Here is a 106875-nt window from a genome sequence, read left to right as displayed (position 1 = left end):
CAGCAGTCTTGCCAGGACGTCGCCGGTGACCGCCTTGGCGCTCTTGCGAAGACGTTGTCTTGGCGCGGCTCGGATCGCCAGCCGAATGGCTGATTTGAGGGCAGGGGAGGCGAAGGCGCCGTCGAGGCCCCGCCACTTGGTCAGCGTCGACCAGTTGGCCAGGCGCCGGCGCACCGTCGCCGGCGCGTGTGGACCGACGGATTTGAGAAAACCCTGGCTCCGGAGGCTTTCGTCGACCGCGGCCGGCATGCCATGATCCTGATCGGTCTCGCGGTGTTGCGGGTCCCAGAGATGATGGGCGACGAATTTGAGCAGAAGCGCCTCGGGCGCCGGCCATGGCAGCGATTTTTTGGTGGCGGCCAGCCCCCAGGCTTCGAGATAGGTGAGATCCGAGGTCAGGGCGCGCAGCGTGTTGTCGCCCATGCCCTGGTTGACGAGATGGCGCAGGGTCTCGACGTCGTGGTCGGTGAGCAGCTCGGCCAGCTCGTCGCGGCGTTCGATCGGCAGCACGGCGGCGATGGTGTCGAGCTCTTCGGCACGGCGCTCGACGGCGGTCAGTGATTTTTTGGGTTTGGCCACGGACGCTCCAAAATCGCGAGTTTCGGCGGCCTCCAGGGCCGTGCTTTGCCCCGATTCTGGCTGATTTGCGACTCCAGATCAACTACCATCGATAAGGGATACTTATCGATGGTTAGCACACGAGCCCATAATCATACGATGTGAGGAACCGTAATATTGATATAGCATTCCTATAAGAAATCATTTACCATGATTTCAATGGCTTACGATCTCGCAAAAATCAGCATGACAGCCCTGATGCGGCCGGCTTTCGACGCCGGTTTAGCGCTCACGCGTCTGGACGAACGTATCGCCCGTTCACCGGTCGGCGAAGGCTGGATCGAGCGCCAGAATTTCGCCGATGCCTGCGCCTCGCTGTGGATCGATGGCGAACTCGTCCATCTCGAAGATCTTGTCCTGCATGACGCCACGCGGGATATTCGCACACCCACCCACGAGCTGACAATCGCCCGTGACGTCTTGCGCACCCGCCGGCGGATCGCCGCCCAACTCCCCGGCTGGGCGCTCTCTGCCGACGGCATCCGCTCGCTGCGGAAAGCCTCGGAGATCGGGTCGGGCGGCGGGGACGAGGCGACGACGGCCGACGTCATTCAGCCGGCGCTCACGAAAGATCCCGAAGGGGAGGGGGAAGATGTCGACGACATCGAAAATCTCCCCGGCGTCGACTACGCCGCCATCGATGCTGTTCTGGCCCGATCGGAGGCGGCAATCGAGAATGCAACACGGCCCAGCCGTGACGGCGGCCGAGAAAAAGATCCAATGATCTACGACTTCGACTGGGACGAGGATGCGCGGCTCGACGAATGGCGCAGCGTGGTGCGCCAGGCCGAAAAACTGCCTGCGGCGCTGCAGTCAATCATCGCCCTCGATGCCTGGAACGAGCTGTCCGTGCTTCAGCACGCCCCCTGGCTCGGCCGGTTGCTGGCCGCTTCGATCCTGCGCCAGGCCGGCATCACGTCAGGCGCGCATCTTGCCGCCCTCAATCTCGGCCTCAAAACCATTCCGGTCGATCGGCGCCGGCATCGCGACCGCGAAACCCGGCTGCTGGCCATCGCCCACGGGTTTTTGGCAGCCGCCGAGGTCGGATTGAAGGAGCATGACAGGCTGGTGCTGGCGCGCACCCTCTTCGAGCGAAAGCTGGAAGGGCGCCGGGCGTCTTCGAAATTGCCGGAGCTGGTTGAGTTGGTAATGGCAAAACGTAAGCATCCGGTGAAGGCCGCAGGTTAGGCTGCTTTAGCTTTCAATCCGTGCGGCTGCCAATTCCACGGAAGCAATTGCTCCAGCTTACTGATTGGCGTGTCGGCGATGCGGGCCAGGAGGTCAGCAAGCCAAGCCTGCGGATCGATGTCGTTGAGCTTGGCACTCATGATCAGCGTCGCCATGAAGGCAGCACGATCAGCGCCGCGATCCGATCCGGCGAAGAGCCATGACTTCCTCCCGAGAGCAAAGCCTCTCAGCGCTCGTTCGGCCGCGTTGTTCGTGAGACAAATCCGGCCGTCGTCGAGGAAAGACGTGAAGCCGTTCCAGCGCTTCAGCATGTAGTCGATCGGCTCGGCGACCGGAGAACTGCGCGACAGTTTTGCCCGTTCGGTTTGAAGCCAGCAGCGCAGTTCGCCGACAAGCGGCAGGCTGTCCTTGCGACGGCGCTCCAGGCGTTCCGCTGCGGCAAGCCCGTTGATCTGCCGCTCGATGTCGAACAGGGCATCGATCCGTTTGACGGCTTCCAACGCCATAGGCGAGATCGGTGCGGCGCGGCTGCCGCGTTTGGCATTCGTGGCGATGTCGGCCAGCACGAAGAACTTGCGCCTCGCGTGCGACCAGCAGAGCGCCTGCGTCAGCGGCCCCGGATCGCGGTCTACCTTGAACAGCGGATTGTAGCCGCCGTAGGCATCTGCCTGCAGAATGCCAGTGAAGTTCTTCAAGTGGCGCTCGGGATGCTCCTGCCGCCGGTCTCGCGAGGCATAGTAGAGTGCCGCCGGCGGCGATTGCCCGCCGAACGGCCGGTCATCCCGGACATAGGTCCAGATGCGACCCGTATCGGTCTTTCCCTTCGCCAGGATCGGCACTGTGGTGTCGTCACCATGCAACCGCTCGGCAGCCAGGACATGTGCTTCGATCAACGAATGGAGTGGCTTCAGCGCGGCGGCGCAAGCGCCGACCTGATCTGCCAGCGTCGACAGGCTGAGGTCGATACCCTCTCGGGCATAGCGCTCGCTCTGTCGGTTCAGCGGTTGATGCTGGGCGAACTTCTCAAACAGGATCATCGCCAACAGGTTCGGCCCGGCAAAGCCCCGCGGCGTCACATGGAAAGGAGCTGGTGGCTGGGTGATCTTCTCGCATGCGCGACAGGTGAACTTCTCCCGTACCGTTTGGATCACCTTCCACTGACGCGGGATGACCTCGAGGGTCTCGCTGATGTCTTCGCCAAGCTTCGAGAGCTTGGCTGAACCGCAGCAGGGGCAGTTCGTCGGTGCAGCGAGGACGACCCGCTCACGCGGCAGATGTTCGGGAAACGGCTTGCGTGATGGGCGCTTGCGCTCGAAAGCCCTCACGGTCGAGGCTTTGGCCGCAGCCTCTGCCGCCAGTTCGTCTTCGCCAGCGTCAGCCTCCAGCTCCTCGAGCTGCAGTTCCATCTGTTCGAGGAGTCGCGCCTTGCGTTCTGACCGGCTGCCGTAAAGCTCGCGGCGAACCTTCTCGATCTCCAGCTTCAACCGCGCGATCAGCGCTTCGGAATGCGACACGAGCGCCTTTGCGCTGGCGGCTTGCGCCTTGGCGGTCGCTGCTTCTGCCTCGGCAGTGATACGCCGCGCACGCTCCTCGGCCAGCAGTGCAAGCGCACTGGCAAGGTCGTCCGGAAGCTCATCAGTCGCGTCGCTCATGGCAGGATGGAATCATATTCGAGTCCGCTATTCCAGTGCTTTTGCTCATCCTGCCGATGTTGGCCGCCAGGTCTTTTGCGGCATCCGCCAGTCTATTCCTTCGAGCAGATAACCGAGCTGCGCCGGTGTGATCACCACCGTGCCGTCGGCCGCCAACGGCCAGATGAAGCGGCCGCGCTCCAGCTTCTTCGTGAACAGACAGGCTCCTTGTCCATCATGCCAGATCACCTTGATCAGGCCTCCACCGCGACCCCGGAACACGAACAGATGTCCGCACATCGGATCGCGCTTCAGCGTCTCCTGCACCATCAGCGACAGACCGGGGAAGCCTTTGCGCATGTCCGTGTGACCGGTCGCCAGCCAGACCTTCACACCACTCGGGACCGGGATCATCGCCGTCCCAGTACAACATCGAGAATGCGGCCCAATGCGTCCGTGTCGATGTCACTGTCCACCCGGACACGACGGCCCCGACCCAGCTCAATCGTTACATCGCTGCGCTTCCGGCGAGAAGGTGATGGGGCGGGTGGCTCCGAGGGCATCGGCTGAGCTGTCGGTGCGGTCTCGGACACAATCACAGGCACCAATGTGCCCGCCGTCGGTGTCGACGACTCATCAACTCGGCAAAGCTCCTTGCGCCAACGGAAGAGCTGGCTGACATGGATGCCGGCCGCGCGGGCAATCTCGGAGAGCACCACGCCCGGCTCGAGGCACGCGGCAACCAGCCGCTCTTTGTCCTCCCGAGACCACCGCCGCCGGCGCTCGACAGACGTTATCACTTCAATCGGATGCTTCGTCATATGACTACTCCTAGTGCTAGCACTAGGACTTCCGATGTTCGCCTCAACCTCGCAAGACGGCCTTCACCGGGGGCTTACGGCAAAACCATTGGTGTCAGCCGGGATGGTGGCGAAAACGCTGGACGTGACACCGCAGGCGGCGCGGCGGATTGTCGGCGAGCTCGGTCTCAGGGAGATGACGGGGAGGGGGAGGTTTCGGGCGTGGGGGATCATTTAGCGTTACTGGCAGGTCTGCAGAGAGAGTGTGGTGGAGGGCATGAAGGCTTTGACGCAACGCTTGGGGAGGTGCGCAGTGCGCGCGGGTGCATATTGCCTTCGTCGCGTTACTTTCAATCCCGACGTCTCGAATGTATATATGGCGACTATATTTTTACAGATCAGGCAAATCAGATGGTCAAATTCGACATTGAGTGCGATTGGCACCTCTTGGATACCTGCAATTACAGATGTCAATACTGCTACTTTGATAGCGCATTTCTTTCGCAGAAACTCAGGGAATACGCTACTGTTGAAGGCTGGTGTGAAGCATTTAACCGAACAGGACTAACATGGCTGCTTCATATGACGGGCGGCGAGCCAACCATCTATAGAAACTTTGTCAGTCTTTGTGAACGTCTCTCCCAAACGCATTTTCTATCAATCAATTCCAATTTGTCGCATTCGTGTGTGCGAGACTTTGCCACAACGATCGATCCAAACCGTGTTTTGCAGATCAATGCTTCGCTCCATCCTGAAGAGAGGAGCAAAAGGAACGACACCGAGGCGTTCGCTCAGAAAGTTCAATTGCTTCGACATTCTGGACACCGTGTAACGGTAAGCGTCGTCGCCACGCCAGCCGTGCTGGCCGATTTTGAAGCGATCGTTGAGCATTTGGGCAATTTTGAGATCGTCCCCATTCCAAAAATATTCTACGGGATGCATTCTGGGATCCAGTACCCGGCCGGTTACACCAGACACCAGCGCGCCGCTTTTCTGTTGTGGTCCGAGTATGCCAGCCTTGCGCACGACCATGGTGACCAAGATTCTCTAGGCTCGGCGATCGACATCTTCTCCGACGCCAAGATATTGACCACACCCATGCGATTTCAGCGCAGAATTTGCCGCGCGGGGCGAGATTTTGTAAGATTAGACAAAGACGGTTCCGTGCACAGATGCAGCTCAAAGATGCCGCTGGGAAACATTTTGAATGGCACATTCAACCAGCTTGCCGCCCCGGCGCTGTGCGACACCAGTTACTGCGAGTATTTTTGCCGAAAATTCATTCAGTAATTTAACCTTGCCTAGCAGGATGATGGAACAAGGGCACCTTCAAAAAGAAGATCGAATACTGCAGCCTTTTCCGTATCCGAAAACGGAGATATGTCGGCTATGCACCTGTTCGTCTCGAAATGGCTGAGCATGCCTGGTGTTAGAATGGTTCGGTAGCTCGACGTGACAAGCGTGCAGGTGAACCCGCGGAGATAAAGTAGGTCGATCACCGGCGCTCTATAGGAGATGTAAACTGGGTCCCACAAGTATCTAGGCCATGCATCGCCTATATATCGCTTGTGTCTATCCAAGGCCGTTTGGGCATGCGATGAGAGACGGCCAGAGTGGCCATGACGCCAGTACATTAGGATATCAGGCACAAAGCAAACTCTTCCGCCGCCGAGCAAAAGGCGATACTGAAAATCACGGTCGGTCCAACTCGATAGGTTTTCGTTGAATCCACCGATCGCCCTTACATAGTCGGTGCGTGCGTAAATCGCACCTAGCTGGGATAGGCCCTCCCGGAAAGCAATCCATAACGCATTCGCATCATCACAATTTGGTGCTCTATCGACTAAGTCGTCACTCAACCAATCGCCTTTAGAGGAAATGTTCGCCAGATTACCGTAGATGGCGTCAGCACGATCAAGCTCCTTAATACGCGAGCGAACGATTTCAAAAGCGTTGGGTGCTATTTCATCATCTGCATCGAGGAAAACGCAATACTCGGTGTCAGCGTGCTCAAGGCCTCTATTCCGCGTAGACGATGCCCCCGAGGCGGCGACAACCTGCTGCGAACAGATTGTGATCGCAGGTCCTTGCAAGTCGCTGCAATGGACGATCTGATCGGCTTCTTCTCGATCAACTGAACTATCTAAGCTCAGGATCAGGCTTTCTAGCGCGCCTCCGGTGGGTATTGATTTGAGAAGAGGCCTTAGAAAATCGAGCCTCCCAACCGGGACGATCACGCTGAGACTGGTCAAGAGTTGCCACCAACACCAAGATGACTGAGCACTTCTTGAAGCTTTGAAGTCGGTGGTCGGCCGTCTAGGCAATCGGCCAAATCTAGCAAAACATCGCAGCCAACTAATATACCGCTAGATGCATTGAAGTTATAGATCAGCCAGGTGCCATTGTCCTCTGGCCTCGCAGCAAATGATGTTCCATAGATTTCAAACTTAAGGTTCTGTAGTTGTGTTAAAGCATGCATGTTTGGTCCGCACCGTTAATGCGCCCCGAGGTGGAAAGAGCTGACGCGCGGCAGCCACCGCCGCAGATGGAAACGCTGCAGCTGCCGCAAGCACCGCCGAGCTCCGATTTCTTCATCGATCTCAAGGCGGTGAAAGTCTCAGAATTCCTCCATATCTCGTCGAGACTAGAATCTCTTATGTTGCCCGCACGCCATTGAGGAGCATCCCGCATCAGATCGCAGCCGTAGACATCACCATTCTCGAAGATTGTCATTTGTGTCTGGCCGGCTGCGCAACCGATTTTTTTCGCTGTTTTGGTCGAATACCGAATTTTCCAAACACTTTCCAGAAGATCTAAACGACCTGCTTGCTTAAGAGGATAGTATAGCTCGTACGGGATCGGGTCTTCGTGCGGGGGCAAGACAGAGTAGTCGATCAATGGCTGGGTTCGATCGATGTGCACGGTGAGACGGAGCAATTCTTTGCTCCATGTTGCGTAATCGGGAAAAAGAGCCTTCCGATGCCGAGCCTTTCCTGAAGCCGCTAGCAATAGGAAGCGAACCGAATAAAATTCCATGGAAACTAGAAGATCAAGAATCTCAACCAACCATTCGACGTTGTACTTCGTAACCGTAACCATGGCTGTGTGAGGCAACCCACCGCGCCTTAGAATCTCCACTGACCGCAACAAGGTCTCGAAGCTCCCTGGGCTTGCTCGGCTCTTCTCGTGTATTGACGGGACGTGCCCATCAACACTTAGTGCAACGGAGTCGAACTTCGATTCACTGAGCATCGCAACTTTGTCATCGTCCAGCAAGCTGCCGTTCGTAAGCAGGATCTTTGTGAATGAGTAACAAGACGCAGCGCGCGCAATTTCTCGAAAGTCTTGGCGCACCAGGGGCTCGCCGCCGGCAATGCGGACAACGAAAACGCCGTTTTCATCGGCGTAGCGGAAAATATTGTCGATCTCACTGAGTGTCAGCTCATCTCGACCAAGCCCACGTCCAATGGGCGTTGCCGAACAGAAGGAACAGTGAAAGTTACACTCGCGCGTAACATTGATGTCCAGTGACAATGGCGCACGAAGCTGCATACCGACGGCCGCCACCTTACTCTGTTACGTCACTTTCTTTGAAGGGCGCTTTTCCTTGGCGCCCCCACGTCTTCAAAGGCTCGACTTTCCCTTGACGCCCCCAAGTTTTGAGGGGTTCGAGGTCAGGTGCCTTCCCTTGTCGTCCCCATGTCTTCAACGGCTCTTGATCTTCACCTATGCCGTTAGATGATGCTTTCGCAAGAAGTGATCGAAGCGCAATTAGACGAAGTTTCGTCGGGGTGGATAGCGAATTGACATCGAGCATGCTTAACCGACTGTCTCCAGGAGCTTCGTCATCTCCCAGGAGAAAGTTGAATAGTTGCCGAACAACGTCGTCGAGATTATCGCTCATCTTCCCCTCCACTACATTTTTACGCAATATACACGGAATACGCGCAGTCGCCACTGTTGTTTTTCTCGTGCTCGGTCGAGGTTCTTCGAACATAAGATGTGGGCATGTATAGTGCCACATGTTTGACAGCCACTTGTCTCGCATGGACCGTCAGAGGCTTTCGACTTGGTTGCGTTTGGACAAATGTGGCGGAAGCGGCGTGATGGTGATATTTGCGGGCACTATGAGGTTGCCTGATATGTGCCAGCCCGCCTGGTCTATGATCAGGATAGCATGCGCATCTTGATCGATGTGCGTTGGGAACTTGGTGAGATGCTGGTTCATGGCATACGTGTGTCGTACTACGGCGTGACGAGGACGGCCGCCTTGCTCTTCTTCGGGAAGATGGCACCGAAGATGTGGCGGAGACGGCTTCCGCCACGGCCCCACGCTCTTGTACGACTCTAGGCGGCGTTGGGACGGATCTATGTGACGTCCCGATTCTCTGGATAGAGGTGGGCGAGGAAAGCTGTGACGTGCTCAATTCGGGTCGCGAACAAAAACCGACTACCTGTATCCCATCCCCAAAGCACCCCGGTCAAGCGCGCAACGCCGGGCGTCCAAGTTTCACCGCTCACGGCGAATTCCAGTAAGCGCGTGTTCCAAACCAGTGAACCGCTCATTCCATGTGGGTCGAGCGGGATCGAACTTGTTTTGCCATCGGTAGGTGTGGTGGCATCGGGATGCCATTGCATCGCGAAATGGCAGGCCGGATCGAAATCGGGATGCTTGATTGGACGCTTGGTTTGCTCTGGCTCTAGCGTCTCGTCATATTCCTGAGTGAGGTAGGGAGTGCCGATCGTAAACAGCGTGTTGAAGGACGGCGAGTAACGGGCTTTCTCGCCGGTGAACCCCATGACGAACAAATACTCGCCCTGGAGCGGCGCATGTTTTTCTTCGAAACGGTGCCCGGGGAACGCCATCGCACTGTGCACAACGGCATTCCAGCGGTCATCGACGGGGCTGATAGCGAGATCCGCAGGTGCCGTCAGGACTTGATAGGGGTTGTTGATGTGAACGTAGTCGGGTGAATCAAAGCACTTGCGAGCAAGCGAATACTTCTTCACCTCGCGTGCAACATGCTCGTTGGTTAGTAAAAGACGTCTTAGGCGCCACTCAATGTATCCTCCAGTTCCAACATGAACTGCAGCGCCGTCATGGAGCCCTCCAGAGATGGGCGTCACGAATGGCTGCATTTGCAGGCTCAGCAAATTGCTCGCGACCGTGAGCTGTTCCTCTAGTGTTGTTTGTTGTCCGTTATCCATTTTGTCCCTCGCGTGTCATTGCTCAAAGCGCCCGGCGCCGGTCCACGACTATTTGGGCGATGTTTCGCCGGCGCAACCAGCTTTTGCATCACCCAGGCATCGAATGGCGACCGCTCATCAGTCGGAGCCGTTTCAGCATTTGGGCGATGCGTTCTAACAATTGCCAAGGCCCGACTCATATCGCGGTCTCCGGCACACCAGCGTCTGTGAGCAGTTGGAACAGCTCAGCAACGCGGCGGCGCTGGCCTCGCTCTTGGCAGAAGGCGAAAATCGCGCGCTGCTTAGCTCGGGATAGCGCCACGAAAAAAGTGGCAAGGCCTTCCGGGTTGCCAGGCGTGTGTGCCCACCAAGCTTGATCGTCGAGGCCGATGAAAACGATAGTGTCGTATTCGAGACCTTTGCTTTTGTGGACCGTCATCAGCGGGATCTGTCCAAGACCCTCGAACGCATCCAGACATACCGCCCACGTTGCAGCGCCGTTTGCCGATGCAGCGAGATGTTTTTGAAACGCATCGACCATGATCGCCAAGAGATCGCCTGACGCATATTCGAGGTAGGTTCGAGCGACGGCGCTCAAATCGAGGAATGCCAGAACGCGCGCGGCGAAGGTCGCGGCGCTGGCCAGCGAGGGGGGCGTGTTGGCCATGTCAGTACGTAAAATTGTCAGGAATGCCGTCAGGTCGGCCTCGGTACGCGCCTCCGCAACATCGTCGTCGGAAGTGATAGCCCGAATTTCCAGCAGCGCAGCAGAACACAGTTGCCACGCATCTGGCGCGCGGCGGGTCGCTCCCAACCGAAGCAGCCCGATTGCGACTCTCGCGAACTGATCAGAGAGGAGATCCTGGAGGGTCGTGCGTCCAAGGGCATGGCTCTCGTTTCGCAACCGCAAACCTTGCTGCGCCAGTGGTGCAGCAAGCTCGGCTTCGAAGTCGTCTGACTTCTGCTTGACCAAAATGGCATAGTCACGCGGCGAGCGACCGCGGGTCACCATGTCATTCGCCAGCCATTGCGTGAGGTGTTCGGCCTCGCGGGCCTTGGTCGGACTGTTCCAGACCTGCGCGACATCGCCGTCCACCTGCCGCGCGGCTTGGGCCACTGTCGGCGCCGTGTTCGGATCAAGCGCTCTGGCCACGACGTGCTGAATTCGAACGAGATCGGGCGAGGATCGAAAATTGAATAGGAGTGGAATCCGAACGCCCGCAAAATCTGCGGCTATGCGTTCGAAGGCGTCTATTCGCGCGCCAGCCCAGGTCATGATGCGTTGTTTGTCGTCGCCGACGGCCGTCACGGCGATATTGGCGCCGCTGAATGCCGATAGCAGGAAGTCGTACTGGGCGTAGGTTGTGTCCTGAAATTCATCGACGAACACGAAGGGGTAGGTCAACTGAAGCGCGCGGCGGATGTCTGGACTGGCCCGCAACAAGAGTTCGGCGAGCCGATTCAGGCTTACAAAGCTCAAGGCTGATTGGGGTTGGGCTCCGAGTTGACCTTCCCACCAGCGGTGAACAGTGAACTCAATGCCGGTCTGGGGTGCAGGGCGCAGTATCGGCAGACGGTAGGCACCCACATAGCGAGACTCGAAATTGCCCGCGCCAAGGCCGGCGATTTCTGCCTGCCATTGCGCCGGAGCAGTGAGGCGAGAGAGGTCGAGGAAGCCTGCGGTCTGCCGGTATGCCGGAAACGCGATCTCATAGGGTCGAGTTGGCCGCCAGTCGGCGGGTATCGCGCTCTGGAATCGATCAACCAGGCTTTTCGTGAAAGCGTCGAAGGTCAGCGATGTGAAGCGGTGCGCCAGTTCGGGCGGACAGCGCTTTCGCACACGGGCGGCCAGGTTGTCGGCGGCATCGCCTTTGAAGGAGATCGCCAGGACGCGATAGGGCGCTGGGCATAACCCTGTCTCGAGAAGGTAGGCCGCACGCTGCGCCAGGAATTCGGTCTTTCCCGCACCGGGGCCAGCGACAACGCATGTAGAGCCGTCATGGCGCAGCGCGCGCCAAGCATCAGGTTCGAGATCCTCAATCCCTCGTGGTCGCCAGTCTTGTGGGGGGACAATTGGCATATCAGGCCACCGGCGGTGGCGGAGGTGGAGGTGGCGGGTTCAGGCGCGCGGAAATTGACGAGAGAAGCGCTCGCAGTTCCTCGGGCGCACCGACGGCTAAAGCTTGAGCTGACTGTCCACTCAAGACGCGAACATGCGTGCTGGGTTTACCGCGGCCGAGAAACAGATAGCGATACCAGCGCAGGAGCTGATCTTGGTCCGCTGCATAAAGATCACCGCGACCGAATTCACCGAGCACAGCCGTTCGCGGGTCTCCTTGCGGCGATGGACCTTGTCGCCCAGGCTCGGTGACTTGGTAGGGGAGAGGGAAGGCACGGAGCATTGAATAGTCAAGATCGAGCGGCGTACAGAAGAAGACGTTGTGCCCGCGCATAGCGTTTGCCCAATTGGTCAGGCCAGCAAAGTCTTCAACGGCGAAGCCATCAAAGGCCGCGAGGTTCGCCTGCGGGCCGGCGGCATTCGGCTGGGCGAAGATTGCACCGGGTGCGACGCCGTTTTCGAGAAGCTGCGCACACGCCGTCTTGATACGGCCCCATCCGCCGCCATCGCGCCCCCAGTCGAGATCGAGAAGCGTCGCAAATGGAATGTCGAGATCGGTCAACAGGCGCCAGAGATGATTGACGTGTCGTCCGCCGAGCGGAACGACGGCAACGAAAGATCGATCGATGTCGAGGCCCATCGCCTCTGCGAGGCGGGGCAATACCACTTCTTCCGAAGCGCCCTCGCCAAGGACGGCAAAGCGGGCAAAGTAGAGTTCAGGATAGGTGCGGACGGCCTCGCGCACGAATTTGGATGCATCTTCTAGGCCGACCGGAAGCCGGATGGCGCGGACGCGCGCCGTTCGATCGGCAGGGTTCAGGCGAAAATGCCTGACCTGCGAGGGATCAACGCGCGCAAGGATGCTGGCAGAGTGGCTGGAGACAACCGCCTGGGCTCGGGTTCCTTTCGTGAGATCGTCGATCTGTCGAACGATGCGAGATAGATAGAACGGGGCAAGGTTGTTCTCTGGCTCTTCGATGGCAATGAGCGTCAGAGCTGGCAATGGTACGCCGCCGGGCTGGAACCCCGCAGCGACGGGATCAGCGGCTATGCTGCTTTCAACGTCCAACGTGGCGGCCGTCATCGCCAAATGGAAAAGGGAGCGTTGTCCGTCGCTGAGGTCGTCCAGCGCGCGTTCGCGGCCGGCTTCGTCAGGGCGGAAGACCACCTCGACTTTGCGGATGAATTCCTGAAAACGCAGGTCGACTGGGCGAAAAAGTGGTGTCGTGTCGGTACCGGCTGTGTAGACCTCTTGCCAGCGTCGTCTTACAGCAGTGGCCACGATGTCGACCGCGGCTTCGCCGGAGAACGCGCCGTTGAGCGTGGCACCTGCGTCGGAAAATGTGTCCCTGACGCCCTGTGACCAGTTGATGGCCCGCCAGAGGCGGCCGCGTAGAAAAGCGGTCACCTGGGATGCGCCGTCTCGCGATGCGGGCACGTATATCATTTGAATGCGGGCACGATCAAGCGCCTTTAACTCGATGCAATCGGCTTCCACGAATGGACCGACAGCGCGAACAGCCCGGTATTTCTGCTCAACTGTTCCTTCTAGCGAACCATCGTCCGTCCAGGTCGCCTCTAGGCGCAACCGGCATTTCAACCGACCAGCTTCGTCGGCGGCCATTTGCTGGAAGAACTCGGGTATAGCTCCGCCGCCGCCGCCGCCAGCATCCAGTTCTGGGAAAGCGAGGATTGCTTCCAGAACGAAAGTGCGTTGAATCGGTGCGGCTAGCTCTGCCGCCGCCACGTGGAAATCTTGGCGACGTAGCCGGCGCTGATCGCCAGTGATTCCGAACAGACGTTGCAGTGCCTGCATGACCGCGGTCTTGCCTGCGCCGTTGACGCCGACGAACGTGGTGAGGCCGGAGGTGAGATCAATCGTTGTGGTGTCAGGGCCGAAGCACCGAAAATTACTTAAACTGAGCCGTTCAATATACATTTCTATTCAACCTTCCGGATCTGTAGGTCGACTGGCTCAGATGCTCCAAAGACGACATCTTGTTCTCCCCGAATGATGATGATTCTTGTCCTATGGTTGTACAGCTTATGTCTTGCGCGTGTCTGGAAAAAAGGCGGGAGAAACCAGCCAGCCGCAAGGTTCGATCGCGCCACTTGGCACGGCGTCAAATTCTAGACTCTGCCCTGCTCCACTTCGTTCAGGCCGTTAGCGAAATCCTACAGATCGGCGAAAGCCAAGGATGATTGCGATCCAACATTATGGTCGTTCTGCCACCAAACCGACACCAAGTTCCTGTGGCGTTCTCACGCGAATTGAATGACATCGAAAACAAACTTAAGTTGTTCGCTTGGGCAGAGCACTATGAGGAATTTTATGGTCGCTGAGGTTGGTCCGTGGGCAAAAGAGAAGCTGGATATCTTGGCCCGATATCTCGAATTCTACACGAAGGTCCTGAAGAACCAGCGGTGGCGCACCATTTATGTCGACGCATTTGCAGGCGGAGGGCGTGCGCAAGTTCGTAGCAAGAACGAACCGCTAGCGATGCTCGAACTACTAGAAGCACCGATCGCACAAGATACAGATCAGGCTGAATTCCTTGACGGGTCTCCCAAAGTAGCGCTTAGCATCTCCAACCCTTTTTCACGTTATGTTTTCATAGAGCCCGATGCGAACCGCGCTGAGGAGTTAAGCGATGTGGCAGCCGAATTCGGAGAGCGCCGACAGATAACAAAACTCAAAACGCAAGCGGCAGAAGGAATTGCATGGGTGACCAGCCAAGCAATTTCGAAGAATAGTCATCGTGGCGTGGCATTTCTCGACCCTTTTGGAGCGAGACTCGAATGGTCCAGCGTACAGGCCTTGGCTAACACCGGTCTGTTCGAGGTGGTTGTGAATTTCGCGCTCAACATGGCAATCAATCGAATGCTTCCCAATGACGGCGATGTCCCAGTTGCTTGGGCCGACACGTTGGACCGCTACTTTGGCAGCCATGAGTGGTTCGATGAGGTTTACTCTTTCGATGCCCACGGCCTGTTTGCTTCCACGGAGATTCGCAAGCGGGACGATTATTCTGACCGATTGTTGGAATTGTACCGACGGAATCTGAAAAACGCATTTGGCTTTGTGTCGACGCCGAGGCTGATCTGCAACACGCGGGGTGCCCCACTTTACTATTTGCTGTGGGCCGGGCCGCATCGCAAAGGGCTCGAGGGTGCGGACTACATATTGAGAATGGGAGATAAACTTCCCAAGGTCCGTAAGGGGGCGACTTGACTACCGAGCACTTCCACTCATCGGATTCCAGCTGGTAGCAGTACCCGATGGAAGGTCTGTTGCGGGTTTAACCTGATTGTGTCCGTTACCTTGATGTTGTTGGCCTTGCGCCGTTCGCCCCCAGACTTTGTCGTAACCCTGAGGTCGGGATGACCAACTAACGATGAGAGTATGTCGGCTGAATGCGCAGGCGTCAGGTTGTAGATGCCATCGTAAAAATCAAGAACATTCAGCGCCTCGCCTTTTTTGCTGAGAAGTCGCGGGATATCGTCCCTTAGTTGATCGACCGCCGTGGTGCGTCCGGGCTCATCAAACAGGTAAAGATGGCCTTCAGCGTCGCGGGAATTGTAACTAAGCATATTGAGGCCTGCCCTGCCAAAATGGGCCTGAGCACTGCTATTGTCATGAAGGACATTGTTGTAGACTTGTCTGGCGCGGTAAGACTTGGCGAAGTGGATAAACCAATATCGCCATCCGTCGGGGTTGTGGATGGAAAACGGACTCACGAAAGGCGCACAGACTTGGAATGCGTCGAACACTAGGCGTTCAGCGGTGCCAAGCCATCGTTCATTGCTCATAGGAAAGTTCAACTGTTCGATTTCTCGAATTGGCAAATTCAGAAAAGACAGTTGCGACAACAGAAGATTGGGATCGGTTCTGCTTAGAAAAGCCAAGAACGATTGAATACTGAAGGTGTAAAATATTTCAGATTGGTAGGTGTTTATTATATCTAGTATTGTTGAGCGTTCGACATAGCTATGCCCGCATTGATCCAGATTGAACAAGGCGTTGGTGATTTTCGCGGATGTCAGGATCGCTTTGATTTTCGGATAAGCGCTCTCGAAAGGCTCGTTTAAAAAGCTGACTTCGATTTGAAGATTCTTGCTCGTCTCCCGCACCTCGGCAAGTATTGGGGCAACGTTCTGCATTAGGAGAGAAGTCACAGATGAGTCTGCGTCGTTCAGGATCAGATGACATTCTAGGTTGATGTGCGGAAGTCCCTCGACTGCACGCGATAGGTTTATCGCCTCCGCAGCGGCTTTCACTCTGTCGATGAATATCAGTGGCGAGCCTGGGCTGCCTCCAGCATATCGTCCAGCACCAGCGAAGCCATCAACAATTGCGAATCGAAAGCGTGGTTGATGCGGATGTTTGCACCTGACTACGATATATTGCAGGACATATTCGTGCAGAATCTTGTGTTTCCGCTTCGAATGCTCGTCAAGTTGCGCGCCGCCTTTCCAATCATATAGCTTCCTGACCACTTGTCCCCCGAATCTTGAAAATGTCTCGTGGTCAGCTCACACGATTGTCGTCTGGGTTGGCATCTGATCCCATGTGCGCCCCTTGTATTCTCGACCGTTCGCCTTTTTAGACCGCTTTTTATTGTCCTTCCCCCACGTGCCCCATTGTTTGAAGAAGAACGCGGTTTCGTAATCTAGGCACCGGCCATAGATCTCATCGATCCACTCCTCTTGAATAGGTCGCGCAGATCTGCCGCTTTCACCGCCGACAATAGCCCAATGGATATTGGTGAGGTCAATGGCGCCTACAGAGCCGATTAGAGGTTCAAAGGAAATAAATCTGATAGCGGCGGGCACACTGCGCAAATGGTCAACGCGCTCTGCCACAGCTTCGTTTTCAATGCTTGTTCCAAGCCAAACATTAGGCAGGACTTCTCCGATTACTCTCTGCACTACGGTAGCCATACGGTCAGGCCGTTTAGTCAAAATCTGATAATTGTGATGCGGCGTTTCACGCATCACCTGCCAAACTTTTAGAACGAACTCATCAGTCACCGAATCGTGGAATAGGTCGCTCATTGAATTGACAAAAATTTTCCGAGGCTTTTTCCAGGTAAAGGGAATCCGGAGGGCAGCTTCATCTTCTCTCACGATCCCAGTCCAGATTGTCCGGTTTCCACTTGTTCGAGTGAGGCCGGCATACTTGTCAACGTGCATAGCTTCGAGGCGTTTCGCCATCGCCATAGCATAGCAGTTGGTGCATCCGGCCGACATGATGGTGCAACCCGCAACCGGATTCCAAGTTGCGTCAGTCCATTCTATCTGGGTCTCTGCCATCTGCCACCTTCCGCACTCAAATTGTATAGCTTCGAATACACCCACAGTTACCGTTAATTTGAAGTGTCCTCTTTAGGGCAGCGTAAGGTTTATTTCATCGCGCGGCGCCGCTGCCTCGGGCCCATCAGACGCCGGCGGTACGTATGAACATTGCCGGGAAGGTTGCCTTAAGTTTATCGAGAAGCTCAGGATATGGCTTCTCCAAGCGCTTTCGTATCGCTTTATCAAAAGCCTCACGCGACTTGATCTTGCTTTGGAGTGCGCCCTGAGCAACCAAGAATAAATCGCCTACTGCTTTAAAGCCCTGTTTGCCGATCTTAATCCGATCATCGAACTCGTCGATGAAAAATATGCCGGCGCACCGATCTAGGATAATTGTTTTCTCGTCATCGGCGGTAAGGCCCTTTGAGAATACCTCATTCTCGTAGATTAGTCGCTCGACGAACTTGCTGCTTGGAGTAAAGCCGACAAAATGACAGTCTGAAAAGTTGCAGCGTTCAATCATCACGGGTCTGGTTTGTGGGCCAAGTACATCGGCAATTTCGCAATCTTCAAAGCTCGTGGAGGCTAGACGCGAGATTGCGCCCACGCCGATCTCAATTGACACCACTGTGTTCTTGAATCGCGATCCGCTTATCTGGAATTCGCCGCGAAGGGTGAGTGCCCCGCCAGAAAATTGACAGCTTTGAAAGATGGTTTTTTGAGTAGACGCAGCAATGACACACCCGGACATCTCGAGGTCCTCGAAGTGACAATCCTGAAGGCGGCCACTGAATGAAGAGTTGAGCCAGTTTCCGCCTTCAACCCGCCAGCCTACAAACGCGCTTCGGGTTATGGATGAGTTTGAAAGCGTGACAAGATGCCATCCGCAGTAATCCCAGGAAGTCTCACGCACAACCACGCCATCAATGACACGCTTGCGTACGGAAAGCTCCCAGACATGATTGTCGGAAAAATAGTCCGTCGTGATAGTATCCTGCGAACATAACAAAATTCCCAGCACGTTTCGTTTGATCATGGCGGTTTCACCGGTCTTGCGTGGCGCGTTTATCGCCGCGCGATACGCAACGAGCGCGTTGCCTAGAAGCTTTAGATTGATGCTCGCGGCTTCGCCGATAAAGGAGATTATTTCGCGCGGGTAGGACTCAGCGAGCGAAGATCTGCTGAGGCGAGGATGGCTTAGCCTTTCAACGACCGATTTTGCGACGAAAAATTCCATGAACGACTTGTGCGCGAAACGGAATGAGGAGCCCTGCCGCGACAGGAAGGTCGTTACTTGAATGTCCGCAGCGATTTGCTCCGGATTGTGCTGATTCAATTCCGCCGAAAGCTCAAATTCTGTGGATGTCTTTTTTGCGACTTGAACTATCTCGGAGTGGTCAACATCCAGTGAGCCTCGTTTGAACATGGTTAGGGCTATGAGCTGGGCGTACTCTTGTCTTTGTTTTTCGTTCAGAAGTTTGCGGCCTTTGCTCTTCCCCCAATCCCTTTTCAAGTTCAGACTCGTATAAGCATCATACAACGAGAACGCACCGCCAATGACGTTGTTGCGACGTATGTCTATCTGCCCCTGTAAAATTGTGTCTTTGATCATGGACAGCATGATCGGTCGTTTCATCAGATCAGTGAGGTCATAGATCTTCTCAATTTCCGACTTGACCTCTCTCCACCCGCTGTTACTAACCCGTTGGAAATCCTCATCAAACTTTGCCAGATACTCGTCGATTTGCGCTGGACGGAACACTTCGAGATTGACTACTGTGTTGGAAATCCCAAGAAGTGGATCAAGCGTTGTATTGTCGACGTACTTCTCGAAAAGGAACTGATTTGTCCGCGTCAACGCGTTTGTTTCGCCGATATTGAATAGATGCGCATCCCAGCGAGCTGGTAAACCAACGTTCTTCTGACCGGTCTTCGAATTAACTTGGCGAATCAAGTCATTCAACTCTTCGCTTGAAACAAAATAGGCTGGCCGACAAGTCAAGATAACAGGTGATCCCGAGGTGACTAGTCGATGCAGGGAAAGGAATGTCTTCGCCCGGTCCGCGCGGTCTGATCCTGTGATGATTTCATCGAAACCATCGAGTAAAAAAAGAAATCCTGCTTCCTTTGCCAAGGTCCAGAAAACGTTAGGGGGCATATTGCGCTGGTATTTTTGGCGGGCTGAACTCGCGATAAAATCGTCAAGTCCGTCGTAGAAAGAATAATCCTTCAAAGTGAAATATAGCGGACGGTGTCGTGTTTTCTTCTGCAAAAAGAGTGACGAATGCTCGTATTCCAGCCTGCGCAACAGGGTTGTTTTGCCACCACCGAAATCACCGAGAATGGTTAGAAAACCCTCGCCAAAGTTCTCTATCCAATCAATAGTTGCATCCAACAGATTTTCGATGCTGCCTTCATTCTTTGAGTAAGGCAGCTTCCCATGGGCGGATTGAGGAAGAAACTCGTGGAAGATCTGTTCGGACTCGTACCCTTTTTTCAATGCGAGCAGAGAATCGGCCACATTGACAAGGTCGTCTTCAAGATCGGCGAGTTGCACCAATTTAAAGAGTCTATTGTTGTCGGCTGCATTTTGGGCCTGCTGTGAAAACCTAGTATTCGTTACCATTACGCAATGTGAGATGCCCTGAGCTTTCATCAGGGCGTCGAAAGCACTGATAGTATCAAAAACGTCTTGATTACTAACGGACCCGCTCGTCTTATATTTGCACTCGATTATTATCCGAGTTACACCTATTCCTTCGAGGTGGCGTTCGACCAGAACATCGATCTGTTGACCACCTAGTGGGACGTTCGTCTTGACGTTATAACCAAGGATTGAATAGAGGCTTGCGACATAGGACTCAAGTTCACTCGGGCCTGCCACTCCCCCAGTCGATTTTTTACCAGCGCGGGCGCTATCCATGTTGATCCTTGCTACTACCAGGTTCGTCCCGACCTATATTCTAGTTTAAGTAAAAACATGCAAGCGAGAGATCGCGAGCGAGCACAACCTATCTAGTCTAAACCTTTCAATGCGTTCACATTCAACCGCCCAGAAGCGGCACTGCTGCGACCGCTGGTTTAAGAGCGGACCCGTGCGCCGGAGGCTGTCGGTCCCGTTTTCCGGCGTTGCCGTCGCTATGCTAAACCTCCTGCGGCAACCCTTTTAACCGGTCTTGCGGGAGGCGAACGGCTTCTGCAGTTCCTGCTACCGCTGGTATGCCCTTCCTATCTTTGGACGCTTCTGCGCAGCGACCCAAGAACTGTCACTGCGTGAAACTGCGCGATCGTAAACCTTGCTCGACAGATTGGCTGAATTCGCACCTCCACCAACAAGGTTGATCTGCCGATCGTGCCGTGTTTTGAAGGTGGCAAATTGGCGGGGGCTTTGGCAACAGGAATGGCAGAACAGTTTGACATGTTTTCGGAGCGGGCTCCGCGCGACCATGTGGTCACGCTTGGCACCTCCAAATCCGCCAAGGTCGAAAAGCATGCCATCCCGATGAGTGAAGAGGACATGGTCCGTCATCTGTCGGAGACAGGCCGCTATCGGATCCTGCAGAAACTTATGCCGCGCGCAGTCTCACCATTCTCACGTCCGGAGTACCCCCTCAAGGGCATCATTCTCGACACCGAGACCACGGGCCTCAATGCGCGCAAGGACGAGATCATCGAGATCGGCGTGATCGCTTTCACCTTCGATGCGGCAGGAAGCATCGGTGACGTGACCGGGATCTATGGAGGGCTTCAGCAGCCGACCATCTCCATTCCCTCCGAAATCACCAGGCTCACCGGGATCACCGATGATATGGTAACTGGGCAGTCAATCGATATGGCTGCGTTGCAGGTGCTGATCGAACCAGCGGATCTGGTGATCGCCCACAATGCCGGTTTTGACCGGCCATTCTGCGAGGCGTTTTCCCATCTGTTTTCCGGCAAGGCCTGGGCTTGCTCCAACTCAGAGATCGACTGGTCGTCGCGGGGATATGAAGGCACCAAGCTCGGATATCTGATCGGGCAGGCGGGCTATTTTCATGAAGGTCATCGCGCTGTCGATGATTGTTTCGCGCTCTTGGAAGTTCTCGCCCGGCAGGACGATGGATCTGCGTTCTCCGCTTTTGCTGAACTCTATGAGGCAAGCCAACGGTCGCGTGTCCGGATCTTTGCGGAAAACAGTCCCTTCGATATGAAGGATCACCTGAAGGCGCGAGGCTATCGCTGGTCCGACGGAAGCGACGGCCGTCCCAAATCCTGGTGGATCGAGGTGGGCGAAGAAGCGCTCAACGATGAGCTCCGCTATCTCAGGGCCGAAATCTACCGTTATCCAGACGCCGATCCGCCCATCAAACGCCTCACTGCCTTCGACCGGTTCCGCGCCTGACAGCCCCCTTCGGCACATCTCTGATTGGACCCATGCCTTGAACGCATGGCCGACCTGAGACCTTGTGCCTTATCGACGTGCGGACAAGAGCCTATATTCCAACCATCGAAACGACGTTGGAACCGAAGCAAGGTTGCTGGCGTCAAGAGACCTCACGAAAGGGGATCATCATGAACGTAGCACGCTCCTTCAATAACTGGCGCAAGTATCGTCAGACGGTTACCGAACTCGGCCGCATGAGCTCGCGCGAACTGCAGGACCTCGGTATCAATCGTGCCGACATCCACAGCGTCGCCCGCCAGTCGGTCGTTCGCTAAGCGGCTTTTCCCAGGCCATCCTGCATGACACTACGCCCGCTGATGACGCGGGCGTTTCTGTATCTGGCCTGCCACGAAGCCCTAAGTTGGAGATTTCCTTCGTCAGGAGAGGCCGTGCATTTCCCGCATAGCTGCACTGCAGCAAAGTCTATTTAATGTGCGGAGAGAATGGGTATTTTTGTTTTCATCGAAGCGATGCACCTCCTCCCGCAGAGCTTCGATTTCAGACGGCCCACTCCTCCTCCCAAGGGACGTCTGTCGGAACAGCGGCACTCCTCCTCCCAGCCGTTGTTTGGTTCTTTTCGAAAAGCCTGCCGCACCTCCTCCCGTGGCAGGCTTTTTCGTTTTCAGGACCGTGGTATCAGAGCCCGAGCGCGAGCTGCGGCTCTTGCCCGCTCTCTTCGGTTTTGAGCGATGACAGGGTGATCCCCAATAGCCGCACAGACCGTTTGAACGGGAACACCGAGGCGAGCAGGGTTTCAGCATTCTCCAAGACCATGTCGACGTCGGACACGGGTCCCGACACGGTCCTGCTGCGTGTCGCCTGACTGAAATCCGAATATTTGATTTTGACGGTGATCGTCTTTCCCGTGATGTCATGCGCCTCGCAATAGCGCCAGACCTTCTCGGCCAATGGCCGCAACTCGGCTTTGGCAAGATCGAGATCGCCGATGTCCTCAACGAACGTGTCCTCGGCGCCAACAGACTTTCGAATGCGATCGGGTCTCACCCGGCGTTCATCGATCCCACGGGCAATGCCGTAGAAATAAGGACCGGACTTCCCGAAGTTCTGCTGAAGGAACGCTAGCGACTTCGACTTAAGATCAAGCCCGGTCTCTATGCCATGCCGTTTCATTCGCTCGGCCGTGGCCGGCCCCACGCCATGGAATTTCTTGACGGGGAGGGCCTCGACAAAACCCGGGCCGTTCTTTGGCGTAATGACCGCCTGGCCATTCGGCTTGTTCAGATCGCTCGCCATTTTGGCCAGGAACTTGTTGTAGGAGATGCCGGCAGACGCATTGAGGCCGGTGACCGCCTTGATCTTCGCGCGGATCTCCAGCGCAATCTCGTTGGCGATCTCCATGCCCTTCAGGTTCTCGGTGACATCGAGATAGGCTTCGTCCAGCGACAGTGGCTCGATCAACGGTGTGTACTCAGTAAAAATCTCCCGGATCTGCTGGGAGACCTGCCGATAAACCTCGAAGCGCGGCGGCACAAAGATAAGATCCGGACATTTTCGCTTGGCGGTCACCGACGGCATGGCCGAATGCACACCAAAGGTTCTGGCCTCATAACTCGCCGCTGCCACCACACCGCGTGCCGCCGATCCGCCGACGGCCAGTGGTAGCCCACGTAGCTCCGGATTGTCGCGCTGCTCGACCGACGCATAAAAGGCATCCATGTCGACATGGATGATTTTGCGCACGGGTTGCACGCTCCCCATGACGTCAGTGCCCACAGGATAAGCCGGCATTTGGTGAACGGGCATTTGACTGCCCTGGTCGTGCTCTGTGCTGGTGATCAAAGCAACAGACCTTCCTCGTCCGGCTTCGGTTTGGCCTGTGGCGGCACAATCACCAGCATGTTGCCCGGTAGCGGACGCTGTAGATGGCGGGCCTCATCCCAAGGTGCTGTCAGCCAGGTCTCGACTTCTTCAGACGTGGTCAGGATGGCGGGCATTGCCTTTTGATGAATCGGCGAGACGATTTCGTTGGGCGAGGTCGTCAGAAATCCAAACAGCTCGTATTCCTGCTCGCCATCCCTGACTTTGCGCACGCCCTTCCATGGCGTCCAGAAACCCGCGAAAAACATCAGCGGCCGGCCTTCATTGCCGGCGAACCAGGCGTTCGGCACACGCCCGCCTTCCACTTTGCTGGCTGGATCAGGCTCGGCAAAAGACGTGAACGGCACGACGCAGCGGCTCGTCGGACCGAGCCAGCGCCGCCAGTGCGGCGAACTCACATTGCGAATATTGGTGACGCCGGGATCGTAGTTTTTCACATAGGCGGGCGGCGACGGCATTCCCCAAGTCGCCCGGGCAATTTCGCGCTGTCCGTCCTCGGCAACGCGGACGATCGGCGCCTGATAGCCTGGATAAACATCGAAAGAGGCTTCATTCCAGCCGGCTCGATCCCGGAACGCCTTTGTAAACTGCAGAACCGCGTCGCGCGTGGTCGTCACGTTGTAGAGATTACACACTGCCGTCCTCCTATCAATGCGGGTCAAGGCGAAGTTTCCGACCCTTACGGATCGCAATCAAGCTTTGAGATGCCCACTGATCACGTGGGCTCTTGCGCCTCAACAACTACACCGGCCTCCAGCAAACAGGGAAATAGCGTCCCGCATCTATCCTGCCCGTCAGAACAGTGCATCTTGTCGCAACCCATTGCCATGCGACGGCGCAGATCCACAAAACGCATACTGGCGCCAAACTGTTTCACCAACGCCTTGCGATCAAGCTCGCCCCGTTGCCCGCACGGTTTGCAGTCGACGGTAATCACCGGTCCCTTGAAATCTCTGAGCGTCAGCAGGCCGGGCATATCTCTATTTTCTCATCCACGATATTTTTTGTCACATTCAGCATCGAATTGAATCTGCTTGATGAATCGTTTGAGCAACAGCCGTCTCGTGATGCCGGCTGCTATCCACCCGATTCTTGCCCGTTGACTCATCGTCGTTTAAAGAACAAAAACAGAACATATCAGCTTTTTTTGACTATGCAAATGCACTCTTGACGTAGGAAACCGATGCCAATCACAGCCGCCAACCCCGTCATTTCCGAACTTCAGGACCGCATCCGGCGGCTTGAAGGCGGAACTGCGCGCAAGGGCGAGGTGCTGTCGTTCGGAATTGCCGAGATCGACGCAAAGCTTCCCGGTGGTGGGCTGGCCTGCGGCTCCTTGCACGAAGTGGCCGGTGGTGGCGCCGACGCCGTGCATGGCGCCGCCGCCGCTCTCTTTGTCGCTGGCATTGTCGCGCGAACCAAGGGCGACGTGCTCTGGTGTCTGACGCGGCCCGACCTGTTTGCCCCGGCACTCACCCAGGCGGGGCTCCATCATGATCGCGTGATCTATGTCGAAGCCGACCGGGAAGAGGACGTGCTCACGAATTTCGAAGAGGGCCTGCGTTTTGGCGGGCTGGGGGCCGTGGTCGCCGAGTTGGTCCGACTGCCGATGACCGCCTCGCGGCGCCTGCAGCTGGCGGCTGAGGCTTCAGGAACGATTGGCATTGCGCTTCGACGATGGCGTCGCCCGACGGAGGCCGCTGATTTCGGGCAGCCGACGGCCGCCACGACACGATGGCGCATCAGCGTTTTGCCATCCGAGCCGCTTCCCGTGCCGGGCATCGGGCGGGCGCGGTGGCTGGCGGAATTGATCAGAGCAAGAGCGGGAGAAGCCGCGGAATTTGAAATAGGTGCCTGCGATGCCACGGGTCGTATCAGTCTTTCTCCCCACGCTCGCGACGGACAGGATCAGGCGCGCCGATCCCAGCATTTCGGCTGAAACACCTGTTGTGGTTGTTTCCCGCAGTGGATCAAAACGCACCGTCGCAGCGATCGACGCTGCGGCCTTCAAGGCCGGCGTCCGCATCGGCATGCCGGCCGCCAAAGCCCAGGCGATGATATCCGGCCTGCACATAGTTGATGCCGATCCGGACGGCGACGCCTTGGCGATCGAGCGCCTGGCGCTATGGATGCTGCGCCAATATACGCCGGTGGTCGCGATGGACAGTCCCGATGGCATTGTCATGGATACCGAGGGCGCCGACCATTTGCGCGGCGGTGAATTGCCGATGCTCACTGGTCTTGTCAATGCTCTGAGAGGACACGGTCTTCAGGCGCGCGGCGCCATTGCAGATACCTGGGGCAGCGCCCACGCCATTGCCCGTGCCACCCGGCGGGAGACGATTATCGTGCCGGTTGGTGAGACAGCCAAAGCTGTCGTCAATCTGCCGATTTCCAGCCTTCGTCTGCCGCCGGACATTGTCAGCGGCCTGACCGTGCTCGGGTTCCGGACCGTCGGCGAGCTTTCTGCAACGCCGAGAGCGCCTCTAACATTGCGTTTCGGGCCGGAGGTCGGTCGCAGGCTCGATCAGATGTTCGGGCGCCTCGCGGAACCGATTGACCCCATTCGCGCCGCTGACCTGATCGAAGTGGCCCGTTCCTTTTCCGAACCGATCGGGGTTGCCGAAACCATCGCCAAATATATCGGCAAGCTGGTGGTCGAACTCTGCGCCGCGTTGGAGACGCAAGGGCAGGGCGTTCGTCGCGCCGATCTGATTGTCTACCGCGTCGACAACACATTGCAGTCCCTTCGCGCCGGCACGGCAAAGCCGGTGCGTGATATTCCTCATCTGACAAAGCTTCTCTGTTCCAGCATCGAGAAGATCGATCCCGGTTTCGGTATCGAAAAACTGTCCCTCACTGCTACCATGATCGAACCGTTCGAAGAGAAGCAGTCGATCTCCTCGCTTGTCGAAGAAACGGTCATCGACGTTACGCCGCTGCTCGACAGTTTTGGAAATCGCGGCCAGCGCATGTACCGGCTGGCGCCGGTTGAAAGCGACGTTCCCGAGCGCAATGTCGGGCGTGTCTCCGCCATTTCCGAAAAGCTGGGTCAGGCCTGGCCGACCCGTTGGCCCCGGCCGAGCCGGATGCTGAAGCACCCGGAACGGATCGAGGTGATTGCGCTCACACCCGACCATCCGCCGGCATCCATGACGTGGCGCGGCAAGCGCCGGCGCATTAAGCGTGGTGACGGGCCGGAACGTGTATTCGGCGAGTGGTGGGTTCGTTCATCCGAGATGGAGGCTGTCAGGGATTATTATTCGGTCGAAGACGAGGACGGCAATCGTTTCTGGGTCTTTCGCTCCGGCGACGGGGTGGATCCCGCGACCGGAACGGCCAAATGGTTTCTGCATGGGATCTACGGCTGATGCGCTACGCCGAACTCCAGGTCACCAGTCATTTTTCCTTCCTGCGTGGTGCGTCAGGCTGCGATGAGCTGTTTGCCACGGCAAAGGCACTCGGCATTGCGGCGCTCGGCATCGTCGATCGCAACAGCCTTGCCGGCATCGTGCGCGCCTGGGAAGCGGCCAAGGAAACTGGCGTCCGGCTGGTCGTTGGCTGCCGGCTCGATCTGACAGACGGCATGTCGATGCTGGTCTATCCAACGGACCGGGCTGCCTATTCGAGGCTTTGCCGGCTTCTGTCGCTCGGCAAAGAACGGGGTGGCAAAGGAAAATGTATCCTCGATCTGACAGATGTGACTCTTTATGCAGAGGGCCTGCTCGCCATCCTGATCCCCGACGAGGCCGATGACGCCTGCGCCGTCCAGTTGCGCAAGATGAAAGAGATATTTGACGATCGCGCCTATATGGCGCTGACGCTGCGCCGGCGGCCGAACGACCAACTGCGCCTGCATGAGCTCAACACCCTGGCGATCCGGCAAAAGGTCCGGCCGGTCGTCACCAACGACGTGCTGTTTCATGAGCCGGGCAGGCGGCAATTGCAGGATGTCGTCACCTGCATTCGCCATCGCACCACCATCGACCAGGCCGGTTTCTTGCGCGAACGGCATGCCGATCGGTTTTTGAAGCCGCCGGAGGAAATGTACCGGCTGTTCATCCGGTACCCGGAGGCGCTCGCCCGCACCCGAGAGATTGTCGACCGCTGTCGCTTCGACATGAGCGAACTGACCTATCAATATCCCGAGGAAGCAATCATCCCCGGACTGACGGCGCAGCAGACGCTGGAAAAATTCACCTGGCAGGGCGTGTGCGATCGCTATCCCGAAGGGGTGCCGGACGACGTGGTGAAAACCCTCAATCACGAACTCGATCTGATCCACAAACTCGACTACGCGCCTTACTTTCTGACGGTCTACAGCATCGTCCGCTTTGCGCGATCTCAGAGCATCCTGTGTCAGGGGCGTGGCAGCGCCGCCAATTCCGCAGTCTGTTACGTGCTGGGGATTACCGCGATCGATCCGGCCGCCAACGATCTGCTATTCGAGCGCTTTATCTCAGCTGAGCGCAACGAGCCGCCCGACATCGACGTCGATTTCGAACATGCCAGACGCGAGGAGGTGATCCAGTGGATCTATAAGACTTACGGCCGGCAAAAGGCTGCCCTTTGCGCGACCGTCACCCGTTACCGCGCCAAGGGCGCCCTTCGCGACGTTGGCAAGGTGCTCGGCCTGCCCGAAGACATGATCACGGCGCTGTCGGCCGGTGTCTGGGGCTGGAGCAAGGAGGGCGTCGGTGAAAAGCAGGTCAACGAGCTGAACATGAACATGTCCGACCGGCGCCTGCGGCTGACACTGGAACTGGCCCAGCAATTGATGGGCGCGCCGCGTCATCTGGGCCAGCATCCCGGCGGCTTCGTCCTGACCAATAACCGCCTCGACGAACTGGTGCCGATCGAGCAGGCTCGGATGGAGGATCGCCAGACGATCGAATGGGACAAGGACGATATCGAGGCGTTGAAGTTCATGAAGGTCGATGTGCTCGCCTTGGGAGTGCTCACCTGCATGGCCAAGGGTTTTGCCCTTTTGCAGGAGCACAAGGGCATAACGCTCGATCTCGCCACCATCGAGCCGGAAGATCCGCCGACCTACGCGATGATCCGCAAGGCCGACACGCTCGGTACCTTCCAGATCGAATCGCGCGCGCAGATGTCGATGTTGCCGCGGCTGAAACCCCAGACCTATTATGACCTGGTGATCCAGGTGGCGATCGTTCGCCCCGGGCCGATCCAGGGCGACATGGTGCATCCTTATCTGAGACGGCGCGAAGGCAAGGAAGCGGTGGTCTATCCCAAGCCGGAACTGGAGGCGGTGCTCGGAAAGACGCTGGGCGTGCCGCTATTTCAAGAGAGCGCCATGAAAGTCGCGATTGTCTGCGCGGGCTTTACCGCCGGGGAGGCCGATGCGCTCAGACGCTCGATGGCGACCTTCAAGTTCACCGGCGGGGTCTCGAAGTTCAAGGACAAGCTTGTCCAGGGCATGGTGAAAAACGGCTACACGGAAGAGTTTGCCGAAAAGACCTTCTCGCAGCTCGAGGGTTTTGGCTCCTATGGCTTTCCCGAGAGCCATGCCGCGTCCTTTGCGCTCATCGCCTACGCCTCGTCATATCTGAAGTGTCATTATCCGGATGTGTTCTGTGCCGCCCTCCTCAATGCGCAACCGATGGGGTTCTATGCGCCGGCACAGATTGTAACTGACGCCCGGGCTCACGGGGTGGCGATCCGGCCGGTTTGCATTAATCGTTCACGGTGGGATTGCACGCTTGAGGAGATCATCGGAACAGACGACCATGCCGTGCGCCTCGGGATGCGTCTCGTAAAGGGCCTACCCGAACAGGATGCAGCAAAAATCGCGGTGGCGCGTGGCGAGGAGCGCTTCGTCTCCATCGACGATATGTGGCGGCGCGCCGGGGTATCCTCGGCCTCCCTGGTCAAGCTGGCCGAAGCCGATGCGTTTCGACCGGACTTGAAACTTGAAAGGCGCGATGCGCTGTGGGCGATCAAGGCCTTGCGCGATGAACCGCTTCCTCTGTTTGCCGCGGCTGCCGATCGCGAACGGGCGGTGATTGCCGAACTGCAGGAACCGGATGTGACGCTTCGGCACATGACCGAAGGTGCCAATGTCGTCGAGGACTACGGGCATACTGGTGTGACGCTGCGTGCCCATCCGGTCAGCTTCCTGCGCGACGATCTCACCCGCCGAAACATCGTCACCTGCGCCGAGGCGACAACGGCGCGTGACGGGCGATGGCTGATGACGGCTGGCCTTGTCCTCGTCCGCCAGAAACCGGGAAGCGCCAAGGGCGTCATGTTCATGACCATCGAGGACGAGACAGGCGTCGCCAATATTGTCGTCTGGCCAAGCCTGTTCGAAAAGCAGCGCTGCGTCGTCCTCGGATCGGCTATGATGGCGATCAACGGAAAGATACAGCGCGAAGGCGGCGTCGTGCATTTAGTGGCACAACGAATGTTCGATCTCACGCCGGACCTGGCAAGCCTGGGCGAGCGGGATGGTTTCCGGCTGCCGTCAGGACGGGGCGACGAGTTCGCGCATGGATCGCCGGGAAGTCCGGATAGCCGGGAGCGGCCGTCTATGGGTGTGAAGTCGAGGGATTTGTTCGTCCCCGATCTCCATATCGACACGTTGAAGGTGAAGAGCAGGAATTTTCAGTAGATAAGAAGATTGCGAGATGCGTGCGTCGAGGTGCGCAATGCATAAGGTATTGCCGGGCGCCGGTTTCGTCGGATCTGGTGAAAATAAACGTGGTGAGAAACTCACCCTGTATGTATCGTGACCCGATGATCCTCCTGCGCTTCGCCCGGCTGGGCGGGGTCAATTTCTGCGGTTCATCGGGCACGTATGGTCTTCAGGGCGGTTCCACCGGAACGTTCATTGGAAGGCTAAATCACAGCGCCTGAACTGTCATGGGGTACTGCCTCACTAGTTCGCAATGGATGGATTGCATCAACATGAACGAGTCGCTCGGAACAAACGAATGGCCGGAAGGCGGCCCGCCCAGGCCCATGACAATCGAGGAGGCAGATCGACGCGCCGAATGGTCTGAAGATTTTCAACGGTTAATCCTCAGAGTTGGTGCGTTGGCTTGTGCTGCTGTCGTGGTCAAGCTGCCCTCGGGTGACGAAGGAATAGGGACGGCCTTTCACGTTGGAGAGGGCGTCTACCTCACGGCTCGGCACGTATTGGAAGACAATGAAGTCCTTTCCGTCGTTCCTTATAGCAGGGGCTGGATCTTCAGAGACGAATTGATCGAGGAAGCGCGCACCGGTGGAATGCTCAATGGCGAAATCCCCATCTGGTCCATGCACCACGAGAAACCGCACGTCCTCCGTGGTCCATTTTTCCACAATGATGATGCGATTGATGTCGCCGCCTTCGTCATGGGCGGCATCGATAGAAACACTCCCGCGATGGCGCTGGGATTTCACTACGATGACTGGATTGTGGATGCTGATTGGTTGCTGACAAAAGGTATCGTCTTCGGATATCCGCCGGTGCCGACCGCCAAGGATCCAATTCAGCTTGCCGCCACCGTTGAAGTCAATGGCGTCGTGGATACGTATCGTGACCGCTACGTCCGTTTCGTGGTGTCGGGCCCTTCACGCGGTGGCTTCAGCGGCGGGCCTGTCTTTCACGAACGTGGCTTCGTCCTCGGAATGGTTATCGAGAGCCTAGAGCAATTCGGAAAACCTGAGCCGGGATTCTTCACTATATTAAGCATTGAGCCGTTGCATGAAGTTTTGGAACAGCATGGACTCACGCCCCAGCGTCAGCTGCCGCCGACCGTTGAAGAAACCATTGCTATGGCGCGCGAAGACCTGGAAGCGCGGCAAGCTGCACGAGCGGCCAAGCGCTCCGGCAGCACAGAATAAGGCGGTGGGGTGCACGTGGACAATCAGCCAGATTTGACCAGCGAAAAAACAGCGTTCCTCTCTTTGGCGATGATGAAGGGTGTAGGCTTTCAGACGCTCTGGCAGATCGCAGAGTCGAAACGATCATTTCAATCTGTTTTCAATTCTCAGGGGGAGGAGCTGTGCCAGTTGCTCAAATCGAAAGGCGCGCGCCTTCCCAATAGCCCGAAAGCCGATTGGGACGGAATAAGGAACGCCCTTGCCAGATCCGTCGATCAGCTTGAATCTACTTTTGAGGCAAGGCAAATCCAGATCGTCCTTCGGTCCGACAAACTTTATCCGCGCACCCTGCTTCACCTCGACGATCCGCCACATTGGTTGTTCGTTCAGGGCAATGCGGAAGTCCTGAGCGTGCCGTCTATTGCGATCGTCGGAACCCGTGATCCATCCAGCGACGGGCTATGGCTCGCTGAATATGTCGGCCTGACTCTGAGCCATTGGGGCCACCCCACGGTCAGTGGGCTTGCACTAGGGATTGATCAATCGATCCACAATGCCAGCCTTACTGCAAAAGTGCCCACAATTGCCGTGTTGGGAACCGGGATAACTGCGGATTATCCAAAAAATATTGGGCCGATTCGTGAGAAAATTGTTGGTGCCGGCGGGGCCATCATCACCGAATATCTACCGGGGGAAAGCTACAGTGCCATGAACTTTGTTCGTCGCAACAGGTTACAGGCGGCATTGGCCAGAGCGCTCATCCCGGTCGAGTGGAAGGAACGCAGTGGCACGGCCCATACAGTTCGGTACGCAGCCGGCCTTGGCAGGGCAATCGCCGGTCTACGGCTACCCACATGGGATCATCGACCGATAATTCTTCCGGCGGGACGCGGGCCTCGGCAAGTTTTCACCGTGCCGGGGCAGGATGAAGCCTTTCGGGACTTCGTAGAGCGATCTGTACATGACGACCAACAGTATCGACAGACTAGTTTTCTTTAGCGGGGCGCGTGAAAATGTACACCTTGAAAGGCGCGATCTTTTCTCTGCGCGACACCCTCGTTGTCAAGGGTAGCATCGATCCTGTGTTAATGGACGAGACCAACAAGCTGCTGAAGTTCTTAACGAACAGAAATGTCATGCCGGTGATCGTCAGCAACAGCAGTTGGATCGAAACGGCGTCAAAGCGTGAGATCCCTGATATCCTAAGCGAGGTCGTCGGTCACAAGATCCCCTACTATCGGGGTGGCCGCGATATGCCGATGAAGCAGTTTGCCGGTGCTATGGATCATGTTTTGAAAACTCAAAACTGGCAGCCGGAGGAGGCGATCTATATCGGTTCGACGAAGGAGGATATGATCGCTGCCAGAAACGGGAAACTTATGTTTCTCAACGCCCGCTGGCACGCGCAGAACAGTGCCTACGGGTTCGAATTCGAGTCGCCGAAGGACATCGCTCGGTTTGTCGATTGTTGCTGTCTTTCAATCGGTGACTGGTTTTGGGCGATCGAGCAGGGCGACCTGAAGGTCTATTCCATCGCCCCTCTTGCAGAGTATTCCAAGTCCTATCCAACCGCCGGTGCCTATTCTACCGATGCGAAACAGGCCGTGAAATTCAATAAAGGCGATGTGCGGTTCTGGGGCCGCTTGATGGGCGCGCGCCTCTATTTCTCCGGGTTGGGGAGGGTCATCAACTACGTGGCACCCTATCCAGGCCATCATCCCAATTCCAGCCAGAAGGTTCTATCGAACGCTCTTAAGATTGTGGCTGATACCTTGCGTGCCAGCTATTTGGTCGATCTTGTGGAACGCCATGCTCCGGCGCAAAAGTCTCAGACGGCCCGTCAACAAGGCATCGCCCTGGACCACGGAAATCAGCTGTCCACGATTAGGCTTCGCCGTGACCCATTGAAGACAGGGGCTCTCGGTGGTCGATATAAAGCCAGTCCTCTTAAGCCAGGCAAGACCGTTTTGGTCGTCGACGATATCTTAACTGAGGGTTTTTCCCTTGAGGCGGCCCGAGCTTTCGTTAAAGCGACGGGAGCTGACGTCATCTGCGCGGCTTGGCTGAAAACGCCAGGAGGAAATCATTACCGTGCCCTGGCGGGCACCGCCCCTGAACTCAAGGATCCCTACAAGCCGTATGCTACGGCAACAACGCAAGTAAATGTCTTTCCAAACGGTGCGCAAATTCGAAACCCTCAGGCACCAGAGCAAGTCGCGGACGCCTTCAAACGATATTCGGCGTGGGACTGGCCGTAGGTTCACGCGTGAGAGCATCGACGCAGCTGGCAGCTATTCCGTATCAAAGTCAGCGAACGGATTCTGCGGAACGCGGCGTGCAACGAATACGCCGATGATGGACGATTCGGGCCAGATTTCGCCAATCATCTCTTTACAGACTTTGAAACTACATCCGGTCGTGAGTACGTCATCGAGAAGAACGACTTGCGGCTTGGGGTTGGCGACAAAGCGAGGATCAATTGCTAGCGATGCTCGCAACGCATCGCGGTCACGTCGATCAGTCTTTGTATGTCTGGCCTCTCGTTCCACCGCAGTATAAAGCACTTCGCGCACATCTGCGTTGTGTCCCATCGCTTGAGCCACGCGCAACATTCGGTCATCGAATTCTTGCGAATCTCGCCGTTTCGACGGCGGAATGGGGACAAATACTGTATTCTGCCAGCTGTTAGCGTTGACGTTCTGGGCAATCGCGGCCCCGACATTGGCAATCGCGCGCTGCTTGTGCTGCCATTGTCCGGTGTTGCGAACGGAGGGGCTCTTCTTTAGATTGCTGATGATCTGATTTGTATAACTGTGAGCGAATCCCGCCCGCGGCGTATACGTACCGAAATACGCGCAGGTATCGCTATCATCAAGATAGAAGTGATCGGGGCGCTCGAGATCGCCTACGACCCTAAGACGAGCTGACCAGCTCGCGTCTGATGTCGTCATATTCGCGTACTCTTATGGCGCCTTCGGCTTCAAACCGCGTCGGCCACGTCAGATCCGATCGTTCAAAACAGCTGTTCAAAATGAAGAGTTTCCGTTTTTGCTTAAGAGCCTCTCTCGCCTGCACCAGCGTTCCGGATGTTTCTCCGGCTTCAACGATGATGGTCGCCTCCGTGAGGGCCGACATCGTCTTGTTCCGCTCGGGGAAAAAGAAACGGTTCACTCGGAAGTTTTGAGCCTCATATCGCTCTAGCGGGACTTGGCTGATCAGCAAATGGTCCTTCGCGATACGCTCCTGCAGGCTCGCGTTCGATTTCGGGTAGACATGGTTCAAGGGCGTGCCGATGACCGCGATCGTCTCACCACCAGCTGCAATTGCAGCGTTGTGAGCTTCCGTATCGACGCCTTCAGCGAGGCCCGATACGATTGTAAACTGATCTTGCACGAGCCTCTTCACAAGATGCCTAACCCGGCTCAACCCCTCGCCACTTGGTTTTCTGGTGCCCACAACGGCTACTGATCGCGTCGCAATCAGCTCCCACCGGCCCTGAAAATAAAGGAGTTCCACGGGATGGGTGGCTTGCCGCAACCGCTCGGGATATTCGAGTTCGCCCCTGACCCGCACATCAAAACGCGTCCCATCAGGACCGCGGAGCTTGTCAATAACCCGGCTTGCGACCAGCCTTGCCTGTTCCGGGGGGATGAAATCAGATGGTCGGGCATCAGGAGATTCTGCGAACTTTTCTGCAAGTGATTTGAAGCTTGCGTTTTGTTCGGTCCACATTGCCTCGTACGCGCCAAGTTCCAGCGCGGCATCGATAGGATCAAATAAAGGTCCCACGTCGTTCTTGACGTTCCAAAGAGTCGCTTGCTTCATTTTGCCTGCCCAGTTCTTTTTTCATTCACATGCCATGGCAAGGATGCGTCAAGCTTAATCGAGCCGCCCAACGCATTCTTAACACCTTATAGGAGAACAAATAGAGAACATCAATATCCATGACGCTAACAAGTGCTGATCCTAATCGTTTCCTGACCGCACGGTCTCAACCGCTAGCGAACATTGCGGAAGTGGCCGCAGCAACTCTGCCTCGGTCTTCGTCAGGTCAATCCATGCACTCCAATCTTCGGATTGAAGGACGACGACTTTGGCGATCGTGGTATGGCTTCACATCCGGGCCGGGTTCTGTGGTCAGCATCGTAAACGCCGGCGGATGGTTTCCCTCGCCTTGGCGCCATATTCCCGCTACCGCCATGAATGGAGCACCATTGGGCGCGAACTGGTGCTTCGCCTTCGGATATTTCTTCCCGGTGAACTCGAAAAGGGCGCTGGCTGGAATAAGACAGCGGTGGCTGTCGCCTAAATGTCTGCCTTCCGAGCGAAAATTGAAAACCGAGCCGCCCTTGCCGGTCGCGGGAAACCCGAACTTCATCTGTACCAACTCTACGATACCGTCGTCGGCAGCTCGCATGACCGGGGCGCTGTCACCGATCTTGATGTCGTCAGCATGCGGCATATCCAGTTCGGTTTGATGCGTGGGGATACCGAGCGCCAGGTCCTGCATCATCTTGCAGTATTCCGCGTAGCGGATGTGTTGTTCATAATCGTTGCACATAGGCGAGACCTGGCTTTCCTGAGTATGGCGTCACCCTCCGGGACCGGGCTGTTGGCTGCGCTGAAGCCTTGAATTTCAAGTCTTCACCCTTCGGGCTGTCATCCCTGACGCGTGCGTCGATCAGCGTCTCTAGCAACACGTGAGGTAACCTCAATGTTCCCATCCCAGCAGGCCGATGGCGCGAAGTTCCATCCCTTCGTCGTCGCCGAACCAGCAGGTTGCTTGATCACGAAAGTGGCCGTGCAATTCAGACCGAACGCTATTGCGCTCCAACCAATGGCGTTGCCGAACCCAGCTCTCTTGTCTGGCATCCCTAATCCAGTCCCGTCCTTGGACGGTCAACCCGCAAGGGGTTCGCAGTCCCTGCGACCTCTCTGGCTGCGCCGCCGAGGTGACCGCGGTCAGGCCCGGATCAAACGGGTGCCATCGAGCGGGGATCGGCCCCGCCACTGGATGGAGCCTCACATGTCGGATCTCAGCCTCGCACAAAACCACGCACTCGATCTTGCCCAGACCCTGATGGTCCCGGTCACCCTCTTCGAAATCGATGGTGAGATCGGCGTCATGCCTTCCGCCGAGTATGACGGCGACGAGGACGCCATCATCAACGAATATGACCCCTTTGCCTATGGATCGGCTCATTGAGCCGATCACCCCTTCGGGGGGGAAGGCGTGCCGCTTGCGCTGATGCGCGCGCAAGGGAGGCTTCGCCGCGATCTTTCCCGGCAGATCTGCACATTGCGAACCGCGCCCTTGCACGCTTCCATCTTCGCGGCCTGGACGCAGCCAGTCCGAACAGTCAGGAAAGCTAAAGGAGGTGATATGGAAAAGAATGACATCGAAGAGCTGCGTACCCGGGTGGGATGCGCAGCCGTCCTTGAGCATGAGGGCTTCGCGATAGACAGGAAAGAAAGCACGCGCCGGGCAGTCAAATTCCGGCGAGACGATGACATCGTCATCGTGATCCACGACGACAGAGGCTGGTTCGATGCCCGTTCCGACGCCAAGGGCGATGTGTTCGCTCTTGCAAGCTATCTGCATGGGATCGGATTTGCAGAAGCCCTGGCGGCTGTCGGCGACTTGGTCGCGTTTCAGCCAACTGCACCGGTCTGGGAAAAACCTATCGGTCACGCGCAAACAATGGCTTCGATCACTGACCGCTGGCGCCACAGAAAGCGGCCGTGGCGCGCATCGGCGACATGGAGCTATCTTCGACAGAGCCGGGCGCTGCCGTGGCAGGTCATCTCTGCGGCGATTGAGGCGGACGTTCTTCGAGAAGGCCCATATGGCTCGATGTGGGCAAAACATGTCGATGAGGCTGGTGCCGTCATCGGCTGGGAGGAGCGCGGCCCCGAGTGGCGCGGGTTTTCCACCGGCGGCGCCAAGGCGCTCTTCCGGTTTGGAAAGGTGGATGCCCGTCGGATCTGTGTGACGGAGGCGGCAATCGATGCGCTTAGCCTGACCGCGATCGAACAGACGATACCCGACACGCTTTATGTCAGCACAGGTGGCGGCTGGTCGCCGTTGACCGCTCAGGCGTTGGAGACCCTGGCTTCCGGGGAAGGCGCTTGGCTGGTGGCCGCGACCGACAACAACGTTCAGGGTGAGGTTTTTGCCGATCGCCTGCGCCAGATGGCAGATCGCGCCGGTTGCGATTTCTCGCGGCTACGGCCGGAAGCTGAGGATTGGAATGAGGAATTGAAGGGGAGGAGGGAGAAAGGAGAGCTGCCGCATACGCGGACAGCGCATCAAGGGTGAAGCTGCGCCCGCCTGACGGCGGCCCTTGACCCGCTGCCCGCGAGGCGCCGGCTGAGGAGGGGTGATCAAAGGACTGAAAGAAGAGGTCGTTCAGGCTTCCGCTTCGGTCCCCAACCCCAAAGGAGCAGCCGATGTTCGTTTCCCCCACTATCCGTAAAGTGTTCGAAGGCGTCGCCACCCGCCACGAGATGTACGCCCTGTTCAACCGCCACAGCCAGTCGCCATTCGACGATGACCGTATTTCCGGCAGGCGCTATGTCGGCGAATGGTTCGAAATCACGGAAGCCGACCACGACCACATGTTCGAGATCCTGCCGCCGCTTTTCTATCGCGGGGACATGTTCGCCATGCGCGAGTTTCTGGCTGCCAGCGTCACCAGCGTGTTCTTTGCGCTGACGATCGATGATCGCTCGCGCTGGTTTCACGGCTATTGCGACCTGGGCGATCACCAGTCGCACGCCCGGATGCGCGCCGAGATCATCGCCCGCGAATCCCGCCCGGTGCGCGCCATGAACCGACAGGAAAAGCTCGATCATATCTGGAGTGCGACCGGTCCGGATTTTCGTGGTTATGCCGACGCACGCTTTCCGGCCGACTTGCGCAATCGCCAGATCGTGCTCGTATATCCCTCCGCTCAGGGGAAGATCTGGAAGCTCCTCGACAATCTGACCGACGAGGAGATCGCCGCAAAACTGCCGGTGCAGTTCCGTCTCCTGCCAGAAACCATCGCTGCCTGACGGCGCAGCCTTCACCTCCCAATCCTCACCATTCTGCGTCTTGGCAACACCCGCACTCAACAGCGAGTGTTCCTCGGCGCGCCACCTCACAGGAGTTATCTCATGGCGCATGACGATCCCTTCACTATCGACCTGTTCGGCAATACAGCTCTCGCATCCGGTTTCGATCTCGGTGTGCCGGGTTTCGCGGCAGACTTCGGGACCGATATCGATATCGATCCGCAGCCCTCGACACCGGCGCCAGCCGCTCCGGTTCGCAAAGAGCCGAAATCCACGCCGCAGATACGGACGAAGGTCGATTTTCGGCTGCAGGGCTCGCGCGGCCTCGCCAAGTCCTGGCGCGACCGGGCGCGTGACAACATTGCCGCCATCCTGTTGGCCAACGAGATCGAGCGTCAGGGCCTGCCGGCCCGACCTGACCAGCAGGCCAGGTTGATCCGCTTTACCGGCTTCGGCGCCTCGGATTTGGCAAACGGCATATTCAGGCGTCCCGGCGAAGACGCTTTTCGTAGAGGCTGGGAAGAGCTCGGTGGCAATCTGGAAAGCGCCGTCGCGGCAGGGGACTACGCATCTCTGGCGCGCTGCACCCAGTATGCACACTTCACGCCGGAGTTTATCGTTCGTGCCATCTGGGCAGGGCTGATCCGCATGGGCTTTAAAGGCGGACGGATCCTGGAACCGGGGATCGGAACGGGCATGTTTCCGGCGCTGATGCCGGAGGCGCTCTCCAAGGTGAGCCACGTCACCGGCGTCGAGCTCGATCCCGTCACCGCCCGCATCGTTCGGCTGCTCCAGCCACGCGCGAAAATCATCACAGGTGATTTCTCGCGCTCGAACCTGCCCGATCATTTCGATCTCGCGATCGGCAATCCCCCGTTCTCGGATCGACCGGTGAAGAGCGATCCGGCTTTCCGCAATCTCGGCTTGCGGCTGCATGACTATTTCATCGCCAAGTCCATCGACCGGCTGAAGCCCGGCGGGCTTGCCGCCTTTGTCACGTCGTCCGGCACCATGGACAAGGCCGATGCCCGAGCCCGCGACCACATCGCCGGCATGTCCGATCTTGTTGGAGCAATCCGCCTGCCCGAAGGCAGTTTCCGCGCTGACGCCGGCACGGATGTCGTTGTCGATATCCTCTTCTTCCGGAAGCGTCATGCTGACGAGCCGGCTGGAGACGATAGCTGGCTCGATCTCGCGGATGTGGAGTTGGAAGGCGAGGGCGACAGCGTCCGTATCAACAGGTGGTTCGTCGATCATCCCGAGATGGTGCTGGGACGCCATGCGATTACGTCAGGTCCATTCGGCGAAACCTATACCTGCCAGCCGACAGATGACGATCTTGAAACGATCTTGAAAACTGCCATCGAACGGCTTCCTGCGGACATCTATGACGGCGAGCCATCCACAATCGATTTCGAACTTGAGGATGAGGTGGCGGATGCGATGGCAGAGCGGCCTGATGATCCCAAGGTCCGCGAGGGCAGCTATTTCATCGGCAAGGCCACGGCCCTGATGCAGGTGGTAGGCGGCGTCGCTGTCCCAGTCGAAGTCAGGAAGGGCCGCAGCACCGATGGCATCTTTGCCAAGCACGCCCTGATCATCCGAAAGCTGATCCCGATCCGCGACGCTGTCCGGCTCATCATCAAGCTTCAGGAACGCGACCAGCCGTGGCAAAAGGCGCAGGTCGCGCTGCGCATCGCCTGGTCGAGCTTCGTGCGCGAATTCGGCCCGATCAACTTCACCTCAGTTTCGACATCGGAGGATCCGGAAACCGGTGAAGTCAGGGAGGTCCATCGCCGGCCGCATCTCGCGCCTTTCCTCGACGATCCCGATTGCTGGTTGGTGGCCTCGATCGAGGACTACGATCTGGAGACGAATACAGCTAAGCCGGGTCCGATCTTTACCCAGCGGGTGATTGCGCCGCCGCCAGCACCAGTGATCACCTCGGCATCAGATGCGCTCGCGGTTGTTCTGAACGAACGCGGCCATGTCGATCCCGATCATATTGCCGAGCTGCTGCATCGTGGCGTGGACGATGTGATCGATGAGTTGGGGGACGCGATCTTCCGCGATCCGTCCAACGGCTCCTGGCAGATGTCAAATGCCTATTTGTCTGGCGCAGTCCGCTCGAAGCTCACAGTTGCCCGGGCTGCCGCCCAGCTCGATCCGGTCTTCGCGCGAAACGTGACAGCTCTGGAGCGCGTCCAGCCCGCCGATCTCAGGCCCTCGGATATCACCGCACGCCTCGGCGCGCCGTGGATCCCGGCCGATGATGTTGTCGCCTTCGTCAAACAGATGATGGAGGCCGATATCTCCATTCATCATCTGCCGGAACTGGCGACATGGACGGTCAATGCCCGTCAACTCGAATGGTCGGCTGCTGGCACCACGGAGTGGGGCACCCACCGCCGCCATGCCGGCCAGCTTCTCTCCGACGCCCTGAATTCGTCCGTGCCGCAGATCTTCGATACCGTCCGCGACGGCGAGACCGAGCGACGAGTGCTGAACACGGTGGAGACGGAGGCCGCAAAGGAAAAGCTCGCCAAGATCAAGACCGCTTTCCAGTCCTGGATCTGGTCAGATCCGGATCGCACCGACCGGCTGGCGCGCGTCTATAACGACACGTTCAACAACATCGCGCCGCGAACCTTCAACGGCGATCACCTGCAACTCCCCGGCGCCTCTGGCGCCTTTTCTTTGTACGGTCATCAGAAACGCGGCATCTGGCGGATTATTTCGGCGGGCGCCACCTATCTCGCCCACGCCGTTGGTGCCGGCAAGACGCTGACCATGGCTGCCGCCATCATGGAGCAGCGCCGGCTGGGCCTGATCAACAAGGCGATGCTGGTCGTGCCCGGCCATTGCCTGGCGCAGGCCGCCCGCGAATTTCTCGCGCTCTATCCGAATGCCCGCATCCTGGTCGCCGACGAGACCAACTTCGTCAGGGAAAAGCGCCATCGCTTCCTGTCACGAGCGGCGACCGCCAACTGGGATGCCATCATCATCACCCACTCGGCATTCCGGTTCATCGCGGTGCCATCGGCCTTCGAGGCCCAGATGATCCAGGACGAACTGGAGCTTTACGAGGAGCTGCTGGTTAAGGTCGACCAAGACCGGCTGTCGCGCAAGCGCATCGAGCGCATGAAGGAAGGTCACAAGGAACGGCTTGAATCCCTCGCCACCCGTAAGGACGATCTGCTGACCATCTCCGAGCTTGGCATCGACCAGATCATCGTCGACGAAGCGCAGGAGTTCCGCAAGCTGTCCTTCGCCACCAACATGTCGACGCTGCGCGGTGTCGATCCGAATGGCTCGCAGCGCGCCTGGGACCTGTTTGTCAAATCCCGCTTTATCGAAACCAAAAACCCGGGCAGGGCGCTGGTGCTGGCCTCGGGCACGCCAATCACCAACACGCTCGGCGAAATGTTCTCAGTGCAGAGGATGATGGATCCGGCAGCGTTGTCGGAACGTGGTCTGCACGAGTTCGACGCATGGGCGTCGACCTTCGGCGATACCTCGACCGAACTCGAACTGCAGCCGTCGGGCAAATACAAGCCGGTCACGCGCTTCAGCCAGTTCGTCAACGTGCCGGAACTGATCGCCATGTTCCGATCTTTCGCCGACGTCGTGCTGCCGGTCGATCTGAAAACATATGTGAAAGTCCCTGACGTCGCTGGCGGCAAGCGCCAGATCGTCACCGCCGAGCCGACCCCGGCGTTCAAAGCCTATCAGAAGCAGCTCGATGCCCGCATCAAGGCGATCGAGATGCGCGATGGCCCGGCCAAGCCCGGCGATGACATCCTGCTGTCGGTCATCACCGACGGACGTCACGCCGCGATCGATCTGCGCCTCGTCGATCAGGCGATGGGCAACGAGGCTGCCAACAAGCTGAACGCGCTTGTCACCAATGCTCACCGGATCTGGCAGGAAACGGGAGAGGCGGAGTATCGTCGCAAGGACGGCAAGCCGTTCGACCGGCCGGGCGCCGGCCAGCTCATCTTCTCCGATCTCGGCACGATCAATGTGGAGGCGACCCGTGGCTTTTCGGCCTATCGCTGGATCCGCGATGAACTGGTCCGATTGGGCGTGCCGGCCTCGGAAATCGCCTTCATGCAGGACTACAAGAAGTCGGATGCCAAGCAGCGGCTGTTCAACGACTTCAATGCCGGCAAGGTTCGCGTGCTGATCGGCTCGTCCGAAACCATGGGGACCGGCGTCAATGTTCAGGCCCGTTTGAAAGCCCTGCATCATCTCGATGTTCCGTGGTTGCCATCGCAGATCGAGCAGCGCGAGGGCCGTATTATTCGTCAAGGCAATCAGCATGACGAAGTCGACGTCTTTGCCTACGCAACGCTCGGGAGCCTCGACGCCACCATGTGGCAGAACAATGAGCGCAAGGCCCGGTTTATTGCGGCGGCACTATCGGGTGACACCAGCGTTCGGCGGCTTGAGGACATGGGTGAAGGGCAGGCGAACCAGTTCGCCATGGCGAAGGCTATCGCGTCCGGCGACGAGCGGCTGATGCAGAAGGCCGGGCTCGAGGCCGAGATCGCCCGTCTCGATCGGCTGCGGGCCGCTCATATCGACGATCAGCACGCGATCCGGCGGCAGATCCGTGACGCCGAACGGGATACCGAATTTTCCACTCGCCGGATCGAGGATGTGGGCAAGGACATGGACCGTCTTGTCCCAACCGCGGGCAACGTATTCGCGATGCAAGTTGGAAACGCGAAATTCGACGAGCGCAAGCTCGCCGGCCGCGCGCTGATGAAGGAGATCCTGACGCTGGTTCAGTTGCAGCAGGAGAAAGAAGTGATCATTGCCACGATCGGCGGCTTCGACCTCGCATACAATGGTGAGCGGTTCGGCAAGGACGGTTATCGCTACGACACGTTTCTTCAACGCACCGGTGGCGACTATGAGATCGATCTTCCAGTGACTACGACGCCGATCGGGGCCATCTCCCGGCTCGAGCATGCCCTCGGCGGGTTTGAAAAGGAACGTGAGAGCCATCGCAATCGTCTGGTTGACGCCGAGCGTCGGCTTGCCTCCTACACGCCGCGTCTGGGTGAAAGCTTCTCATTTGAAGCCGAGCTCGAACTCAAGCTGAGCCAGCTGGACGAGATCGAAAGGGATCTGGCGGCAACCGCCGACGAACCAGAGGAGGATCGCCAGCAGGCCGCGTGATCGGCGACATACTGAGGTTACTTGAAACGGGTGTGGTCCATACACATCTATCGGTCATTACCCGTTTCGATAGTTTGCCTCACAGTGCGATTGCCGCGCGTGCGTAGCTGTCCGGGTTGGAAGGGCGCTCCCCGAAAGGGTCGAGCGCCCTTTCGTTTTTCGGCCTACAGGCGCTATTCCGGGAGTTTGTAGATCGCCGCGTTGTCCTGCAGCTCCCGCAGGCCCTTGTACGAGGCATGCCGCAGCTTGCCGTCGTCGGTCCAGGCACGATATTCGATCTCGGCAATCAAAGTCGGCTGAACGAACACGACACCCTTCCTATCAACCGTAACTGGAGCACGCTTGGTCTTCAGCGTGTCCAGCATCCGGCGCAGTTCGAGTGCATCTTTCTCTTTGAAGCCCGTCCCGACTGAACCGACGTAGACGAACGCGTCGCCCTGGTAGGCCGCCAGCAGCAGACTGCCGATCCCGCCGCGCGCCGCGGTGGATGGCTCGTATCCGACAATCATAAAGCTTTCGCTCTGGATGCATTTGATCTTCAGCCAGTCGCCGAGCCGGCCTGATCGATACGTGCTGTCGCGGTGCTTGGCGATGATGCCTTCCAGGCCGTGCTCGCGCGCGGCCTCCAGAAGTGTCGCGCCATCGGCTTCGACCTCCTGTGAAACGCGGATTACTCCCTCGCTTTCCCCGATCAGGCCTTCCAGGAGGTGACGACGCCCGGACAACTCCATCTTCGTCAGGTCATGCCCGTCGAAATACAACAGGTCGAATGCGTAAAGGATCGCTTCGTCTGAAGCCTTCCTGCCCCCGCGCCCGCCGAGTGAACGCTGCAGCGCCCCGAAGTCCGAGCGGCCCTCGGCATCGAGCACGACGGCCTCTCCATCGAGAATGGCGGTCCCGACGCCGAGCTTGCGCGCGGCGCCTGCGATTGCCGGAAACCTGTGGGTCCAGTCGTGACCGCCACGGGTGATGATCCGAACCGAGTTGGGCTCGATGTGGACCGCCACACGATAGCCATCCCATTTGATCTCGTAGATCCAGTCCGCTCCGGACGGCGGCTTTTCCTTCAACAGCGCCAGGCACGGTTCGATGCGATCAGGCATCGGGTCGAAGGGAAGCTGCGGCTGCGCCGGATCGCGTGGTTTGCGCGGTCGCGAGCGGATCGGGGCGTCCGTCTCCCGCAAGAGCGGTTGGGATTTTTGGCGCGGCGGCTTTGTCATGGTCAGAGTTCAGCAGCAATTGCTTAAAATCGTGTGACATCATCGGGGAATGGAGGAGGGGATGAAAAGGAGAAGGAAACCGGTTCGCAAGGACGGTCCAACGGCTGATGGTTCCCTCAATCGCGCCAGTCGCCGAGACCGGGCCAGCTTGTCTCGCAAGGCAGGTGTGCCTCGCTCTCCCGCGAGCCAGGTCTGCTCCGGCGCAATTGCAGCCGCCGGCCCGTCCTGCGGTTCGGGAGATGTCTTCGAGAAGAAGATGAGGAGGCAAGGACAGTCCGTCCGCCCGAAGCTCAAGAGGTCATTCCCATGCAGTTGATTACAGCCGATCCGCGCAGCCTGAAAGACAATCCCGACCGGTCCCGGCAGTCGAAATCGTCGCCACAGTCCGACGCGCTGCTCTGCGCATCGATCAGGGCCATCGGTGTGGTTCAGCCACCCATCGTCAAACTCGATCCGGAAGGCGGCAACAGCTACATCATCGTCTTCGGTCACCGCCGCGCCGCCCAGGCGATTGCCGCGGATCTCTTGGAAATCCCGCTGCTGCTGGCTGATCCAGCCGACGATCTTGGCGCCATGCAGTCGTTTGCAGAGAACATCGCCCGCGAACCGCTGAACCCCGTCGACCAATGGCGCGCCATTGAGCGGCTGATGGCGCTTGGATGGACCGAAGAGTCGATCGCCATGGCGCTGGCGCTCCCCAGCCGGCAGATCAGAAAGCTGCGGCTGCTCGCCAACATCCTGCCCGCGATGCTCGACCAGATGGCGCGTGGCGACATGCCGAACGAGCAACAGTTGCGCACGATCGCAGCCGCCGGTCAGGACGAGCAGGCCGAGGTCTGGAAGAAGTACAAGCCGAAGAAGCAGGATCCGCAGGTGTCGTGGTGGGAGGTGGCCCGCGCACTGACCACGACCCGGATGCTCGCCAAGCACGCAAGCTTCGGCGACGAACTGGCACAGGCTTACGGCATCAGCTGGGTCGAGGACCTGTTTGCACCCGCTGACGAGGACAGCCGCTATACCACCGACATCGAGGCGTTTCTCGGAGCGCAGCAGGAGTGGCTAGCCAACAACTTGCCCAAGCGCGGATCGGTCATCGAAGCCAACGAATACGGTCAGGCCAAGTTGCCGGCCAAGGCACAACAGGTCTACGGCAAGCCGGGCAAGGGTGATCTTACCGGTTGGTATATCAATGCGCGAGACGGCTCGGTTCAATCGGTCGCCTACCGCATGCCGGAAGTGAAGAAGCCCAAGCTGGTCAAGGACGCCGAGGGTGTCGAAACCCTCGTCGAGGAGGTCGAGGCACCGAAAGTGCGACCCGATGTGACCCAGAAGGGTCTCGACATGATCGGTGACTTGCGCACCGATGCTCTACACGAGGCGCTCGGCCGTGCGCCGATCGAGGACGATACGCTGATGGCCCTGCTCATCTTGGCCTTCACCGGCACCAATGTCACGGTCGCCAGCGGTGCATCGGACAATCCCTATGGTCATGCGAAATGCGGGCCCCATGCTGTCCGGTTGATCGGCGAGGACGGCAAGCTGTCCTTCGATCGCGAGACACTGGTGCAGGCTGCACGCTCGGTGCTGATCGAAGTCCTGTCGCTGCGGCGCAATCGCTCCGATAGCGGACTGATCGCCCGTATTGCCGGCGACGCTATCGGAGCTGACGAGTTCCTGCCCAATATGGGCACAGAGGAATTCTTCTCATGCCTGTCGCGCACTGCGCTGGAAGCTGCGGCGGAAACGGCGGGCGTGCCCGGTCGGATCAAGGTGAAGGATACCCGTGCGGCTCTGGTCGAGCATTTTGTCGAGGGAAAGCTTTTGCATCCGGCAGCGCTGCTCGCACCATCCACTGAGGACGTGCGGTCGTGGGTCGGACGTTTTGCCAGCGTCGATAGCGGATCGGAGGATGTCCGCGCCGATCTCGATGCGCTCGAAGATCAGCTTTCGGGTGGTGACCTGGTTGACCATTCCGCCGCCGAGGAAGAGGCCGGCGAGGGTTTCCGCGAGGCCGCCGAATAACGCCAGGCAACAGGATCTGAACTAACGCCGCTGGCTGATGCCGGCGGCGTTTTCGTTTCGGGCAATCAGAAGGAGCTTGTCATGGCAGAGATCCATGATGACATGGCTGAAGATATGGCCGCAGAAAAAGCGGCGCATGAGACTGAGCTTCAGGTATTGGACCGGCCGACGATACGAGCAGAAGCCTCGACGCCATGGGGTATGGCGCAGGTCTCGCGGCGATATGCCGAGGGTATCGTTCTGCATTCCACCGCCAGTCACGGCGGTTTCCATCTCGCCGAGAAAGCCAATTCGGCCGTCCATGCCCTCTATCGTAGTGACGACGGATTCTACGAGGAGGATTGTGAATGGGCGAAGGTTGCCCATGCTTTCCCGCAGCTGTTCACCGCCTATGAGCGGCGCCTCGCCGATCGGACGCTTCGCGACTATTTCCCTGATGCCTACGAGCGCGTCACGGGCGCGATACTGAACGGCAGTCAGTCTCACATGCGGGACAGGCGGGAATTCGAGAGTGTCCACCGCAACGACTGGGTGGTCATCGCAGCCCTCAATTCCGATCACCAGCCTGGCTTTGTCGAGTGCATCGCGACGCTGGGCGGGATCCGTGGCGAGGTTGGCGAACGACGGTTCCTGGTTCCACGCTCCGACTACTCGACCGGCCGGCATGGCTTCGTCATCGATCCACTGAAGCACCAGCCATATGACGGTCCGTCCAGCTTCGTAACCTGGGCGGCGCGGCGATGACAGTCGTGTCCACTGACACCGACGATCCCCGAAGTCATGTGAACGATGTCAGCGCGTTCTATCAAGGCATCTGGGCACGGCAGCAGTATTGCCGGTCCCGGCGGGCAGAGCGGACAAAGCGAACGAAGGCGCGTTGGAAATGCAAGGCACGGCATGGCCTACCCCAGATCTTAGCACGCATATCAACGGAGCCGGGTGCGAGCGGAAAGCCCGTCCAAGTCGAGGGTGTAGTGACGCTTTGATCGAAGCGCGGACGCGGGCACGGAGCTACCGGCTTGCATCGGAGCGTGCCGGGATCGGGATTTGTCAGTCCCCTTTTGTGGGTGACGCGGCGTTGCCAAGGTCGGATCGCCATGGCGATTGCATCATGCTGCCGAGAAACCAGATCGTCGGCCGGCACAGCACCTCGGTTTTGCTGCGGTCTGACATGGGCGCGTCCCGGTCAAAGGTCGCTGGCGCGCCGCGTTGCGGCAGGATCATCGCCTCGTCGCAGGGCAGGCCCGCGTCTGCCGCAGCCCGCTTAAGGGCGGGCCGCACCGTCCGCAAACCTTCCCCGCTCCTCCTGGCAATGCCCTGACCTTGGGCCGGGCCGCTGGTGCCCATGTCCTTTTGCCCGCACCCGATGGGCTGAGCCGGACGACAACCGGCACCCCGGGCTTCGCTGAAACATCGCTCATAAAGGATCCGATCATGGCACCGCTCAACCGCTCCACCCAGAAGAACCGTTCCGTCAAATCCCAGCGCGCCACCACCCTCGAAATGGTCAGGCACGCCTGCCCCGACGTGAGCCAGGCGCTCCGCATCTCCGAAAGCTTCGGCCTTGCCCTCATCGACAGCGACGGGATCCGCGACCTTCACCGCGGCCAGTTGATCGAAAGCGCCGATGCCCTCAAGGATGGCCTCGCCGAAAAGGCCATGCAGATCCACATGCAACGCATCGTCGGATCGTTTGTCGGCTCCGCCTACGGCGCCGGGCAATTCTACAGCCGCGCGGTCACCGAGGCCCGTGATCTCACCACGAAGCTCTCCAACGATACCAGAGACGAGGACCTCGACGGCCCGGTCGGCTTCGACAGCCGCGCCCAGCGCAAGCGCGAGTTCGCAGCCGACATGGGCCTGCAGGCCCACGTGCTTCGCATGGCAGCCGAAGGCGCCGTCTCCGCCTACGAGGACATCACAGGTGAAACCTGGAAGCCTTACGAGCGCACGGTCGAGCAGGCCGCCAACTCGGTCGATCAAAAGGCCGCGACTGCCCAGATGTCAGCCTTCGAGTAGGACGATCGCGGGGCTTCGGCCCCGCCTTCTTCCAGCGTCCGCAACGTCGTTACGACCTGGTTCGGAAAAAGAAAAAAGGGCCGACGGAAAACCGCGGCCCATAAAGTGTGAAGGTCATGGACCTCCAGAGGGGAACAGCTGTTGCGGCGCAACTGGGAGGAAGCCGCCATGTGCATCAGCTGAAGTCTTTATGCCCGAATTTTCATCGCGTTGCACTTAATTTTTGTGCAGTGCAGCTATGCGTTCGTGGCCTGAAGCAACGGAATCCCTTACGCTGACATCTTTTCGGTGCGCTTTTGGGGCGAACACTACCAGGTTATCAACGGCGTCTTACGCAGCCAATGATCCGTGGTGACTTGATCCAGCACGAAAGCCGCAACGTTTTCGCGCGAGATGGAGCCCCCGCGGAACTGGCTTAAATCCGTGAGCGTCTGGATTGTGTCGTGACGAGGCTTGTTGTTGAGAACGGTGGGACGGACGATGGTCCAATCGAGTCCGCTGTCCTTGATGATGACCTCTTGACGATTCTTGTCTGCGTAAACCTTGCGCAGGAGTAGCGGGAAGATCAGGTTGTCGAAGAAGAAACCGCCATGCCCAGCGCTATCGCCAGCGCCCATACCGGTAATGGTGACAAGACGCGAAACGTGTTCCGCCTTCATGGCGCTGACAATTGCTCGGGTTGCAGTCGAAAGAAGCGTGACTTCGCGAAATGGGCTGGCTGGTGTGCCGAGCGCGCTGATCACGGCGTCTCGAGCCTTGGCGGCCTGGCGCAACACCGTCTCGTCACGGGCGTCTCCAACTAGGATCTTCGCTCCTTTCATGTCCGCGGCCTTCTCCGTCGAGCGCACCAAAACGGTTACCTCGTAGCCACGGGCGAGCGCTTGGCTGACGATGTGGCGGCCGGTTGGCCCGGTTGCGCCGAGGATCAGGATCTTCGGCGCAGCGGCGAGTATTGTGTCGATCGTGGACGTGTTCATTGTCGTGCTCCTCTTGAAAGGCAGGGCGTCTCTCAGGAGGCCGCCGTGTTGGGTCTGTCGCGATTGGTAATCAGAGCCGACTCTCTGCGAGCAGTTCGCGGGTCCGCTTCAGCGTCGATACGAGGGCCGCTTTGTAGCCCTTGTCGCTGTCGAACTGCGTCTGCTCGGCTTGTTCCTCGGGACCATCAGGCTCCTTGCCGCGCAGGCCCAGATAGCAGTAGAACTTCAGCTGCAGCGCTCCGGCTTCATCCTCGAACAACTCGTTGATGATGGCGCCTTCACGGGGGCCGGTGGCCTGGAAAAAGGTGACCTTGCTATGCGGTTCGAGGGTGATGATCTCTCTGATGTTTGAACCGGCAATGGTGGCTTCGCGTACAAAGTGCGTCGGGCTTTCCTCGATGACGTCGCAACGGGTGCAGAGACCAGGGGGAAGGAACAAGCGCGCATCGCGCGCCTTCAGTTCCAGGCCCTTCCAGACTTGCTCGCGGGTAAGCTTCGTTTCGCCTTCCGGGTTCACCGGAATGGTAGCGGTCGAATAGATCATGATGGTGGTCCTTGTTGGGTTTTACGGCTACCTGCCTCACGCAGAGGCAGCGGTTTCCGCGGCAAAGTTGCGATAGGAGCGAAGCGGACGGCCGAGAAGCGTTATCAGGCGCTCAACGTCACCGCCTTCGGGGAGCATGCCATCGGTCAGAAAGCGCTCGCCCATCATACGCATGTCGTAGGCCATCCACGGCGGCATGAACTGCTTGAGGTTCTGTTCGAAAGCTGCCGTATCGCCGCCGCCATAGTTGATCTGACGGCCAAGAACGTCCGACCAGATAGCAGCGATATCCGTGCCGGTGAGTGTGTCAGGACCGACGAGGTTGATGCGATTGGTAGGAAGCGGCTGTGCAGCCTGTTCACGACGCAGCAGCTCAAGGGCGGCAATCTCCGCGATATCGCGGACGTCGATCATGGCAAGTCCCTTGTCGCCGACGGGCATCGGGTAGACGCCATAGCCAGCGATGACGTCTTTGATCGTCAGGTCGTTCTGGATGAAATAGGCCGGGCGCAGGATCGTGGCGTTCATGCCCATCTGCTCGATCATCCGTTCGACGCCAAACTTGCCCGCAAAGTGCGGCACGTTCACGTAGATGTCCGGGTGGATCACCGACAGGTAGACGATCCGCTTAACGCCGGCCGAGCGGGCGACGTTGAGGGCGATCAAAGCCTGGCTGAACTCGTCTGGTGCGACAGCGTTCAGCAGGAACAGCGTCGACACACCATCGAAGGCGGTACGCAGGGAGTCGACGTCGAGAAAGTCACCTTTGACGACGGCAACACCTGTCGGGAAGTTGGCCTTGGAAGGGTCGCGGACGAGAGCGCGGACATCAGCGCCGTTATCGACGAGATGCTGGATGACTTGGCCGCCGATATTGCCGGTGGCGCCGGTAACGAGAATGGTCATGGGATTTTCTCCGGGTTGGTTTTGCTTGACACCCGGAATATGGCTGGTTCATTCTTAAACCAATAGACTGTTAAATTAGACAGTTCGTCTCACTGATGGAACGATCATGGATCTCGTGGCCCTTGCCGATTTCAACCTTGTTGCGCGCCATGGCGGCTTTGGCAAAGCGTCGCGGGCGTCCGGCCGTCCCAAAGCGACCTTGTCTCGACGCGTGACCGAACTGGAGGCTGCCCTTCAGCTTCGGCTGTTTGAACGTGGCGCGCGCAACCTGAAACTCACCGAGGAAGGACGCGTCCTTCACGAGCGGACAGCCGCTCTGCTGACGGAGCTCGACGAAACGGCGGCCACCATCGCGGCCGGCGGGGACAAGCCGCGCGGCAGGTTGCGCATCAGCGCGCCACTGCTGTTTTCACAGACCGCGATGGGTCGGATCTCGGCGGGCTTTGCACTGAAATATCCCGACGTGCGGTTGGAAGTCACCACGGAGGACCGAGCCGTAGACATGATCGAGGAAGGCTATGACCTGGTCATCCGGGTCAATCCGGACCCGGACGAAAGTCTGGTCGGCCGAGCCTTTCTGCATGATCGTCTGGTCGTCGTGGCAAGCCCCGACCTTCCCCGCCCAGTGGCAGATCTCTTGGTGCCTGGTGTCGTGCGCGGGGCGGGCGATCGGCAGACCTGGAGCGTCGTGACTTCAGAAGGACCCGCCACGATCGGGATAGAGCCCATCCTCGCCCTGTCTTCACTCATCATGGTTCGGGATGCCGTGCGAACGGGCGTCGGCGCTGCTCGTATGCCGATTTCGCTGGTGAGCCACGATCTGGCCGACGGCACTTTGCTTCACTGGGGCGATGTCGAGGGCTCAGAGATCGCGCTGTGGGCGCTTTACCCGTCGCGGCGACTGCTCAGCGCGCGTGTCTCTGCCTTCCTGGATTTTCTGAAGCAGGCTTTTCCAAACGGAACACCCGATGAACTGGCGGCCTACATCGGCAGGTGAGGGACCGAATGTTCAACATTGCAATCCTGACAGCGTTACGCAGCAGTGTTTACTGGCGACTGGGCGCCGGGCGGCATTCCGACTGAACGCGACGCTGAAGGCGCTTGCTGAGCCATAGCCGGAGCGGACCCGCTCGCGGATGTAACGCTAAGCCAGGACTAAATTTGGTGAAGTCTATTGGCGGCCGGGTTGCCCGTCGCGACCCCCGGCCGTTCGTGGTGACTTAGAGAACGGGTTGATCGGCGAAAACATCGAGCCGCAAATGATCCCATTGGTCTTCTGGCCGGAGATGTGGTGCGTCTGAAGCTGCGAGTGAAGGATGAGCACGCCCCCGGTATTGTTATCCAGGCATTACGCCACAACCAGCTGCCCGAGGAAGCAACGCACCGTTCCCGGCAATCTCCCGCATGCAGTCATTGGCTTTGACCAATCGCTCGGGGCTTGTGAGCGCTATGCATCAATTCCCATTGTCGCCACCCGATGATGCAATTGCCGTACCCCTTTATCTGCCAACTGGCACGTCCACTGCGGTCTCGATGGGGCATGTCTGACCAAAGACCGCCTCGCGATGCTCGGCTCGATCGGCATCCGCAACGGCCGGATCATTTTCTTCCCCTGTGCGCTTAAGCGCCCATTCCTCGCGGTGACCAAGAAAGCCTCTCCTGGCCGTCCTCCACTCCGTTTCGGCCTTTCAGGTGCGGGCCGATCGTCCCCGGTCCTATCGACTGCCATCGAGGCCGCGATGGACGCGGCCCGAACAACCGAAAAGGAATACGACAATGGCAACCATCGGCTCTTTCACCGCTTCCGGCAACGGCTTCTCCGGCACCATCAAGACCCTCAACCTCAACGTCAAGGCAACCATCCGCGCCGTCGAGCGCACATCCGAAAAGGGCCCTGACTATCGCATCCTCGCGGGAGCCACGGAATTCGGCGCAGCCTGGAAGAAGACCTCGAACGAAGGCCGCGACTACCTCTCGGTCAAGCTCGACGACCCGAGCTTCCCGGCTCCGATCTACGCAACGCTGATCGAGGTCGAAGGCGAGGAAGGCCTCTCCCTCATCTGGTCCCGGTCAAACCGGGACTGAGACTGGATGCCCCGCCTTGCGGCGGGGCTCTCCACTAACTAGATCACTTGTTCAGTGCATCCTTGAGCGCCTTGGCAGGCGCGAACGTCAGCTTCTTCGAAGCTGCAACAGTCATCTTTTCTCCGGTCGCAGGATTGCGGCCCTCGCGTTCAGGCGAAGCCTTTACCTTGAATTTCCCGAAGCCAGGGATCGAGGTTTCGGCGTCGGAGCCTGCAGCATCGGCGATGGCCTGGAACACGGCTTCAACGATACCCTTGGCCTGAACCTTCGTCAGGCCGTTGTCGGCAGCGATCTTGTCGGCGATTTCATTGGTGGTGGTCATGAGATTCCTCGCATCTTCCTGTCAAAGATAAAATCCGTGTCAGCTTATGAGCGGATTGTCATCGGCGAGGATTGGGACAAGGTTCAGATCCGCTGGATGTCCACAGGTGGTTTTGGCCGATAGCCTCGTTTTCGCTTTTCACGAAGCACGTCGAGAAACAGGTTGATGGCTTGGCTCTCGTTGTTAAACAGGTGTTCCATCTGTTGTCCGCGCGTTCCGATCCGGCCCCAGGCGCGCACCACCGACACCTCGCCGAACAGTGTCGGCTGAACGGCAAGTGCGTAGAACCGCGCCATGTTCTTTTCCGGCGCGATACGCTCGACATAGAGGTGGTAGGGCTGCGTGATCATGACGGCAGATTCGCGCGTTCGGAGTCTGCCGTCCAATGACAGTTTTGAATCGGTCGGGCATCATCGATTCACGACAGTGATCCGCCGGCGCCCGGATCATTCGCACCAGCTCCGGCGCGATCCTTGCCACTTCCGAGCCAAGCCTTCGGCGACGAGAATATCGCCGACCGATCGTCGCTCCCGATAGACGATCCTGAGCTTGCGACCGAAGCGATCTTCATCCCTTGCGGTCGTCTTGAACGAGAGCGGACCTGAATTGAGGATGTCGAGCAGCCGCTGTTTCGCCGCAAGACCTCGCTCGCGTTCGCGCTCACATCTCGGCGGGCTGAGCTCTGGTGTATCGATGTCCGCTATCCTGATCTTTTCACCTCGAAACCAGAACGTATCACCATCCACCACACAGGTGATCCGTTGCCCGTTTCCGCAGATAGAGAAGGCTTCTCCCACGCTGCTTGCACTGCTTGAAGGCTGGGCTGAGTCAACAGACGCGAGGAAGCCAATGGCTAAGGGGGATAGGCTGGCGACGGCCGTAAAAAGTCTCACTGTCATGTCTCCTCAATGTCTGTCGTCGGAGCGGCCTTATAGCTCTTCACCCCTTCTGTGATTGGCTTGTGAAAACGGTTTTCTCCGACGGACGCGCTCATGTCCTTACGTCTGAACCAAATGGCGCGTCCACATCTGAGCGGCGGATTGCCTGATGTGAACACGATCTGCTCGTCAGCGCGCATGCGCAGCACCTCATGCGGCAGGATCAGCGGCCGGCGGGTCAGCTGCCGGGAGCGTGAGCGCGACGATCCCTTCATCCCTGACGAGCGATTCGTCTGGTCGACCTCGACTGTCGTATCGCCGCAGCGTTTCGAGATATAGTCGGCAGTATCAGGGTCGTTGATCGCGGCAAAAGAGATCCACGACGCGGATTCGAACCATTTGCTCGTCGCGTCCCGCCCGCCATAGGCCTCGCGCATCTGGCCGATGGACTGGAAGATCATTGTCAGCGTGATGCCGTATTTGCGCCCGGCGTCGCGCGCGGTCTCCAAGATGCGCAGATAACCCAGCCTGGCGACTTCGTCGAGCAGGAAGAGCGCGCGACCTTTTACATCGCCATTTCGATTGTAGATGGCATTGAGTAGCGAGCCGATCACCACCCTTGCCAGGCCGGGATGGGCTTCCAGAACCTTTAGATCGAGCGCAATGAAGATGTCTGTCCCGCCGTTGGCGAGATCGTCGGTCGAGAAACTGCCGCCAGAGACGAGCGCGGCATAGTTCGGATACGACAGCCAGTGGGTTTCTTTCACCGCGTTGGCGTACACGCCGGAAAAGGTCTCAGGCGTCATGTTGACGAAGACTGAAACGTTCTCCTTCACGAAGTCCGATTCCGACTGCTCGTAGATTTTTGTCAGGCGCGCCCGCAACTGCGGTTCGGGTTCCGAAAGGTTCTTCCGCACACGGCGCAGCGTCTGGTCTTCGTCGTCAGTGTGACCGGACAGGCAGACGTCGGCGATCAGAGCCGTCAGAAGCTGCATCGCCGAAGCCCGAAAGAAGTCGTCGCGGGCAGACGCCGAGCGCGGATTGTCGGTCATGATCCAGGTCGCGACGGCGACGATGTCCTCTTCCTTCGTACTGCCATGTCGACCGATCCAGTCGAGCGCGTTGAAGCCGACGCCTGACGCCGAGGGATCGAGAATGATCACCTTCCGGCCAGCCTTGCGGCGATGCCCCGATACCATCGGCGCGACCTCGCTCGATGGATCTAGGACGACGAGCCCGCCACCCCACTTGAGCGCGGTCGGGACCGTGACCGACGTCGTCTTGAAACCGCCGGAGCCCGCAAAAACGATGCCATGCGACGAGCCGAAGGAGCCGCCGAAGCATAGGAGCGGGCTCTTGCCCCCGGCGCCCCAGGTCGACGGATCGTCCGCGTGGAACGACACAGCCGCAACGCTGTCGCGATCCACGCGATATCGTTCGCCGACGACGATGCCGCCGGGATCGGGGAAAAGTTTTGCCGCCTCCTGCACCTTCATCCAGTCAGCCTCGCCATGCACCGCCCGCTTTCCCGCGATCCGCCGTGGTGTGGCTTTGGCAAAGGCTGCGTTACCCTTCATTGCGACACGCAGTGCGAAGACGCCGGCGAGAAACGTTGTCGATGCGCCGAGCATCGTTGCGGGGTCCGCGTATCCGAGCACGGATTGTCCTTTCGGGGTGTCGCCAGCGATCCCGGCCAGGCGAACCCCCTCGCGCAGGAGAGCGATGAGGATTGCCACTCCATTTCCGCTGACGACGCCCCATCCTGCAGCCTTGATACCCACTGCGCCATTTGCCGCGAACAGAAAGATCGTGCCAATTGCAGCTGCGGTCGCATAGGGCAGCGCGAGACCGATCCGCCCGAGCATCAGCTTCGCCTGCGCCGTCTTGCCGAACGCAGCCAGCCAGTGTTCGACCCCCGGCATCAAGACCACCAGGGCGATCATCGTCGTAACAGGGATGGCAGCGAGGAAAAGTCTACTCGCCGTCACGACCGAACGCCTCCGCGCCTATCGCCGTGAGGCGCAATTTCTCGGCACCGTCGCCCTTCAGGCGGCGACTGGCATCGATCAGCAGGCCGAGCAGCAGTGCCCGCTTCTCATAGCGAAGTCCTGCCTTGACGATCAGGCCACCCAGTTCGATTTTTTCGCGCGTGTCTTTCTTTCGCGCGTCATTCGTCATCGTGCGGGCCATGCGTTCAAGCCTCACCAGGCCTGCCCGCAGGCGCGCCAGACGCGATCGTCGCCGCCGGTTCACCGCCGGTTCGACCATCCCCGGCATTTTTCCTTCCGGTCGAAGGTGCCTTACCTCCGCGAAACCGCCCTGCAATCTCCTCGAACGCCACCTGTAGCTCGGTCTCCTCGATCTCGATCTCACCGAGACCGGACTTCAGCGCGATCCTGCCGATGCGCTCGGCCTCGCGTGTTTCGGCTTGTCTCAGCTGATCCTGCAATCTGGCGATTTCTTCCCTGATCTTCGATGATGGTTTCTTCATTCCGGTCGCATCTCCTTGGAAATCTTGGCGGCTCTGTTCCGCTGCAGGATTTCCTCAAAAGCACTTCCGAAGGAATGTGCAGATCTGCACGTCGGCAAGGCCGACACTTTGGAGGATGATCCCGCCGTTCCGAAGGAGCGGATCCAAGGGCGCAATTATACGTCGCTGACGCGACGCCCTGCTCAGGGGCCGACCGTGGCCCGCCGCCCCCGACGAACGAGGTTCGAATCTGGAGTTAACCGCGCGGTGGCCATCGCCCATTTCTCAGCCAGCATCATCAGCCGCGGCGGCGGCCGTAGCGCGGTGCTGTCTGCGGCCTACCGGCACTGCGCGAAGATGGAATACGGGCGCGAGGCCCGTACCATCGATTACACCCGTAAACAGGGGCTATTGCACGAGGAGTTCGTCCTGCCCGGCGATGCTCCGCAATGGGTGAAATCGCTCATTGCTGACCGCGCGGTTTCGGGCGGAGTCGAAGCCTTCTGGAACAAGGTCGAGGCTTTCGAAAAGCGCGCCGACGCGCAACTCGCTCGCGACCTGACGATTGCCTTGCCCCTGGAACTCACCCCCGAACAAAACATCGCCCTGGTCAGGGACTTCGCTGAAAAGCATATCCTCGCCAAGGGCATGGTGGCCGACTGGGTTTACCACAACAATCCCGGCAACCCGCATATCCACCTGATGACCACATTGCGTCCGCTGACCGAAGTTGGTTTCGGATCGAAGAAGGTGGCGGTCATTGGCGAGGATGGCCAGCCCGTCCGCACGAAGTCCGGGAAAATCCTCTATCAGCTCTGGGCTGGGTCGACGGATGACTTCAACGCCCTGCGCGATGGATGGTTCGAACGGCTCAACCATCACCTGGCGCTCGGCGGCATCGATCTCAAGATCGACGGCCGTTCCTACGAAAAGCAAGGCATCGAGCTTGAACCCACCATTCATCTCGGCGTTGGCGCCAAGGCGATCGAGCGCAAGGCGCAGAAGCATGGCGTCCGACCAGAGCTTGAGCGGCTCGAACTGAACGAACAGCGCAGGTCGGAAAACACCCGCCGCATTCTGAACAATCCAGCCATCGTGCTCGACCTCATCACGCGAGAAAAGAGCGTTTTCGATGAACGCGATGTCGCCAAGGTTCTGCATCGCTATGTCGATGACGCGACTGTTTTCCGGCGACTGATGTCACGCATCATCCTTAACCCGGAAGTCTTGCGTTTGCAGCGCGACACGATCGAGTTCGCGACCGGAGAGAAGATGCCCGCCCGTTATTCGACCCGGGCGATGATCCGGCTGGAAGCGACGATGGTGCGGCAGGCGTTGTGGCTGTCGAACCGCGACGGCCATGCTGTCTCTGAAGCTGCTCTGGACGCCACGTGCCGGCGGCATGAACGGCTCTCGGAAGAGCAGAAAACCGCGATCGAGCGGATCGCCGGTCCCGCCCGGATTGCGGCCGTGGTTGGACGCGCCGGCGCCGGCAAGACCACGATGATGAAAGCTGCGCGCGAAGTTTGGGAACTGGCCGGATATCGTGTGGTCGGCGGCGCGCTTGCCGGCAAGGCGGCTGAGGGTCTTTCGAGCGAAGCGGGCATCGACAGCCGCACGCTGGCATCATGGGAGTTGCGCTGGAATCGGGGCCGTGACGTTCTCGATGACAAAACCATCTTCGTCATGGACGAAGCAGGCATGGTCGCCTCAAAACAGATGGCCGGCTTTGTCGATGCCGTCGTCAGGGCAGGTGCCAAGATCGTTCTGGTCGGCGATCCCGAACAGCTCCAGCCGATCGAGGCGGGTGCTGCCTTCCGCGCCATCGTTGACCGCATCGGTTATGCCGAACTCGAGACGATCTATCGCCAGCGCGAGGATTGGATGCGCAAGGCGTCGCTCGATCTGGCTCGGGGCAACGTGGAAAGGGCGCTGACCGCCTATGATGTCAATGCCAGGATCACGGGAACGCGGCTCAAGACCGAAGCGGTCGAGCGGCTGATCGGTGACTGGAACCACGATTACGATCAGATGAAGACAACGTTGATCCTCGCGCATCTGCGCCGCGACGTGCGCATCCTCAACGTCATGGCCCGCGAAAAACTCGTCGAACGCGGAATTGTCGGTGAGGGCCATGTCTTCAAAACGGCTGACGGCTTTCGCCGGTTCGACGTGGGCGACCAGATCGTCTTTCTGAAGAACGAGACCTCGCTCGGCGTCAAGAACGGCATGATCGCTCATATCATTGAGGCCGCACCGAGCAGGATCGTTGCTGTCATCGGAGAGGGTGATCAGCGCCGGCAGGTCATCGTCGAGCAACGCTTCTACAGCAATCTCGATCATGGTTACGCCACCACGATCCATAAATCGCAAGGCGCTACCGTCGACCGCGTGAAGGTGCTGGCAAGCCTCTCGCTCGACCGGCATCTGACCTATGTTGCGATGACCCGCCACCGCGAGGATTTGCAGCTTTACTACGGACGCCGGTCCTTCGCCTTTAACGGCGGGCTTGCCAAGGTGCTCTCCCGAAAGAATGCCAAGGAGACGACGCTCGATTACGAGCGCGGGAAGCTTTACCGCGAGGCGCTGCGGTTCGCGGAAAGTCGCGGCCTCAACATCGTCCAGGTGGCGCGGACGCTGCTACGCGACCAACTCGACTGGACACTACGCCAGAAGACGAAACTGGTCGATCTCGGCCAGCGCCTTGCCGTCTTTGCAGTACGTCTCGGTCTGCACCAGCCCCCGAAAACCCAAACGATGAAGGAGTTCGTGCCCATGGTCGCAGGCATCAAGACATTTACCGGTTCCGTTGCCGACACGGTGGAGAACAAGCTCGACACCGATCCAGCCCTCAGACAACAATGGGAAGAGGTCTCGACCCGCTTTTCTTACGTCTTTGCCGATCCCGAGACCGCCTTCCGGGCGATGAACTTCGATGCGGTTCTGGTGGATAAGGAAGCGGCCAAACTGACGCTTCAGACGCTGACGACCACCCCAGCGTCGATCGGACAGCTTAGGGGCAAAACGGGCATTCTTGCCAGCAAGACTGAGCGCGAGGACCGTCGCGTCGCAGAACTGAACGTACGCGCCCTGAAGCGCGATCTTGAGCAGTATCTGAGGATGCGCGAGACCGCCGTACAGCGGCTGCAGGCTGACGAGCAGGCATTGCGTCAGCGCGCGTCGATCGACATCCCGGCACTGTCGCTGGCAGCACATATGGTGCTGGAGCGCGTGCGTGATGCGATCGACCGCAACGATCTGCCGTCGGCCATGGCCTATGCACTGAGCAATCGGGAAACCAAACTGGAAATTGACGGGTTCAACCAAGCCGTCGCCGAACGCTTCGGCGAGCGTACCTTGCTCACAAATGCCGCGCGCGAACCCTCCGGAAAGCTCTTCGACAAACTCTCGGAAGGAATGCAGCCCGAGCAGAAGGAGCGTCTGACGGAGGCCTGGCCGATCATGCGCACGTCCCAGCAGCTCGCCGCCCACGAGCGTACCGTCCAGACCCTGCGGCAAGCCGAAGATCTTCGTCTCGCCCAGCGCCAGACGCCGGTAATGAAACAATGACGCGGCGCGTTCTCCTGTTTCTGGCCGGTGCAGGCGGAGCGATCGCCGCTCTGGCCACAATCGCCTATATGGGCGGCTTTCGGTTGAACCTGACACCGAGCGAGCCGCTTGGGCTCTGGCGTATCGTGGCCCTGCAGCGTCCGGTCGAAGCTGGCGATCTCGTGTTCATATGCCCACCGCCGACCGCGTCATTCGAGAAGGCACGCCGCCGTGGCTATGTCAGGCGTGGCCTCTGCCCGAGTGGCTTTGCGCCGCTGATCAAGACAGTGGCGGCACTTCCCGGACAGCACATCGAAATCGGCGCGAATGTCACTGTCGACGGCAGGCCTCTCGCCTCATCGATCGTTCGCGCGAGCGATGGCGAGGGCCGGCCGATCACACCGTTCAAAACCGGCATCGTGCCACTAAGAAATCTGTTTCTTCACTCATCCTTTGCGAGCTCCTATGATAGTCGGTATTTTGGACCGGTTCCCGAAACTGGCCTTCTCGGCCTGGCGCGGCCGGTCCTCACATTCGATCCATAACTGGCGGCGTTCCTGCCCGCTCATCGCCGTATCTTTCGCTTGCGGCTGGATTGCCTGGAGCGGTCATGTGCTGGCGCTTCCTATCGCTGTGTTGTTCCCGGCGCTATGGGCGATGTCGCCATCACGGCTGACGGCGTTGCTCGTGTCGGCCGGATATTTTCTGGCTGCCTCGCGTGGGCTGCCGCAGGGCGTCGCCAACTTCTATGCCGCCGATCTCTGGCCTGGGCTTCTGCTCTGGGCAGCTGCTTCGCTCTCCTTCTCCTGCGTGCATGCAGCGTTCTGGAAGGGGCAACCGGAGGGCAAGTCTCCGGGAGAAGGTCGAACGGGAATGGCAATGGCGGCGCGCTATCAGGTGGCGGCGACGCTCATGGGACTGCCGCCCCTCGGCATAACCGGCTGGGCACATCCGCTCACCGCTACTGGTGTGCTCTTTCCCGAATGGGGATGGTGGGGGCTGGTCGCGATGACAGCCAGCCTCGCGATGATGACATCGCGATATTGGCCGGCTGTCGCCATCGTCCTGGGAGGATTCTGGCTCTGGTCCGCCGCTTCGTGGACTTCACCTGATATACCCGAGGGATGGAAGGGCGTCGACCTCGAACAGGGTGAGAAACTCGGACGAGACGGCTCGCTCGCCTACCACCGTGACCTGATCGCAACGGTGCGCGCGGCTGCGGGCGAGAAACCCCGGTTCATCGTTCTTCCCGAGAGTGCACTGGGCTTCTGGACGCCGACCGTCGCGCGGCTCTGGAGCCAAGGCTTGCGAGGCTCGGAGCTCACTGTGATCGCTGGCGCGGCCGTCATCGATCCGGGCGGCTACGACAACGTCATGGTGGCGGTTTCGGCGGAAGAGGCTCAAATTCTCTATCGCGAACGCATGCCGGTTCCGGTGTCTATGTGGCAGCCATGGCGGGCATGGGCCGGGCAGGGCGATGGAGCTCGCGCCAACCTCCTCGGCAATCCAGTCATGGAAATCGGCGGCCAGAAGATCGCCGCGCTGATTTGCTACGAGCAACTCCTCCTTTGGCCGGTCCTGCAGTCGATGCTGCATTCCCCCACCGCAATCGTCGCCCCGGGCAACGGTTGGTGGACCGCGGGAACGTCGATCGTCGCCATTCAGGACGCGAGCGTGACCGCTTGGGCAAAACTGTTCGGACTGCCCGTCGTCACGGCTTTCAACACATAGGAGATTTGTCGATGATCGATGCCGCTCTCATCAAGGAATGCAGCGATCCCGGCCTGAAGCCTGCGATCATCGCGCAGTTCATCGAACGGGCAGGGTCTCAGGATCCCCTTGCCGTGACGGTCCGCTCCGGCAACCGACTCGTCCTCGTGCCCAAACCTGCGACGCCGGAGGAGGCGTTGGCGCTTATCCGAGACAACCTCGGTCGCAATACCGTTCGCGTCGGGATCACACAATATCCCGCCGGGCTCGGCATCGTGGAGGCGGGCCAACTGAAGCCGGACCTGGTCGATGCTTGCGAGAACATCCGCGTGGGCACTGCATTGTTCGCCAAGGTCTACCGCATCGTCATCAAATGGTATGGGAATCCGACGGCCAGCGATGTCCTGCCGCAAGTGTTCGACGACGCTATTATCGCCTGGCAGACGGGATATTTCGAGGGAACAGCTGTGTTTCGGGCCGCCGATCCCGGCAAGGCGAATCTTGCAGGCCCAGTGCCCGAGCGGGAAGATGATAGCACCAGCCAACGTGCGGAAGGTGGTGCGACCAACGATTCCGTTGCTGCGCAGGTCGGCGCTACCGACCCCAACAAGGCAGGGATACGGATTGATCTTTCTGGCATCGGTGCTCATCGCAAGTGAGTGGTGCCACCGGTTGACCAATCGAATGCAATCCCCCAGCAACGGTTCCAGAGTGTTTGGACTACGCTTGAAGGTTCCGATCGGAACGGCATTCGGAGTGTTGAGGATGTGAAGATTTGCATCTTCTCTATTCCAATCCCCACTGGCATCTCGTTGAAATGACTCTTATAAAGACCTTGACGCAGTACGTGCTGTGTTGCGGCTTAGAATCCGCGGATGAAAGGTTGGCGCTGACCGAAATGGCGCCAGGAATCCTCTGACCTTATGGCCGGGGGCCTGTGACTCATGTCCAGGCGCTTCGGTGCTAAAGGTCTCAGGGCCGATTCATCTCGGATTCTAACCCCCGGCTAGGGTTCATAGGGTTCAACGTCAGCGGGGGCGGACCGCAGACAAAACCAGGGTTGGAAGCATGGAATCGGAAGATGTGAGCTTGTCTAAGGGAGTGGAGCTCAGGCCAGTGGTGGGTCTAACGCGGGGTCTTCCTCCCGCCGACTTGGAAACTCTTACCGTCGACGCGATCCGAACGCACCGGCGGTTAGTCGAAAAGGCTGACGAACTGTTCCAGGCACTGCCGGAAGAATACAAGTCGGGGGAATTGACCGGTGGCTCACAGCATCTTTGTTACATTGAGGCCAGCATCGAAATGCATGCTCAGATGAGCGCAGTGAGTTCCCTGATCAGCATCCTCGGCTACGTCCCGAAAGTGACCGTGAACTGATCGGGTTTCAGGAACAGGCCTAGTGGGCGACTCGCCATCGGCGCTCTCACATCAGCTTCCTGCGAATTGCAAGCGCGGTGAGATGGGCCTTGCTCCGAACTTCGAAGCGCTTCATCGCCTCGCGAAGCTTGACGCGGACGCTGTTGTATTTGACGCCCTCCACATCAGCGATCTCCTCCATCGTCATGCCGACGGCGATCCATCTGAGATAGGTCGCTTCTTTAGGATCGAGCCAGGCAGCATCTTCCACGGTCGGAGTGGTTTGGAGGAACGAGATGCGGGTATGGAGTTGTCCGACGGCAGCCGCGGCTGCGACCGCGTCGATCTCTCGTTCGAGATCGATCGCTGGCTTTTCCGACGCTAATGTGAACATCGACATCGAGCCATTGGCAGTCTTGATCGGAACGGTGACCCCTGAGCGAATGCCGAAATCAGCAGCGAGAGCGTAGAAGGCACGCTCTTCCTTCGACTGCCTCGCGCGATCCTGTTCGCTAGACCACGCAAACATTTCCTTTCTGGACTTCCCGCGTTTGACGACCGGATCGAGCTTGTCGAAATTCTTCTCGAAATAGGTTGACCGCCACTCGCGATGATAATTGGTAACTGCGATGGCATGCTTGTGCTGGATATGGAGATAGGCGTAGCCGGTGAAGCCGAAATGTTGGGTGAGGTCGGAAAGGCCTTGGGTGAGGATGCTTTCGTCGCCGTGTATCGCCGCAAGATCGGTCAGCTTGTCCAGCCAGTGCTGCATTTTCTTACTCCGTTTTGGTGGTCAGGTGGAACAGGTCACGCGAACTCCTCAACGGTTATTATATAACTGATAAAACAGTTTTAGAGTGCATTACAGTAATTGTGTAACCTAAGATGGCTGCTTTTCGGTAGCGCCGAAAAGCGCCATATGCGAAGCGAACTACGTCCGGGTCGTCTCTTCACTCAATGGTTTCTGAGCGACAGAAACGTCTCGCTGAGTAATTAAGCGAGCACTGTGCTGGCGCGAGAAGGATATCCAGAGCCAACTCATCGCAACTGCTAGGCGACTCCGCGTACCGATCAGGAAATAGATATGGGCGGCGCCCCAGATCCACCAGGCGAGCCATCCTCGAATTTTAAGGTTGCCAAATTCGATTACCGCTGAATTGCGTCCAATCGTGGCCAGATTTCCAAGATGGCGATACCTGAACTCATCACCTGACTCTTTGCCTAGCAACTCGTTTCGAATGCGCCGAGCCACGTAATATCCCTGCTGCTTCGCGGCCGGCGCGATTGCCGGAACATTTGCACTATCTTTCCATACAACGGCTGCAGTATCGCCGATCACGTAGATGTTCGTTGCTCCCTCTATCGTCAGATCAGATCTCACGATTACACGCCCTGCGCGATCCGCTGGGACCCCTAACCATTGCGCTGCATCAGACGCTTTCACACCCGCTGCCCAAATGATTGTTTCGCAAGCGATAAAGTTTGAACCGACATTTATGCCGGTTGAGGTGCAAGCCGTGACTGGGCGGCCTTTATGAATTTCGACGCCCAGCTTCTGCAGCGATTTCTCAGCGTAGACAGACAGATCCTCCGAAAACGTAGGAAGAAGTCTTGGCCCCGCCTCAATAAGCAAGACCTTCGCTGCTCGACTATCGATCGCCCGGAATTCATCGACCAGCGTTCGCTGGGCTAGCTCCGCAATCATACCGGCCAGCTCAACACCTGTTGGGCCAGCCCCGACAATGCCGAATGTGAGCAGTGCATTGCGGCGTTCTTCGTCACGTTCGACCTCTGCTTTTTCGAAAGCCATGAGGATCCGACGCCGAATAGTCGTTGCATCTTCAAGTGTCTTTAGCCCTGGAGCGGGCATTTCCCATTCATCGTGACCAAAGTACATGTGCCGCGCACCCGTTGCCAATACGAGGGTGTCGAAGGCAAGAACAGTCCCATCGGCCAATGATACGACCTGCTGATCACGATCAATCCCAACAACCTCGCCAAGCAACGTTCGTACATTGGGACTTCCTCGGAACATCTGCCGAATTGGCCATGCAATCTCCGAAGTTGCTAGGACTGAAGTGGCAACTTGATACAAAAGCGGCTGAAAAAGATGATGATTTCGCCGATCGACTATCGTCACGTCGACTTCCAGGCCACGGAGCTGTTTGGCGACCTGAAGGCCGCCGAAGCCAGCCCCCACTATTACGATGTTGCGCCTGATCATTACGAACTCGCTTTATGAGGGATAAGATAGCCCTATTTTCTCAGTCACTCGTCAAGGAAAGAGTCCCCGAGACTGCTTGGCGTCGGTAATGCGCTGCACTCCAATCGTGATCGCCGCAGTGCGATTGGATATTCTTTCCGAGGTCGCTCTCGCGATCACCTTGGAAAAAGCGTCGTCCAACAGTTCACAAAGCTTGGCGACGACGGTGTCGCGATTCCAAAAAACCTGCTGAAGACCCTGCACCCACTCGAAATAACTTACGATCACTCCGCCGGAGTTGCAGAGGATATCTGGGATAACCAGGATGTCGGGTCGATCGTTTTCGAGAATGTCGTCTGCATCAGGCGTCGTCGGGCCGTTCGCTGCTTCAGCGATAATCCGGCAAGCAAGTTTTCGAGCGACATCGGCATCGATGACCCGTTCCATTGCGGCCGGCACGAGAACGTCGCATTCCATCGTCAGGAGCGCTTCTGGATCAGCAAGAAGCTCATCACTAAAGCCTTGTAGCGAACCGTTCGCGGTCGCGTATCGATCGAGAGCCTCAACATCGAGTCCTCTGCGGTCTACGTAACACGCCGTATGATCGGAGACGCCTACGATCTTTACGCCACGTCGCGCAAGTTCCAGGGCGGTGACTGATCCAACGTTTCCGAAACCCTGTATTACAGCAGTCGCGTTTGCCGGCTCCAGTTTGATAACCTGCAGTGCTCGTTCGATCAGGTGGGCCGTCCCCAGTCCTGTCGCTTCCCGCCGCCCCCGGATACCCCCGGCACTAACCGGTTTGCCCGTGACGATCTCACTTACGGTTCTGCCTTGGTGCATGGAGTACGTGTCCATAAACCACGCCATCACTTGCTCATTTGTTCCCATGTCGGGGGCCATCACATCGATGTGCGGACCTACAAAAGGAATCATCTCTTGCATATACCTGCGCGAGAGAGCTTCCAGCTCACGAATTGAAAGCTGTCGAGGGTCAACCGTGATGCCGCCTTTGGCTCCCCCGTAGGGGAGTCCGGCAAGTGCACATTTCCAACTCATCCAAACCGCCAAGGCTGCGACTTCACCGATGTCAACGTTCGGCGCAAATCGCGTCCCACCTTTTGTGGGGCCGAGCGTCAAATGATGTTGGACGCGGTAACCCTGAAACACCGCGACTTCTCCGCTGTCGAGATGGATGGGGCATGAGATCGTTATCGCCCGCTTCGGATAAAGAAGGCGATTGCGCTGACCGTCTGGGAGTTCCAGACGGTCGGCAATACGGTTGAACTGGGTCCTCGCCATATCAAAGACGGGACCGGAATAGATGTCTGTCATTCTTGAAAACCCAGTTGAATGATTTCTTATGCAGCAGGCGGTGCGGGATGGATGAAGGGCCAAGGGCTTGCTTCGGACCCCTTCTCGATCGGCACTTCAATAAGAACGGGAGCGTTCAGCTCCAGAGCCTCGCTGACAGCCGATTTCAGTTCATTCGGCGAGGTCACACGGTACGTTTTCACGCCAAAACTCTCGCCGAGTTTTACGAAATCGGGATTGGTGAGGTCTGAGCCAATGTAGCGACCGGAATAGGCTTGCTTCTGATCGCGCAATACGTTTCCGTAGGCATTGTTGTTGAACACGATTGCGACGACCGCGATGTTATGCTGCACGGCTGTAGCCAGCTCCTGCACACCGAACATGAAGCCACCATCGCCCGACACTGAAACGACTGCCTTATTCGGATTGCCGACCTTGACACCGAGGGCGGTATTGAAGCCGAACCCGAGGTTGTCCTGATAGCCGCAAGTCACATACTGTCTGGGCTCGTAGACGGGGAAGGCAAACCGGGCCGTGAAGCCCATTTGACTGACTTCTTCGACGAAGAAACCATCGCGCGGCAGGGCCTCCCGGATCGCATTCAAATAATCGACCTGAGGCTGAACGGCCGAGAATCGCTCTTTCGCGTTGCGATTCAGGGCCGCGAACTCATTAGTACGCGACGCTCTGTTTGGCGTTCCCACAGCTTTGCTCAAAGCTGCGGTGCCGGCCTTTGCGTCCGCGACAATTCCAACGTCCGGCTTCAACCGGACCATTTCCGTTGGATCGATATCAATTCGGATAACTTTGAGGCCCTTCGGAAGCCACTTCCATCGCATAAATTCGAGCTCAAGCCGGCTGCCAATACCGATGAGGACATCGGTTTCTTTCCAGTAATCGAACGCAGCGACAAAATTCAGATAGTTGGGATGATCGTCGCTTACGACGCCCTTTCCCGATCGATGGGACGTAACAGGCGCGTTAAGCGCTTTGGCCAGCTCAGCAACTTCCGCACCCGCATCGACAGCCCCGCCGCCTACCATAATAAGGGGGTTCTTGGCGTTTGCCAGGATTGCAGCAGCAGCTTGAATACTGTCAGGATTGACCTGCGGCTCCGCGGCACGTCTGGTTTCTGGAAGGTCCAGCTCCGGGCCGCTCATTCCGAAGACATCCCACGGCGCCTCGACCGCCCCGGGTCCCTGACGTCCGGAGAGCATTTTCCCGATGACCTCGGCCATGACCGTGCCCGTCTGGGACTGATGATCAATCCGCTCTGCGACTTTCGTGATCCCACGCATGGTCGCCAACTGATCGGGGAGCTCGTGGAGCTGGCCCCGACCCTGACCGATCAAATGCGACATGATATTGCCCGTCAAACACAAGACCGGGGAATTCGCTCCGTAGGCAGTGCATAGGGCGGCGCCGGAATTGAGCACACCTGGGCCGGGCACTACCGTATAGGCGCCAATGCGTCCAGTGGACTTCGCGTAACCGTATGCCATGTAGCCCGCACCCTGCTCGTGGCGGGTATGGATGAAACGGATTTCGTTGCGCTTTTCATAAAGAGCATCGTTGAAGTCATACATATGGGCGCCGGGAATGCCGAAGACAGTGTCGACACCGTTTTCGACGAGGGAACGAGCGATGGCCTGCCCTGTGGTTTCTTTGTTCTTCATAATAATGTCCAAACCTGGTTTCTGGGGATGCTCAGGCCGCCGAGCGGGTGCTTAGCGTGCCTTCTGCCGACAGAGCCTTGACGATCGCGCCAGCATCGGAGGGCTGCATCCCCGCCAAATTCATGCGACCTGAATCGGCCATGTAGATACCGTGCTTGTGGCGCAATGCGACTGCCGTGTCTTTCGACATCGCCAGGTTCGAGAAGAGCCCTCGCTGGTTTGCGATGAAGCTCAGTTCCGGATGGGCAGCCGCCAGGGCGGCGCGGTTACCGTTGACCCGAGCGCACATTTCAACCAGCTCCTGTTTCCAGATTTCAGTCAGCTCCGCACTCTCCAGAATCACGCGTACGATGGCCGCGCCGTGGTCCGGGGGCATCGACCAGTTGACACGAGCCAACGAAGCCATGTTGCCATCGGCAATCTTGAGCTGGTCCGCATTGCGGCTAACAAGGTAGAGAGCACCAACCCGCTCGCGATAAAGGCCAAAATTCTTGTCACACGAGTAGGCGACAAGCGCTTCTTCCACTGCCTCGAGGATAAGGCGGGTTGGCTCTGCGTCCGCTTCGAGGCCGTCGCCCAGGCCTTGGTAGGCAAGATCGATGAAGGGAAGGAGTTTGCGCTCCACCAGCTTTGCAGCGATCTGCTTCCATTGGTCGATATCAAAATCAATGCCAGTTGGGTTGTGGCAGCAGCCGTGTAGCAGGATCACATCACCAGCCTGCGCCGCGTCGAGTGCCTCCAAAACACGATCGAAGTCGATTTGCTGCTTGGCAAGGTCGACGAAACGATAGTCTTTCACGGTCAAGCGCGCCGACTCGAAAATCGGAGCATGGTTGGGCCAGCTTGGTGTTCCAAGCCAGACTTTCGCACCGGGCGTTGCAGAGGCGATGAGTTCAGCGCCCAGTCGCAGAGCGCCGCTTCCACCTGGCGTCTGGATGCCCGCAACGTTGCCGGCATCATGAGTTGCGCCGAAAATAATCGGCTTCAGGAGGTTGACGAAATTCAGGTCCCCTTCAGGCCCGAGATACCGCTTGCTGTCCTGGGTCTCAAGGAGCTGCTTTTCAGCGAGCTTAACGGCCCGCATGACCGGTGTTCGCCCCTGTTCGTCTCTGTAGACGCCGACGCCGAGGTCGACTTTGTAGCCTCTTGGATCGGCCTGAAACGCTTTGATGAGCGCGAGTAGGCTGTCGGCTGGTTGCGCGGTGAGTTTCTCAAACATGTAGTCTACCTCCTAAGAACGTGATCTAAACCTACATGCGTTCTAGTGAGGTAAGTTTGCAATTTTCATCGGACGGGAGTATTGTCTTGCATGAAAATCACCACATTTCCGCGAAGTATGCAGATATTTTGACATGACCTCAAAGTTATATACTCTGGATCAATTCGATGTCCGTCTTCTCGCGGCAATTCAGAGCAATGCCGAAATGACGCAGACTGAACTGTCGCAAGTCGTCAATCTGTCAGCAGCTCAATGCTCGCGGCGGCTTGACCGCCTGAGAAGCGAAGGATTGATCCAGAACGTTGTGGCGATTTTGAACCCGGAAAAACTCGGTTTTTCCGTTGTTGCGCACACGCTGGTTAGCCTTCGGTCCCACACAGAGGAAGGAAATACTCAACTGCACCGCTTCATCGAAACGGCGCCAGAGATTCTGGAATGCTATTCCCAGACGGGCGATGCGGATTTCCTGATGAAGATCGTAGCGAGCGATCTTGACCACCTCAGCATCTTTTTGGAACGCATGATCAAGGTGACGGGTGGCCTGGCGTCGGTCACCTCCAGCATCGTGTTACGAACCCTCAAAAAGAGTACCGAACTCCCGTTGCAGATTATTCAGACCTAGCGGGATCAACTACAACGCCAAAAGCAGGCTATCAGCTACCTTCGATATCGCGGCTCGGTCGACGATTGCAATGACGAAACCGGACGCTATGACCATTCCTCCAACTGAAGCTGTCAGACGAATATAGCGACTTCTCCACCAAACCGACGCTTTAAGAGCGAATTTGATGAATGCAATTGTCATTAGAATCATCCCGACGACTGCTGGAGCGATCGCTACAGAGAAAGCATCCGGACGATAAGCCAGGATGAGGGAACATATTGTAAGGATAGCCGACGCGACGAGCAGCAGAAAAAAACATAGCCATCCGTCTTGCTTTAGGGCGACACGGTCTACCCTGGATTTTTCAGAATACGACCTCAATACACGCTCCCTGAGTTCGCGGAGGCTAGGCCAGAAGCGGTGCGTCCGAATTCTTCAATTAGCCGCGTCGTGGCGTTCGCAAATAAAGTGACGTCATTTCCAATGGCAACGAAGGTTGCACCGAGATCGACGTAGCGCCTGGCAAGCGACAGATCGGCGGTCAGGATTCCAGCAGCTTTCCCATGGGATTGGATGCGCTGAAGGGCCTTCTCAACTTCCTTTTGGACTTCCGGGGCTCCCGGCTTGCCAAGAAAGCCCATGTCGGCTGCGAGATCCGCTGGCCCAATGAACACGCCATCGACTCCGTCGACGGATGCAATTTCATCTAGAGCTGCCAGCCCAGCGCGGCTTTCGATCTGAAGCAAGAGACAGATCTCGTTATTTGCTGTCTGGAGGTAGTCCGGAATCCGGTTGAAACGTGATGCACGGGCGAGCGCTGCACCAACGCCCCGGACTCCGCGCGGGGGATAAGACACGGCTCGCACCAAATTTTCGGCGGCCTCCTTGCTGTCAACCATCGGGATCAGGAGTGTTTGCGCGCCGATGTCAAGCAGCTGTTTTATGATGTATGTCTCGCCGATGGGCGGCCTGATGACCGCGTGACTGGCTGAACCTTTCATCGCCTGCAGTTGAGCGACCAGGAGCGGGATGTCGTTTGGTGCATGTTCGGCGTCAAGAAGGAGCCAGTCGAAGCCGGCGTCGGCTGATATTTCCACCGTATAAGGATTTGCCAAAGCCTGCCAAAATCCGGTTTGTAGGCGCTTTTCCTGAAGCGCCCTTTTGAAGGTGTTGATTGGAGCTGGCATGGTTTCCCCCTATTCGAAATGCAGGCTTACAGTTCCGTAGGGCCCGAAATCGCCTACGATCGTGTCTCCATGACGGGCCTCAATCGGTCGAATGAACGACCCGGCAAGAACGACCTGCCCTGCTTCTATTCCGTCTCCATATTGCGACAGCCGATTGGCAAGCCACGCAACACCACGAGCAGGTTGATTGAGAACGCCTGCACCAAGCCCAGTTTCTTCGACCTCCGCATTGCGAGACACGATGGCGCCCATCCAACGCATATCCAGCTGATCCGGACGCACGGCGCGGCCGCCCGTTACAATGCCGGCGTTCGCAGCATTGTCAGAGATCGTATCGAACACGTTGCGGGCTTTTTTCGTGTGGGGATCCACCCGAAGAATCCGCGTGTCGAGAATTTCGAGGGCTGGAGTGACATAATCGGTGGCATTGAGGACATCGAAGACGGTCACGTTCGGCCCTTTAAGAGGCGCTTTCATGATAAAGGCGATTTCAGCTTCGATCCTCGGCTGAATAAACCGGTCTTTTGGAACGACCGAACTGTCCTCAAAGACCATGTCGTCCAGCAAGACCCCTGAGTCTGGGATGTTGATGTTCAGGGCATATTGCATTGCCTTGGATGTTAGACCAATTTTCCAGCCCACTACCTTACGCCCGTCGGAAACCTTCTTTTTCACCCAGGCGGACTGGATCGCATAGGCATCATCCATCACCATATCCGGATGCTGAAGTGACAGAAGCCCGGTCTGAACGCGCGTCCGTTCTGCTTCGTCCAGCGCTGCAACAGCTGCTTCTATGTCTGGGTGCGACAGCATTTCAGATCCTCTCGTCGGCAATGGTGTTGCGCAACAGACCGATACCGTCGGCCTCGACCTCCACAATATCGCCCGGCTTCAACCAGATTGGCGGATCGAAACGTGCTCCTGCACCGGTAGGTGTTCCGCAGACGATCACGTCGCCTGGCACGAGGGTCGTAAATGTTGATACGTAATTGATGATCTTCCGGAACGAGAAGATCATTCGACTGGTTCGATCACTCTGGCGGACCTCACCATTTACACGCGTTTCGAGCTTGATGTCGGCCAGCTGACTTTCGTCAGCGTACGGAACAATCCATGGGCCAATAGAGCCCGAGGCATCAAAGTTTTTGCCTTGCGTGACATTGAATTTCGCGTGCCGAACCCAATCCCGCAGCGTCCCTTCGTTGCAGATCGAAAGAGCCGCTATATGAGAGAGAGCGTCGCTTTCAGCGATGCGTCGGCCTTCTTTACCGATAACGATAACAATTTCGCCCTCATAGTCGAGCTGAGGGCTCTCCGGCGGCCGGATCAGCGGCTGGTCGTGACCCGTGAAGGATCGCGGGAAGCGGATAAATAGCGACGGGTTGCTGGGCGCTGTCTGCCCATCTTTGTATTCCTCGTTACGGTCAGGGAAATTGACGCCGACGCAGATGATCTTTTCGGGCGACGGAATTGGAATATCCAATGTGACAGCAGCCAAGGGGTAGTCGACGGGAGCCGCTTGACCTTTCTCAGCCAGCATGTCCAACGCACCTGCGGCAATGACTTCGCGCAGGGTCGGAAAACGCGGGCGGAACCTGACGGACAGGTCCACCACGCCATCTTCGCGGATTAGGCCGTAACCCTGGCGACCGGAATTCGAAAAAGATGCAAAACGGGGACGCATACGGACTTTCCTTTATTGTTCTTTTGTTGTGATGCCACCAAGGCATACGTATTTGAGCTCGAGGTAGTCATCGATGCCGTATTTGGAGCCTTCACGGCCTAGGCCGGACGACTTGACGCCGCCGAACGGCGCTTCAGCGGTGGATATCAGGCCGGTATTCACACCAACCATTCCATATTCGAGGGCCTCGGCTACTCGGAATACCCGCGACAGATCCTTGGCGTAGAAATAGGAGGCGAGACCGAATTCCGTGTCATTCGCCTTTTCAATCACATCAGTCTCATTCTCGAAGCGAAAGAGCGGCGCGATAGGCCCAAAGGTTTCTTCGGATGCCACGGCCATGTCTTGCGTGACGCCTGTTAGAACAGTTGCTTCGTAAAAGGTGCCGCCAAGTTCATGCGACTTTCCGCCCTGAACGATGGTCGCGCCCTTCGATACGGCATCCTGAACGTGCTCTTCGACTTTCTTAAGAGCCGCTTCATCGATCAAGGGGCCAAGGGCAACACCTTCATCGAATCCGTTTCCGGTCCGAAGTTTGCTGACGGCTGTGGCCAGCTTGTCAGCGAAGGCGTCATAGACCGCATCCTGAACATACAGGCGATTTGCGCAAACGCAGGTCTGACCATTGTTCCTGAACTTCGCGATCAAGGCGCCTTCAACGGCCGCGTCGAGATCTGCATCATCAAATACGATGAAGGGTGCATTACCGCCCAGCTCCAGACCAAGTTTTTTGATCGTCGGAGCAGATTGACGGTAAAGCTCGGCGCCAACCTCCGTCGAACCCGTGAATGTGAGTTTACGTACGACGGGATTTGAGGTCATCTCCGCACCGATCTCACGAGATGAACCGGTGATCACGCTGAACAATCCTGCCGGCAATCCTGCCCGCTCCCCCAGTACCGCCAATGCGATTGCGGAAAATGGCGTCTGAGCAGCGGGTTTCAGTACCATTGCGCATCCCGCTGCGATTGCGGGGCCTGCCTTTCGCGTAATCATCGCATTCGGGAAATTCCAAGGGGTAATGGCTGCAACGACGCCAATCGGCTGCTTCATCACCAAAATCCGTTTGTCGCGCTGATGCCCGGGAATGATGTCGCCGTTGATACGTCTGGCTTCTTCGGCAAACCATTCGATGAAGCTCGCCCCATAAGCGATCTCACCCTTTGCTTCGAGAAGCGGTTTTCCTTGTTCGAGTGTGAGAATGTGCGCCAAGTCATCCTGGTTGGACATCATTAACTCAAACCATTTCCGCAGGACTATGCTGCGCTCCTTTGCGGTTCGCGCGGCCCACTCCTTCTGCGCTTCTTCGGCGTGTGCGATAGCCGCACGTGCTTCTGCCGCCCCCAGTTTGGGAACGGAGCCGATCTTCTCGCCGGTTGCGGGATTTGTGACCGCAATGGCATCCATCTCGTTTGCTTCGATCCAGTCGCCGCCAATGTAAGCGGCCTGGCGGAATAACGTTGGGTCTTTCAGGTGCATCGCTTGGTCACTCCGTGTGGGCTAAGAGAAAAGGGACACAGGACTTGCCAATGTCCCTCGACGTCTGTGTTCGCAACGAGATCAGGGCGCGATGATCGGTTGAGCCTTGAGAAGCGGCTCCTGGGTTGGAAGGTCGGTGAACAAACTGCCGTGTTCGAACCACGACCTCGGCGCAGGTGCCCCCCACAGTGTCTGACGCTGCGGATCCTTCAGGTCCCATTTAATTGGCTCCAGGTCGGGATCGACAGTCTGGTAGTCCGAGCAGTAAATCTCGATGCGATGGCCGTCTGGATCAAGAATATAGAGGAAGAATGCATTGGAGATGCCGTGACGGCCCGGCCCTCGTTCGATGTTTGCGAGGTATCCAGTGGTAGACATCAAATCGAGGAGATCGATGATGTTCAAAGGTGTTGGGACCCAGAATGCTGTGTGATGCAGTCGCGGGCCGACGCCGTTCGTGAACGCCATGTCGTGGACGCCACCCTTGCGATGCAGCCAGGCGGCAAACAGTTTTTTGCTTTCTGCATCCTCAGTGTATTCCGTAACTCGGAAACCAATGTCGTTGTAAAAGGCTACGGATGCATCGACGTCTGGCGTGAAGCAGTTGAAGTGGTCGATCCGGAGTGGTTTGACCCCGTGATAAAGCGCGTACTTTTGATGGATAGGCGTCAGGCGATCCATCTTGAAGTAGAATTCAAGCGGAATTCCGAAGTTGTCATGGGTGCGAAGTGTACGCCCCTGGAAAGGGCGCTCCACCCATTCCGTCTTATGGTCTTTTGTATCGAAATAGACCTTGGCTTTGTCTAGATCTTCCTCGGAATAGACTTTCAAACCAAGGTAGCTGATTGCCGAAGTATCGCTCTTCTTGAGCACCATGCAGTGATGGCCGCGTTCTTCCATGGCACGCAGGTAGACGGTATCAGAGTCTTCGTCTGTGACCTGAAGGCCGAGCATGTCCACATAGAAGGCACGGCTGGCAGCGAGATCCTTGACTAGGAATTCGACATGGCTAAGGCGGACCGTGTTGAAGGCTGGGTAGAGATTGAATTGCGGGAGCGGCATGTTTTCCTCCTCGGGGCCGAGACAACCCGTGTTCGGCGCTTGTTGTTACGAAGCTGCCGCGTCTTCTATTGACGCGGCCAGAGTGTCGCGAAATTCTGTCAGCCGCCCAATTTCTGGATGGCATGGGCAGTCGTGGCGAAAGCGATGTTCTTGGTTTCCATGTAGAAATCGAACGACCAGTCTCCGCCGTCTCGTCCGATACCGGAATTCTTCACGCCGCCGAACGGGGTCGGCAGGTGGCGGACATTCTCTGAATTGACCCAGATCATGCCAGCCTCGAGTTGGTCGGTCAGCCTGAAAGCGCGCGTGACGTCGGAAGTCCAAAGATAACCGGTCAAACCGTACTGGACATCGTTGGCGATCTTCAAAGCATCCGCTTCGTCTTTGAACGGAATTGCGGTCAGAACCGGTCCAAAGATCTCTTCCTGGGCGATCCGCATTTCATTGTTCGCACCTGTAAAGAGAGTAGGAGCGACGTAGCACCCGCCGCCCGGTCCATCGACCTTGTGGCCACCGGCGGCGACAGTTGCGCCTTCGGCTTTGCCAATCTCGACGTATTCCAGCACTTTACGTTCATGGACAGGGTGGATCAGAGGTCCGACGACTGTCTGCGGATCGAGCGGGTGACCGACCTTGATACGTTTGGCCCTCTCGGCAACCATTTCCGTGAACTTGCCGTAGATGCTTTCCTCGACCAGCAATCGGGATGAGGATGTGCAGCGTTCGCCGTTGAGCGAATAAATCATGAACACGGCAGCATCCGCCGCTCGCTCCAGGTCAGCGTCGGCGAAAACAATAACCGGGTTTTTACCGCCGAGCTCGAAGTGAACGCGTTTGAGCGTGTCGGCACCCTGTTTCATGATCATAGAGCCGGTTCGGCTTTCACCAACAAAACCGATAGCCTTGATCAGTGGATGTTCTGTCAGCGCTTTGCCGGCGTCCTCACCCAAACCATTAACGAGGTTCCAAACACCTTTAGGAAGACCGGCGCTTTCGGCAATCTCGACCAGAAGGCGCGCAGTCAGCGGCGAGAACTCCGCTGGCTTGTGGACGATCGTGCAACCAGCCGCTAAGGCCGGTGCTATTTTCCAGGTCGATAGCATGAAGGGCGTGTTCCAAGGCGTGATCACACCGACCGGACCTATCGGGTTCCGCGTTGTTACGTTCACCTGGCCAGGAATACGGATTGATTTGCCGTCTCTCGCTTCTGGCGCTCGGTCTGCGAAGTAGCGAAAATTCTCTGCGCCGCGTAGTGCGGCCTTGGCCATGAATTTCAGCGACTGTCCGGTGTCCACGCACTCGACGAACGCGATCTCCTCGGCGCGAGCAACGATCGCGTCAGCGATCTTGTGCAGGAGCGCCTTGCGAGCGTCACCAGGCATCGCCGCCCAAGCAGGAAATGCCTCAGATGCAGCTTTGGCAGCACGATCAATGTCGGCCGCTTTGCCATGGGCGACTTGCGCCAGAGGCCGCAAGTCGACGGGCGAAATTGTTTCGAAAGTGGCGCCATCTGAAGCCGGGACAGCTTCTCCGGCAATGTGGTTGAGGACGCCGTCGGCGCGAAACCGAGCAAGATAGGCCTCGGCCTTTTTCTTGTTCTCTTCAAAATTCGTCATGAGATCTCCATTCGAATGCAGCAGCATTCGTTCAGCCAATGGTCCAGTGGTATTTTTTCTAAGTCCCCGCCCGTAGGCGCGCATGCATCGCATTGTCTTTCCAGCTTAAGGCTGGATCGATCTCGCGGACCTCAAGGGAGAGAGCAAAATGGGGCTCGCTGAAAAGGTTCAGCAACTCAGCCTTGACGGCGGCCATGATGGCGTTGCCAACACTTTTCTTTTCTTCGGATGATCTACCCACGCCAATGCGAAAGCTCATATCGATGAACGAATTGCGCTCATCGAGGTCAGCGATCGCGTAGTGATCGCTAAGGAGAACTCGGACGCGTACCGCCCCACGTTCGAACAGCCCACTATCAAGGATCGCTTTATGAACGACTTCACACAGTGAATTAAAATCGACGTGCGGCTTTAGGTTGGCAGACCCTTCAATGATTAAATGTGGCATTATCGCTCCTCCGATACTTAACACGTTAACAATTATTGAGCGTTTGTCAACCCACTGTCGGTGATCTCGGCCTGATCGAATATTGACGGGCCGGTGAATTCTCACTTAGACACCTCATATGGATCAGGATAAAAATCACCCGCGCCTTCTGCGTAGCACCCGTCAGGCACTCCCAATCGCGCTGCTGAAGGCGCGAGAAGCAGTGATGGGTCATTTTCGACCGATGCTTGCGCAGCACAATGTGACCGAGCAGCAATGGCGTGTGCTGCGGCTCTTGAGTGAGCGCGGGCAGATCGACGCCACCGAATTGGCGCAAGGTGCCGCGCTCCTTGCCCCCAGTCTGACAAGGATGATCAAGGCGCTTGAGGACCGTAAGCTCATCAGGACGACCAAGGATTCTGCTGATGGCCGGCGCCTGCTTGTCCGGATTGATGACGCAGGCACTAAACTCCTCGAAGAAGTGCGGCCCGAGAGTCTTAAAATTTATGAAGACCTTGAGCTTCGCATTGGCCACGACAAGATTGAGGCGCTGATTGCACTGCTTAACGAGGTCACCGACAAGGCGACGACGCGTTAGCCCATCCTGGGCACTTGCTTTTTCTCGCTCATTTACTTAACATGTTTAATAATTCAGCGACGGAAACAGGAGGAGTTTTCCCATGGCGGACCAGCAATATAGGCTTGTTATCAACGGCCAGTCGATCGCAACCCAAGGAACATTCGAGGTGCTAAATCCCTCAGATGGCCAAGTCGTGGGGGCAGCGCCAAAGGCAACCGTGTCCCAGTTGGACGAGGCGGTTTCCGCGGCGCAAACAGCTTACGAAATTTGGAGCAAAGCTGACGACGCGACGCGCCAGAAGGCCTGTTTAGCAATCGCAGACACCTTGCGCGATCATGCGGAGGAGCTAGCCCAGCTTCTCACCCTGGAACAGGGAAAACCGCTGAATGGAATGGGCTCCCGGTATGAGCTCGGAGGGGCCGAAGCTTGGGCGCGATACACTGCCGGTCTGGAGCTGCCGGTCAAGGTTTTGCAGGATGACAATCAGGGCCGGGTGGAACTGCACCGCAAACCGGTGGGCGTTGTAGGATCAATTACGCCCTGGAACTGGCCGTTGATGATTGCGATCTGGCACATTGTACCGGCCATACGAACCGGCAACACCGTTGTGATCAAGCCCTCCCCGCTCACCCCGCTGTCCACCATTCGGATGATCGAACTGCTCAACACAGTTCTGCCGGCAGGTGTGTTGAATTGTGTGACGGGTGAAAACGACATCGGGGCTGCAATGTCCTCCCACCCTGGTATTGCCAAAATAGTTTTCACCGGCTCGACCGAGACCGGCAAAAAGATCATGGCAGGCGCCGCGGCGACATTGAAACGCCTGACTCTTGAACTTGGTGGTAATGATGCTGGCATTGTCCTACCCGATTGCGATCCCCGCCAGATTGCCGAGGGACTGTTCTGGGGAGCTTTCATCAATGGCGGTCAAACCTGTGCGGCATTGAAGAGACTTTATGTTCACGAGGACATCTACGAAGACGTCTGCCGTGAGCTGACAAGCTTTGCAGCGACAGTTAAAGTCGGTGATGGACTTTCGGAAGATAGTATCCTGGGCCCGGTCCAGAACCGCATGCAGTACCAGAAGGTCAAAGATCTGGTGGAAGATGCGAAGGGGCGTGGCGGGCGCATTCTCATTGGAGGGGATTCGGACGACAACGCTCCTGGAAATTTCTATCCCGTGACGCTCGTCGCCGACCTTAATAACGGCGACCGTCTGGTAGATGAGGAACAGTTTGGACCGGCCTTGCCGATCATCAAGTATTCTGATCTCGATGAAGTTATCAGACGTGCGAATGACAATCCGAACGGCCTTGGTGGTTCTGTCTGGGGCAGAGACATTGAGAAAGCAAAGAAAGTGGCAAGTCAGTTGGAATGTGGGTCCGTATGGATCAACAAGCACGGAGCTATCCAGCCGAACATCCCGTTTGGCGGGGTGAAGGGCTCCGGGCTTGGCGTTGAATTTGCTGAAGAGGGCTTGGTCGAATACACGACAATTCAGGTCATTTTTCAGTAAGAGACGGGTTGCCAGATACAGAAAAGGGACGCCGACGAAGTCGGCGTCCCTTTTCTTATGTCTTTCCGGGATTGGATGCCCGAATTCTGCCGAGAGGAGACCTGTTTCGCCAGTTTGGCTTCAAGCGATCTCCGATAGGAACCGTTGAGCACGTTCGGTCTTTGGGTTGTCGAGAAAATCGTTCGAAAGCCCCTCCTCGATGATTTCGCCGCTTTCGAGAAACACAATGTGGTTGCCGACTGCCCGCGCAAAGCCCATTTCGTGCGTGACCACGACCATAGTCATTCCTTCCTTGGCGAGATCTTGCATCACCGCCAAAACGCTTCCTCGCAACTCGGGATCAAGGGCTGACGTAGGTTCGTCGAACAACATCGCAAGCGGTTTGGTGGCGATGGCTCGTGCGATGGCAACCCGCTGTTTCTGACCGCCCGATAGTTGCCCGGGGTAGTGTCCTTCCCTGTCAGCCAGCCCGACCTTTTTGATCTCCTCGCGCGCAATCTCACGCGCCTCGTCTTTGGACATGCCTTTGCTGTGCACCAAACCGCACATCACATTCTCCAGAACGGTCATGTGTGGGAAGAGATTGAAGTGCTGAAAAACCATGCCCGTTTCCCGGCGGAGCCGTTGAAAATCACGGCTGTAACGGCGCTCTTTCGAGCGTGTCGCAAAGTAGGCTTTGGCATCCCATTCTACAGAGCCCACCCGTAGTTGGCCCTCGTCGGGAATGTTAAGCAGATTCAGGCATCTCAGAAGAGTGCTTTTGCCTGATCCACTGGGTCCGAGCAGGACAACGACATCGCCCTCGAGGACGTCAAGCGACACCGAATTCAGCCCCCTCACATTGGGAAGGGCACGACTGGGGAACCACTTGCTTGCATTCCGCAGTGAGATGACTGTTTTTCTTTCTTCCGAATTTTCCATGTTCCGCTCCCTCGAAGAAGCGGGGCAGCCGTTCGGCCGCCCCGACACGAATCTTATGCTGCAACTTTGAGAGGGCTACCGCCTGGACCAACCGCAAGATAAGGCAGTCCTGCAGCAATCGCATCCTTGCCAACATACTCGCGGAATACGGAGTTGAGGATTCCGCCCGCTGCATTGAAAAGCAACCAGTTGGTCACGAACATGTACATCTTCATGTCGCCTGTCGGCATGAAGAAGGTGTTGTGATCAACATAAGCCGGCTCCTTGCCAATAATTTGGAGCGCGACTCCCTGCTTCTTGGTGTTCACGATAGTGAACAGCGACTGCAAGGTTGCGTTCGCGCGTCCTGACATGACCTGACCGATGGCGCCCGTCTGGTCAGGGAATACCGACACATTTGCATTCGGATAGAGCGCCCGGATCTTCGCTTCCTGCGAGCTTCCCTGAAGAGCGGCGAACTTGAAATCCGGCGAGTTCATCTGGTCGAAAGTCAAGTCTGTCGCGTCACGACCAACCACGTAGACCGGTTGGAATGTCACGGCACAGCCTGCAAACCAGCCACGTAGCGAACGGGACGGCAAGATGGTTCCGGTTGTCATTATATCGGCACGGCCGGATTCGACGGCTGCAAACATCTGACCGAAATCCATGTCCGCGAATTCGACTTGGATATCGGGCGAGACATCTTTCATCATTCGCCGAATGAGGGCGATTTCGTAGCCGTCCGGCTCACCCTTGTCATTGATGTACAGGTTAGGCGGATATTTGAGGCTCGCCGCAACCACGATTTTTTTGGTGCGGATCGCTTTGTCCAGGACGGATTCCTTGGCTGCATCCTGCGCGGCCGCAGGTGTCGTCGCACCAAGTGCAACAGCAGCTGCACCGCCAGCGAACAAACCTGCTGTCAGTAGCGAACGGCGGTTTGCCTGCATTCCATTATCGTGCTTCGTATCCATGAGCATTCCCCTTGTTGTTTCCACAATGAAATTTTCGGCCTGGAACCCACGATCCGTGGGGTACAGCTTTTGCTAGGCGGTAAGACCGCCATCGACTGTCAGCTGCGCGCCATTCACGTAGCTGGCATCCTCACTCGCCAAGAAAAGCGTGGCTTTGGCGATTTCTTCGTATGTCCCAAGGCGACCGAGAGGGACCGTCGGTGCAAAGCGCTGGTCACGTGCTGCGACCTGTTCGGCCGACATGCGGGTCAATCTGTCTGCCATGACACTTTCAAGGACGCCGGGGCAGATCGCATTCGCGCGAATCCCTTTTGCTCCATAGTCCCGGGCGATGGTACGCGTCAGCATAATCAACCCGGCTTTCGAGACGCCGTATACCGCCTCAGCTGTCGAGGCACGTTGGCCCGCGATAGAGGCCGTGTTGACGATCACACCCTTGCCCGCCTCGACCATGTGCGGAATGGCTTCCCGGCAGAAGAGATAGGCTGACTTCAGATTTATGTCCAAAGCCTGTTGCCACATTGCGGGATCGGTTTGCGAGATCGTACCTGTAGGATTGATACCGGCATTGTTGATCAAGATGTCCAGGGATGAGAAGCGTGACCGGGCCAGTTCGACTGCTTGCTGTGAGGTTTCCTCCTGGGAAACATCGCCAACGAGTTCGACGACGTCCGCTCCCTCTCCGCGTAGAAGCAGCACCAAGTTCTCCAGCTGATCTTTTGCGCGATCAACAAGAACAAGCCTCGCGCCTTCATTCGCCAGTGCCTGCGCAACGGCGCGCCCGAGCCCACTTGCGACCCCCGTTACGAGGACCGTTTTTCCTGAAAACCGCATTTCTAACTTCCCATTATTTGCTTTTCTCGCGACCGATTGGGATCGCTTTTTGACATCTATGACCTGAATCTATCTGTCTTGCAATATGAAATCATATATGATGTTGACGAAGCCGGCGCTCAGGTTTATCGATTGAGCCATATCGAAAAAGAAGCCGAGCAAAAAAAAGGGAACGTCATGAACCTCGATTTCTCGATCATTCTGGCGCAATGGCCCCGCTTTCTATGGGGTTTGGGCTATGATCTTTACTTTGCACTGGCTGGCTTTGCGCTCGGCTGCCTTATCGGGTTTCTTTCGTATTTGGGATCCGCCTCACGCTCACGGATAGCTAGAGCAGTGTCGTACACCTACGTGCAGATCGTTAGAGGCCTGCCGATGTACCTGCTGCTGCTGTGGATTTACTTCGGGCTCGCAACGAAATTCGGCTTGGCACTAACGGGGCCCCAAGCGATAATCATCGCCATCGCCATTATGAGCTCGGCATTTGCTTCCGAGATTTTCAGGACCGGCTACAATTCGATTGACGTCGGCCAGATCGAAGCCGGCAAGGCACTCGGCCTTTCCGACTTCCGGATCAATCGCACTATCCTTTTTCCACAGGTCGTTCGGGTTGTGATCCCGCCCCTGCTGAACGTCTTCGTGATCTGCTTTAAGGCGGCGACTTACGCCGCAGTGGTCGCTGTCCCGGAACTCGTCTTTACGGCCCAGGACATCAGTCTCAACCAATATAGGCCGTTCGAAGCCTACATCTCGGTCGCCGCCCTACTCATCGCGACGATGCTGGTTTTATCTTCGCTGGTCAAAGTCGTCGAAAACCGTCTCAATGAAGGCAAAGGGGCTTGAACGCATGAATAGCTGGTATCCTGTACTCAACCACCTGCCCGACATGCTCTACGGGCTTCGGTTCACATTCTTGATCGCGATCATATCGCTCGCTCTTTCAATGGTCTTTGGAGGGCTCGTGGTATCCCTTCTCAGGAGCAAATCTGCAGGCATCCGAGCGATAGGGTTTCTCTACATCCAGGTCTTCCGCTCGCTATCGCCCTACGTCTACGTACTTCTAGTCTACTTCGCTCTGGCCGGGGCGACAGGTTGGAAGATGGACCCTCTTACGGCCGCCATCATTTCCTTGACCTTGCTGAACACGGCTTACGTTGCGGAAATCTACCGCTCCGTGTTGCTCACCATTGATGGTGGACAATGGGAAGCGGCTGCCGCCATGGGTCTCTCATCTTGGAAAACCAACTCGATCATTATCTGGCCGCAGGCCCTTCGCACCGCAATCCCGCTGCTCCTCAACCAGTTCATCGTGATTTTGAAGGATTCCGCTATCGTGGGGATAATTGGCGTTAAAGACATAGTCTACATCGCAAACGCTCAGGCCTCGATCACATACAAGCAGTTTGAGTATCTGACCGCGGTCGGCCTCATCTTCATCGTCATTGTTTTCGTCCTCTCAAGGCTAAGCATGATCCTCGAGCAGCGACTGGCCTGGAAGCACTAGGCCTTGCCGAAGCCATGTGAAGTCTTTAGGTCGAATGGAAATCAAATCTGATTTTCAATTTGATTATCGCTGGAGAGTGACGGATGGCAAAGTTGGTGGCAAACGCCACAGAGGCTAAAAGCAAGCAGCAACTCGCTTACGGTTACATCAAAGATGGTATCGATCGCGGTCTGTATGCCCCGCGTCAGCGACTCGTTATCGACACGCTCGCTAAAGAATTGTCTGTCAGCCCGGTACCGGTACGAGAAGCCATTAGGCGCCTAGAGGCGGAAGGACTCGTCATATTCAGTAAGAATTCCGGCGCAATCGTTGCTGGCGCTGATCCGGATCTCTGGGCTGAACAGATGGAGCTTCTGGCGCTCCTAGAGGGCTACGTGACGGGAGCTGCCGCGCCAAGAATAACGGATCGGGATGTGGCGCAACTTGAAGAAATAAACGAACGTATGGAAAAGTCCCTCGTTTCGTTCGATCTATCGGGTTGGACGCAAGGAAACTTGGATTTCCATGCCGTCATAAATAAACGGTGCCCCAATGAAACGATGGTTGAGCAGATCGCACAACTGCGCTCTCGTATCGCAATGATCAACCGCTTCCTTCAGCCGAGAACCGAGGCACCGATTCTCCACACTCTTGGAAAGGACAGTGGGCGGTCGACTCTCCAAGGTCATGAATGGATTATAGCCGCCTACCGTTCAAGAAAGTCGCCCGCAGAGATCGAAGCACATGTGCGAGCGAATATCGTTTTGCTCACCAAGGAAACGCATCGCAATCTCGTAAACAACCACGACCAGCGTTTGAGCAGGTCAGTCGGATAAAACTATGAAACAAATGCAGTATGATGTCGTCGTGCTCGGTAGTGGTGGTGCAGGACTACTCGCGGCTCTCTCAGCTGCATCCCAAGGCCTGACCGCCGGCGTATTCGAGAAATCCCATCTCATCGGTGGCACCACTGCGATCTCCGGGGGTGGCATTTGGATACCAAAAAACCATGTGATGCAAAAATACGGTTTTGAGGACGTTGAGGCAGACGGCATCACCTATCTGACGCGACTGACTCTTGGCGAGGTCGACAACAGCCTTCTGATCGATTTTCTGAAAACCGGGCCTGATATGTTGTCGTTCCTGGAAGAGCAGTCAGAGCTGCGTTTCTTCAGTGTAGATCGCCCCGACTACCATCCTGGCTGGCCCGGCGCACGTGCCGGCCGTTCGGTCGAGCCGCTACCATTCGAGCCAGCAATGGACGAGACGTTGTTTAAGACGCTTCGGTATTCGCACTTGCGTCAGCCCGTGACCTCGACAGAGGGTCGGAAAGGACTGACGCCAGAAATAATCGAAGACCGTCAGAAGCGTCGAATGAGAACGCAAGGCGCCGCCTTGGTCGCCGGGCTAGCGCAGGCATGCGCGAGACTAGGTGTTCAGTTTCACCTTAACGAAGCCGCTATAGGTCTCTCGTTTGACGGAGATCGCTGTGTAGGGGTCGAAACCGTTTCCGGGTTGATATCTGCCCGGCTCGGCGTCGTCCTCTCCACCGGCGGATTCGAGTGGAATTCGTCCCTCGTTTCGGCTTACCTGCCCGGATTTTCGAGTGTACCGACCACACCGCCTGGTAATGAAGGAGATGGCCTGCGACTTGCTCTTCGAGCTGGCGCCGCTGTCGCCAATATGACGGAAGCATGGTGGACAGCTGCATATCGAATTCCAGGGGATGCTCTTGATGGACAACCACTGACGCGCAACATGGTGCGCGAACTTGCTTTGCCAGGCTCCATCATGGTCAACCAGAAAGGAGAGCGTTTCGTAAACGAAGCAAGCTCATACAATGACCTCGGCATGGCGTTCAACACGTTTGATCCTGGTTCTTTCTCTTACCCGAACCGTCCCGCCTGGCTGATTTTCGACCACACGTTCAAGTCGCGCTATGCTGTCGCCTCTGTCTCCCCGCAACAGGCCGCACCCGAATGGATGGTCAGTGCGGGATCGATTGCCGAACTCGCTGAGAGACTTGGCGTTTCGGTTGAAGGTCTCACCGAAACAGTCGATCGATTCAATGTGAATGCTCGTGAGGGCACTGATCCAGATTTCGCGCGAGGTGATGATGTTCACGGCCTTTATTATGGAGATCCGGGGCACGGCCCGAACCCCTGTGTGGGGCCGCTCGATGCTGCTCCCTTTTACGCAGTAGAAGTTCTACCGGGAAACAACGGCACAAAGGGCGGGTTGAAGACGACATCTCGCGGTAAGGTCGTTCGTGAGGACGGATCCGCGATTGATGGACTCTTTGCGTGCGGCAATGTTGCAGCAAGTATATTCGGAAAAGGATACCCCGGCCACGGTGGTTCGCTCGGTCCGATCCTGACGGCGGCATACACTGTCGGTTTGGAAGTCGGCGCCAATCAGCGCCGATGATCCCTCCGTTTAGGACCATTCATTCCTCAAGCCCTGGAATTGGGTAAGGATGGACTGAAACCCGCGTGCCGTTAGAAACCGTATCGAGGCTGGCAACATCGTCATTATCGAGGATCAACTCGAGAGCGGCAAGATTGTCGCGCTGATGGGCCGGATCGTGTGCGCCTGGGATCGCGTGGACGTTGGGTTGTCGAACTAGCCAAGCTAGCGCCACTTGCTGCCAACTCACGCTGTACTTGGCAGCTATTTTCTTCAAAACCGGGTGCTGTCCGTAGATCCCCCTGGCCAGTGGGCAGTGCGCAACCGCAGCAATTTCTGCCCCCTTCATCATTTGTAGAAGACTTCTCTGGCGCAGGCCCAGATGCATTTCAATTTGATTGCAAGCCAACGGGACAGGCGTCACTCTTACCGCATCTTCGAGAAGCTGTTGTGGGAAATTAGAGACTCCGACCCTTTTTGCGAGACCGGCTTCAACGAAACTTGCCAACTGCATCAGCGGCTCCTCGATCCGCAGGTCTTTTGGAGGCCAATGCATCAAGACCAAGTCGACGTAGTCCGTCTGTAAATTCTCGAGGCTAATTTCAAGTGATCGTTTCATTGCGTCGGGTTGCAACTCTGTGTGCCAAATTTTCGTCGTTACCACGATGTCTTTGGATGATATCCCGCTTTCCCGGACCGCTTTTCCGACCTCCCGCTCATTACCGTAAAAGGCTGCAGTGTCTATCAAACGATACCCTACCTCAAGCGCGTTACTAACCGCGTCTACGCATACATCGCCCTGCAGAGACCACGTTCCTAGTCCAATCTTCGGCAAGAAGCTGTTGTTCATGTCGGTATCCTCGAAAGTCGTTAAGACACCGCAATCGTGTCTCAGTTCGGAAATGAATGAGACCCACTATTGACAGGTCGCCACATGATTAATATGTTAAATATTCGTTGTGAACGCTGTGGCTGAAGCTTCGTTGGGAACTGGCGTCAAAGGATAGTAAGCCGACTAAACGGTTTTCGACGCTTCCTGTGGAGGGAACCGATGCCTAATTGCCACGCAATGCAAATCAATGAGTCAATGGACGCAATCGGAGGAGATTTTGATCCTCGAAAGCGCTCTTAACTCTCACTGGTATCCATGCGGGAACACGATGTCTTGATCAACAAGCACATTGAACTTGTACCCTGGCCTGATCTCCAGTGTGGGCTGAACATCCATGTTCCTTTGTATCGTCCTGTCAGCGACGCGCCCGAACGTTTCTGCGAAGTTCCGCCGCGTCGCATCCGAGGCCGTGTCCTGGGTCGCGAGCGTCGAGCTTTCCGGAACGGCCATGTCGATACCTGTCCCGATCAGAGCAATCAGCACGGCTGAGCCGAACGTTTTCAAATAATGGTTGTTCACCTTGTCGCTGAATCCGCCATATCCTTGCGCATCCGTCCCCGACATGCCGCCGATCTGTAAAGTCGAGCCGTTCGGGAAGATGATGTCGGTCCACACGACGAGAACACGTTTCTGTCCGAAGGACACCTTGCTGTCATAGCGACCGAAGAGCTTCGTTCCTTGCGGAATGAGCAGACGATGCCCTGTCGCGCTGTCGTAGACGTTCTGGCTCACCTGGGCGGTGATCCGCCCCGGCAGATCTGAATTGATGCCAGTGATCAGTGTTGCCGGAATGACCGAGCCGCGCTTCAGCTCGAAGGGCGATTGTTGGGGCACGACACGGTTCGGCAGGTAGCCAAGCTCTTTCAGGTCGGCATTGAGGAAGTCTTCCTTGGCGCCTTGGGCATTGGGATCAACGTTTTGACCACCGAGCCCGGCGCGCAACGCGGCCGCATAGAGATCGGGAGAGCTTCGGGTGTTTGTCGGAACTGTCGATGCTCTTGCCGCCGTGTCGGCGGTCGCATCATTCGTCTCAGCACGGGCTTCCAGCTTGCTGCGATCGATGGCAAGCGGCGCATCATACGCAGCGTTGTTCGCCTGTAGGCGGGCCATCCGCTGGCGCTGCTGTTCCCGCAGAACCTGTTCCTGTTGTTCCCGCTGAAGACGAGCCCGCCAGACCGCTTCCGCTTCGAGGTCCTGACCGCGCTGCTGCACCTCGTGTTGCCCCGGCTGCGGCGTGAAGGGATTACTGGCCTTTTCATCGACCTGTTTTGTTTCGACCGGCGTCGGCTGGAAGGTGGTCTGCTGCTGTGGCTCGCCGATGATACCGTCGGTGACACCGCGTTTGATCTGGTCGGCGTAGGTGGAAGCGGGATTGCCTGAACTGGTCTCCGGGCCGCTGTCCTTGCCGAAGTAGAGCCCACGCGAGGCAAGCCCGTAAAAGATGACGCCAAGGAACGCGAGCGCAAGAACGATGATGACAACGACTGGCAGGCGGTTGATCCGCCGGATAGTGGATGAGGCCTGGCTGTTTGGGGCGCCGCCGAGATTGAGAGATTGCACCATATGATCCTCCCTTACCCGCGCCGCATGAGCGACAAGGCGCTCGCTGGCGTCGCGCCACTTGCCGTGACGGAATAAGCACGGCCGAGCTCGATGCTATTTGTCGAAAGCCGAGCCAACACCTGACCATCGACAGTCAAGATCACATAGGCGAGCGGGATGACCGTCGCGCTGCTATCTGTCTTTTGGTCGGTGACGACGGCATAGCCCCATCCCTTCAGCGCCGCTTCCAGCGCCTGTCCGAAGGGCGAGGTATCAGTCTTGAGCGCAACGGTCGCCTTTCCCGGCCCGATCTGTTCAGCAAGGCGGCTCACCATATCGCCGGCGATTGCGCTGGCTGCAGGACCGGAGATTTCCGGCGGCGCGGTGCTGGAATCGAGCCCTTCTGTTCCGGCCGACTGGCATCCGGAAAGAAGGGCGGCCAGGGCGCAGGTTGCCGCAAAATTGCGGAGGCGTTGCAAGAGGCGCGAATGGGAGAGAGGGATGTTCATTACCGCCCTCCCCGCTTGATGGAGATCTTTTCCTGTTTCCAACCGACCCCCGACACGAGCACCGCGCGATCGACATGGTAGTCAACGACCATCATGTCGCCCTTCATGCGGTAGTTCACAATCCGGTTCTGCCCGCCTGACGTGACGAACAAAACCGGTGCATCCTGGCCGGAGATCGAGCGTGGAAACTGGATGTAGGTCTTGAGCCCATCGGAATAGACCCGCGTCGGTCGCCAGCCCGCGTTGCCCGAAACAGAATAGGCGAAGTTCAGCTGCTCGGCCGGAACACCCGCGCCCGGGATGGTGGTCGCCTCGATCCGGGCGTTGATGTCGGCCAGCTTCGCCGAAACATCCTCCGGATATTCGAAGCCGACACGCGCCATATACTGCGTCGAGTGGGACTTGAGCTGAATGTGATAGGTACGCCTGGACGTCGTCACCACCATCGATGTGACGAGAGCAGGCTCCGACGGCTTGACGATCAGGTGGATGGCCTGCCCGCCAGCGGCACCCGACGTCGCGGGCTCCACCTTCCAGCGCACGGTGTCACCGACCAGCACGTCGCGGACGACCTCCCCGCCTTGAAGTTCGATATCGCAAACCTGTAGCGGCGAGCAAACGACGGATGGCTGAACCTCGCCATAAAGGAAGATCACCTTGCCGTCGGCACCCTTGGTAACCAGACCGCGAGACCCGCGCCACTGGGTGGAGATACCCATGCCCTTTGCTTCGTTGGCTGTGACGCTATCGGCAGCATATGCATGCAGCGGAGCGACCACTGAATACGCCAACAGTGCCGAGGCGAGCGCGCCCGTCAGGCTGGCCCGTGTTCTTGTGCGCGGGATGATCATGTTCGGGGCCATGCCTTTCAAAGCTGTGCTGTCCAGTCGAAGTCGCGGAGATAAAGACCGATGGGGTTCAAGCGAATGACGCCCTCGTCTTGTGGCGGCGTCAGGGTCACGGTTGCGATCCCACGGAAGCGGCGTACGGCGGTTTCCTTGCCGCGCCGGTCGCGCTCGAATTCGGTCCAGTCTACCTGGTAGCTCTGGTTCGACAGCGCGACGATGTTGTTCACCTCGATGGCCACCGTCGAGTTCTTCGCTTTCTCGAACGGCGAGTTGGAGCGAAACCAGGCATTGACCTTTTCAGTGGCCGGGTCGGATGTCCTCAGCAGCCCATAAGTTCTGTCGATGTACTGCTTCTGCACGACGGCGTCCGGAGTCACGCTTCGAAAGTTCGACACGAAGCTGCCGAGGGTCGCACGCACCACGCGCGGATCGGCATATTCGATCTGCTGCGGGAAGCCGGCATTGACGGCCGTGCCCAGCTTGTCGACCTCGACGATATAGGGAACGAGCTTGACCTGCGTGCTTTGATAAAGCGCGTAGCCAAAACCGATCACAGCCATGGTCATGCCGGCGATGCCGACGATGCGCCAGGCGGCGGCTGATCTGACATAGGAGCCATAACGCTCGTTCCATTCGTTGCGAGCGGCGATATAGGGATTGGCAAGATCGGGATGATCAAGCGGATTGTGTCCGGCCATGACTGATCGGCCTCCAGTTATTTGTTCTCGTTGATCGGCGGGGGTGGAGGCGGTGATGTGGTTCGTCCCGATTGCTGGTCGAGTTTGGCGTTGGCAAGCCCCAGCAGCGAACCGGCATAGGCACCGGGGGAAGCGATCGCCTTATCCTTGGCCGCCGAGCCAACGGCACCTGCCGCACCACCGATGCCTGCTTCCATACCGCGCATCGCGGCACTGCCGAGGGACGCTCCCCCTGCCCTTGCCGCTCTTGCTGCCTGAAAACCTCTGCTGGCTGCTGCCGTCGCCAAAAAGCCGGCGCCGGCCGCAAAGGATGCGGCCTGTCCGCCATGGCGGATGGCTTCCATGCCACCGGAAACGGAAGCACCCTGAACGACGCCCTGCAGGATCGGTGGCACATACATGGCGATGACGAAGACCACGACCGAAATGCCGGCGATTGCAAGTGTGGTGATGAACTGCTCGGAGGTGGCTGTCGGTGCCTCGGCCAGGCCCAGCAGAATGTCGGAGCCGATCTTGGCAATCATCACCAGCGCCATCAGTTTCATGCCGACCGAGAAGGCGTAGACCAGATATTTGACGGCAAAGTCCTTGGTATATGACGTACCGCCCAATCCGAGCATGATCATGCCGGCGAGCAAGCCGACATACATCTCCACCATGACCGAGACGAAGATCGCGGCAACGAGGGAGAAGCAGACGACGACCACGACCATGGCGAAGACGGCGGCGATCGCCAGGGAGTTATCCTCGAACAGGCCAAATTTCGCCTGTTCGGACATCTTGGTCGCGACACGAATACCGGCGTCGAAAATGTTGGCGGGAGAGGCCGACCCGCCGCCAGCGCCGATCTGGTAGAGGCTATCGACGACCGCCTTGGCGAAGGCCGGCCCCTGATCGAGGATGAAGGCGAACAGTCCGATGAACATGATGCGCTTCACGAGCTCTGCAAACCAGCTGTCGAGCGACGCGGCATTAATTGCCAGCCATACGGCGGCGATGCCGACCTCGATGCCCGCCAATATCCAGAACAGCGACCGCGCCGCATTCATTACCGTCGTCTCCCAGCCTTTGGCGGCCGCAACGACGGAATTCTCCAGCGTAGTGAGCACTTGACCCTGCTGCGCCATAGCCGGCGTGCTCGCGACCAGTACGAGGCCGATTGCGACGACGGCGCGCTCGATGCGCCGGGAGGGATGAACGATCACCATCTCGGCTTCATCTCCTGGCCGCCGCGAATGTCGCGCTCGGCGTTGCCGCCAAAGAACTTTTCCCGGTGAGCCCGGCGGTCTGCGTCTGATGCAGCTTGCGGTGATGCTTCGCCCGTTCCGGACAGGGCTGCTGGAGGTGGCTGGACGATCCATCTGGTGACGCCGACACCGGACGCGATGATCACCACGACAGCCATGATGATGACAAGACGCGGGCTCACCAGCGAGGCTCCATCGTCTGCCCGCCACGGATGTCATGCTCGCTTCCGCTGAAAAATTGCTCGCGCCGCGCCTGGGCGAGATCCTTTTGCGCCTGCTCCGACTGGAACCATGTCCCCATCATAGTCATCTGCTGGGAAACCAGACCCCGCAGCTTTTGCATTTGTGCGACTTGCTGGGCAGCGATCTGATGTCCGACCTGCAGCGCCTTCATCTGCCCGTCGGCCGATTCCGACATCGACCGTAGCGATGACATCGTGCTTTCCTCGCTTGAGAACTCGTCGGCTGTCAGGTTTGCGGCCTTCAAGGTGCCTCCGATCGTGTCGCGGTTGGTGTCGGACCAGTTCTGATAGGTGGAAGAGAAGCCTGCCCCGTCGGGCAGGTTGCTTTTCATCTCGGCAAAGCTCTGGAAGCGCTGCTTGAGCACGTCGTCGATATTGCCCATCGAAAACGCGACGCCCTGCCCTTGCTCCACGACGTTCTGCAGGTTCTTCAGGTCATTCTCGACCTGACCCCAGATGTGGCTCGGCAATTGAGCTGTGTTCTGCAGCATGTTGTTGTAGATGTTGATCTGGTTCTGGATCTGCTCGGCAAGCTGCGAAATCTGGGTAATCTGGTTGTTGACCTGCTCCGCCGACTTGCCGACCAGCGAGATCAGCTCGGCATTGTTGGCGAGCTGCGTCCATTCGGTTGCCTCCCCCGTCACGCCGCCCGCAGAAGCCGGAAGCGGCAAGGCGATCGCAAGCGCGGTGGCAACGACGAAGGACACATGAATAGTTTCAGGACGTCGGGAAGAGTGTCTCGGCATGGGTGATTCCCCTTTGCTGGAGCCAATGGAGAGGCCATCCGGCCCCGTGTTCGGAATGAAGGCTGCGAATGCGCTTCAAATCTTCCTTGCCGGACGCCCCGACAAACGAGAGGGCGACCGGACCGAGCGCCATGTTGAACAAACGACGACCTTCGGGGGAGACGACATAGTATTCGCGCTTGGGAGTGGCCGTCGCGACGATTTCGATTTGCCGTTCGTTGAAGCCGATGCGCTCATAGAACTCGCGTGTCCCCGGCTCGCGCGCGGCGCCATTCGGCAGGCAGATTTTTGTCGGGCAGCTCTCCTTGAGCACATCGATGATCCCGGATCGCTCGGCGTCCGAGATCGACTGGGTGGCAAGAACCACGGCGCAATTGGCCTTGCGCAGCACCTTCAGCCATTCGCGGATTTTGTCCCGAAACACCGGATGGCCGAGCATCAGCCAGGCCTCGTCGAGGATGATCAGGCTAGGCGCCCCGGTCAGGCGTTTTTCGATGCGGCGAAACAGGTAGGTGAGAACGGGAACGAGATTGCGCTCGCCCATGTTCATCAGCTCCTCGATTTCGAAGCACTGGAAGGCGCCGAGCGCCAGACCGTCCTGCTCGGCATCGAGCAACTGGCCCATCGGACCATCGACGGTATAGTGATGCAGCGCGTCCTTGATCTCGCGCATCTGGACACCGGACAGAAAGTCCGACAGCGAGCGGCCGCGGGATTCCGCCATCAGCGCCAACTGCCTGGAGATGGCGTTGCGATAATCCGGCGTGATCGTCACACCTTGCAATGCCACCAGTGTCTCGATCCACTCGGCCGCCCAGGCACGGTCACCATCGGTCGATAGTTCTGCCAACGGGCAAAACGCAAGAGCCCTCACCTCACCGTTCGCCGACGGGCCGATATCGCCACCGATCTGGTAGTGATCGCCGTCGACGCCCAACGTTAGGGGAAGCATTGAGCCGCCCTTGTCGAAGGCGAATACCTGCGCGCCTGCGTATCGGCGGAATTGCGCGGCAATCAGTGCCAGGAGCGTCGACTTGCCCGATCCGGTTGGGCCGAAAATCAGGGTATGGCCGACGTCGTCGACATGCAGGTTGAGCCTGAAAGGTGTTGAACCGGACGCCACCTGCATCAAGGGCGGCGAGGCCGGTGGATAGAACGGGCAAGGCGCGTTCGGACTGCCCGACCAGACGGAGTTCAGCGGGATAAGATCGGCGAGATTGCGGGTGTTGATCAGCGGCTCGCGAACGTTGGCGTAGGAAACGCCGGGCAGGCTGCCGAGAAAGGCATCCGTGGCGTTCAACGTCTCGATGCGTGCGCCAAATCCTTCGGCCTGGATCAGGCGACGGATAGCCTCGCACTTTTCCTGGAGGCGGGTGGGGTCTTCCTCAAATATCACGATGACCGGTGTGTAATAGCCATAGGCGACCAACTGCGAGGAGGCTTCGGCAATGGCGTCCTCGGCTTCTGCCACCATCAGCATGGCATCCTGATCGACCGAGCGGCTCTGGGTTTGGAAAAGCTGATCGAAGAACGGCCGTACTTTCTGCTGCCACTTCTTGCGGGTGCGCTCGAGCCTTGCCCTTGCTTCCTCAGCGTCGAGAAAGACGAAGCGTGACGACCAGCGATAGTTGAGCGGCATCCCGTCGAGCGTATTGAGAATGCCGGGCCAGCTTTCGGCCGGCAGACCGTCGATCGCCACCACGCCGAGAAACCGGTTCTCGACCATTGGGGTCAGGCCGTGCTGCAACTCGGCCGTCACCAGCCAGTCGAGATACATGGGGATGTCTGGCAGGCGAACCGGATGGTTCTCGCCGGTGACGCAGAAGCGAATGAACTGGAAGAGCTCGTCGTAGCGCGCGACACGGAACCCACCGCGATCCGGCGTTTCCCGGGTCATCATCCGGCGGATCGAGACGACATTGGCGAGATACTGTTCGACCTCACGAAACGAGGTCAAAAAGCTTTGCAACACCGTGTCGGCATAGGTAGCGGAACGGCTGGCCGCATCCGAATAGACATACCGCGTCAGGCCGGAGCGCCTTGGTTCCGGCGGTCGCCATGTCAGGATCAGCGCATGCCGGCTCTCGAAATGCCCCCTCTCCTTCTGAAAATGCGCCCGCCGCTCATCGTCGATGGCGCGTGTGACAGGATCAGGAAAGTTAGAATCCGCCTCGGTCGGGTAATCACCGGCCGGCACCCTGATGGCCTCGACCTGGATCATCCATCCGGAGCCGAGCCGCGAAAGGATGGCGTTGATCTGGCGCGAGACCTCATTGCGCTCGGCGTCGGTTGAGCTCTCACTATCCGGCCCCGCGAAATACCAACCGGCCATCAGCGAGCCGTCTTTCAGCAGGATGACCCCGTTATCGACGAGGCCGGCATAGGGCACGAGATCGGCAAAGGATGGTCCGGAATGGCGAAATGATTTGAGGGCGACCATCAGCAGCCCCTCAGAACTTGCGCCACGGCGACGAGGTCGCGCGATAGAACGTCTTGTAGGAGATATGGCGGAGATAGACGCGCCGCATTAGCGGATCGGATTTTGCCATCATGCGGAGTGCAGCAACCGCGACCAGCCAGATCGCGATGCCGAACAGCGCCGCATACCAGGTAAGCACCACGAAGATCAGGATGATGGCCGCAAGCGCCGTCAATAGCACCAGCTCGCGATCGGCACCCATCAGAAGGTTCGGGCGCGACAGCGCCCGGTGCACGCGCGAGCGTATAAGAGCGGAGCCCACCTCAGCCATGAGCCCCCTCCCCTTCAGTGGCCGGCGTCATCGTCGGTTCGGGAGTGCTTTGCTCGGCCTGTGCGTTGGCCTCGCCGATCGATGCGCCGGTCGCGCCGAAAAGGGCAACAATCTGGGTGGCTCCAAGCAGGACACCCCCAACGAGCGCGACATAGCAAAGCCTTCTCGCAAAATCGTTCAGCTCGCCCCCGAAGATCAGCATGGCGCCGGCAATGGCAACGGCGGCGAGGGCGATGAACCCGGCGACAGGCCCGGTGATCGATTGCTGGATCTGCTCCAGCGGCGCTTCCCACGGGAGACTGCCGCCGCCGGAAGAGGCAAGTGCTGAATCTGGAAGGCCGATTGTAACGGCGGCCAGTGCCGCACAGGTGAGAAGAAAATTGATTCTACGCGACATGGCTGTCCTCATCGATCTGGGCATAGTGTTCGGTCTGATAGCGGCCGTTGCGGTATCCCTCGATGTGGATGACCTCACGGACCCGCCTCCCCTTTCCCGTTCGCTCAATGGAGACGACGAGATCGACGGCCTCGCCGATCACCTCTTGCATCGGCTGCTGACTGGCTTCTGCCGTCAGCTGCTCCAGCCGGCGCAAAGCTGACATCGCCGTGTTGGAATGGATCGTTGTGACGCCGCCCGGATGTCCCGTGTTCCAGGCCTTGAGCAGCGTCAGTGCCGCGCCGTCGCGGACCTCGCCGACAATGATGCGGTCGGGCCGCAGGCGCATCGTGCTCTTCAGCAGGCGCGCCATGTCGATGGTGTCGCTGGTATGCAGTGACACGGCATTTTCGGCCGCGCATTGAATCTCGGCGGTGTCTTCGAGAATGACAATCCGATCCTCTGGAGCGGCAGTCACAATCTCGGCGATGATGGCATTAGCGAGAGTGGTCTTGCCCGACCCTGTGCCTCCGGAGATGACAATGTTCATCCGCGCATTGATCGCGCTTCGAATGGCGGACGCCTGTGCCTCAGTCATCGCCTTCGAGGTTACATATTCCGTGAGCGGAATCAGACGCGAGGCACGGCGGCGGATGGTGAATGCCGGACTTGAAACGATCGGTGGCAACAGCCCTTCGAAGCGGTGTCCGCCGATCGGCAGTTCGCCGGAGATGATCGGCCGCTCGTCGTCAGCCTCAGATTGCAGGGCATGGGCGACGGTGCCAATGACGACTTCGGCTGCGGCGGTGCTCATTGCGCCAGCTGGTGCCACGCCGTGTCCCAGCCGCTCAATGAACAGCCGACCGTCGGGATTGAGCATGATCTCGACCACGGTCGTATCATCGAGCGCGACGCAGAGCTGATCGCCGAGGGCATCCTGCAGTTTGCGGACCAGACGGGGATGGGAGCGGAGTTGGGTCACGCAGCGCTCCGGATCTGACGGCCGTGATGTCCGGCGATCGAGTGGTAACCATGCGGGCAAACGCGTTCAAAACTTTCCCGATCGGCTGGCAGGGCTCCAGCGACGGCAACGGTGTTACCGATAGCTGCAGGATCGCCGAGCCGCTTCATCGGCCATCCGGCCCGGTTCAGAATGCGCTCGAAGCGCAGGTCCGTTGCCGTCACGATCTCTTCGTAGCCGTTTGCCACCGACCACTCGATGATACCCGCAAACATGGTGAGGGTTGCGAGATGGAGCTGACCCCCTCCCCTTCCCTCAGCCAAGGACGTATCGACGCAAAAGCGGGAACTCTCGACCATGTTGGCAGACACGTTGAGTGAATTGGATGCCAGCAATTGCGGGAATGTCCGCTCTAGCATGGTCGGCCCCAACGCCGGCAGCAGGCGCGCGCAGCCGACGACCCTTTGGCCGTCTGTGACCGCAAGGATATAGGTCGGGTCGAGATCGTCGTATTCGTCACGCTCACCCGCGTCGGTAATGGAGACATCCCATTCCAGGCGTTCGCCAAAGACTGCGGCGCGTAGGCTGTGCATCTGCCTTAGATGATTGGAATGACCGACATATCGATCTGGCGAAATGGTTAAAACCTGCATCTTGATCTCCGCATGACGTGGACATGCCGGAGAAAGATCATCTGAAAACACGGATGGCTATCTGCAGATCTGCAGCAAGCTGAGTCGGCATGGACCTGCGTCTTCGGCTAACCAGGCACGGCTAAACCACAGGATTCTGTCTGCAGATCTGCAGAGCTCAAGGAATAGATATTCAGCGAAGAATCGGCCTAACTTGCGGATACATATTGAGAATTGCGACCGCCGCCGGAATTTCAGGAAATGGCGTTAACTTCTTGTTAACTCTAATTCTCTTGCAGCATTGTTAGAATCGTGCGTTATCTTGAGACGGCATAAGCGCGTCTGACGCTTCTAAACCGTCTTGAACCTGAGGCTAAAGTGAACGTGATCGACAGGCACATCAGTAGAACAGCAACGTCTGCACATATCACGCAGCGCGCTGAAGCGCTATCTGCGCGACTCCGTGCGGTTGGCGAACGCGCCTTTCCTCCGACAGCGCAGAAGTCGCTTCGATCTTTCACGTCTGGCGAAGTGGCCGAGATAGTCGGCGTGTCTGACGGGTACCTGCGCCAACTGTCGCTGGATGGCCTCGGCCCGACGCCGGATATTGGTGCCGGAGGGCGGCGCTCCTATACGCTGGAACAGATCAATGAGTTGCGGCGATATCTCGCTGAGGCGCGTCCGAAAGAAGCTGGGCGATTTTGGCCGCGTCGTCGTGAAGGTGATAAACTTCAAATCATAACCGTCGCAAACTTCAAGGGTGGGTCCGCCAAGACGACCACCTCACTGTATCTCGCGCAGGGTTTGGCGCTACAGGGTTACAGAGTTCTCGCAATCGATCTCGATCCCCAGGCCTCGCTTTCCGCGATGTTCGGGTATCAGCCCGAGTTTGACGTTGCCGAAAATGCCACGATCTACGGCGCCATCCGGTATGACGACCAGCGCGTACCGATGATGGATGTGATTCGACCGACCTACTTCACGGGCATCAGCATTGTCCCTGGCAATCTCGAACTGATGGAGTTCGAGCATCAAACGCCGCGCTTCATGCTTCAGAACCGAGGACGGCCGGAAGATCTTTTCTTCAGGCGTGTCGCAAGCGCCATCAATCAGGTCGAAAACGAATACGATATCGTCGTTATCGACTGCCCGCCCCAGCTGGGCTTCCTTACAATGGGCGCCCTTAATGCTGCGACAGGCATGATTGTCACTGTTCATCCGCAAATGGTGGACGTCGCGTCTATGAGCCAGTTCCTTCTCATGACGTCCGATCTTGTATCGGTCATCGAAGAAGCGGGTGGCAAGCTCGACTATGACTTCTTAAGGTTCCTTATCACCCGCCATGATCCGCGAGACGTCCCCGAGCAAGAAATCGTCGGTCTCCTTCGCGATGTATTCGGAACTGATGTGATGGCTGCGGCAGCCTGGAAGTCGACTGCGATCGCCAATGCCGGTTTGACCAAACAATCTCTCTTTGAGTTGTCGCGTGGTGCGGTAGGTCGGTCGACGTACGATCGCGCCATGGAATCTATCAATGCCGTGAACCATGAAGCCGTCGGCTTGATCAATGACGTGTGGGGCAGATGATCATGCTTCACGCTCAAAGGAATCAATCCTTTAGCTTGTTGTCAGCTGACGACGCCATGTCGGTGCGCCCACAAGAGAAACGTTTTGATCGGGGAGACCAAAGATGAGTAAACGAACTCAGTCAGTTCGCAATCTCTTTGCCGCTGGGCCGGATGTGGTGCCGACGGCGGAGACCCGTCAACCGATGCAGCGTGTAGCGTCAGGCGCCGTGAGGTCCTTGAAGGACACCTTCTCGGAAGTTGAGAGGGATTACGAGGAACTCAAGCAGCGGGTTGCCGAAGGCGCCCTTCCAGTTGACCTTGATCCCTTACTTATCGACCCCTCTCCTTTCGCCGATCGTTTTGCGGATCAGGATCCGTCCGCTGTCGAAGCGCTCAAGACCTCGTTCCTGGAGCACGGGCAGGAAATACCTATCCTCGTTCGCAACCATCCGAGCGAGCCTGGCCGCTATCAGATTGCTTACGGCCATCGCCGCGTGCGCGCTGCTAGTGAACTTGGGGTCAAGGTTAAAGCTTACGTACGCGAGCTAGGAGACGACCGTCTCGTTGTTGCGCAAGGCATAGAAAACTCCGCGCGCGAAGACCTTACCTTCATTGAGCGCTCGACGTTCGCGCTGAAACTCGAAGATGGTGGCTTCGATCGGACGCTCATTCAGACTGCTCTTTCGGTTGATCGTCAGGAAGCGTCGAAACTCATCAATGTAGGTCGCGCAGTGCCCGTCTGGTTGAGCCAGGCGATCGGAAGAGCCCCGAAAATCGGCCGCCCCCGGTGGCAGGAGCTCGCCGACCTTCTCAAGACTGAAGGTGCGGAAGCAAAAGCGCGCAAAGCAATGGGCGACAAGTCTTTCGGCCACAAGTCGTCAGATGATCGCTTTATCGCGGTGCTTCGTGCCGTCAAGGCAGTTGATAAGCTAAGCTCGGTGAAACCCCATGCGCTTAGCGCAAAGTCTGCAGATGGATCCGAGATCGCGACCCTTGCTGTCACAGGTAAGGTTTGCAAGATCCAGATAGATAGGGATCGCGACGAGGCATTTGCCAAGTTCTTGATGGATCGTATTCCCGATCTTTACGAGAACTTCCGGCAGACCGCGTCCGGGTCAGAAAGTTAGAAAAGGAAGAAACCGCAAAAGAAAAAGGCCCCCAAACGTTGCCGTCGTGGAAGCCTCTCTCATTGGTCTAAGCAGCCTGAGAATCGCATTTCCATGAATCCCAGTCAAGAGTCTTTGGCGCCGTTTTGGTGAGTGGATTTCTTTTGCCGATCGAAAGGTGAAAGAAGAATGCAAAGTGGAAGTATAACGACGCCCTTCGGGCGGCGGCAGGTGACGCTTGCCTTGGTCAAGGCACAATTCAAGATCTCCGACCTCCGAACGGGAAAGACTGCGGATAAGTGGAAAGTGTATCGTGACGTCTGTGACGCTCGAACGCTGCTCGGACTACGCGATCGTGCGCTTGCCGTACTCAACGCCCTCCTGTCGTTCTATCCTGAAGCGGAACTCAGCGACGATGAAAACCTTGTGGTCTTTCCGTCTAATGCCCAGTTGATCGCTCGCGCAAACGGTATCGCCGGCACGACCCTGAGAGAGAACCTGGCTGTGCTGGTTGATGCCGGCCTCATAAATCGCAACGATAGCCCCAATGGCAAGCGCTACGTGAGGCGGGGCAAGGATGGTGCGGTCGAAACAGCTTACGGGTTCAGTCTTGCTCCCTTGCTTGCACGGTCAGACGAAATCGCTCTCATGGCGCAGCAGGTTGCCGAGGACGCTAGGCGCCTGAAGGTCGTTAAAGAACGCATAACTATCACTCGCAGGGACGTCCGTAAGCTCATCACGGCTGCCGTTGAAGATGGTGCGGCCGACGATTGGGAGATGATGGAGGCAACCTACGTCGCGGCCGTGGCCAAGTTAAAAGGGGCCAAATCGAAGCCGGATTTTGAAGCGGTTCTAGATGAATTGACGCTTCTGCGTGAAGGCGTCCTCAACGTACTGGAATGCCAAGTTTTTTCAGGAGATTCCGACACCAATGGTAACGATATCCGTCAGCACATACAGAATTCAAATACCGACTCTATAAGTGAACTTGAACCTCGCTCCGAAAAAGAGCAGGGGCAAAGGTCAGGGCAAAATCTTGTCCGGCATGCCGAGCCGCTGAAGACTTTCCCAATTGGATTGGTAATGCGGGCGTGCCCTGAAATAGCAGCCTACGCTCCAGGAGGGGAGGTTCGAGGCTGGCGAGACCTTATGTCCGCCGCGGTCGTCGTTCGTTCGACCTTGGGTGTAAGCGCTTCAGCTTATCAGGACGCTTGCGAGGCTATGGGCGCCGAGAACGCGGCCGTGGCGATGGCTGCGATACTTGAGAGGGCAGGGCACATCAATTCGGCCGGGGGATATCTTCGTGATCTCACGTCAAGAACACGGCGCGGCGAGTTTTCTCTCGGCCCGATGCTAATGGCGCTCCTCAAGGTCAATTCAGAAGGGGCGATGCGTGCATGAAGAGGCGAACTAGCTGGTGACATCTGTCTGAAAGACTGAAGTGAGCGCTGTTGTCAGCTGACGACACATTAAACCATTGAAATTGCTGAACCTCATATGGTAAGCGCATCAGGCATGGGCGGGATAACCTAACCAACGTCCTCCGGTAACCTCGGTCACATTCAGCGCCTCCCGCAAACAGGTGCGGTTCAGACCTTGGACACCGTCGATTTGGTTCTCCAGAGTATAGCCGTTGTCTGCTGACCGTCAGAGCCCTGTGAACCAAGTCAGGTGCGGCAATGTGTGAGCGGGTTCCATTGGGCTAAGCTGTAGGCCGATACTATAAGACAATTGAAACCAGCAGGCTGGTAGATCTGCCGATATCGCGCTCAGGGCTGGAGGAAGAAGGAATTGCTTAGTGTCGAGAAGAGCTTCTCGCTCGGTGATTTCGAGACCTATCTCGATAATCTCTGGGCAGATCCTGAACAGGAACTAAGACTACCGAACACGTTAAAAGCTGATGCGATTGGCGGTCAGGCGTCTCTCCTGCAGCTGGTTATCACCTGGGCCCGTCGAGCAACTGAAAACACCGCTTTGCGAATTTACGCGGATGGGAACGACGAGGTGTCGATTGGGCACTTTTCGCGTACCGCGGTTGGTCTGGTGGCGTTGAATTTTGCTCGCGCAATTCGCGGATACGGAGATGCCGCGATCGAGCGATCTGAGGCTATGGAAACAGCCTTGCCGTTTGTTGAAGCGATGCACTTCGGCCACCTCAGTGATCTCCGAGCGTTCGCAAAAACGACCATTCCTTTAATATGCATCGATAACGCTAAACGTCTGGCACGCCCCAACCGTCTCTACAGCCCAAACAGCGATCAAGTCAGAAGCCGCCGCGATTTTGCCGATTTGCTCCATGCAGCCGGAGGGGTGATTATTCCTCGATCTCGTCCTATCAGTGATCCGCGACTAATAAGTGCTGCAGCCAGCCTGATGTACGAGGCTTTTCTGAACACACATGAACACGCGCAGGCCGACGCCGCAGGCAATGCATATAGGAGGTCCGTCCGAGGGGTCCTCATCGGCTCCAGGTACATTAAGCGAGATAAGCTTGTTCCAAGTGCATCGGGGCACAGACCGATTGAGGACTACTTTCAAGCCTGGCGGCCCGATCACCCAGCAGCCCAACATGCACAGTTTGTGGAGATGTCTATTTTTGACAGCGGCGCTGGGATGGCCCAAACGTGGCTACAGAAGAAGGGGCGAGTTTCCACGGGAATTCTTGGTGGTCAGATATCAATCGAGGATGAGTTCCAAGCGGTACTTTCATGCTTTCGAAAGGGTGGGACAACCAAGGGAGGCGAGACGAGCGGCAACGGGCTTTTTAGAATAATGCGCGTTGTCAGCGATAATGGTGGGTTCATTCGCGTTCGTTCTGGAAGGCTTTCACTTGTCCACGTCGCCGGCGTACCTGGACACCAATCCGACGTTGACGAAGGTCTGGAGGACTCGATTGACGGTGGCCGACCTAATCAGCCTCGCGCATGGGCAGATGGAACTCTCATAACCGCAATGTTGCCTTTGAACCGAGAGCGTAATCAATGAATAGCCTCTATTCGTTTCGATGCCGGAGCGCTGAGGCGCCCAATGGGGCTTCAACGCTCGTAATCTTTTCTGGGCCAGGTGAATTCGATGCCAACGATCTGACGACAGCAGTTTCCGACCAGACGAGAAATGATCTGTCGCCCGAATTGGTGGTAATCCTATTCCCGGAATTATTGACCAAGGTTCTCACCGATCTCGGGGACGAGTTGGATGATATCTTTGCGCCAATTGCACGTGACGTTCCAATCGGCGCTTATTTATACGACCGCTGCGGACATGTGCGATTTTTGCGGGCCTTCCGAGCTGACCCTCCTAAGACACTCAACTTGGAGCCAATTCGGCGGCAGGGGCTGACCAAGCTCTTTCGCGATCGCGGAGGATTACTAGAAGCCGGGCCAACCGCGCATTTTATGAAGCCTTCCGGCCGAGCAGACAGTCGCTTTCTGCGAGCAGCACACGCATTGGCGGAGGGGGCGGAAATTTTTTTCTGCGCGTTCTGGATCCTTGAATTGCTGACCGATGACGTTCAGAGGATCCATGTCGACACGTCGGCGATCGCCAGCCTGGCCTTCGCGGCCGTACTTATGAAGGATCGAAAAACCGTTCCAGTCATAACAACGTTCAAGTCCTACGATGGCAAAGATACGCACCCCTTCCACAAAGACAGGAAGGAGCTGGTGCTTATCTCAGCCTCCCAGTCGGGGGAAATGGCTAAGGGGATTTCGAAGGTGGTTGCCGACCCGAAGATGGTTGTGACGCTGTTTTCCACGGCTCCGGCCAGCGCTCCCAACACTACTACTCTTGCGGACCTAGTTTACGATGGCGAGCTGAACCCAAATGGAATCCGACCGCAGACCACGCGAATTGACCCCAAAAACAGCCGGCCTATCAACCTGATCGGTGAGCATTTCCATGCGGTTCCCGACGGTCCCAGAGCGATCGTTCCCAAGCTTGACGACAAACCTGACGTTGTAAAAGGATTTCTGCCCCAATTAGTAGGGCAGGAAGTCTTTCGAGCCTATAAGTCAAGCCTTATCGCCAATTCCCGGAGAGCTATCTGGGTTGACGTAGAAAAATTGGTCCTTACCGACTTCTTCAGGAAATGGGTTAGAACACTCGTGGCGACGAGTATTCCGGCTTCGACACGTGCGATCGTTCATTTTGACGATGATCCCTCGTCCAAAACACTTGCTTCGGCCATCACGGCTGAAGTGCACGCGCAGGGAGGACGATTGGTGGAGTGCCGGACCCTTACTCTGAAGGAAATCGAGTCCGGAAAAATGGATTGGGAAATCTGCGAAGCCCCAGTCGTAGTTGTTGGAGGCGCTACTGGCCACGGCGCGGAGTTCCTTATGGCGAGTCGAGCGCTCCGGCAATACGCGCCTGCCTCTCACAGGATCTACATTACTACTGCAGCGATGCCTTCCTCTCCTGCGTTCTCCTCGGCGCTGAAGAGCAACCTGGAGCAGCCTACGTATAAGTTCCATAAATGGTTTGACATCTTAATTGATCGAGAACGGCTAGCGGAGAGCTGGCAGGCGGAACGAGCGCTGCTCGTTGAGGACGACAATCTTCCAAATGAACTCGAAAAGCGCTTGGGGGAGTTGGATAGCTCCCTTGGTCTCATCGACAATTTGTTCCTTGAAGGGCTGGGAGGCAAACTTAAACTAAGAGATAATTTCGCTTTTTGGCCCCGTACCGTGAACTGTTCAACGTCGTCTCAAGCAGACGTGTTCACCACGATAGCGGCTATTGTGGCAAACATCCGCTCGGGAAAGGACACGATGCAATCCGAACGGCTGCTCAATGATGCGTATAACCACTGTGTTATTGCAGCAGAGACGTTCTTCCGCTTCAACGACGGGATAATACAAGCGGCCTTTATCAGGGCGTCCCTCCCGATCGAACTCGACTATCGCGATGCCCCAATCGAAAGTGAACGTATGGCGGACCTAGTCGGGAGAATGGTAGATTTGCAGCATCTGCCGCACGGCGAAGCGCTAAGCGAATTCTTACTCAGCCTCGCGCTTCAAAGATTGAAATTGACGCCCGCCAGTGAAAAGTCCCTGAAAGCCAAACTCGACGCCAGTGCCCCGGATCTCTCAGAAGTGAACCAATGGATCATTAAGAAGATTCCATGGACATACTGAAGGTGGCGCAGTGCGACATTTTGGGGCTAGCTTCCGGTACTCCCCAGACCGGAATGGCCCCGGGCGGAGCTACCAAGCTTCGTAACGGTGTCAAATGCCGCCTTGACCACCGGGGCGATCACTATCTGTGCGATCCGATCTCCTGATTTGACTGTGTAGGAGGTCTCGGAGGTATTTAAAAGGATGACGATAACCTCGCCGCGATAGTCACTGTCGATCGTACCAGGGGAGTTCAGGACCGTTAGTCCATGGTGCGACGCAAGGCCCGATCGCGGACGAACCTGTGCTTCCATGGATTCGGGAATTTCTATGCAAATTCCCGTTGGAATATTTGCTCGCTTGCCCGGCCCCAAGATTATGGCTGGGCCGTTGAATGCCGCGAAGAGGTCAGCTCCCGCTGAGCCGCTCGTTTTGTATTCTGGTGGAGTGGCTTGCTCATTCAAAAGGACTACCCTGACTGCCGGATTGTCGCTCATCCTCATCGCTCCTTCTCCGAGGCTCACAACTTGCATATCATTTTTCGTTGGGCGAACCACGCTAGGAGTTTAATAGAGAAACCGCTCGCTATCGCGGTTAAATCATGCGGGCTGCCCGACCTGTCCGTCGTGTGCTGTTGTTGTAGTAGCTGGATGCCTGCTGTATCGATCGGTGTCGTGACTGCTCCATTGCCTCGGGCAGGGGAATGCCACGGTTCGCCGCCTCGGTCAGATAGCCCGAGCGTAACCCGTGCGCAGAAAACTCCGCACTGTCCAATCCAGCCATCTCCGCCCGCTGCTTGAGGATCGCATTGACCGATTGCGGATCAATCGCGCGTCGCGAAACCGTTCCCCAACGCCCAATCGCCCGAAACACGCTCCCGCTCTCGATTTTGGCGGCCACCATCCAGGCATTCAGCGCTTCCACCGGCCGGCCGGTCAGATAGACGGTATCGTCCTCGTCGCCGCTTGTCGTCTTGGTGCGGCCGAGATGAATGGCGAGAGAGGGGAGGGGGCTCCCGCCTTCGACCGGAATGGGCGGCTCGACGGTCAACTGTTCGCGGCGCAGCCCGGCGATCTCGCTGCGCCGGCGACCACCGGAGGCAAAGGCGACCATCAGGATCGCGCGGTCCCGCAGATCGCGCAGACTGTCGGTCGCGCAGGTCGCCAGCAGTCTTGCCAGGACGTCGCCGGTGACCGCCTTGGCGCTCTTGCGAAGACGTTGTCTTGGCGCGGCTCGGATCGCCAGC

96 protein-coding genes and 3 pseudogenes are annotated in these 106875 nt (G+C 57.8%); 38 read left to right on the top strand and 61 right to left on the bottom strand.

Annotation, left to right across the window (positions count from 1 at the left end):
- Nucleotides 1-579: pseudogene (locus tag HX899_RS06575) on the bottom strand (integrase); the annotation flags it as partial.
- A 189-nt stretch (nucleotides 580-768) separates the two neighbouring features.
- Here HX899_RS06575 and HX899_RS06570 point away from each other — a divergent pair.
- The gene (locus tag HX899_RS06570) at nucleotides 769-1806 is read left to right on the top strand and encodes an RHE_PE00001 family protein (RefSeq protein WP_181291934.1); all 1038 of its coding nucleotides are present in this window, start codon (nucleotides 769-771) and stop codon (nucleotides 1804-1806) included.
- On the opposite strand, the gene tnpC is transcribed toward HX899_RS06570, so the two are convergent.
- From tnpC to tnpA, 3 genes are read right to left on the bottom strand one after another with little or no spacing between them, the layout of a single operon-like run.
- On the bottom strand, nucleotides 1803-3458 hold the full coding sequence (gene tnpC / locus HX899_RS06565) for an IS66 family transposase (RefSeq protein WP_181291600.1): 1656 nt from the start codon (nucleotides 3456-3458) through the stop codon (nucleotides 1803-1805). The two genes, HX899_RS06570 and tnpC, sit on opposite strands and share 4 nt — an antisense overlap.
- A 45-nt stretch (nucleotides 3459-3503) precedes the next feature.
- A complete protein-coding gene (gene tnpB / locus HX899_RS06560) occupies nucleotides 3504-3851 on the bottom strand; it encodes an IS66 family insertion sequence element accessory protein TnpB (RefSeq protein WP_181291599.1) in 348 nt (115 codons plus the stop codon).
- A complete protein-coding gene (tnpA, locus tag HX899_RS06555) occupies nucleotides 3848-4258 on the bottom strand; it encodes an IS66-like element accessory protein TnpA (RefSeq protein ID WP_181291598.1) in 411 nt (136 codons plus the stop codon). The genes tnpB and tnpA overlap by 4 nt, the downstream gene beginning before the upstream one ends.
- Nucleotides 4259-4337: 79 nt before the next feature.
- Here tnpA and HX899_RS06550 point away from each other — a divergent pair.
- Together HX899_RS06550 and HX899_RS06545 are read left to right on the top strand one after the other, a co-directional pair.
- Nucleotides 4338-4475: pseudogene (locus tag HX899_RS06550) on the top strand (helix-turn-helix domain-containing protein); the annotation flags it as partial.
- 173 nt (nucleotides 4476-4648) lie between these two features.
- Nucleotides 4649-5527: a radical SAM protein gene (locus tag HX899_RS06545; protein WP_181291933.1), complete on the top strand. Its 879-nt coding sequence runs from the start codon at nucleotides 4649-4651 to the stop codon at nucleotides 5525-5527.
- 11 nt (nucleotides 5528-5538) lie between these two features.
- Here the strand turns inward: HX899_RS06545 and HX899_RS06540 are convergent, their stop codons facing one another.
- From HX899_RS06540 to HX899_RS06515, 7 genes are all read right to left on the bottom strand, one after another.
- Nucleotides 5539-6489 carry a glycosyltransferase gene (locus HX899_RS06540; protein ID WP_181291932.1) on the bottom strand — a complete coding sequence of 317 codons (951 nt, stop codon included), beginning with the start codon at nucleotides 6487-6489 and terminating at the stop codon, nucleotides 5539-5541.
- Between the two features lie 214 nt (nucleotides 6490-6703).
- On the bottom strand, nucleotides 6704-7789 hold the full coding sequence (locus tag HX899_RS06535) for a radical SAM/SPASM domain-containing protein (RefSeq protein WP_181291931.1): 1086 nt from the start codon (nucleotides 7787-7789) through the stop codon (nucleotides 6704-6706).
- A gap of 16 nt (nucleotides 7790-7805) precedes the next feature.
- Nucleotides 7806-8141 (bottom strand): hypothetical protein, encoded by a 336-nt coding sequence (locus HX899_RS06530; protein ID WP_181291930.1) that lies wholly within the window; start codon nucleotides 8139-8141, stop codon nucleotides 7806-7808.
- 150 nt (nucleotides 8142-8291) lie between these two features.
- The gene (locus HX899_RS34845; protein WP_210273707.1) at nucleotides 8292-8465 is read right to left on the bottom strand and encodes a hypothetical protein; all 174 of its coding nucleotides are present in this window, start codon (nucleotides 8463-8465) and stop codon (nucleotides 8292-8294) included.
- Nucleotides 8466-8605: 140 nt separating this feature from the next.
- Nucleotides 8606-9445, bottom strand: coding sequence for a hypothetical protein (locus HX899_RS06525; RefSeq protein ID WP_181291929.1), 840 nt, complete (start codon nucleotides 9443-9445; stop codon nucleotides 8606-8608).
- A 175-nt stretch (nucleotides 9446-9620) separates the two neighbouring features.
- On the bottom strand, nucleotides 9621-11504 hold the full coding sequence (locus HX899_RS06520) for a UvrD-helicase domain-containing protein (RefSeq protein WP_181291928.1): 1884 nt from the start codon (nucleotides 11502-11504) through the stop codon (nucleotides 9621-9623).
- A 1-nt stretch (nucleotide 11505) separates the two neighbouring features.
- Entirely contained in the window at nucleotides 11506-13482 is a 1977-nt protein-coding gene (locus HX899_RS06515) for an ATP-dependent endonuclease (protein WP_181291927.1), read from the bottom strand.
- A 393-nt stretch (nucleotides 13483-13875) separates the two neighbouring features.
- Here HX899_RS06515 and tcmP point away from each other — a divergent pair, with 393 nt between their 5' ends.
- Nucleotides 13876-14775 (top strand): three-Cys-motif partner protein TcmP, encoded by a 900-nt coding sequence (tcmP, locus tag HX899_RS06510; RefSeq protein WP_181291926.1) that lies wholly within the window; start codon nucleotides 13876-13878, stop codon nucleotides 14773-14775.
- Nucleotides 14776-14792: 17 nt separating this feature from the next.
- Here tcmP and HX899_RS06505 read toward each other — a convergent pair whose 3' ends face one another.
- The 3 genes from HX899_RS06505 to HX899_RS06495 form a co-directional block, all read right to left on the bottom strand.
- Complete coding sequence (locus HX899_RS06505) at nucleotides 14793-16040, bottom strand: three-Cys-motif partner protein TcmP (protein WP_181291925.1); 1248 nt, start codon at nucleotides 16038-16040, stop codon at nucleotides 14793-14795.
- Between the two features lie 36 nt (nucleotides 16041-16076).
- Nucleotides 16077-16856 carry a phage Gp37/Gp68 family protein gene (locus HX899_RS06500; RefSeq protein ID WP_181291924.1) on the bottom strand — a complete coding sequence of 260 codons (780 nt, stop codon included), beginning with the start codon at nucleotides 16854-16856 and terminating at the stop codon, nucleotides 16077-16079.
- 124 nt (nucleotides 16857-16980) lie between these two features.
- Entirely contained in the window at nucleotides 16981-19761 is a 2781-nt protein-coding gene (locus HX899_RS06495) for a restriction endonuclease (RefSeq protein WP_181291923.1), read from the bottom strand.
- A 477-nt stretch (nucleotides 19762-20238) separates the two neighbouring features.
- Here HX899_RS06495 and HX899_RS06490 point away from each other — a divergent pair, with 477 nt between their 5' ends.
- Both HX899_RS06490 and HX899_RS06485 read left to right on the top strand, forming a co-directional pair.
- Nucleotides 20239-21219 carry a 3'-5' exonuclease gene (locus tag HX899_RS06490; protein WP_181291922.1) on the top strand — a complete coding sequence of 327 codons (981 nt, stop codon included), beginning with the start codon at nucleotides 20239-20241 and terminating at the stop codon, nucleotides 21217-21219.
- Nucleotides 21220-21389: 170 nt separating this feature from the next.
- Nucleotides 21390-21536, top strand: coding sequence for a DUF1127 domain-containing protein (locus tag HX899_RS06485; RefSeq protein ID WP_131706103.1), 147 nt, complete (start codon nucleotides 21390-21392; stop codon nucleotides 21534-21536).
- A 361-nt stretch (nucleotides 21537-21897) separates the two neighbouring features.
- On the opposite strand, the gene dinB is transcribed toward HX899_RS06485, so the two are convergent.
- The 3 genes from dinB to HX899_RS06470 all read right to left on the bottom strand — a co-directional run bounded on the left by dinB (nucleotide 21898) and on the right by HX899_RS06470 (nucleotide 24076).
- Entirely contained in the window at nucleotides 21898-22980 is a 1083-nt protein-coding gene (gene dinB, locus HX899_RS06480; protein WP_181291941.1) for a DNA polymerase IV, read from the bottom strand.
- 77 nt (nucleotides 22981-23057) lie between these two features.
- Nucleotides 23058-23735: an SOS response-associated peptidase gene (locus HX899_RS06475; protein WP_181291940.1), complete on the bottom strand. Its 678-nt coding sequence runs from the start codon at nucleotides 23733-23735 to the stop codon at nucleotides 23058-23060.
- An 80-nt stretch (nucleotides 23736-23815) separates the two neighbouring features.
- Nucleotides 23816-24076, bottom strand: coding sequence for a hypothetical protein (locus tag HX899_RS06470; RefSeq protein WP_181291921.1), 261 nt, complete (start codon nucleotides 24074-24076; stop codon nucleotides 23816-23818).
- A gap of 207 nt (nucleotides 24077-24283) precedes the next feature.
- Here HX899_RS06470 and HX899_RS06465 point away from each other — a divergent pair, with 207 nt between their 5' ends.
- The 6 genes from HX899_RS06465 to HX899_RS06440 all read left to right on the top strand — a co-directional run bounded on the left by HX899_RS06465 (nucleotide 24284) and on the right by HX899_RS06440 (nucleotide 33188).
- Entirely contained in the window at nucleotides 24284-25039 is a 756-nt protein-coding gene (locus HX899_RS06465; RefSeq protein WP_181291920.1) for an ImuA family protein, read from the top strand.
- On the top strand, nucleotides 24960-26471 hold the full coding sequence (locus HX899_RS06460) for a DNA polymerase Y family protein (RefSeq protein ID WP_181291919.1): 1512 nt from the start codon (nucleotides 24960-24962) through the stop codon (nucleotides 26469-26471). Before HX899_RS06465 ends, HX899_RS06460 begins: the two co-directional genes overlap by 80 nt.
- Nucleotides 26471-29734 carry an error-prone DNA polymerase gene (locus HX899_RS06455; RefSeq protein WP_181291939.1) on the top strand — a complete coding sequence of 1088 codons (3264 nt, stop codon included), beginning with the start codon at nucleotides 26471-26473 and terminating at the stop codon, nucleotides 29732-29734. The genes HX899_RS06460 and HX899_RS06455 overlap by 1 nt, the downstream gene beginning before the upstream one ends.
- Nucleotides 29735-30030: 296 nt before the next feature.
- Entirely contained in the window at nucleotides 30031-30951 is a 921-nt protein-coding gene (locus HX899_RS06450; RefSeq protein ID WP_246697065.1) for a serine protease, read from the top strand.
- A gap of 15 nt (nucleotides 30952-30966) precedes the next feature.
- Nucleotides 30967-31929, top strand: a complete 963-nt coding sequence (locus HX899_RS06445) for a DNA-processing protein DprA (RefSeq protein WP_348647904.1) — start codon at nucleotides 30967-30969, stop codon at nucleotides 31927-31929.
- Between the two features lie 14 nt (nucleotides 31930-31943).
- Nucleotides 31944-33188, top strand: coding sequence for a phosphoribosyltransferase family protein (locus tag HX899_RS06440; RefSeq protein WP_181291917.1), 1245 nt, complete (start codon nucleotides 31944-31946; stop codon nucleotides 33186-33188).
- A 33-nt stretch (nucleotides 33189-33221) separates the two neighbouring features.
- On the opposite strand, the gene HX899_RS06435 is transcribed toward HX899_RS06440, so the two are convergent.
- The 3 genes and pseudogenes from HX899_RS06435 to HX899_RS06425 all read right to left on the bottom strand — a co-directional run bounded on the left by HX899_RS06435 (nucleotide 33222) and on the right by HX899_RS06425 (nucleotide 35491).
- Nucleotides 33222-33881, bottom strand: coding sequence for a hypothetical protein (locus HX899_RS06435; protein WP_181291916.1), 660 nt, complete (start codon nucleotides 33879-33881; stop codon nucleotides 33222-33224).
- Nucleotides 33844-34755 carry a DNA-processing protein DprA gene (locus tag HX899_RS06430; RefSeq protein WP_181291915.1) on the bottom strand — a complete coding sequence of 304 codons (912 nt, stop codon included), beginning with the start codon at nucleotides 34753-34755 and terminating at the stop codon, nucleotides 33844-33846. Before HX899_RS06430 ends, HX899_RS06435 begins: the two co-directional genes overlap by 38 nt.
- Nucleotides 34756-34896: 141 nt before the next feature.
- A pseudogene (locus HX899_RS06425) lies at nucleotides 34897-35491 on the bottom strand (SOS response-associated peptidase family protein).
- Nucleotides 35492-35956: 465 nt separating this feature from the next.
- Here HX899_RS06425 and HX899_RS06420 point away from each other — a divergent pair.
- The 4 genes from HX899_RS06420 to HX899_RS06405 all read left to right on the top strand — a co-directional run bounded on the left by HX899_RS06420 (nucleotide 35957) and on the right by HX899_RS06405 (nucleotide 43173).
- Entirely contained in the window at nucleotides 35957-36136 is a 180-nt protein-coding gene (locus HX899_RS06420) for a hypothetical protein (protein ID WP_181291914.1), read from the top strand.
- A 177-nt stretch (nucleotides 36137-36313) separates the two neighbouring features.
- A complete protein-coding gene (locus HX899_RS06415; RefSeq protein ID WP_181291937.1) occupies nucleotides 36314-37249 on the top strand; it encodes a DUF3991 and toprim domain-containing protein in 936 nt (311 codons plus the stop codon).
- Nucleotides 37250-37380: 131 nt separating this feature from the next.
- Nucleotides 37381-37986 (top strand): DUF1419 domain-containing protein, encoded by a 606-nt coding sequence (locus HX899_RS06410; RefSeq protein ID WP_181291913.1) that lies wholly within the window; start codon nucleotides 37381-37383, stop codon nucleotides 37984-37986.
- A gap of 102 nt (nucleotides 37987-38088) precedes the next feature.
- Nucleotides 38089-43173: a helicase-related protein gene (locus HX899_RS06405; RefSeq protein WP_181291912.1), complete on the top strand. Its 5085-nt coding sequence runs from the start codon at nucleotides 38089-38091 to the stop codon at nucleotides 43171-43173.
- Between the two features lie 173 nt (nucleotides 43174-43346).
- Here the strand turns inward: HX899_RS06405 and ligD are convergent, their stop codons facing one another.
- Nucleotides 43347-44393: a non-homologous end-joining DNA ligase gene (gene ligD / locus HX899_RS06400; RefSeq protein WP_181291911.1), complete on the bottom strand. Its 1047-nt coding sequence runs from the start codon at nucleotides 44391-44393 to the stop codon at nucleotides 43347-43349.
- Nucleotides 44394-44699: 306 nt separating this feature from the next.
- Between ligD and HX899_RS06395 the strand changes: the two genes are divergently transcribed.
- Nucleotides 44700-46415: a ParB/RepB/Spo0J family partition protein gene (locus tag HX899_RS06395; RefSeq protein ID WP_181291910.1), complete on the top strand. Its 1716-nt coding sequence runs from the start codon at nucleotides 44700-44702 to the stop codon at nucleotides 46413-46415.
- 81 nt (nucleotides 46416-46496) lie between these two features.
- On the top strand, nucleotides 46497-47159 hold the full coding sequence (locus HX899_RS06390; RefSeq protein ID WP_181291909.1) for a DUF7007 domain-containing protein: 663 nt from the start codon (nucleotides 46497-46499) through the stop codon (nucleotides 47157-47159).
- A gap of 306 nt (nucleotides 47160-47465) precedes the next feature.
- Here the strand turns inward: HX899_RS06390 and HX899_RS06385 are convergent, their stop codons facing one another.
- Nucleotides 47466-47762, bottom strand: coding sequence for a hypothetical protein (locus tag HX899_RS06385; protein ID WP_181291908.1), 297 nt, complete (start codon nucleotides 47760-47762; stop codon nucleotides 47466-47468).
- 87 nt (nucleotides 47763-47849) lie between these two features.
- On the opposite strand from HX899_RS06385, the gene HX899_RS06380 reads away from it, so the two are divergent.
- The gene (locus HX899_RS06380) at nucleotides 47850-48434 is read left to right on the top strand and encodes a hypothetical protein (RefSeq protein ID WP_181291907.1); all 585 of its coding nucleotides are present in this window, start codon (nucleotides 47850-47852) and stop codon (nucleotides 48432-48434) included.
- A 308-nt stretch (nucleotides 48435-48742) separates the two neighbouring features.
- Here the strand turns inward: HX899_RS06380 and HX899_RS06375 are convergent, their stop codons facing one another.
- From HX899_RS06375 to HX899_RS06365, 3 genes are all read right to left on the bottom strand, one after another.
- Nucleotides 48743-49411, bottom strand: a complete 669-nt coding sequence (locus HX899_RS06375) for an NAD(P)-dependent oxidoreductase (protein WP_181291906.1) — start codon at nucleotides 49409-49411, stop codon at nucleotides 48743-48745.
- 70 nt (nucleotides 49412-49481) lie between these two features.
- Entirely contained in the window at nucleotides 49482-49955 is a 474-nt protein-coding gene (locus HX899_RS06370; protein ID WP_181291905.1) for an SRPBCC family protein, read from the bottom strand.
- Nucleotides 49956-49991: 36 nt separating this feature from the next.
- Nucleotides 49992-50861 carry an SDR family oxidoreductase gene (locus tag HX899_RS06365; RefSeq protein WP_181291904.1) on the bottom strand — a complete coding sequence of 290 codons (870 nt, stop codon included), beginning with the start codon at nucleotides 50859-50861 and terminating at the stop codon, nucleotides 49992-49994.
- 106 nt (nucleotides 50862-50967) lie between these two features.
- Here HX899_RS06365 and HX899_RS06360 point away from each other — a divergent pair, with 106 nt between their 5' ends.
- Together HX899_RS06360 and HX899_RS06355 are read left to right on the top strand one after the other, a co-directional pair.
- On the top strand, nucleotides 50968-51858 hold the full coding sequence (locus tag HX899_RS06360) for a LysR family transcriptional regulator (protein WP_181291903.1): 891 nt from the start codon (nucleotides 50968-50970) through the stop codon (nucleotides 51856-51858).
- Nucleotides 51859-52637: 779 nt separating this feature from the next.
- A complete protein-coding gene (locus HX899_RS06355) occupies nucleotides 52638-52946 on the top strand; it encodes a DUF736 domain-containing protein (protein ID WP_037102212.1) in 309 nt (102 codons plus the stop codon).
- Nucleotides 52947-52989: 43 nt separating this feature from the next.
- On the opposite strand, the gene HX899_RS06350 is transcribed toward HX899_RS06355, so the two are convergent.
- From HX899_RS06350 to traC, 6 genes are all read right to left on the bottom strand, one after another.
- On the bottom strand, nucleotides 52990-53268 hold the full coding sequence (locus HX899_RS06350; protein ID WP_012648969.1) for an HU family DNA-binding protein: 279 nt from the start codon (nucleotides 53266-53268) through the stop codon (nucleotides 52990-52992).
- 83 nt (nucleotides 53269-53351) lie between these two features.
- A complete protein-coding gene (locus HX899_RS06345) occupies nucleotides 53352-53618 on the bottom strand; it encodes a WGR domain-containing protein (protein ID WP_181291902.1) in 267 nt (88 codons plus the stop codon).
- 96 nt (nucleotides 53619-53714) lie between these two features.
- Entirely contained in the window at nucleotides 53715-54167 is a 453-nt protein-coding gene (locus tag HX899_RS06340; RefSeq protein ID WP_181291901.1) for a thermonuclease family protein, read from the bottom strand.
- A complete protein-coding gene (traG, locus tag HX899_RS06335; RefSeq protein WP_181291900.1) occupies nucleotides 54164-56134 on the bottom strand; it encodes a Ti-type conjugative transfer system protein TraG in 1971 nt (656 codons plus the stop codon). The genes HX899_RS06340 and traG overlap by 4 nt, the downstream gene beginning before the upstream one ends.
- Nucleotides 56121-56336 carry a type IV conjugative transfer system coupling protein TraD gene (traD, locus tag HX899_RS06330; protein WP_181291899.1) on the bottom strand — a complete coding sequence of 72 codons (216 nt, stop codon included), beginning with the start codon at nucleotides 56334-56336 and terminating at the stop codon, nucleotides 56121-56123. The genes traG and traD overlap by 14 nt, the downstream gene beginning before the upstream one ends.
- Nucleotides 56337-56340: 4 nt before the next feature.
- On the bottom strand, nucleotides 56341-56637 hold the full coding sequence (gene traC, locus HX899_RS06325; protein ID WP_181291898.1) for a conjugal transfer protein TraC: 297 nt from the start codon (nucleotides 56635-56637) through the stop codon (nucleotides 56341-56343).
- Nucleotides 56638-56883: 246 nt separating this feature from the next.
- On the opposite strand from traC, the gene traA reads away from it, so the two are divergent.
- The 5 genes from traA (at nucleotide 56884) to HX899_RS06300 (ending at nucleotide 63252) form a co-directional block, all read left to right on the top strand.
- A complete protein-coding gene (gene traA, locus HX899_RS06320) occupies nucleotides 56884-60186 on the top strand; it encodes a Ti-type conjugative transfer relaxase TraA (RefSeq protein ID WP_181291897.1) in 3303 nt (1100 codons plus the stop codon).
- Nucleotides 60183-60710: a conjugative transfer signal peptidase TraF gene (traF, locus tag HX899_RS06315; protein WP_181291896.1), complete on the top strand. Its 528-nt coding sequence runs from the start codon at nucleotides 60183-60185 to the stop codon at nucleotides 60708-60710. The genes traA and traF overlap by 4 nt, the downstream gene beginning before the upstream one ends.
- On the top strand, nucleotides 60631-61896 hold the full coding sequence (locus HX899_RS06310; RefSeq protein ID WP_181291895.1) for a conjugal transfer protein TraB: 1266 nt from the start codon (nucleotides 60631-60633) through the stop codon (nucleotides 61894-61896). The genes traF and HX899_RS06310 overlap by 80 nt, the downstream gene beginning before the upstream one ends.
- Before the next feature lie 11 nt (nucleotides 61897-61907).
- Nucleotides 61908-62534, top strand: coding sequence for a TraH family protein (locus HX899_RS06305; protein WP_181291894.1), 627 nt, complete (start codon nucleotides 61908-61910; stop codon nucleotides 62532-62534).
- A 409-nt stretch (nucleotides 62535-62943) separates the two neighbouring features.
- Nucleotides 62944-63252, top strand: coding sequence for a transcriptional repressor TraM (locus tag HX899_RS06300; protein WP_181291893.1), 309 nt, complete (start codon nucleotides 62944-62946; stop codon nucleotides 63250-63252).
- A 46-nt stretch (nucleotides 63253-63298) separates the two neighbouring features.
- Here HX899_RS06300 and traR read toward each other — a convergent pair whose 3' ends face one another.
- The 5 genes from traR to HX899_RS06275 form a co-directional block, all read right to left on the bottom strand.
- Nucleotides 63299-64003, bottom strand: coding sequence for a transcriptional regulator TraR (gene traR / locus HX899_RS06295; RefSeq protein ID WP_181291892.1), 705 nt, complete (start codon nucleotides 64001-64003; stop codon nucleotides 63299-63301).
- Between the two features lie 159 nt (nucleotides 64004-64162).
- Nucleotides 64163-65455 (bottom strand): NAD(P)/FAD-dependent oxidoreductase, encoded by a 1293-nt coding sequence (locus tag HX899_RS06290; RefSeq protein WP_181291891.1) that lies wholly within the window; start codon nucleotides 65453-65455, stop codon nucleotides 64163-64165.
- 51 nt (nucleotides 65456-65506) lie between these two features.
- Nucleotides 65507-66769 (bottom strand): Glu/Leu/Phe/Val dehydrogenase, encoded by a 1263-nt coding sequence (locus HX899_RS06285; RefSeq protein ID WP_181291890.1) that lies wholly within the window; start codon nucleotides 66767-66769, stop codon nucleotides 65507-65509.
- A gap of 26 nt (nucleotides 66770-66795) precedes the next feature.
- Nucleotides 66796-68424 carry a thiamine pyrophosphate-dependent enzyme gene (locus tag HX899_RS06280; RefSeq protein WP_181291889.1) on the bottom strand — a complete coding sequence of 543 codons (1629 nt, stop codon included), beginning with the start codon at nucleotides 68422-68424 and terminating at the stop codon, nucleotides 66796-66798.
- Nucleotides 68425-68455: 31 nt separating this feature from the next.
- A complete protein-coding gene (locus HX899_RS06275) occupies nucleotides 68456-69643 on the bottom strand; it encodes an amino acid aminotransferase (protein WP_181291888.1) in 1188 nt (395 codons plus the stop codon).
- A 133-nt stretch (nucleotides 69644-69776) separates the two neighbouring features.
- Here HX899_RS06275 and HX899_RS06270 point away from each other — a divergent pair, with 133 nt between their 5' ends.
- Nucleotides 69777-70265: an Lrp/AsnC family transcriptional regulator gene (locus HX899_RS06270; protein WP_181291887.1), complete on the top strand. Its 489-nt coding sequence runs from the start codon at nucleotides 69777-69779 to the stop codon at nucleotides 70263-70265.
- 359 nt (nucleotides 70266-70624) lie between these two features.
- On the opposite strand, the gene hpaI is transcribed toward HX899_RS06270, so the two are convergent.
- From hpaI to HX899_RS06235, 7 genes are all read right to left on the bottom strand, one after another.
- Nucleotides 70625-71434 (bottom strand): 4-hydroxy-2-oxoheptanedioate aldolase, encoded by an 810-nt coding sequence (hpaI, locus tag HX899_RS06265; RefSeq protein ID WP_181291886.1) that lies wholly within the window; start codon nucleotides 71432-71434, stop codon nucleotides 70625-70627.
- Nucleotides 71435-71443: 9 nt separating this feature from the next.
- Entirely contained in the window at nucleotides 71444-72247 is an 804-nt protein-coding gene (hpaH, locus tag HX899_RS06260; RefSeq protein ID WP_181291885.1) for a 2-oxo-hept-4-ene-1,7-dioate hydratase, read from the bottom strand.
- 1 nt (nucleotide 72248) lies between these two features.
- Nucleotides 72249-73118 carry a fumarylacetoacetate hydrolase family protein gene (locus tag HX899_RS06255; protein WP_181291884.1) on the bottom strand — a complete coding sequence of 290 codons (870 nt, stop codon included), beginning with the start codon at nucleotides 73116-73118 and terminating at the stop codon, nucleotides 72249-72251.
- Nucleotides 73119-73130: 12 nt separating this feature from the next.
- A complete protein-coding gene (gene gabD / locus HX899_RS06250) occupies nucleotides 73131-74597 on the bottom strand; it encodes an NADP-dependent succinate-semialdehyde dehydrogenase (RefSeq protein ID WP_181291883.1) in 1467 nt (488 codons plus the stop codon).
- Nucleotides 74598-74678: 81 nt separating this feature from the next.
- Nucleotides 74679-75659 carry a 3,4-dihydroxyphenylacetate 2,3-dioxygenase gene (gene hpaD / locus HX899_RS06245; protein WP_181291882.1) on the bottom strand — a complete coding sequence of 327 codons (981 nt, stop codon included), beginning with the start codon at nucleotides 75657-75659 and terminating at the stop codon, nucleotides 74679-74681.
- 98 nt (nucleotides 75660-75757) lie between these two features.
- On the bottom strand, nucleotides 75758-77275 hold the full coding sequence (gene hpaE, locus HX899_RS06240) for a 5-carboxymethyl-2-hydroxymuconate semialdehyde dehydrogenase (protein ID WP_181291881.1): 1518 nt from the start codon (nucleotides 77273-77275) through the stop codon (nucleotides 75758-75760).
- A 58-nt stretch (nucleotides 77276-77333) separates the two neighbouring features.
- Entirely contained in the window at nucleotides 77334-77723 is a 390-nt protein-coding gene (locus HX899_RS06235) for a 5-carboxymethyl-2-hydroxymuconate Delta-isomerase (protein WP_181291880.1), read from the bottom strand.
- 118 nt (nucleotides 77724-77841) lie between these two features.
- On the opposite strand from HX899_RS06235, the gene hpaR reads away from it, so the two are divergent.
- Both hpaR and HX899_RS06225 read left to right on the top strand, forming a co-directional pair.
- The gene (gene hpaR / locus HX899_RS06230) at nucleotides 77842-78300 is read left to right on the top strand and encodes a homoprotocatechuate degradation operon regulator HpaR (RefSeq protein WP_181291879.1); all 459 of its coding nucleotides are present in this window, start codon (nucleotides 77842-77844) and stop codon (nucleotides 78298-78300) included.
- 82 nt (nucleotides 78301-78382) lie between these two features.
- Entirely contained in the window at nucleotides 78383-79798 is a 1416-nt protein-coding gene (locus tag HX899_RS06225) for an aldehyde dehydrogenase family protein (RefSeq protein WP_181291878.1), read from the top strand.
- Between the two features lie 120 nt (nucleotides 79799-79918).
- Here HX899_RS06225 and HX899_RS06220 read toward each other — a convergent pair whose 3' ends face one another.
- The 3 genes from HX899_RS06220 to HX899_RS06210 all read right to left on the bottom strand — a co-directional run bounded on the left by HX899_RS06220 (nucleotide 79919) and on the right by HX899_RS06210 (nucleotide 82509).
- Complete coding sequence (locus tag HX899_RS06220; protein ID WP_181291877.1) at nucleotides 79919-80719, bottom strand: amino acid ABC transporter ATP-binding protein; 801 nt, start codon at nucleotides 80717-80719, stop codon at nucleotides 79919-79921.
- A 53-nt stretch (nucleotides 80720-80772) separates the two neighbouring features.
- Nucleotides 80773-81675: an ABC transporter substrate-binding protein gene (locus tag HX899_RS06215; protein WP_181291876.1), complete on the bottom strand. Its 903-nt coding sequence runs from the start codon at nucleotides 81673-81675 to the stop codon at nucleotides 80773-80775.
- Nucleotides 81676-81747: 72 nt separating this feature from the next.
- On the bottom strand, nucleotides 81748-82509 hold the full coding sequence (locus tag HX899_RS06210) for an SDR family NAD(P)-dependent oxidoreductase (protein ID WP_181291875.1): 762 nt from the start codon (nucleotides 82507-82509) through the stop codon (nucleotides 81748-81750).
- A gap of 132 nt (nucleotides 82510-82641) precedes the next feature.
- Between HX899_RS06210 and HX899_RS06205 the strand changes: the two genes are divergently transcribed.
- From HX899_RS06205 to HX899_RS06190, 4 genes are all read left to right on the top strand, one after another.
- Nucleotides 82642-83352 (top strand): amino acid ABC transporter permease, encoded by a 711-nt coding sequence (locus HX899_RS06205; protein ID WP_210273705.1) that lies wholly within the window; start codon nucleotides 82642-82644, stop codon nucleotides 83350-83352.
- 4 nt (nucleotides 83353-83356) lie between these two features.
- Entirely contained in the window at nucleotides 83357-84013 is a 657-nt protein-coding gene (locus HX899_RS06200; protein ID WP_181291873.1) for an amino acid ABC transporter permease, read from the top strand.
- 83 nt (nucleotides 84014-84096) lie between these two features.
- Nucleotides 84097-84828 carry a GntR family transcriptional regulator gene (locus HX899_RS06195; protein WP_181291872.1) on the top strand — a complete coding sequence of 244 codons (732 nt, stop codon included), beginning with the start codon at nucleotides 84097-84099 and terminating at the stop codon, nucleotides 84826-84828.
- Nucleotides 84829-84832: 4 nt separating this feature from the next.
- Nucleotides 84833-86419: an FAD-binding protein gene (locus tag HX899_RS06190; RefSeq protein ID WP_181291871.1), complete on the top strand. Its 1587-nt coding sequence runs from the start codon at nucleotides 84833-84835 to the stop codon at nucleotides 86417-86419.
- Between the two features lie 19 nt (nucleotides 86420-86438).
- Here HX899_RS06190 and HX899_RS06185 read toward each other — a convergent pair whose 3' ends face one another.
- The 13 genes from HX899_RS06185 to HX899_RS06125 all read right to left on the bottom strand — a co-directional run bounded on the left by HX899_RS06185 (nucleotide 86439) and on the right by HX899_RS06125 (nucleotide 97862).
- Nucleotides 86439-87248 (bottom strand): aldo/keto reductase, encoded by an 810-nt coding sequence (locus HX899_RS06185; RefSeq protein WP_181291870.1) that lies wholly within the window; start codon nucleotides 87246-87248, stop codon nucleotides 86439-86441.
- 285 nt (nucleotides 87249-87533) lie between these two features.
- On the bottom strand, nucleotides 87534-88853 hold the full coding sequence (gene trbI / locus HX899_RS06180) for an IncP-type conjugal transfer protein TrbI (RefSeq protein WP_181291869.1): 1320 nt from the start codon (nucleotides 88851-88853) through the stop codon (nucleotides 87534-87536).
- Between the two features lie 11 nt (nucleotides 88854-88864).
- On the bottom strand, nucleotides 88865-89341 hold the full coding sequence (gene trbH / locus HX899_RS06175; RefSeq protein ID WP_181291868.1) for a conjugal transfer protein TrbH: 477 nt from the start codon (nucleotides 89339-89341) through the stop codon (nucleotides 88865-88867).
- Nucleotides 89341-90192, bottom strand: coding sequence for a P-type conjugative transfer protein TrbG (gene trbG / locus HX899_RS06170; RefSeq protein ID WP_181291867.1), 852 nt, complete (start codon nucleotides 90190-90192; stop codon nucleotides 89341-89343). Before trbG ends, trbH begins: the two co-directional genes overlap by 1 nt.
- A gap of 17 nt (nucleotides 90193-90209) precedes the next feature.
- The gene (locus HX899_RS06165) at nucleotides 90210-90887 is read right to left on the bottom strand and encodes a conjugal transfer protein TrbF (RefSeq protein ID WP_181291866.1); all 678 of its coding nucleotides are present in this window, start codon (nucleotides 90885-90887) and stop codon (nucleotides 90210-90212) included.
- 17 nt (nucleotides 90888-90904) lie between these two features.
- Nucleotides 90905-92095 (bottom strand): P-type conjugative transfer protein TrbL, encoded by a 1191-nt coding sequence (gene trbL, locus HX899_RS06160; RefSeq protein ID WP_181291865.1) that lies wholly within the window; start codon nucleotides 92093-92095, stop codon nucleotides 90905-90907.
- A complete protein-coding gene (trbK, locus tag HX899_RS06155; protein ID WP_168475403.1) occupies nucleotides 92089-92316 on the bottom strand; it encodes an entry exclusion protein TrbK in 228 nt (75 codons plus the stop codon). Before trbK ends, trbL begins: the two co-directional genes overlap by 7 nt.
- Entirely contained in the window at nucleotides 92313-93122 is an 810-nt protein-coding gene (gene trbJ / locus HX899_RS06150; protein WP_181291864.1) for a P-type conjugative transfer protein TrbJ, read from the bottom strand. Before trbJ ends, trbK begins: the two co-directional genes overlap by 4 nt.
- On the bottom strand, nucleotides 93094-95562 hold the full coding sequence (locus HX899_RS06145; protein WP_181291863.1) for a conjugal transfer protein TrbE: 2469 nt from the start codon (nucleotides 95560-95562) through the stop codon (nucleotides 93094-93096). The genes trbJ and HX899_RS06145 overlap by 29 nt, the downstream gene beginning before the upstream one ends.
- A gap of 10 nt (nucleotides 95563-95572) precedes the next feature.
- Entirely contained in the window at nucleotides 95573-95872 is a 300-nt protein-coding gene (locus HX899_RS06140) for a conjugal transfer protein TrbD (protein ID WP_181291862.1), read from the bottom strand.
- Complete coding sequence (gene trbC, locus HX899_RS06135; protein WP_181291861.1) at nucleotides 95865-96269, bottom strand: conjugal transfer pilin TrbC; 405 nt, start codon at nucleotides 96267-96269, stop codon at nucleotides 95865-95867. Before trbC ends, HX899_RS06140 begins: the two co-directional genes overlap by 8 nt.
- Nucleotides 96259-97230 (bottom strand): P-type conjugative transfer ATPase TrbB, encoded by a 972-nt coding sequence (gene trbB / locus HX899_RS06130; protein ID WP_181291860.1) that lies wholly within the window; start codon nucleotides 97228-97230, stop codon nucleotides 96259-96261. The genes trbC and trbB overlap by 11 nt, the downstream gene beginning before the upstream one ends.
- Entirely contained in the window at nucleotides 97227-97862 is a 636-nt protein-coding gene (locus HX899_RS06125; protein ID WP_181291936.1) for an acyl-homoserine-lactone synthase, read from the bottom strand. Before HX899_RS06125 ends, trbB begins: the two co-directional genes overlap by 4 nt.
- Before the next feature lie 357 nt (nucleotides 97863-98219).
- On the opposite strand from HX899_RS06125, the gene repA reads away from it, so the two are divergent.
- The 5 genes from repA (at nucleotide 98220) to HX899_RS06100 (ending at nucleotide 105650) form a co-directional block, all read left to right on the top strand.
- A complete protein-coding gene (repA, locus tag HX899_RS06120) occupies nucleotides 98220-99428 on the top strand; it encodes a plasmid partitioning protein RepA (RefSeq protein ID WP_407073868.1) in 1209 nt (402 codons plus the stop codon).
- 103 nt (nucleotides 99429-99531) lie between these two features.
- Nucleotides 99532-100536 carry a plasmid partitioning protein RepB gene (gene repB / locus HX899_RS06115; protein WP_181291859.1) on the top strand — a complete coding sequence of 335 codons (1005 nt, stop codon included), beginning with the start codon at nucleotides 99532-99534 and terminating at the stop codon, nucleotides 100534-100536.
- 168 nt (nucleotides 100537-100704) lie between these two features.
- Complete coding sequence (gene repC, locus HX899_RS06110) at nucleotides 100705-101916, top strand: plasmid replication protein RepC (RefSeq protein ID WP_181291858.1); 1212 nt, start codon at nucleotides 100705-100707, stop codon at nucleotides 101914-101916.
- A gap of 390 nt (nucleotides 101917-102306) precedes the next feature.
- Nucleotides 102307-103500 (top strand): hypothetical protein, encoded by a 1194-nt coding sequence (locus HX899_RS06105; RefSeq protein ID WP_181291857.1) that lies wholly within the window; start codon nucleotides 102307-102309, stop codon nucleotides 103498-103500.
- Nucleotides 103497-105650, top strand: a complete 2154-nt coding sequence (locus HX899_RS06100) for a hypothetical protein (RefSeq protein ID WP_181291856.1) — start codon at nucleotides 103497-103499, stop codon at nucleotides 105648-105650. Before HX899_RS06105 ends, HX899_RS06100 begins: the two co-directional genes overlap by 4 nt.
- 26 nt (nucleotides 105651-105676) lie before the next feature.
- Here the strand turns inward: HX899_RS06100 and dut are convergent, their stop codons facing one another.
- Nucleotides 105677-106126, bottom strand: a complete 450-nt coding sequence (gene dut, locus HX899_RS06095; protein WP_210273703.1) for a dUTP diphosphatase — start codon at nucleotides 106124-106126, stop codon at nucleotides 105677-105679.
- Between the two features lie 97 nt (nucleotides 106127-106223).
- Nucleotides 106224-106875, bottom strand: a 652-nt coding sequence (locus HX899_RS06090; protein WP_181291854.1) for a site-specific integrase, incomplete at its 5' end; no start/stop codon positions are given.

This window comes from Rhizobium sp. WYCCWR 11146, assembly GCF_013591995.1.
Classification (GTDB): domain Bacteria; phylum Pseudomonadota; class Alphaproteobacteria; order Rhizobiales; family Rhizobiaceae; genus Rhizobium; species Rhizobium indicum.
This window is presented reverse-complemented; position numbering and strand designations above follow the sequence as displayed.

Bases quoted from the DNA above. Each gene is read 5' to 3' on its own strand.
- HX899_RS06570 (WP_181291934.1), top strand. From the start codon at position 769: ATGATTTCAATGGCTTACGATCTCGCAAAAATCAGCATGACAGCCCTG.
- tnpC (WP_181291600.1), bottom strand. From the start codon at position 3,458: ATGAGCGACGCGACTGATGAGCTTCCGGACGACCTTGCCAGTGCGCTT.
- tnpB (WP_181291599.1), bottom strand. From the start codon at position 3,851: ATGATCCCGGTCCCGAGTGGTGTGAAGGTCTGGCTGGCGACCGGTCAC.
- tnpA (WP_181291598.1), bottom strand. From the start codon at position 4,258: ATGACGAAGCATCCGATTGAAGTGATAACGTCTGTCGAGCGCCGGCGG.
- HX899_RS06545 (WP_181291933.1), top strand. From the start codon at position 4,649: ATGGTCAAATTCGACATTGAGTGCGATTGGCACCTCTTGGATACCTGC.
- HX899_RS06535 (WP_181291931.1), bottom strand. From the start codon at position 7,789: ATGCAGCTTCGTGCGCCATTGTCACTGGACATCAATGTTACGCGCGAG.
- HX899_RS06530 (WP_181291930.1), bottom strand. From the start codon at position 8,141: ATGAGCGATAATCTCGACGACGTTGTTCGGCAACTATTCAACTTTCTC.
- HX899_RS34845 (WP_210273707.1), bottom strand. From the start codon at position 8,465: ATGAACCAGCATCTCACCAAGTTCCCAACGCACATCGATCAAGATGCG.
- HX899_RS06525 (WP_181291929.1), bottom strand. From the start codon at position 9,445: ATGGATAACGGACAACAAACAACACTAGAGGAACAGCTCACGGTCGCG.
- HX899_RS06520 (WP_181291928.1), bottom strand. From the start codon at position 11,504: ATGCCAATTGTCCCCCCACAAGACTGGCGACCACGAGGGATTGAGGAT.
- HX899_RS06515 (WP_181291927.1), bottom strand. From the start codon at position 13,482: ATGTATATTGAACGGCTCAGTTTAAGTAATTTTCGGTGCTTCGGCCCT.
- tcmP (WP_181291926.1), top strand. From the start codon at position 13,876: ATGGTCGCTGAGGTTGGTCCGTGGGCAAAAGAGAAGCTGGATATCTTG.
- HX899_RS06500 (WP_181291924.1), bottom strand. From the start codon at position 16,856: ATGGCAGAGACCCAGATAGAATGGACTGACGCAACTTGGAATCCGGTT.
- HX899_RS06495 (WP_181291923.1), bottom strand. From the start codon at position 19,761: ATGGATAGCGCCCGCGCTGGTAAAAAATCGACTGGGGGAGTGGCAGGC.
- HX899_RS06490 (WP_181291922.1), top strand. From the start codon at position 20,239: ATGGCAGAACAGTTTGACATGTTTTCGGAGCGGGCTCCGCGCGACCAT.
- HX899_RS06485 (WP_131706103.1), top strand. From the start codon at position 21,390: ATGAACGTAGCACGCTCCTTCAATAACTGGCGCAAGTATCGTCAGACG.
- dinB (WP_181291941.1), bottom strand. From the start codon at position 22,980: ATGGGGAGCGTGCAACCCGTGCGCAAAATCATCCATGTCGACATGGAT.
- HX899_RS06470 (WP_181291921.1), bottom strand. From the start codon at position 24,076: ATGCCCGGCCTGCTGACGCTCAGAGATTTCAAGGGACCGGTGATTACC.
- HX899_RS06465 (WP_181291920.1), top strand. From the start codon at position 24,284: ATGCCAATCACAGCCGCCAACCCCGTCATTTCCGAACTTCAGGACCGC.
- HX899_RS06460 (WP_181291919.1), top strand. From the start codon at position 24,960: ATGCCACGGGTCGTATCAGTCTTTCTCCCCACGCTCGCGACGGACAGG.
- HX899_RS06455 (WP_181291939.1), top strand. From the start codon at position 26,471: ATGCGCTACGCCGAACTCCAGGTCACCAGTCATTTTTCCTTCCTGCGT.
- HX899_RS06450 (WP_246697065.1), top strand. From the start codon at position 30,031: ATGAACGAGTCGCTCGGAACAAACGAATGGCCGGAAGGCGGCCCGCCC.
- HX899_RS06440 (WP_181291917.1), top strand. From the start codon at position 31,944: ATGTACACCTTGAAAGGCGCGATCTTTTCTCTGCGCGACACCCTCGTT.
- HX899_RS06435 (WP_181291916.1), bottom strand. From the start codon at position 33,881: ATGACGACATCAGACGCGAGCTGGTCAGCTCGTCTTAGGGTCGTAGGC.
- HX899_RS06430 (WP_181291915.1), bottom strand. From the start codon at position 34,755: ATGAAGCAAGCGACTCTTTGGAACGTCAAGAACGACGTGGGACCTTTA.
- HX899_RS06420 (WP_181291914.1), top strand. From the start codon at position 35,957: ATGTCGGATCTCAGCCTCGCACAAAACCACGCACTCGATCTTGCCCAG.
- HX899_RS06415 (WP_181291937.1), top strand. From the start codon at position 36,314: ATGGAAAAGAATGACATCGAAGAGCTGCGTACCCGGGTGGGATGCGCA.
- HX899_RS06410 (WP_181291913.1), top strand. From the start codon at position 37,381: ATGTTCGTTTCCCCCACTATCCGTAAAGTGTTCGAAGGCGTCGCCACC.
- HX899_RS06405 (WP_181291912.1), top strand. From the start codon at position 38,089: ATGGCGCATGACGATCCCTTCACTATCGACCTGTTCGGCAATACAGCT.
- ligD (WP_181291911.1), bottom strand. From the start codon at position 44,393: ATGACAAAGCCGCCGCGCCAAAAATCCCAACCGCTCTTGCGGGAGACG.
- HX899_RS06395 (WP_181291910.1), top strand. From the start codon at position 44,700: ATGCAGTTGATTACAGCCGATCCGCGCAGCCTGAAAGACAATCCCGAC.
- HX899_RS06390 (WP_181291909.1), top strand. From the start codon at position 46,497: ATGGCAGAGATCCATGATGACATGGCTGAAGATATGGCCGCAGAAAAA.
- HX899_RS06385 (WP_181291908.1), bottom strand. From the start codon at position 47,762: ATGGGCACCAGCGGCCCGGCCCAAGGTCAGGGCATTGCCAGGAGGAGC.
- HX899_RS06380 (WP_181291907.1), top strand. From the start codon at position 47,850: ATGGCACCGCTCAACCGCTCCACCCAGAAGAACCGTTCCGTCAAATCC.
- HX899_RS06375 (WP_181291906.1), bottom strand. From the start codon at position 49,411: ATGAACACGTCCACGATCGACACAATACTCGCCGCTGCGCCGAAGATC.
- HX899_RS06370 (WP_181291905.1), bottom strand. From the start codon at position 49,955: ATGATCTATTCGACCGCTACCATTCCGGTGAACCCGGAAGGCGAAACG.
- HX899_RS06365 (WP_181291904.1), bottom strand. From the start codon at position 50,861: ATGACCATTCTCGTTACCGGCGCCACCGGCAATATCGGCGGCCAAGTC.
- HX899_RS06360 (WP_181291903.1), top strand. From the start codon at position 50,968: ATGGATCTCGTGGCCCTTGCCGATTTCAACCTTGTTGCGCGCCATGGC.
- HX899_RS06355 (WP_037102212.1), top strand. From the start codon at position 52,638: ATGGCAACCATCGGCTCTTTCACCGCTTCCGGCAACGGCTTCTCCGGC.
- HX899_RS06350 (WP_012648969.1), bottom strand. From the start codon at position 53,268: ATGACCACCACCAATGAAATCGCCGACAAGATCGCTGCCGACAACGGC.
- HX899_RS06345 (WP_181291902.1), bottom strand. From the start codon at position 53,618: ATGATCACGCAGCCCTACCACCTCTATGTCGAGCGTATCGCGCCGGAA.
- HX899_RS06340 (WP_181291901.1), bottom strand. From the start codon at position 54,167: ATGACAGTGAGACTTTTTACGGCCGTCGCCAGCCTATCCCCCTTAGCC.
- traD (WP_181291899.1), bottom strand. From the start codon at position 56,336: ATGGCCCGCACGATGACGAATGACGCGCGAAAGAAAGACACGCGCGAA.
- traC (WP_181291898.1), bottom strand. From the start codon at position 56,637: ATGAAGAAACCATCATCGAAGATCAGGGAAGAAATCGCCAGATTGCAG.
- traF (WP_181291896.1), top strand. From the start codon at position 60,183: ATGACGCGGCGCGTTCTCCTGTTTCTGGCCGGTGCAGGCGGAGCGATC.
- HX899_RS06310 (WP_181291895.1), top strand. From the start codon at position 60,631: ATGATAGTCGGTATTTTGGACCGGTTCCCGAAACTGGCCTTCTCGGCC.
- HX899_RS06305 (WP_181291894.1), top strand. From the start codon at position 61,908: ATGATCGATGCCGCTCTCATCAAGGAATGCAGCGATCCCGGCCTGAAG.
- HX899_RS06300 (WP_181291893.1), top strand. From the start codon at position 62,944: ATGGAATCGGAAGATGTGAGCTTGTCTAAGGGAGTGGAGCTCAGGCCA.
- traR (WP_181291892.1), bottom strand. From the start codon at position 64,003: ATGCAGCACTGGCTGGACAAGCTGACCGATCTTGCGGCGATACACGGC.
- HX899_RS06290 (WP_181291891.1), bottom strand. From the start codon at position 65,455: ATGATCAGGCGCAACATCGTAATAGTGGGGGCTGGCTTCGGCGGCCTT.
- HX899_RS06285 (WP_181291890.1), bottom strand. From the start codon at position 66,769: ATGACAGACATCTATTCCGGTCCCGTCTTTGATATGGCGAGGACCCAG.
- HX899_RS06280 (WP_181291889.1), bottom strand. From the start codon at position 68,424: ATGAAGAACAAAGAAACCACAGGGCAGGCCATCGCTCGTTCCCTCGTC.
- HX899_RS06275 (WP_181291888.1), bottom strand. From the start codon at position 69,643: ATGTTTGAGAAACTCACCGCGCAACCAGCCGACAGCCTACTCGCGCTC.
- HX899_RS06270 (WP_181291887.1), top strand. From the start codon at position 69,777: ATGACCTCAAAGTTATATACTCTGGATCAATTCGATGTCCGTCTTCTC.
- hpaI (WP_181291886.1), bottom strand. From the start codon at position 71,434: ATGCCAGCTCCAATCAACACCTTCAAAAGGGCGCTTCAGGAAAAGCGC.
- hpaH (WP_181291885.1), bottom strand. From the start codon at position 72,247: ATGCTGTCGCACCCAGACATAGAAGCAGCTGTTGCAGCGCTGGACGAA.
- HX899_RS06255 (WP_181291884.1), bottom strand. From the start codon at position 73,118: ATGCGTCCCCGTTTTGCATCTTTTTCGAATTCCGGTCGCCAGGGTTAC.
- gabD (WP_181291883.1), bottom strand. From the start codon at position 74,597: ATGCACCTGAAAGACCCAACGTTATTCCGCCAGGCCGCTTACATTGGC.
- hpaD (WP_181291882.1), bottom strand. From the start codon at position 75,659: ATGCCGCTCCCGCAATTCAATCTCTACCCAGCCTTCAACACGGTCCGC.
- hpaE (WP_181291881.1), bottom strand. From the start codon at position 77,275: ATGACGAATTTTGAAGAGAACAAGAAAAAGGCCGAGGCCTATCTTGCT.
- HX899_RS06235 (WP_181291880.1), bottom strand. From the start codon at position 77,723: ATGCCACATTTAATCATTGAAGGGTCTGCCAACCTAAAGCCGCACGTC.
- hpaR (WP_181291879.1), top strand. From the start codon at position 77,842: ATGGATCAGGATAAAAATCACCCGCGCCTTCTGCGTAGCACCCGTCAG.
- HX899_RS06225 (WP_181291878.1), top strand. From the start codon at position 78,383: ATGGCGGACCAGCAATATAGGCTTGTTATCAACGGCCAGTCGATCGCA.
- HX899_RS06220 (WP_181291877.1), bottom strand. From the start codon at position 80,719: ATGGAAAATTCGGAAGAAAGAAAAACAGTCATCTCACTGCGGAATGCA.
- HX899_RS06215 (WP_181291876.1), bottom strand. From the start codon at position 81,675: ATGGATACGAAGCACGATAATGGAATGCAGGCAAACCGCCGTTCGCTA.
- HX899_RS06210 (WP_181291875.1), bottom strand. From the start codon at position 82,509: ATGCGGTTTTCAGGAAAAACGGTCCTCGTAACGGGGGTCGCAAGTGGG.
- HX899_RS06200 (WP_181291873.1), top strand. From the start codon at position 83,357: ATGAATAGCTGGTATCCTGTACTCAACCACCTGCCCGACATGCTCTAC.
- HX899_RS06195 (WP_181291872.1), top strand. From the start codon at position 84,097: ATGGCAAAGTTGGTGGCAAACGCCACAGAGGCTAAAAGCAAGCAGCAA.
- HX899_RS06190 (WP_181291871.1), top strand. From the start codon at position 84,833: ATGAAACAAATGCAGTATGATGTCGTCGTGCTCGGTAGTGGTGGTGCA.
- HX899_RS06185 (WP_181291870.1), bottom strand. From the start codon at position 87,248: ATGAACAACAGCTTCTTGCCGAAGATTGGACTAGGAACGTGGTCTCTG.
- trbI (WP_181291869.1), bottom strand. From the start codon at position 88,853: ATGGTGCAATCTCTCAATCTCGGCGGCGCCCCAAACAGCCAGGCCTCA.
- trbH (WP_181291868.1), bottom strand. From the start codon at position 89,341: ATGAACATCCCTCTCTCCCATTCGCGCCTCTTGCAACGCCTCCGCAAT.
- trbG (WP_181291867.1), bottom strand. From the start codon at position 90,192: ATGATCATCCCGCGCACAAGAACACGGGCCAGCCTGACGGGCGCGCTC.
- HX899_RS06165 (WP_181291866.1), bottom strand. From the start codon at position 90,887: ATGGCCGGACACAATCCGCTTGATCATCCCGATCTTGCCAATCCCTAT.
- trbL (WP_181291865.1), bottom strand. From the start codon at position 92,095: ATGGTGATCGTTCATCCCTCCCGGCGCATCGAGCGCGCCGTCGTCGCA.
- trbJ (WP_181291864.1), bottom strand. From the start codon at position 93,122: ATGCCGAGACACTCTTCCCGACGTCCTGAAACTATTCATGTGTCCTTC.
- HX899_RS06145 (WP_181291863.1), bottom strand. From the start codon at position 95,562: ATGGTCGCCCTCAAATCATTTCGCCATTCCGGACCATCCTTTGCCGAT.
- HX899_RS06140 (WP_181291862.1), bottom strand. From the start codon at position 95,872: ATGGCTGAGGTGGGCTCCGCTCTTATACGCTCGCGCGTGCACCGGGCG.
- trbC (WP_181291861.1), bottom strand. From the start codon at position 96,269: ATGTCGCGTAGAATCAATTTTCTTCTCACCTGTGCGGCACTGGCCGCC.
- HX899_RS06125 (WP_181291936.1), bottom strand. From the start codon at position 97,862: ATGCAGGTTTTAACCATTTCGCCAGATCGATATGTCGGTCATTCCAAT.
- repB (WP_181291859.1), top strand. From the start codon at position 99,532: ATGAGTAAACGAACTCAGTCAGTTCGCAATCTCTTTGCCGCTGGGCCG.
- repC (WP_181291858.1), top strand. From the start codon at position 100,705: ATGCAAAGTGGAAGTATAACGACGCCCTTCGGGCGGCGGCAGGTGACG.
- HX899_RS06100 (WP_181291856.1), top strand. From the start codon at position 103,497: ATGAATAGCCTCTATTCGTTTCGATGCCGGAGCGCTGAGGCGCCCAAT.
- dut (WP_210273703.1), bottom strand. From the start codon at position 106,126: ATGAGCGACAATCCGGCAGTCAGGGTAGTCCTTTTGAATGAGCAAGCC.